General features: G+C 61.1%; 85 protein-coding genes and 1 tRNA gene (1 of these 86 only partly in view). 39 read left to right on the forward strand and 47 right to left on the reverse strand.

Features of this window, described 5'->3' with window-relative positions; all coding sequences use genetic code 11:
* The 7 genes from ACR0CU_RS14545 to ACR0CU_RS14575 all read right to left on the reverse strand — a co-directional run.
* Positions 1-462, reverse strand: the start of a protein-coding gene (locus ACR0CU_RS14545) for a S41 family peptidase (RefSeq protein WP_093963348.1). 885 nt of this gene lie to the left of the window's left edge; 462 of the gene's 1347 nt are visible here — the first part of the coding sequence; the start codon lies at positions 460-462; its stop codon lies beyond the left edge, outside the window.
* 6 nt (positions 463-468) lie between these two features.
* Positions 469-1602, reverse strand: a complete 1134-nt coding sequence (locus tag ACR0CU_RS14550; RefSeq protein WP_170435720.1) for a murein hydrolase activator EnvC family protein — start codon at positions 1600-1602, stop codon at positions 469-471.
* Positions 1599-3116 (reverse strand): 2,3-bisphosphoglycerate-independent phosphoglycerate mutase, encoded by a 1518-nt coding sequence (gene gpmI / locus ACR0CU_RS14555; RefSeq protein ID WP_480643323.1) that lies wholly within the window; start codon positions 3114-3116, stop codon positions 1599-1601. The genes ACR0CU_RS14550 and gpmI overlap by 4 nt, the downstream gene beginning before the upstream one ends.
* A gap of 92 nt (positions 3117-3208) precedes the next feature.
* The gene (locus ACR0CU_RS14560) at positions 3209-4876 is read right to left on the reverse strand and encodes a sulfatase-like hydrolase/transferase (protein WP_170448134.1); all 1668 of its coding nucleotides are present in this window, start codon (positions 4874-4876) and stop codon (positions 3209-3211) included.
* Complete coding sequence (gene nqrM / locus ACR0CU_RS14565) at positions 4877-5122, reverse strand: (Na+)-NQR maturation NqrM (RefSeq protein ID WP_093963352.1); 246 nt, start codon at positions 5120-5122, stop codon at positions 4877-4879.
* Positions 5123-5137: 15 nt separating this feature from the next.
* Positions 5138-6163, reverse strand: a complete 1026-nt coding sequence (locus ACR0CU_RS14570; protein WP_170448136.1) for an FAD:protein FMN transferase — start codon at positions 6161-6163, stop codon at positions 5138-5140.
* A 66-nt stretch (positions 6164-6229) separates the two neighbouring features.
* Positions 6230-6415 (reverse strand): hypothetical protein, encoded by a 186-nt coding sequence (locus tag ACR0CU_RS14575; RefSeq protein ID WP_170341480.1) that lies wholly within the window; start codon positions 6413-6415, stop codon positions 6230-6232.
* Between the two features lie 125 nt (positions 6416-6540).
* Between ACR0CU_RS14575 and ACR0CU_RS14580 the strand changes: the two genes are divergently transcribed.
* Positions 6541-7065 carry a CBS domain-containing protein gene (locus ACR0CU_RS14580; RefSeq protein WP_093963355.1) on the forward strand — a complete coding sequence of 175 codons (525 nt, stop codon included), beginning with the start codon at positions 6541-6543 and terminating at the stop codon, positions 7063-7065.
* Between the two features lie 4 nt (positions 7066-7069).
* Here the strand turns inward: ACR0CU_RS14580 and ACR0CU_RS14585 are convergent, their stop codons facing one another.
* From ACR0CU_RS14585 to ACR0CU_RS14600, 4 genes are all read right to left on the reverse strand, one after another.
* The gene (locus ACR0CU_RS14585) at positions 7070-7342 is read right to left on the reverse strand and encodes a P-loop NTPase family protein (protein ID WP_170448138.1); all 273 of its coding nucleotides are present in this window, start codon (positions 7340-7342) and stop codon (positions 7070-7072) included.
* A 175-nt stretch (positions 7343-7517) separates the two neighbouring features.
* The gene (locus ACR0CU_RS14590; RefSeq protein WP_170359439.1) at positions 7518-8303 is read right to left on the reverse strand and encodes a GNVR domain-containing protein; all 786 of its coding nucleotides are present in this window, start codon (positions 8301-8303) and stop codon (positions 7518-7520) included.
* Positions 8304-9332: 1029 nt separating this feature from the next.
* Positions 9333-9572 carry a sugar transferase gene (locus tag ACR0CU_RS14595; protein WP_170448142.1) on the reverse strand — a complete coding sequence of 80 codons (240 nt, stop codon included), beginning with the start codon at positions 9570-9572 and terminating at the stop codon, positions 9333-9335.
* 115 nt (positions 9573-9687) lie between these two features.
* Positions 9688-10488: a metallophosphoesterase family protein gene (locus ACR0CU_RS14600; RefSeq protein WP_170448144.1), complete on the reverse strand. Its 801-nt coding sequence runs from the start codon at positions 10486-10488 to the stop codon at positions 9688-9690.
* Positions 10489-11036: 548 nt separating this feature from the next.
* Here ACR0CU_RS14600 and ACR0CU_RS14605 point away from each other — a divergent pair.
* Entirely contained in the window at positions 11037-11990 is a 954-nt protein-coding gene (locus tag ACR0CU_RS14605) for a phage head spike fiber domain-containing protein (RefSeq protein ID WP_170448146.1), read from the forward strand.
* A 280-nt stretch (positions 11991-12270) separates the two neighbouring features.
* Here the strand turns inward: ACR0CU_RS14605 and nusG are convergent, their stop codons facing one another.
* On the reverse strand, positions 12271-12831 hold the full coding sequence (nusG, locus tag ACR0CU_RS14610) for a transcription termination/antitermination protein NusG (protein WP_170448148.1): 561 nt from the start codon (positions 12829-12831) through the stop codon (positions 12271-12273).
* 82 nt (positions 12832-12913) lie between these two features.
* On the opposite strand from nusG, the gene ACR0CU_RS14615 reads away from it, so the two are divergent.
* From ACR0CU_RS14615 to tviB, 6 genes are all read left to right on the forward strand, one after another.
* Entirely contained in the window at positions 12914-13417 is a 504-nt protein-coding gene (locus ACR0CU_RS14615) for a hypothetical protein (protein ID WP_217356856.1), read from the forward strand.
* A gap of 669 nt (positions 13418-14086) precedes the next feature.
* Positions 14087-14323, forward strand: coding sequence for a helix-turn-helix domain-containing protein (locus ACR0CU_RS14620; protein WP_170448152.1), 237 nt, complete (start codon positions 14087-14089; stop codon positions 14321-14323).
* A gap of 15 nt (positions 14324-14338) precedes the next feature.
* Positions 14339-14692 (forward strand): glycosyltransferase, encoded by a 354-nt coding sequence (locus ACR0CU_RS14625; RefSeq protein ID WP_170448154.1) that lies wholly within the window; start codon positions 14339-14341, stop codon positions 14690-14692.
* Positions 14693-14696: 4 nt separating this feature from the next.
* Positions 14697-15515, forward strand: a complete 819-nt coding sequence (locus ACR0CU_RS14630) for a polysaccharide biosynthesis/export family protein (protein ID WP_170448156.1) — start codon at positions 14697-14699, stop codon at positions 15513-15515.
* 87 nt (positions 15516-15602) lie between these two features.
* On the forward strand, positions 15603-16616 hold the full coding sequence (locus ACR0CU_RS14635) for a GDP-mannose 4,6-dehydratase (RefSeq protein WP_170448158.1): 1014 nt from the start codon (positions 15603-15605) through the stop codon (positions 16614-16616).
* Between the two features lie 22 nt (positions 16617-16638).
* Positions 16639-17922 carry a Vi polysaccharide biosynthesis UDP-N-acetylglucosamine C-6 dehydrogenase TviB gene (gene tviB, locus ACR0CU_RS14640; protein ID WP_170448160.1) on the forward strand — a complete coding sequence of 428 codons (1284 nt, stop codon included), beginning with the start codon at positions 16639-16641 and terminating at the stop codon, positions 17920-17922.
* A 465-nt stretch (positions 17923-18387) separates the two neighbouring features.
* Here the strand turns inward: tviB and nqrF are convergent, their stop codons facing one another.
* Genes nqrF through ACR0CU_RS14670 form a run of 6 tightly spaced genes read right to left on the reverse strand, consistent with a single transcriptional unit; the run spans position 18388 to position 24247 of the window.
* Positions 18388-19608 (reverse strand): NADH:ubiquinone reductase (Na(+)-transporting) subunit F, encoded by a 1221-nt coding sequence (gene nqrF, locus ACR0CU_RS14645; RefSeq protein WP_170341458.1) that lies wholly within the window; start codon positions 19606-19608, stop codon positions 18388-18390.
* 12 nt (positions 19609-19620) lie between these two features.
* Positions 19621-20229, reverse strand: a complete 609-nt coding sequence (gene nqrE / locus ACR0CU_RS14650; protein WP_050603817.1) for an NADH:ubiquinone reductase (Na(+)-transporting) subunit E — start codon at positions 20227-20229, stop codon at positions 19621-19623.
* Positions 20229-20882: an NADH:ubiquinone reductase (Na(+)-transporting) subunit D gene (locus ACR0CU_RS14655; protein ID WP_170341481.1), complete on the reverse strand. Its 654-nt coding sequence runs from the start codon at positions 20880-20882 to the stop codon at positions 20229-20231. Before ACR0CU_RS14655 ends, nqrE begins: the two co-directional genes overlap by 1 nt.
* On the reverse strand, positions 20882-21697 hold the full coding sequence (locus ACR0CU_RS14660; protein ID WP_170359420.1) for a Na(+)-translocating NADH-quinone reductase subunit C: 816 nt from the start codon (positions 21695-21697) through the stop codon (positions 20882-20884). The genes ACR0CU_RS14655 and ACR0CU_RS14660 overlap by 1 nt, the downstream gene beginning before the upstream one ends.
* The gene (locus ACR0CU_RS14665; RefSeq protein WP_170365861.1) at positions 21690-22898 is read right to left on the reverse strand and encodes an NADH:ubiquinone reductase (Na(+)-transporting) subunit B; all 1209 of its coding nucleotides are present in this window, start codon (positions 22896-22898) and stop codon (positions 21690-21692) included. The genes ACR0CU_RS14660 and ACR0CU_RS14665 overlap by 8 nt, the downstream gene beginning before the upstream one ends.
* Before the next feature lie 5 nt (positions 22899-22903).
* Positions 22904-24247 carry a Na(+)-translocating NADH-quinone reductase subunit A gene (locus ACR0CU_RS14670; RefSeq protein ID WP_170448162.1) on the reverse strand — a complete coding sequence of 448 codons (1344 nt, stop codon included), beginning with the start codon at positions 24245-24247 and terminating at the stop codon, positions 22904-22906.
* Positions 24248-24545: 298 nt separating this feature from the next.
* Here ACR0CU_RS14670 and ACR0CU_RS14675 point away from each other — a divergent pair, with 298 nt between their 5' ends.
* The 14 genes from ACR0CU_RS14675 (at position 24546) to ACR0CU_RS14740 (ending at position 43519) form a co-directional block, all read left to right on the forward strand.
* Positions 24546-25658 carry a THUMP domain-containing class I SAM-dependent RNA methyltransferase gene (locus ACR0CU_RS14675; RefSeq protein ID WP_170448164.1) on the forward strand — a complete coding sequence of 371 codons (1113 nt, stop codon included), beginning with the start codon at positions 24546-24548 and terminating at the stop codon, positions 25656-25658.
* A gap of 105 nt (positions 25659-25763) precedes the next feature.
* Positions 25764-25840: transfer RNA gene (locus ACR0CU_RS14680), tRNA-Pro, on the forward strand.
* Between the two features lie 192 nt (positions 25841-26032).
* Positions 26033-26617, forward strand: coding sequence for an ANTAR domain-containing response regulator (locus ACR0CU_RS14685; protein ID WP_170341425.1), 585 nt, complete (start codon positions 26033-26035; stop codon positions 26615-26617).
* The gene (locus ACR0CU_RS14690; RefSeq protein ID WP_170448166.1) at positions 26614-27783 is read left to right on the forward strand and encodes an ABC transporter substrate-binding protein; all 1170 of its coding nucleotides are present in this window, start codon (positions 26614-26616) and stop codon (positions 27781-27783) included. Before ACR0CU_RS14685 ends, ACR0CU_RS14690 begins: the two co-directional genes overlap by 4 nt.
* Before the next feature lie 294 nt (positions 27784-28077).
* Entirely contained in the window at positions 28078-29445 is a 1368-nt protein-coding gene (locus ACR0CU_RS14695; protein WP_170359409.1) for a CmpA/NrtA family ABC transporter substrate-binding protein, read from the forward strand.
* A gap of 72 nt (positions 29446-29517) precedes the next feature.
* Complete coding sequence (locus ACR0CU_RS14700; RefSeq protein ID WP_068345377.1) at positions 29518-30600, forward strand: ABC transporter permease; 1083 nt, start codon at positions 29518-29520, stop codon at positions 30598-30600.
* 5 nt (positions 30601-30605) lie between these two features.
* Entirely contained in the window at positions 30606-32285 is a 1680-nt protein-coding gene (locus tag ACR0CU_RS14705; protein WP_170448168.1) for an ABC transporter ATP-binding protein, read from the forward strand.
* 4 nt (positions 32286-32289) lie between these two features.
* Positions 32290-34725: a nitrite reductase large subunit NirB gene (nirB, locus tag ACR0CU_RS14710; protein ID WP_170448170.1), complete on the forward strand. Its 2436-nt coding sequence runs from the start codon at positions 32290-32292 to the stop codon at positions 34723-34725.
* Positions 34722-35054 carry a nitrite reductase small subunit NirD gene (gene nirD / locus ACR0CU_RS14715; protein ID WP_093963084.1) on the forward strand — a complete coding sequence of 111 codons (333 nt, stop codon included), beginning with the start codon at positions 34722-34724 and terminating at the stop codon, positions 35052-35054. The genes nirB and nirD overlap by 4 nt, the downstream gene beginning before the upstream one ends.
* A complete protein-coding gene (locus tag ACR0CU_RS14720; protein ID WP_480643330.1) occupies positions 35054-37714 on the forward strand; it encodes a molybdopterin-dependent oxidoreductase in 2661 nt (886 codons plus the stop codon). Before nirD ends, ACR0CU_RS14720 begins: the two co-directional genes overlap by 1 nt.
* A 225-nt stretch (positions 37715-37939) precedes the next feature.
* The gene (locus ACR0CU_RS14725; protein WP_170448174.1) at positions 37940-40039 is read left to right on the forward strand and encodes a hydantoinase/oxoprolinase family protein; all 2100 of its coding nucleotides are present in this window, start codon (positions 37940-37942) and stop codon (positions 40037-40039) included.
* Positions 40036-41685 carry a hydantoinase B/oxoprolinase family protein gene (locus tag ACR0CU_RS14730; protein WP_480643332.1) on the forward strand — a complete coding sequence of 550 codons (1650 nt, stop codon included), beginning with the start codon at positions 40036-40038 and terminating at the stop codon, positions 41683-41685. Before ACR0CU_RS14725 ends, ACR0CU_RS14730 begins: the two co-directional genes overlap by 4 nt.
* On the forward strand, positions 41682-42764 hold the full coding sequence (locus ACR0CU_RS14735; protein WP_170448178.1) for a pyridoxal phosphate-dependent aminotransferase: 1083 nt from the start codon (positions 41682-41684) through the stop codon (positions 42762-42764). The genes ACR0CU_RS14730 and ACR0CU_RS14735 overlap by 4 nt, the downstream gene beginning before the upstream one ends.
* Entirely contained in the window at positions 42761-43519 is a 759-nt protein-coding gene (locus ACR0CU_RS14740; RefSeq protein ID WP_170448180.1) for a maleate cis-trans isomerase family protein, read from the forward strand. Before ACR0CU_RS14735 ends, ACR0CU_RS14740 begins: the two co-directional genes overlap by 4 nt.
* 49 nt (positions 43520-43568) lie before the next feature.
* On the opposite strand, the gene ACR0CU_RS14745 is transcribed toward ACR0CU_RS14740, so the two are convergent.
* Positions 43569-46445 carry an ATP-binding protein gene (locus tag ACR0CU_RS14745; protein ID WP_170448182.1) on the reverse strand — a complete coding sequence of 959 codons (2877 nt, stop codon included), beginning with the start codon at positions 46443-46445 and terminating at the stop codon, positions 43569-43571.
* A 151-nt stretch (positions 46446-46596) separates the two neighbouring features.
* On the opposite strand from ACR0CU_RS14745, the gene ACR0CU_RS14750 reads away from it, so the two are divergent.
* Positions 46597-46878, forward strand: coding sequence for an Os1348 family NHLP clan protein (locus ACR0CU_RS14750; RefSeq protein WP_170341400.1), 282 nt, complete (start codon positions 46597-46599; stop codon positions 46876-46878).
* 6 nt (positions 46879-46884) lie between these two features.
* The gene (locus ACR0CU_RS14755; RefSeq protein WP_170448184.1) at positions 46885-48852 is read left to right on the forward strand and encodes a RiPP maturation radical SAM C-methyltransferase; all 1968 of its coding nucleotides are present in this window, start codon (positions 46885-46887) and stop codon (positions 48850-48852) included.
* A gap of 43 nt (positions 48853-48895) precedes the next feature.
* Here the strand turns inward: ACR0CU_RS14755 and ACR0CU_RS14760 are convergent, their stop codons facing one another.
* The 7 genes from ACR0CU_RS14760 to ACR0CU_RS14790 form a co-directional block, all read right to left on the reverse strand.
* Positions 48896-50041: an iron-containing alcohol dehydrogenase gene (locus ACR0CU_RS14760; protein WP_170448186.1), complete on the reverse strand. Its 1146-nt coding sequence runs from the start codon at positions 50039-50041 to the stop codon at positions 48896-48898.
* A 66-nt stretch (positions 50042-50107) separates the two neighbouring features.
* Positions 50108-51490: an aldehyde dehydrogenase family protein gene (locus tag ACR0CU_RS14765; RefSeq protein ID WP_170448188.1), complete on the reverse strand. Its 1383-nt coding sequence runs from the start codon at positions 51488-51490 to the stop codon at positions 50108-50110.
* A gap of 94 nt (positions 51491-51584) precedes the next feature.
* A complete protein-coding gene (locus ACR0CU_RS14770; protein ID WP_170448190.1) occupies positions 51585-52937 on the reverse strand; it encodes a glutamine synthetase family protein in 1353 nt (450 codons plus the stop codon).
* An 86-nt stretch (positions 52938-53023) separates the two neighbouring features.
* Positions 53024-54055, reverse strand: coding sequence for a TRAP transporter substrate-binding protein (locus ACR0CU_RS14775; RefSeq protein ID WP_093963096.1), 1032 nt, complete (start codon positions 54053-54055; stop codon positions 53024-53026).
* Between the two features lie 70 nt (positions 54056-54125).
* Complete coding sequence (locus ACR0CU_RS14780) at positions 54126-55451, reverse strand: TRAP transporter large permease (protein ID WP_170448192.1); 1326 nt, start codon at positions 55449-55451, stop codon at positions 54126-54128.
* The gene (locus ACR0CU_RS14785) at positions 55451-55969 is read right to left on the reverse strand and encodes a TRAP transporter small permease subunit (protein WP_170365895.1); all 519 of its coding nucleotides are present in this window, start codon (positions 55967-55969) and stop codon (positions 55451-55453) included. The genes ACR0CU_RS14780 and ACR0CU_RS14785 overlap by 1 nt, the downstream gene beginning before the upstream one ends.
* 16 nt (positions 55970-55985) lie before the next feature.
* Positions 55986-56771: an N-formylglutamate amidohydrolase gene (locus ACR0CU_RS14790; protein ID WP_170448194.1), complete on the reverse strand. Its 786-nt coding sequence runs from the start codon at positions 56769-56771 to the stop codon at positions 55986-55988.
* A 104-nt stretch (positions 56772-56875) separates the two neighbouring features.
* Between ACR0CU_RS14790 and ACR0CU_RS14795 the strand changes: the two genes are divergently transcribed.
* The gene (locus ACR0CU_RS14795; RefSeq protein ID WP_093963099.1) at positions 56876-57751 is read left to right on the forward strand and encodes a MurR/RpiR family transcriptional regulator; all 876 of its coding nucleotides are present in this window, start codon (positions 56876-56878) and stop codon (positions 57749-57751) included.
* Between the two features lie 143 nt (positions 57752-57894).
* Here the strand turns inward: ACR0CU_RS14795 and ACR0CU_RS14800 are convergent, their stop codons facing one another.
* Positions 57895-59934 (reverse strand): dockerin type I domain-containing protein, encoded by a 2040-nt coding sequence (locus tag ACR0CU_RS14800; protein WP_254437607.1) that lies wholly within the window; start codon positions 59932-59934, stop codon positions 57895-57897.
* A 235-nt stretch (positions 59935-60169) separates the two neighbouring features.
* On the opposite strand from ACR0CU_RS14800, the gene ACR0CU_RS14805 reads away from it, so the two are divergent.
* The 5 genes from ACR0CU_RS14805 to ACR0CU_RS14825 all read left to right on the forward strand — a co-directional run bounded on the left by ACR0CU_RS14805 (position 60170) and on the right by ACR0CU_RS14825 (position 69645).
* Positions 60170-63988, forward strand: a complete 3819-nt coding sequence (locus ACR0CU_RS14805; RefSeq protein ID WP_480643337.1) for an Ig-like domain-containing protein — start codon at positions 60170-60172, stop codon at positions 63986-63988.
* Between the two features lie 64 nt (positions 63989-64052).
* The gene (locus ACR0CU_RS14810) at positions 64053-64877 is read left to right on the forward strand and encodes a SapC family protein (protein ID WP_480643339.1); all 825 of its coding nucleotides are present in this window, start codon (positions 64053-64055) and stop codon (positions 64875-64877) included.
* Positions 64825-66207, forward strand: coding sequence for a TolC family protein (locus tag ACR0CU_RS14815; protein WP_170448202.1), 1383 nt, complete (start codon positions 64825-64827; stop codon positions 66205-66207). Before ACR0CU_RS14810 ends, ACR0CU_RS14815 begins: the two co-directional genes overlap by 53 nt.
* Positions 66189-68351, forward strand: a complete 2163-nt coding sequence (locus tag ACR0CU_RS14820; RefSeq protein ID WP_254437609.1) for a type I secretion system permease/ATPase — start codon at positions 66189-66191, stop codon at positions 68349-68351. The genes ACR0CU_RS14815 and ACR0CU_RS14820 overlap by 19 nt, the downstream gene beginning before the upstream one ends.
* Positions 68335-69645, forward strand: a complete 1311-nt coding sequence (locus ACR0CU_RS14825) for an HlyD family type I secretion periplasmic adaptor subunit (RefSeq protein ID WP_170448206.1) — start codon at positions 68335-68337, stop codon at positions 69643-69645. Before ACR0CU_RS14820 ends, ACR0CU_RS14825 begins: the two co-directional genes overlap by 17 nt.
* Here the strand turns inward: ACR0CU_RS14825 and ACR0CU_RS14830 are convergent, their stop codons facing one another.
* The 12 genes from ACR0CU_RS14830 to ACR0CU_RS14885 all read right to left on the reverse strand — a co-directional run bounded on the left by ACR0CU_RS14830 (position 69646) and on the right by ACR0CU_RS14885 (position 84870).
* Positions 69646-71412 (reverse strand): ABC transporter ATP-binding protein, encoded by a 1767-nt coding sequence (locus ACR0CU_RS14830; RefSeq protein ID WP_170365910.1) that lies wholly within the window; start codon positions 71410-71412, stop codon positions 69646-69648.
* 213 nt (positions 71413-71625) lie between these two features.
* Positions 71626-72327 (reverse strand): response regulator transcription factor, encoded by a 702-nt coding sequence (locus ACR0CU_RS14835; RefSeq protein WP_170359365.1) that lies wholly within the window; start codon positions 72325-72327, stop codon positions 71626-71628.
* Positions 72327-74192, reverse strand: coding sequence for a PAS-domain containing protein (locus ACR0CU_RS14840; protein ID WP_437342670.1), 1866 nt, complete (start codon positions 74190-74192; stop codon positions 72327-72329). Before ACR0CU_RS14840 ends, ACR0CU_RS14835 begins: the two co-directional genes overlap by 1 nt.
* A 107-nt stretch (positions 74193-74299) precedes the next feature.
* Positions 74300-75058, reverse strand: coding sequence for a methyltransferase domain-containing protein (locus ACR0CU_RS14845; RefSeq protein ID WP_170448211.1), 759 nt, complete (start codon positions 75056-75058; stop codon positions 74300-74302).
* The gene (locus ACR0CU_RS14850; RefSeq protein WP_170448212.1) at positions 75055-75672 is read right to left on the reverse strand and encodes a pimeloyl-ACP methyl esterase BioG family protein; all 618 of its coding nucleotides are present in this window, start codon (positions 75670-75672) and stop codon (positions 75055-75057) included. The genes ACR0CU_RS14845 and ACR0CU_RS14850 overlap by 4 nt, the downstream gene beginning before the upstream one ends.
* Entirely contained in the window at positions 75669-76955 is a 1287-nt protein-coding gene (gene bioA / locus ACR0CU_RS14855) for an adenosylmethionine--8-amino-7-oxononanoate transaminase (protein WP_480643343.1), read from the reverse strand. The genes ACR0CU_RS14850 and bioA overlap by 4 nt, the downstream gene beginning before the upstream one ends.
* Positions 76952-77572 carry a dethiobiotin synthase gene (gene bioD, locus ACR0CU_RS14860; RefSeq protein ID WP_170448216.1) on the reverse strand — a complete coding sequence of 207 codons (621 nt, stop codon included), beginning with the start codon at positions 77570-77572 and terminating at the stop codon, positions 76952-76954. Before bioD ends, bioA begins: the two co-directional genes overlap by 4 nt.
* Positions 77569-78699 carry an 8-amino-7-oxononanoate synthase gene (locus ACR0CU_RS14865; protein WP_170448218.1) on the reverse strand — a complete coding sequence of 377 codons (1131 nt, stop codon included), beginning with the start codon at positions 78697-78699 and terminating at the stop codon, positions 77569-77571. Before ACR0CU_RS14865 ends, bioD begins: the two co-directional genes overlap by 4 nt.
* Positions 78696-79676, reverse strand: a complete 981-nt coding sequence (gene bioB, locus ACR0CU_RS14870) for a biotin synthase BioB (RefSeq protein WP_170407507.1) — start codon at positions 79674-79676, stop codon at positions 78696-78698. Before bioB ends, ACR0CU_RS14865 begins: the two co-directional genes overlap by 4 nt.
* A 116-nt stretch (positions 79677-79792) precedes the next feature.
* On the reverse strand, positions 79793-81409 hold the full coding sequence (locus tag ACR0CU_RS14875) for a bifunctional aspartate transaminase/aspartate 4-decarboxylase (RefSeq protein WP_170439567.1): 1617 nt from the start codon (positions 81407-81409) through the stop codon (positions 79793-79795).
* Positions 81410-81428: 19 nt separating this feature from the next.
* Positions 81429-83114: an aspartate-alanine antiporter gene (gene aspT / locus ACR0CU_RS14880; protein WP_170448220.1), complete on the reverse strand. Its 1686-nt coding sequence runs from the start codon at positions 83112-83114 to the stop codon at positions 81429-81431.
* Between the two features lie 220 nt (positions 83115-83334).
* Positions 83335-84870 carry a sulfatase-like hydrolase/transferase gene (locus ACR0CU_RS14885; RefSeq protein WP_170448222.1) on the reverse strand — a complete coding sequence of 512 codons (1536 nt, stop codon included), beginning with the start codon at positions 84868-84870 and terminating at the stop codon, positions 83335-83337.
* A 197-nt stretch (positions 84871-85067) separates the two neighbouring features.
* Here ACR0CU_RS14885 and ACR0CU_RS14890 point away from each other — a divergent pair, with 197 nt between their 5' ends.
* Genes ACR0CU_RS14890 through ACR0CU_RS14905 form a run of 4 tightly spaced genes read left to right on the forward strand, consistent with a single transcriptional unit; the run spans position 85068 to position 88984 of the window.
* Complete coding sequence (locus ACR0CU_RS14890; RefSeq protein WP_170359354.1) at positions 85068-86192, forward strand: ABC transporter permease; 1125 nt, start codon at positions 85068-85070, stop codon at positions 86190-86192.
* A gap of 1 nt (position 86193) precedes the next feature.
* Entirely contained in the window at positions 86194-87009 is an 816-nt protein-coding gene (locus tag ACR0CU_RS14895; RefSeq protein WP_170341340.1) for an ABC transporter ATP-binding protein, read from the forward strand.
* Positions 87010-87014: 5 nt separating this feature from the next.
* Positions 87015-88331 (forward strand): MlaD family protein, encoded by a 1317-nt coding sequence (locus ACR0CU_RS14900; RefSeq protein ID WP_170448226.1) that lies wholly within the window; start codon positions 87015-87017, stop codon positions 88329-88331.
* Positions 88328-88984, forward strand: coding sequence for an ABC-type transport auxiliary lipoprotein family protein (locus ACR0CU_RS14905; protein WP_170365932.1), 657 nt, complete (start codon positions 88328-88330; stop codon positions 88982-88984). The genes ACR0CU_RS14900 and ACR0CU_RS14905 overlap by 4 nt, the downstream gene beginning before the upstream one ends.
* Positions 88985-89001: 17 nt before the next feature.
* Here the strand turns inward: ACR0CU_RS14905 and ACR0CU_RS14910 are convergent, their stop codons facing one another.
* The 4 genes from ACR0CU_RS14910 to ACR0CU_RS14925 form a co-directional block, all read right to left on the reverse strand.
* The gene (locus tag ACR0CU_RS14910) at positions 89002-90744 is read right to left on the reverse strand and encodes a vWA domain-containing protein (RefSeq protein ID WP_437436496.1); all 1743 of its coding nucleotides are present in this window, start codon (positions 90742-90744) and stop codon (positions 89002-89004) included.
* A 185-nt stretch (positions 90745-90929) separates the two neighbouring features.
* Positions 90930-91475 (reverse strand): RNA polymerase sigma factor, encoded by a 546-nt coding sequence (locus ACR0CU_RS14915; RefSeq protein ID WP_170448230.1) that lies wholly within the window; start codon positions 91473-91475, stop codon positions 90930-90932.
* A 55-nt stretch (positions 91476-91530) separates the two neighbouring features.
* Positions 91531-93111, reverse strand: a complete 1581-nt coding sequence (locus tag ACR0CU_RS14920) for an FMN-binding glutamate synthase family protein (RefSeq protein WP_170448232.1) — start codon at positions 93109-93111, stop codon at positions 91531-91533.
* Between the two features lie 24 nt (positions 93112-93135).
* On the reverse strand, positions 93136-94881 hold the full coding sequence (locus tag ACR0CU_RS14925; protein ID WP_170448234.1) for a thiamine pyrophosphate-dependent enzyme: 1746 nt from the start codon (positions 94879-94881) through the stop codon (positions 93136-93138).
* 224 nt (positions 94882-95105) lie between these two features.
* Between ACR0CU_RS14925 and ACR0CU_RS14930 the strand changes: the two genes are divergently transcribed.
* Both ACR0CU_RS14930 and ACR0CU_RS14935 read left to right on the forward strand, forming a co-directional pair.
* Positions 95106-95477 carry a fluoride efflux transporter FluC gene (locus ACR0CU_RS14930; protein WP_480643349.1) on the forward strand — a complete coding sequence of 124 codons (372 nt, stop codon included), beginning with the start codon at positions 95106-95108 and terminating at the stop codon, positions 95475-95477.
* Positions 95474-95836 (forward strand): fluoride efflux transporter FluC, encoded by a 363-nt coding sequence (locus tag ACR0CU_RS14935; RefSeq protein ID WP_170341325.1) that lies wholly within the window; start codon positions 95474-95476, stop codon positions 95834-95836. The genes ACR0CU_RS14930 and ACR0CU_RS14935 overlap by 4 nt, the downstream gene beginning before the upstream one ends.
* A gap of 7 nt (positions 95837-95843) precedes the next feature.
* Here the strand turns inward: ACR0CU_RS14935 and ACR0CU_RS14940 are convergent, their stop codons facing one another.
* Genes ACR0CU_RS14940 through ACR0CU_RS14955 form a run of 4 tightly spaced genes read right to left on the reverse strand, consistent with a single transcriptional unit; the run spans position 95844 to position 99841 of the window.
* Entirely contained in the window at positions 95844-96170 is a 327-nt protein-coding gene (locus tag ACR0CU_RS14940; protein WP_244952445.1) for a cytochrome o ubiquinol oxidase subunit IV, read from the reverse strand.
* Positions 96163-96795, reverse strand: a complete 633-nt coding sequence (locus ACR0CU_RS14945) for a cytochrome c oxidase subunit 3 (RefSeq protein WP_170341891.1) — start codon at positions 96793-96795, stop codon at positions 96163-96165. The genes ACR0CU_RS14940 and ACR0CU_RS14945 overlap by 8 nt, the downstream gene beginning before the upstream one ends.
* Positions 96792-98882 carry a cbb3-type cytochrome c oxidase subunit I gene (locus ACR0CU_RS14950; RefSeq protein WP_170448236.1) on the reverse strand — a complete coding sequence of 697 codons (2091 nt, stop codon included), beginning with the start codon at positions 98880-98882 and terminating at the stop codon, positions 96792-96794. Before ACR0CU_RS14950 ends, ACR0CU_RS14945 begins: the two co-directional genes overlap by 4 nt.
* Positions 98879-99841, reverse strand: a complete 963-nt coding sequence (locus ACR0CU_RS14955; RefSeq protein ID WP_480643352.1) for a cytochrome ubiquinol oxidase subunit II — start codon at positions 99839-99841, stop codon at positions 98879-98881. Before ACR0CU_RS14955 ends, ACR0CU_RS14950 begins: the two co-directional genes overlap by 4 nt.
* Before the next feature lie 139 nt (positions 99842-99980).
* Between ACR0CU_RS14955 and ACR0CU_RS14960 the strand changes: the two genes are divergently transcribed.
* The 3 genes from ACR0CU_RS14960 to ACR0CU_RS14970 all read left to right on the forward strand — a co-directional run.
* Complete coding sequence (locus ACR0CU_RS14960; protein ID WP_170448238.1) at positions 99981-101216, forward strand: lytic murein transglycosylase; 1236 nt, start codon at positions 99981-99983, stop codon at positions 101214-101216.
* Between the two features lie 418 nt (positions 101217-101634).
* On the forward strand, positions 101635-103263 hold the full coding sequence (locus ACR0CU_RS14965; protein ID WP_093963729.1) for a peptide ABC transporter substrate-binding protein: 1629 nt from the start codon (positions 101635-101637) through the stop codon (positions 103261-103263).
* Positions 103264-103331: 68 nt separating this feature from the next.
* Positions 103332-103666: ABC transporter permease family protein (locus ACR0CU_RS14970; RefSeq protein ID WP_480643354.1), on the forward strand; the 335-nt coding region annotated here is incomplete at its 3' end.

The raw sequence follows: 103666 nt of genomic DNA on the forward strand, positions 1-103666 counted from the left end.
CAGGTCGACTGCCTTGTCCAGCGTCAGGCCCAGGATGCTTTCGCCGTCCACATGAGTAATGAAATCGCCGGCCTCGATGCCCGCTTCGTCCGCAGGCGTCCCGTCAATTGGCGATACGACTTTGACGAAGCCGTCCTCTTGGGTGACCTCGATGCCCAGCCCACCGAATTCACCGCGCGTCTGCACGCGCATCTGCTCGGCGTCGTCCGGGGAAAGATAGCTTGAATGCGGATCCAGCGACGTCAACATGCCGTCGATCGCAGCCTCGATCAGTTCTTCGGGGGCGACTTCCTCAACATACTGGGCGCGGATCCGTTCGAAGATATCGCCGAACAGGTCAAGTTGTTCATACACTCCGGCCTTGTTTTCGGCCTCTTGCGCCAGCAGTGGCCCGGCGATCTGGGTAGTCGCAATAATCCCTGCCACGGTGCCGGCCAGACCGGCCATCACAAATCTCTTCATACTCGTCTATCCATCCTTGTCAGGCCGGAACCATGATTCCGGATCCACGGGGCTATTGTTCTCTCTTACCTCTATATAGAGCGTTTCTGGACGATCAGTTCCAGTGCCATCACCGCTTGTTGACAAAATCGCGCCGATTTCTGGTGTTTGACCGGGCATCAGGCCCACTGGTGTTCCTTCGGGGATCACCTGACCGGGGTCCCCGTACACCTCCTGAAGGCCGGAGAAGACAAAAAGCAAACCGGGCTGCGGTTCCAGGATCACAAGGTTTCCAAGGTCCAGAAGCGGCCCTCGGTATCGGATCGTGGCCGCTGTGGGCGACAGCACCAATGCACGTGGTCTGGTTCCCAGTACGAGCCCCGGACGCGTGACCCCTGCGGCGTCCGTTTCGCCGGAACGATGGAGTATGACGCCTTGGGTCGGCAGCGGAATCTGTCCTTTCAGTTGGGACACATCCGCGTTCGAGGCTATGATTTCTCCATCCGATATCTCAGATAGACCGCTGGCGAAACCATCCAGAGTCTCCGTTGATGAGATCAGGATGGCTGTCCGTACCGGGTCTTCAATGAAGCGGCGCGGCAGGTCGGTACGGTCCGCTATGGCCTCGCTCAGCTTCGTCCTGGCGTTCTGCACGCCTTCCAACCCTTCGGTCAGCGTGTCCGCAGCGCTTTGTTGCAAGCGGCGCAGGGTCTGCACCTCGTCCAGATCCCGGGCCAGCGCCTGGGCTCTGGTGTTCAGGCCAGGGGTGACTTCGGACAGCATCATCCCGGTGCGCGCCGCCCCCAGCGGCCCGGCCGGGTGCAGCATCAGAACCGGTGGCGCCGTGGTTTCGATGGTTTGCAGCACGCCCAGCAACTGGCGGATTTCGCGTTCGCGCGCGTTCAACTCGGCGGTCAGCTGGCTTTCGCGCAAAGCCGCTCGGCGCAGCCCGTCGCGCATGGCGGCCAGCCCGGCCTCGTAGGCCTGGATCGTCTCGGTCAGGGCACGCACGCGGTCGCGGGCGGTTTCGGCCTCGGTCAGCGCGATCGAGGCCTGTTCCAGCATCTGCGCTGCCTCCAGTGCCGCCTGCGCGGGGTCCGGCGCGGCCCGGACCGCCTGCCCCGCCATCAGGGCCGCCAGAAGAAGCGCGCGCAGCCTCATGACAGCAGGCTCTGACCCGTCATTTCCGGCGGCTTGGGCAGGCCCATCAGGTCCAGCACCGTAGGCGCCAGATCGGACAGGCGACCTTCGCGCAGGGTTGCGCCCTCGGGTCCGCCAACCAGCGCCACGGGTACCGGGTTCAGGGTGTGAGCGGTATGCGGCCCGCCTGTTTCGGGGTCGATCATGGTTTCGCAGTTGCCGTGATCGGCCGTCACGATCATGGCACCGCCTGCCTTTTCAAGCGCGGCGACCACGCGGGACAGGCCTTGGTCAACGGCCTCGCAGGCCTTGATCGCGGCCTGCAGGTCACCGGTATGGCCCACCATGTCGGGGTTGGCATAGTTGGTGACGATCAGGTCATAGCCGCCCTCGATCGCCTCGACGAAATTGTCCGTCACCTCTCCGGCCGACATCTCGGGCTGCAGATCATAGGTTGCCACCTTGGGCGACGGGGCCATATAGCGATCCTCGCCGGGCTCGGGGGTTTCCTTGCCGCCGTTCAGGAAGAACGTGACATGGGGGTATTTCTCGGTTTCGGCCAGGCGGAACTGGCGCAGGCCCTGCTTGGCAACCCATTCGCCCAGCGTGTTCACGATCTCGCGTTTGGGGAAAACGGTCGTCATGTAGGCATTGTGGCCGTCGGAATATTCCACCATGCCCAGCAGCGCCGACAGGTGCGGGCGCGGGCCGGTGTCGAATTCGGCGAAATCAGGTTCGGCAATGGCGCGCAGGATCTCGCGGGCGCGGTCGGCGCGGAAGTTGAGGCAGAAGAACCCGTCACCGTCGCGGACGCCGTCGTAGCCGGGCAGAACCGTGGGCGCGATGAACTCGTCCGTTTCGCCCCGGTCGTAGGCGGCCTGAATCGCAGCGCTTGCGGTATCGGCCTGCCCACCCTGCCCTTTAATGATCGCTTCATAGGCGCGTCCGACCCGTTCCCACCGGTTGTCGCGGTCCATGGCATAATACCGCCCCGAGACGGTGACGACGCGCGCGTTCGCAGGCAGGCGGCGCTCCAGCTCGGCCAGGAAGTCCAGCGCCGATTTCGGGGCCACGTCGCGTCCGTCGGTGATGGCGTGCAGCGCCACCGGCACGCCCGCCTCGGTGATCGCTGTCGCGGCGGCGACGATATGGTTCAGGTGCCCATGCACCCCGCCATCCGAGACCAGCCCCATCAGATGCGCGATTCCGCCCGCCGCCTTCACCTTGGCGACAAAGTCCTGCAGCGCAGCGTTTTCAAAGAACGAGCCATCCTCGATCGCAAGATCGATCTGGCCCAGATCCATGGCCACGACCCGCCCGGCCCCGATATTGGTGTGCCCGACCTCGGAATTCCCCATCTGGCCGCTGGGTAGACCCACATCCGGGCCATGGGTGATCAGCCGCGCGTGCGGACCCTTGGACATGATCGCGTCGAAGGTGGGCGTGTGGGCCAGATAGGGCGCGTTGGCCTGCGTGTCGTCGGACAGGCCCCAGCCATCGAGGATACACAGGACGACGGGTTTGGGTGCGCTCATGTCGGGTCTCCGGTAACTGCTCTTGTCCGTTCTTCTATCCCCTGCCCGCCGCATCGTGAACCGCCTTTTGCGGCGATGCGCCCCGCGCGGGACTATTTCCTGATCTGCTGCCAGGGCCGCGCCTTGCGGCCGCGATACTTGACCGTCAATTCAGGCGGGGCGTCGCTTTCGTCATAGGCCCCAAGGACCACGCCCTTGCCGCGACTTTTGGTGCGCATCTCGACCAGCTCGGTCGCCGAGCGGGTGGTACGCTGCGACGGGCGACGGGCCCAGGCGAACAGATGGTCATACATCTGCGCGATCACATCAGCATGGTCCGCGCTGTCGCCCAGATCGGTCAGCTCGCCGGGGTCGTTTTCCAGATCGAACAGGATCGGGCGGAACCCGCCTTCGCAATGGATCAGCTTCCATTTTTTCGTGGCCACCATGAACATCGCCGCATCGCGCACCGAAACGCCCAGCGTTTCCGCGATGGGCGAGGCCGAATAGTCGTATTCGCAGATCGCGAATTTGCGCGGGGTCTCGTCCGCCCGCCCGTGCAGGATGGGCAGCAGCGAGTGGCCTTCTAGGATATGATCAGGCACCGCACCGCCCGCGACCTCGACGAAAGTGGGGGCCAAGTCGATCGACTCGACCAGCGCGTCGCAGGTGGTGCCGCGCGTGGCATCGGCCTGTTCGGACGGGTCATAGATGATCAGCGGCACCTTGGTCGAAGCGTCGTGGAAAAACGTCTTTTCGCCCATCCAGTGATCGCCCAGAAAATCGCCATGGTCCGAGGTCAGCACGATCATCGTATCGTCCATGCGGCCGGTCTGCTCCATCCAGTCCAGCAGCCGCCCGATCTGGTCGTCGGCCTGCTTGATCAGGCCCATATAGGCGGGGATCACCGCCTCGCGCACATCCTGCCGCCAGAAGGTCTGACCGATCTTGGTGTGCATGAAGGCGCTCAGCACGGGTTGTGCATCGGCCCGTTCGGCCTCGGACCGGTTGGGGGGCAGGACATGCTCGGGCCCGTACATCGAGGCATAGGGCTCGGGGACGATATAGGGCCAATGCGGTTTGATGTAGCTCAGGTGGCAGCACCACGGGCCGTCATGGGTTTCCATGAATTCGATGCCGCGCGTGGTCAGATAGGGGGTCTCGCTGTCCTCTTCGGCGATGTTCGCGGCCTGCGGCGCGTTTTTCAGGAACCAGCCGGACAGCACGTTGCCGTTCGCGTCCAGACCGGAATTGGCGAAATCGTGCCAGGGGTTGTCGCTGTCATACCCCTTATCAGCCAGCCAAGCGTTATAGGCGCGGGCCCCGTCGGGGTCATAGAACCCGTCGGGGCCTTCGGGGCGCATCCCGTCGTCGCGCTCGAACACGTCAAAACCGCATTCGGCCACGCGCGCGCCGATCAGGCTGTCGGGTTCAAGGCCCAGCCGCGCCATGCCCTCGGCGTCGGCGCGCATATGGGTCTTGCCGACCAGCCAGCAGTCCATCCCCGCCTTGCGCAGATGGTCGCCCATGGTCAGTTCACCCACCTTCAGCGGGATGCCGTTCCACGAGGCGCCATGCGACTGTACATAGCGCCCGGTATAGGTGGACATGCGCGAGCTGCCGCAGATCGGCGACTGGATATAGGCCCGCGTGAACCGCACGCCGCGCGTGGCCAGCCGGTCGATATTGGGCGTGTGCAGATGTGGATGGCCGTAACAGCTCAGGTAATCCCAGCGCAGCTGGTCGAACATGATGAACAGGATGTTGCGGGCCTTGGCCATTCAGTGCTGCGCGCCCTGGCTTTCCATCTGTTCCACCATCCGGCGGGCGCGCTTGCATTGCAGCTTGTCACGCAGGGGGCTGTTGGGGTCCACGTCCTTTTGGCACACCACGCATTTGTCGGCGCCCGAGATCGCGTTCAGCCCGCCGCAACTGCCCTTGATGGTCTTGCCCATCAGCATCACGCCCAGCGACATGCCGACCATGATGATCAGCAGCAGAACAAACGCGAGGATAAAGGTGCTCATCGGCCGGCCCGCCCTTCAGTTCGATCCCAGCGCATCCTTGAACGCGCTGCTTTGTACCGTGATATAGGCATCTTCGCCGCCTGTCACATCCCGCGAGATGAAAAACACCGCCAAACCCAGCTGATCGGCCAGTTTCAGCCCCCTCTCCTGCCCCAGCGCCAGCATCGCGGTGGCCCAGGCATCGGCCATCATCGCATTTTCGGCCAGAACCGTGACCGAGGTCGTCCGATGCGTGATCGGGCGTCCGGTGGTAGGGTCGATGATATGCGAATACCGCACCCCGTCCTGTTCGAAGAAGTTCTTGTAGTCGCCCGAGGTCGCCATGCCGCGGTTGTCCAACGGCACGATGAACTGGATGGTCTGCGATCCGGTTTCGGGCTTTTCGATGCCGATGCGCCAGGCCTCGCCCTTGTCGTTCTGACCGCGGGCCACCAGGTCGCCGCCGATCTCGACCATGTAGTTCTCGATGCCGGCCTCTCGCAGCGTCTCGGCCACGGCGTCGATCCCGTAGCCCTTGGCGATGGCCGAAAGGTTGATCCCCACGCCCGGTTGCGCCTTGGCCAGCGTCCCGGCCTGTGCATCCAGAGTCAGCAGGCGCGCCTGCCCCACCTGTTCCAGCGCCGCCGCGATCTCGGCATCCGACGGCACCGGGTCTTCGGGCTTGCGCGGGCCGAAGCCCCACAGCTCGATCAACGGCCCAAGTGTCACGTCGAACACGCCGCCGCTTTGGTCGTGCACCTGGTTGGCCGCCGCGATCACATGGGCGAGTTCCTGTGACATCGGCATCGGGTCGGTGCTGGCCGAGGCGGAAAAGACCGAGACCTCGGAATTCGGGTCCCAGTTGGACATCTTGGCGTTCACCTGCGCCAGCGTTTCCTCCACGGAGGTGGACAGGGCAGCCTCGTCCAGATCCTCGCCGATTGCGGTAATGTGATAGGTCGTGCCCATGGTTTCGCCGGGCAGACGGACGATCTCGGGCTCCTCGTCGAACAGACAGCCAGAAACAACAAGCGGCAGGGCCAGAGCAAGCAGTCGGCGCATGGGGCGATCTCCTGGAAATGCGTTGCCCGGCATATGCCAGCGGCCCCACCCAGAGTCAAACCTGCGTCAGGGCGCCAGGGGCAGGAAGCCCAGGACCAGCAGCCCGGCCGCAGCGGGCACTCCAAACAGCCACGCGCGTTTCTGCCAACCCGGGGGCTGCTCTTTCCACAGTTTGCGGAAATTATGTCCGCAGATCACGACCAGAAGGAAGATCAGGGCGGCAACCGCAGGAGACAGATGGAGTTGGGTCACGGGGTCCGGTTTTTCCTTGCGACCCGGCGCGGTTGCGCCGGTTTTTGAATTTGCACCCTATACAGGTTTCTCTGCTGCGATAAGGTGGTGAGGACAGCCTGTAGCGTTGAAGGAGGAGACCGCCCATGGCCCCAAGCTCTTACCAGCCCCCGACACGTGGCGACAAGGCCGGGTCAAGCACTTACAGCCAATCCGCCGAGTCGAATTTGTCACATACTCAGACCACTGTCGCCAAATTGCTGGAAGGAAAAGGTGATGCGGTGTTTTCGGTTCGGCCGAATGACACCATCCATTCGGTGGTCGAAATTCTAAAGGAGAAACGCATCGGGGCGGTTGTCGTCACCGATCAGAACGGCGCACTGCAGGGAATCCTGTCCGAGCGGGATATCGTTCGCCGCATGGCGGATACTCCGGGTCAGACGCTGCCACAATCGGTCGAGGCGTTGATGACCCGCGATGTGCGGACCTGCACACCGGACGACCTGCTGATGGATGTGCTGAAGACGATGACCGAGGGGCGATTCCGCCACATGCCGGTTCTTCGCGACGGCAAGCTTTGCGGCATGATCACCATCGGAGATGTCGTGCATTTCCGCCTGAAAGAGCTGGAATACGAAGCCCTGCGCATGAAGCAGATGATCGTCGGCTAGATCGTCACACGTCGTAGTAACGGGCATAGGCCCCACAAGGCTGCCCGCCTGCATTGGTCTGCTTTCGGGCTGACCCCAGGTCCGACATGACCAGCCCGGTGACCTGCACGTTCAGGCTAGAAAACTCGCGCAGCACCTGTCCGAACTGGGCGCGGGACGTGGTGGCCGGTGCAACCGACAGAAGGATCGCGTCACAGGCCTGCCCGATTGCCCGGACGTCAGAAACGGCCAAAACCGGTGGGCTGTCGATCAGAATATTGTCGTAGTCTGCCCGCAACCTCTGCGTGAGGTCATGAAAGCGCGAAGAAAAAAATATCCGCGGCGCTGCGTGTGCTGCGCTCGCCCATCAGAACATTGACCGACAACCGGGTGTCGGTACGTAGAAGGTTGCCCAAGGGTGTCCCTCCGGTCAGCGCTGTGACCAGTCCACCGTTCGGGTTGTCTGGAAAATACTACCTGAAAGACAGGCTCCGGATGTCGGCTTCGACCAGCAGAACAGATCGACCGAGCCCCGCCAGGCTTTGCGCGAGGGCAATCGACATCGTGATCTTACCCTCATCCGGTACCGACGAGGTGCACAGAATGACTTGTGGTTGAGCGTCCGAATTTGGTGACAGCACAGACGTTCGCAGGTTTCTGGCCGCTTCCGATAGCGGCGACGTCGAATTTGTCGATAGGTACCCGACCAACCGACTGTGCTGGCGGATCGGTGCCAATCGCAAATGCCCCAGAACCGGTACGCTGGTGGCCATCTCCAGATCGGCCCCAGCCGGAACCGCGGATTGCCGGATTTGCTGGACAAGAATGATGCCCAGCCCCAAAGCCGCCCCGGCGATCACCCCAAGAAACATGATCAGACCAGAACGCGGTGCAACTTGTTTACCCGGAGTGGCTGTCGAAATTATGCGGCTGTCCGGCGTTTGTGCGCCCTGTTGGACGGCGGCTTCCTCCAGTCTGGAAATAAAGGTTTCGTGCAGCAACCGGGTTACACGGGCGTCGCGCTCGAACTGGCGCAGTTCGGCTGTCACACTGGCATTCTGGGCGATCAATTCTGAAACACGTTCGGCGAGAGCTATCCTTGCTGCTGCGTCCCTCGTGGCAACCTGCCTTGAAAGGCTGGTGGGAAGGCGACCATGAATGACTTCCTGAACCTCGCCTTTGAAGGGTTCGGGGTCCAAGTCAACAAGTGTCTGGTCCAGTTGGTCAAGCTCTTGAAGACGGCTTTGCAGATTGGCCAACCTTGTTCGGGTTTCGAAAAGGTGCGCGGCCAGTACTTCGGGGCTGGCGCCCGCAGGACCTTGATGGCGTCCTCCTGCCGGGCGATTTCCTGCTCCAGCCCGGCCACCCGGTCCGACAACCATGAAACAGTTTCGGTTAGTCCTTTGGCTTTTGCATTGATTTGATCCCGAACAAAAAGCTGGGCCAAGGTATCCGCAATCTCAGCCGACTTCTGAGGGCGGTTGGTTGTTGCGCCGATCCGGATGACATCTGAATTCCGGACGTTTTCGATAGATACCACCTGTGTGACGTTTTCCGCGACAATGCCCAGGGCTTCGCTATCCGACCGGTTCGCCGGATTTTGCCAAAATACGGTCCAACGCGATGCGAAGATGGCTGGATTGAACTATGGATCATCCTAAAGGTTTAGCTCCAGCGCCGGGATATGCATCAAACGAGCAGAGCCAAGGATTTCGACTTGGGTATTGATGGCGGAGATGTCGACACCTAGCCCGTCATGGCTTGCGACGGCACGTCGGAATAGCCCGCAGAGCGTGTCAGAACCAACGTCGTTTCGGACCGGAAGCGGGGTTCTATCGCAAAGGGCGAGATCCCCAATCCCAGCAAAAGACCGAGACCCGCGCAGCCGGCGATTGTGTATCTGTCCGGCCATCACAGCCGGGCAAAGGCCAGCAGAACCAAACCGTCCACGGTTTTCTCGCGCCTGTTCGCGCCATGAGGTTTTTCGTCGGTCGTGTTAGGCCTTTGCAAGTGCTTGTGTTCTGTCACCGTTTCTTGGCGTCAATCGCCCTTGAACTCTGCAACCGCCTGCAGCGTCCGCCAAATAATCCAAAATTCAAATGCAAGGCTCGGATTACTGATGTAGTAGTGGTCGGCCCAAATTTTTTTTGAATATCTTCAGAGCATTGTGCGTAACCGACTTCGGTCTGGGCATAGCCGCTGATTCCGGGGCGGACACCAAGCCGGGCGCGGTAACCGGGCTATAGGGGCCCCCTGAACTCACCGCGCCGAGGCTTCATAGAACGGAATTAATATGCGACAAACGCTCTTCCTCCTCTGCCCATGCGGATCTGGCAGAACAACAGGGGCCCTCGGTTTAGAATGGGGTTCATGACGAGCAACAGGATTGCGCAAACCGCCACGAGTGGCAACAGGGCCAGAGAAACAGCAACATCCGTGAAGCGTTTGGTGATACTGAATGTCAGACCTACCCGCGGCGCGGCAAAACCGGAAAAAGTTGCGTGGGTGCCAACAGTATCGATGCTCATTCATCCCCCTTGAGCGTCTGATATCGCGTAGGCTCAGCGGGAGTTTCGCTGCGGAATGGTAAATACCGAGCTAATGTTAATAGTGTATTTCGAGATCATTATTTGACTATGGCCGTCATGCCCGACCGGCGGTGTCCGAGGCTTCATTCTCGGGGGCCGTTGATACGAAATTGACGATGCCCGGGCTGATGTCTGCCGCCGTGAGCCGACCGGTCGCAAACGCGCCGGTATCGATCGAAATCACCCGGCCACTGACCTTTGGATCTGAGACGATGGTATGCCCGTGCACGACCCATTGGCCATCCGTTCGAGCGGTGGACGGGAAATTGGGGTGCCCCCACAAACAGACATGGCGCGGTTGGTCATCGATTGGCAAAGCCGGATCAAGGGCCGCGTGGACGATCGAGACATTCCCGCTTGACCAGGTCAGTGGCCGGTTTTTGAGCCAAGTCAGAACCGGGTCGCCGATCACAGACCGCAACTGATGCGAGATTTGGACAGCATCTTCGCCCAGTGTCGCTTCGGTTATTCCCGTCAGGCCGAACGACGCGAGTGTCTGAAGCCCACCGTTTCCCAGCCACAAGCGACTGGTCCGCTTCGGCTGCTCGATAAATCGAAGCAGCATCTCTTCATGATTGCCCAGCAGACAAATCACTTCACGCTCGCCGTTTTCCGAAAGATGGCGCAGGTGATGCAAAACCTGAGCACTATATTCTCCACGGTCGACATAGTCCCCGACAAATACCAGAGGAATGTCTGGATCGAGCCGGGTCAGCAGTTGCTGCAATAGGTCCAGCCGCCCGTGAATGTCACCAACTACATAGAACCGCCGATCGGGTGCCAAGGTCTCCAGCAGCGATTCCTGCTCAGGCTCGTCCGTGCCTCGCCTGAGTTTTTTGATCCACGATCCTATCATCAGACCTGTTCCCTATCGCGCTGTGGCCCAGGCAGCAATGGCGGACAGGGCCGGCTGACGCCAACGCCGCAGTTTTGAACAACAGGTTATTGAGGCGGGCGGGTAACGCAAGGGTCCTCGGCATTAGAGTGGCCGCCGAAAAACAACAGGAGCTTTCCATGCTGTCGATGATTTACAAACCGGCCGCGCAGTGGTCTGTCTAAAACCGCCACGATGCGGCCGCGGACCAGGATAGTCTTCTCAGCAACGTCGGTGGTGCATCGATCCGGTTTGAAATCACCGCTGACGATGCCATCCCTGAATTGGAAGCGGCTTTGAGTCACACGGTTCAATCGGGGCGGTCTTTTGCGATGCAGATGAAAGCTGGCGAGCGTCTATGGCTGGTCGGTGACAATGCCAAGGCAACTGTTTTGGTTGGAACTGTTTTGGTTGGATAAGCCATGAAACCAGGAGGACGTTTCAAAAGAGGCTGGCTTGCCTTCAACGGTCGAAGGTAGTCTTTGCCCAACCCTTGGGGCCCCTACATAGCTGGCGGTCTTGTACCAGATGTGGTTTCGGATTTCCGGACCAATCTGCATCGCGGGTTGAACGGCCAAGCGGTTGCGTTCGCGGACTTGTTTGATTTTTTGCGCTCCACCGTCGGTACTTGCACCAATTCGTCCGGTGTGGTGTCGACCGCGGCTATTGGAAAGCCGCGGTACGACCACGTGTTCGAGGATGGGCAATGGCTCAGCCGCGGGCTGTTGATCGAGGGCCACGCAAGGACAAACCTGCTGCGTTGGACAAGTGATTTTGGCAATTCCGCCTGGTCCCGCACACGGTCGAGCATTACACCGAACGCTGGTTTCAGTACGGATGGGTCAACGTCGGCAACGCGCTTGACCAGCACCGCCGCGACATACGACGGCGCGGTTCGGCAGTCCGTGAGCTACACTTCGGGCGACACTCTGACGTTTTCGATTTACGCCAAGGCCGGAGACCGGCCCTATGTTTTTTTACGTGAACGAACGCGCGGATTATTTAAGGATACCTATTTCGATCTGACGAACGGGGTAACCGGCACGGTGAATTATGTGCATACCGCGCAGATCCAGAATGCTGGAAACGGTTGGTATCGCTGCGCGATCACCGTAGTAGCCACCCAGTCGGCAGGTACAGACTTCGAGATTTACAGCTCTGAGGACGACTACGATACCAGCTCGACCCAACCGGTATACGTGCTGATCTGGGGCGCTCATTTGGAGAAAGGTCACGGCCCCTCGTCATACATCGCGACACAGGATACCCCAGTCCAGCGGGCGGGTGATGTTCTATCCATGTTTTGCGGCCATCTTTCAGATCCCAGTGCATCCGTCGTCGTGTCCCTCACTCTGTCAGGGAATCTGCAGATTGTTCAGGGGACAGGACCAGTCTCATTACTTCACTGGACCGATCCATCAGGCGACCGCATCGAGTTGCACGTCGAGGCTGACACGGTCACGACCGGGCAACTGGTGGTCTAACAAACCGCTGGTGGAACAGCCACTTCGGTGGCTTCCGGGATGGGCGTCATTGTTGCGGGTCGAGACCATCCTGTGTCGATTGCATCCCGCCACACGCCAACTGAATACGGCATTGCTGCATCAGGGTCGTTGCCCGAGAATGCGCCGGTCCAAGGGATGCCGCGGCTGGTAAACGGTTCCTTGTTCATCGGTCTGGAATGCTCGGACATATCGCCGACATCCGGATGTTGTACGCAGATGTCGGAGCCGCCGGACTGGGCGAAGCAGCCGGTTGACCAATTCATGCGGGCACGGCTTGGGTCACCTTGTGTACCGCGGATCTGGGTACGGCGGTTCGGACCTTCCGACCCATGATGTGAATCAGCAGGTGCACGCGCTCCTGAGTGTCCATTTCCGCGATCCGGCTTAGAATGCCCGAGAACGGCCCGTGCGAAATCCGAACCGCATCACCCTGCTTGAGGGACGGATCCGGGTGCAGCAAGCCGGTTCCGTCGCATCGGCGGAACAACTCGGCCATAAATGCGAGCGGCAAGGCCTGTGGCACGGCGGCTGGTCCGGTCACCAGCCGAATCACGCCGCGGGTGCTGTTGATGGCCTCCCATCCAGGCCCGGCCGAATTGAATCGGACAAAGACATAGCCGGGGAACAATCGCCGCGCCTCGGTCCGCAAGCGCCCACGGTTTCTGCGCGTTTCGAGCCTTGCGGGGTTGAAGGTTTCAAATCCTTGTCGGGCAAGGTTCCGTTCGGCAATCAGGTTCATGTTCGGGCGCAATTGCGCAGCAAACCAGCTGTCGGGGCAACGGGCAGTGTTCTGAAGGTCTGTCGAAATCGAAGTCGTCACGGTTTCAGCCTCGCGTTTTCTGAAAAATGACAATTTATCAGGCTGTTAATCTTTCTCGGCACACCTTTGCAGTCAGGTGGAAATGATTGTTTGGGAAGTCGACATGAAGGCGGGCAATTCACGGATTCTGCTGAGCAAGATGTTGCAAGCCGGTGCATTGGCCATCGCGCTGATCGCGTTTCCACTAGCCTCAGTCCCTGTTCGGGCGAGTCTGCATGTCCTTGTCGCAAGGAATGATATCGGCGGTCGCATTGATCGCTGCGCGGAACAGCTGGATCACCTGCGCGCGCGCGGCGACCTGGTGGAAATCCGCGGGCATTATTGCCTGTCGGCCTGTATAATGTATCTGGGGGCCGAGAGCGCTTGTACCGAGCCTGATACGGTCTTTGGATTTCATGGCCCCAGCTTTTGGGGCTTGCCCGTGAATGACGCCAGTTTCGAATACTGGAGCCGAGTTGTAGCCAGTTCTTACCCGGACGGGTTGCGACCAGGGTACATGCAGGTCGCGCGCCATCGGGAAAATGGGCACTACCGCGTATTTGGACGCGAACTGATTGGTTTAGGCATTCAGCAGTGCTCTGATTGATGGTTGCCATCAATTGCGCCCCGTGCTGCTGGTCGATGTGGGAGTAGCTGAACCGGACGCGATCGCTGCCACCGCCGCTCCTAGACCGAGCGCAGGCGCCAATAAGCCGACAAGGTTCGTTGATGCAGGTGTGACATGCGGAACCTCTGGGTTGGTTTCCGCCCTGCTTGTCCTGTCGCATCTGACTTTAAGACCGCCATCGCGCATCCACCGCGCTCGGACCACGTTGCGCGATCCACACACTTGAATGGAGACCGCGGACTCTATCGCCGACTGATCCTGCGCCTTTACCGGCCAAGGGGCCACCGCGGCCCAAACACCAACAAGAACGGTCCACTGCTTCACTGATCTGCCCTACGTAATCTCCTCGGAGACTGAGCGGAAATGGTTAACAAACCGTTATTCGCCGCACCTAAGATGAAGATCCGATCTCGGTCTTGTGGTTGTCATTTCGTCAAAAAAACTGATGCCGTGCCCTCCGTTTTTTTGAGCAACAACATTTGCGATTGAAAATCGATCTCTCATCTGAAAGATGTGGTGCATGAGATGCGCTCGCGTAAAGATTGACTGGAGTCTCTTCCGGTGCGGTAGCTATTGCCAAACAAAAACCATTGCAGAATGCGGGCTGCCGCGGTAGTGCGGAACAGTCACGCAGAGATCTTGACCGGAATGCAGTTGCGCGCGGCGCGTGGTGCACTGAATTGGTCCGTTCGGGAATTGGCCGAGCGGTCCGGTGTGGGTGCTGCCACCATCACTCGGTACGAAAAGGTGGACGGGGTACCTCGGTCGCGGAAGGAGAACCTGGGCAAATTGTGGCGAGCCTTTGAAGCCAGCGGTGTCCGTTTTGTCAGCGACAGACGTTCCTCCTTTGGGTTGTTGTTCGACATTCGTTTGCCCGATGCCTGACATCCGGTCGAACATATGAGGATTTCCATTGTTACGGCTGTATCGAACCGGGCTGACACGCTCGCCCAAGCGCTGACATCCGTTGGCGAGCAAAGCCATTCGCAGATCGAGCATCTGGAACAGGATGGAGGCTCGATAGACGGGACGCTTGAAGTGCTCCTCAATTGGCAGGGCGAGCGCCCATTGAACTGGCATTCTGCGCCGGATCAGGGTTTATACGACGCCTTGAACCGAGGGATCGGGCGTTGTCGGGGCGATGTCATCGGAATGCTGCATTCCGACGATGTCTTTGCAGATGCCGATGTGGTGGCGGATGTGGCGCGCGCCTCCGCGTGTGAAGGCTCCACCTTTCCACCTGGGAACGGGTGATGTGGTGGCGAGCATACGCCCCGCACGGGTTGCCGAACTTGCTGGCTCAGGCGCTCAGCGGGATACCTTCACCGTGCGCGATGACGGCACGATCTCGATCCCCGGCGCCGGTCGGGTTCAAGTCGCCGGCCGGACGATAAGTGAGGCGGAAACGGATGTGTTCGACGCGCTGGCCAGAGGCCAGCGCAACCCGGCCGTGTTGCTGGAGGTGGTGGCGTACAACTCGAAACACGTCGCGGTAGGCGGGCAGGTTGCAACGTCGGTCGTGGTGCCGCTGACCGTCGCTCCATTGACGCCCGGTCAGGCGATTGCCGCGGCCGGAGGCCTGACGACCCGGGATCGAGAGCTGGGCACGATCCGCATCTACCGCAGTTGGGATTTGTATCAGATTCCGTTGCGCGACAATTTGGCCCGACCGGAGTTTCGTCAACTTGTCCTTTTGAACGGGGACGCCGTGTTTTCCGATACCAGCTATGACTTGGACCGGGCTCTTAAGTTTTATCGCGATCAGATCGAAGTCATCTGCCTGAACCTTCAGGCTAAGGGGGCTGCCTTGGCCGAACTTGAACAGGAGGTCGGTCTGCGCGGCGCCGAACTGACGGAGACACTCGGAAATATCACAGTTCGCAGCCAACTGGGTGCCGAACAGCGCGGCATTGTCGATCGCGGCCCGTATGGAACTGCGGCCCTACGATATTGTTTTCATCCAGGAGCAGCCCATCACGACTTGGGGTCGGGCGCTGGATCAATTCCTACCCTCGCGGGTCAATGCGGGGTTGGACGCGGCAAATGGTTGACGCGCCCCGCCCTGCATCGGATATGAGGCCCCACCGACCGATAATCCCCTTGACCTTGGCGGGTCGAAAGGGTCCCTGATGGTCGGGATTGTTGATTTGCGTTCGAGGGTTTCATGCAACGGGTATTGATTACGGGCACTGCGGGCTTCATCGGGTTCCACCTGGCCAAGCTGCTGTTGTCCGAAGGATTTCAGGTCCATGGCTATGACGGGATGACGGATTACTACGACGTCACTCTCAAACAGCGCCGCCATCAGATGCTGTTGCAGACGCCCGGCTTCTCAGCAACCGAGGATTTGTTGGAAAACCACGAACGCCTCATGCAGGTTGCAGACGAATTCCAGCCCGAGGTTATCGTTCACCTCGCCGCCCAGGCGGGTGTGCGTTACAGCCTTGAACACCCGCGCAGCTATATCGATTCAAACGTTGTGGGTACGTTCAACGTGATGGAGGTGGCCCGTCAGCACAAGGTCGGTCACCTGCTCATGGCATCTACCTCTTCGGTTTATGGGGCAAACGAAGACATGCCCTTTACCGAGGTGGAAAAGGCCGACACCCAATTGACGATCTATTCTGCCACCAAGAAGGCGAACGAATCGATGGGACATTCCTATGCCCATCTCTGGGATCTGCCCACGACCATGTTCCGGTTCTTCACCGTATACGGCACCTGGGGCCGTCCAGACCTGGCCCTGTACAAGTTTGTCGATGCAATTCTGGATGGGCGCCCGATCGACATCTACAATCACGGCGAAATGTATCGCGACTTCACCAATGTGAACGACCTGGTGCACGGGATCAGGTTGTTGATCGATGCGGTCCCCGTCCGTCCGGACGGCCCCGAGGATATCGAGGAGGGTGACAGCCTGTCGCCGGTCGCGCCCTATCGTGTGGTCAACATCGGGAATGGTGACAAGGTGCGTCTGATGGATTTCGTCGAAGCAATCGAGGAAGCCGTGGGCAAGAAGGCGATCCGGAATTACATGCCCATGCAGATGGGTGATGTTCCGGCGACATGGGCCAATACCGACCTGCTGCAACGCCTGACCGGGTATCGTCCGCAGACCGATTTCAAGGATGGAATCGCTCAGTTTGTCGAATGGTTCCGCGAATACCACGGCAAATGATCTAGTGACCCGGACCTGACGTATGCTTGAAACGAACCCCAATTCCCGTCGGATCGCCGTGATCGGTCTGGGCTATGTCGGCCTGCCGTTGGCCGCTGCCTTTGGCAAGATCGGACCGGTTCTGGGCTTTGACATCAATCCCACGCGCATCGACGCGCTGCGCCAGGGCAGTGACGCCACGCATGAGGTCAGCGAAGACGAGCTGTCCGCCGCCGGGGGTCTTAGGTTTACCACTGACCCCGCTGATCTGGCGGACTGTGACACGTATATCGTGACGGTGCCCACACCGATCACAGCACAAAAACAGCCAGACCTTGCACCGTTGCTGCGCGCCTCAGAAACGGTTGGACGGGTGTTGAAGCCTGGTGATCTGGTTATCTATGAATCAACCGTCTACCCCGGCGCGACCGAGGAAGACTGCGTCCCGATCCTCGAGCGGGAGTCCGGCTTGCGTTTCAACGTGGGTTTCTTTGTCGGGTACAGTCCTGAAAGGATCAATCCCGGCGACAAGGCGCATCGCATCGCCGATATCTGCAAGGTCACGTCGGGATCGACGCCTAAGGCCGCCGATCTGGTGGACGCGCTTTATGCGCGGATCATCACGGCGGGGACGCACAAGGCCGAAAGCATCCGCGTGGCCGAGGCTGCAAAGGTGATCGAGAACACACAGCGCGATCTGAATATCGCCCTGGTGAACGAACTTGCCATGATCTTCGGCCGCCTCGGCATCGACACTGATGCGGTGCTGCGGGCGGCGGGCACCAAATGGAATTTCCTGCCCTTCCGCCCTGGCCTTGTCGGTGGGCATTGCATCGGGGTCGACCCCTACTACCTGACCCACAAGGCCGAGGCCGTTGGCCATCATCCTCAGGTCATTCTGGCGGGGCGGCGCCTGAACGATGGAATGGGCGCATATGTCGTGTCCCAGTTGGTCAAGCGAATGATCCGCGAGCGGATCGAGATGACGGACGCCCGGGTCCTTGTCATGGGGCTAACCTTCAAGGAAAACTGCCCTGATCTGCGAAATACCCGGGTCGTCGACATCGTTCACGAGTTGCAGAGCTACGGTGTGACCGTAGACGTTCACGATCCCCATGCCGATCCGCAAGCCGCACGTGACGAGTATGGGATCGACCTGCTGGAGCACCCCAAGCCCGGCACCTATGACGGTATCGTCCTTGCGGTTGTCCATGACGCATATCTTGCGATGGATCCGGCCGAAATCCGAGCGTTCGGAAAGGCCCGGAATGTCCTGTTCGACGTCAAATCCTGCCTGCCGCGCAGCGCCAGTGATTTGAGGCTCTGACCCGCGCCAGCACACTGAAATGAGAGACATTTTCTGACTGTGAGACCTCTGTCCGCAAGGTCCGAGGCCCTGTGGGTTGCCGCCGGCCTGTTCAGTCTTCTGACTGGCGTGCTGGTGCTTGGTCCGCTGTGCTCTGCGTCCTTGCTTTTGTGTCCACGCTGAATGGCGCAGCGACCACCGCGCTGATTGCGATGGGGAATGCAGCACGTTCTCGTCGGGTGGGCTCAGGGCCGGAGCCTATTTCCTGTTGCGATACGTGATCTGGCTGGGATTTTTGGATAGCCGCCAAGGGCGGCGTTTTCCCCGGCTGCGGGGTCTTGGGTATCGTCGTCGTTTCGAACGGACGTTGGCGTTGGTAGAACGCTGCATGCGGGACAACCGCGTTGACCCACTGACGGCAATACGCAGCGTTTTGGGTCTTGATGTTACAAAATGAAACCGGCGCAAGACTGCGCCGGTTTTGTCTTAGCCACCAAAGTCGTCCAGCATGATGTCTTCGCGATCAACACCCAGATCCAGCAGCATGTTGATGACCGACTGGTTCATGATTGGCGGACCGCACATGTAGAATTCGCAGTCTTCGGGCGCCGGGTGGTTCTTGAGGTATTCCTCGAACAGAACGTTGTGGATGAACCCTGTGTAGCCATCCCAATCGTCGCCCGGTTGCGGGTCGGACAAAGCAACGTGCCACTCGAAATTTTCGTTCTCGGCGGCCAGCTGGTCGAAATCTTCAACATAGAACATCTCGCGGCGCGACCGCGCACCATACCAGAAGGTGATCTTGCGTTTGGTGTTCAGACGCTTGAGCTGGTCGAAGATGTGGCTGCGCATCGGGGCCATACCTGCGCCACCACCGACGAACACCATCTCTTTGTCGGTGTCGCGCGCGAAGAACTCGCCGAACGGACCCGAGATCGTAACCTTGTCACCCGGCTTCAGGTTGAAGATGTAGGACGACATCTGCCCGGGCGGAATGCCTTCGGACCCCGGCGGGGGCGAGGCGATCCGCACGTTGAGCATGATGATGCCTTTTTCGTTGGGGTAGTTGGCCATCGAATAGGCGCGCTCGATCGGTTCGGTAACCGTGGATTTGTACTGCCACAGATTGAACTTGTCCCAATCCTCACGGTATTCCTCGGCGACGTCGAAATCGCTGTAGTCGACCTTGTGCGCCGGGGCGGCGATCTGGATGTACCCGCCCGCGCGGAAATTCACATCCTCGCCCTCGGGAAGTTCCAGCACCAGTTCCTTGATGAAGGTCGCCACATTGTCGTTCGACCGGACGGTGCATTCCCATTTCTTGACGCCAAAGACTTCTTCGGGAACTTCGATCTTCATGTCCTGTTTGACGGCCACCTGGCACGACAGGCGGTCACCGCAGGTGGCCTCGCGCTTGGTGATGTGGCTTTCTTCGGTTGGCAGGATCGACCCGCCGCCCTCCAGCACTCGCACCCGGCACTGCGCGCAGGTACCGCCCCCGCCGCAAGCCGACGGAACGAACAGCTTTTCGGCTGCCAGCGTCTGCAGCAGCTTGCCGCCGGCAGGAACCGAGATGGTTTTCTCACCGTTGATGGTGATGTTGACGTTGCCCGATGAAACCAGCCGAGACCGGGCCGCCATGATAAGCGCGACCAGGGCCAGAACGATCAGGGTGAAAAGGACAACGCCGAGCGAGAAAGTTTCCATGCCCCTGCCCCTTTACAGTTTGACGCCCGAGAAGGACATGAAGGCCATCGCCATCAGACCTGCGGTGATGAAGGTGATGCCGAGGCCCTGCAGTCCGTCCGGAATGTCGGAATATTTCAGTTTTTCGCGCACGCCCGCCATGGCGGTGATCGCCAGCGCCCAACCAAAGCCTGAGGACAGGCCATAGGTTGCGGCCTCGGCAAAGTTGTAGTCGCGCTCGACCATGAACAGCGAGCCGCCCAGGATGGCGCAGTTCACCGTGATCAGCGGCAGGAAGATACCCAGCGCGTTGTAGAGCGGTGGGAAATACTTGTCCAAAACCATCTCGAGGATCTGCACCATCGCCGCGATCACGCCGATATATGAAATCAGGCCGAGAAAGGTCAGGTCCACATCCGGGAACCCGGCCCACGCCAGCGCACCCGGCTTGAGCAGGTAGTTCAGCAACAGGTTGTTGGCCGGAACGGTGATGGCCTGCACGACCATGACCGAGATCCCTAGCCCCAGCGCCGTCGAGATTTTTTTCGACACGGCGATGAAGGTACACATGCCCAGGAAAAAGCTGAGCGCGAGGTTTTCGACGAAGATGGCCTTTACGGCCAGTGAGATGAGACCTTCCATCAGTGCGCCTCTACCTGCTGGATCTTGTATTCACGTTCCTCGACCTGGTTCGGCTTCCACGTGCGGAAGGCCCAGATGATCAGGCCGATGATAAAAAAGGCCGACGGCGGTAGCAGCAGCAAGCCGTTGGGGACGTACCAGCCGCCATTGTTCACGGTTTCCAGAATGGTCACCCCGAACAGAGAGCCCGAGCCGAACAGCTCGCGGATGACGCCGACCAGCATCAGTATCAGGCCATAACCCATGCCGTTGCCCAAGCCGTCGATGAAGGACGCCACGGGCGGGTTCTTCATGGCAAAGGCCTCGGCCCGGCCCATCACGATGCAGTTGGTGATGATGAGGCCCACGAAAACCGACAGCGTCTTCGAGATCTCGAAGGCATAGGCCTTGAGGATCTGGTCGACCAGGATCACCAGAGACGCGATGATGACCATCTGTACGATGATCCGGATCGAGCCAGGGATCTGGTTGCGCAGGCATGAGATGAAGAAGGACGAAAACGCCGTCACGAACATCACCGCCAGCGACATCACGAAGGCCACCTGCAGCGACGAAGTTACCGCCAGCGCCGAGCAGATGCCCAGCACCTGCAACGTGATCGGGTTGTTGTCGACAAGCGGGTCGACCAGCAGATCTTTCTTGGTCTGTGACATCAGATCTCTCCTGCTTGCAGCTTGGCCAGGAACGGAGCATAGCCCGCGTCTCCCATCCAGAATTTCACCAGGTTGTCGACGCCGACCGTCGTCAGGGTCGCGCCGGCCAGCGCATCGATATAGAAGTCAGGCCCTGCGGCGGGCATCGTTTTGGCGACCGTGATCTGCAGATCACCCGCATCGTCACGCAGCTTCTTGCCGCTCCAGAGGGCTTTCCAGCGCGGGTTGTCCACCTCGGCCCCCAGGCCCGGCGTTTCGCCGTGCTGGTAGAATTGCAGCCCGAAGATGTCGTTGCCATTCGCTTCGAGCGCGATGAAGCCATAGAGCGTAGACCACAGCCCATAGCCGTGGACCGGCAGGATCACCTTGTCCAACGCGCCGTTTTCGTCGCGCAGCAGGTAGATCACGCGGTATTTTGCCTTGCGGCCGATGCCGGCAGGGTCGTCGGCAAGCGGCTCGCTCAACTCGGGGTCACTGGCGGCAGCAATGTCGTCGAACGTGGCCGGGTCGAACTGGTCGTCGACGAATTCACCCGTCGCCAGTTCCAGCACATGCGGTTCGAAAGCGGCAAAAGCCTCGGCCACGTCGATGCCCGGTTCATAGACGCCCGCGACCTGCAGAACGTTGATCTGCTTGTCCTTGAGCTTGTTGGCCTCTTGCACCGGGCGCAGGCTGACCGCCGCGGCCGACACGATCATCGAAGCAACCAGACACACGGCAACCGCGATGAAGATCGTCTTGCCAACCGAGTCCGGCGAGGCCGCCAGGAACCTGGCGATGGCGCCTTTGGGTTCAGGGGATTGCGTATCAGACATGGCGACGCGCCCTCCGTTTGATGTTTGCCTGAACGACGAAATGGTCGATCAGCGGCGCAAAGACGTTGCCGAACAGGATGGCCAGCATCATGCCTTCGGGGAAGGCCGGGTTCACCACCCGGATCATCACGACCATCACCCCGATCAGCGCGCCGTAGATATAGCGGCCCATATTGGTGTGGCTGGCCGAGACCGGCTCGGTCACCATGAAGGCCAGACCGAACGCATAACCGCCCAGCACGACGTGCCAGTACCATGGCATCGCGAACATCGGGTTCGTATCCGATCCGATCAGGTTCAGCAGCAGGGTAAAGCCGATGGTTCCCGCCAGACAGCCCACGATCAGGCGGTAGTTGGCAATCTTGGTCATCAGCAGGAAGGCGAGCCCGACCATGCATGCCAGGGTCGATGTCTCACCAAAGCTGCCTTGGATCGAGCCGAAGAAGGCGTTCCACCATGTGATGCCCTCGGCCGCCAGCGCCTGATAGCCGTCAGCGGCCGAAACGGCCAGCGCGGTCGCGCCGGAAAAGCCATCGACCGGGGTCCAGACCGCGTCACCCGACATGGATGCGGGATAGGCGAAATACAGAAAGGCCCGCCCCACCAGCGCGGGGTTGAGGAAGTTCTTGCCGGTGCCACCGAACACTTCTTTGCCGATGACCACACCAAAGATGATCCCCAGCGCCACCTGCCACAACGGCGCGGTGGCCGGCATGATCAACGTGTACAGCATCGAGGTGACAAGAAAGCCCTCGTTCACTTCATGCCCGCGCACGGTGGCGAAAATCACCTCGAAGGTGCCGCCCGCGACCAGCGTGACTATGTAGATCGGCAGGAAATACATCAGCCCGTGCATCACGTTGGCAAAGATGCTGGACGGGTCCAGAGAAATGCCCAAGGCCTGCAGGACTGCGATGCGCCAACCGGTTGCCGACTCCGGGCCCAGAGTCGCGATGGCCGAGTTGGCCTGGAACCCGGTATTGTACATGCCCCACAGGATGCAGGGGATGGTGGCGATCACGACATAGGTCATGATCCGCTTCATATCCACGTAGGATCGCGCGTGCGGCGCCACGGATGTTACGGTTTTCGGAGTGTAGATGAAACTTTCCACCATCTCGTAGATGGGGAAGAACTTCTCGTACTTGCCGCCCTTGGTGAAGTTCGGCTCGATCCGGTCAAAGAAGCTGCGCAAACCCATATGGATCAGCCCTCCTTTTCAATCTTGGTCAGGCAGTCGCGCAGCGCCAGCCCGTATTCATACTTGGCCGGACAGGCAAAGCCCACAAGGCCCAAATCTTCTTCGTCCAGCTCCAGCGCGCCCAGGGCCTGCGCCGTGTCGGTATCCATCACCAACAGCGCCCGCAGCAGTTGCGTCGGCAGGTAGTCCTGCGGCATGAGCTCTTCGAAGGTGCCGGTGGGCACCATGGCGCGGCGGCCACCGTTCAGGTTCGACGTGAAGGCGAACAGCTTTTTGGCAAAAGCCGAACCCAGAACCGGCTGCACCGCGTATTTCGACGGCATCGGACGGATCCAACCCATCGGGATCTGGTCGTGATCCTCGCGGATAATGCAGATCTGGCGCGCGAAGCGTCCCAGATAGGCGAACGGCCCGGTGGCTTGACGACCCGAAAGGACCGAACCCGAAATGACCCGTGCTTCGCCATCAACATTGATCTCGTCACGGGTCAGATCCTCGGTCGAGGCGCCCATGACGGTGCGGATCAGACGCGGTTGACGCGCGCCGGGACCGGTCAGAGCAACCACCACGTTCGGGTCCAGATGCCCCGACTGCAGCAGCCGCCCGATGGCGATCACGTCCTGATAGCCGATGGTCCAGACGGTTTTCTCGGCGGTCACGGGTTCGAGGAAGTGGATATGCGTCCCGGCCAGGCCCGCCGGATGGGGGCCGCTGAAGGCCGCAGCCTCGACGCCCGGCAGATCGGCGCCGGGGATCGTGTCGCCATCCTTCTGGCACAGATAGGTCTTGCCTTCGGTCAGCTTGGCCACGGCGGCCAGACCGGCGGCAAAGGCCTCGGCCGCGTCATTGATGATCAGCGCGGCATCGGCGGCCAGCGGCTCGCTGTCCATGGCGGTGACGAAAATCGCGGCGGGCGCGGTGCCCGGTTGCGGCATCTTGGAATAGGGCCGCGTGCGGAACGCGGTCCACAGGCCGGCGGCGCACAGCTTGGCGGTGAGGCCCTGTGCGGTCTCGGCATCGCCCACGCCCGAGAAATCGACGCCGGGGTCGTTGGGGTCCGACACTTCGATCACAACGCTCTGCAACACGCGCCGCGCGCCGCGGTTGATGGCCACGACCTTGCCGGTCAGCGGCGCCACCATCATCGCCTCGGGCGCATCCTTGTGGCAGAACAGCGGCGCGCCGCGCTGGACGTTGTCCCCTTCCTGCACCAGCATCCGTGGTTTGAGCCCGATATAGTCTCCACCCAGCACGCCAACCGAAGAATATGCTGGCCCTGGCTGAATGACCTGTTCAGGCGATCCCTCGATCGGAAGGTCCAGTCCCTTTTTCAGTTTGAAAGTTTGCATGTCGCTACGTTCTTCCAAGCCTTTTTCTTGCGCCCGTCATACAGGGCCCTTTGCTTTGGGCACTGAATAGCGCGGAGTTTCGTCAAGCCCGTCGTAAAAACGACGAGGACCGGCCGAAATCCGCGGGCGTCTCTCTGATTACGGCCCCTTTACGCGGCGAAGCGGCCAAACGCAAACCTGTTACCGCCCAAATCGCGCGTCGTGTAGCTATTTTTACCCGAAACCACGGGCGGAGTACCAAAAACTTGGTAGGAAATTTCGTGTCGCACGGATGGCCCTGCTGATATAAGCAGCCGGAATGGAAAATACCGATCTTGAGATTTTTCTGGTCGCGACACCCGGTCTGGAGGCTCCCCTCCTCGCCGAAGCGCAGGAGGCCGGATTCGCTGAGGCCCGACTTGCACCCGGAGGTGTCACGGTTCGTGGCAACCTGCGCGAGGTCTGGCGGGCCAATCTCCAGTTGCGCGGGGCCAACAAGGTGTTGGTTCGGGTGGGTTCGTTCCCGGCTGTGCACCTGGCTCAGTTGGACAAGCGGGCACGAAAGTTTCCGTGGGGAGATTTTCTGAAACCCGACGTCCCGGTTCGGGTTGAGGCCACCAGCCGAAAATCCCGCATCTATCACGCTGGCGCCGCACGGCAACGGATTGAAGGCGCAATCTCTGACATGTTGGGGTCTCCGATCTCGTCCGAGGCGACGGTCCGTGTTCTGCTGCGAATCGAGAAAGACATCTGCACATTTTCCCTCGACAGTTCCGGAGAAGCGCTGCACAAGCGCGGGCACAAGGAAGCGGTCGCCAAGGCTCCCATGCGCGAAACGATGGCGGCGATGTTTCTGCGCAATTGCGGCTTTGACGGATCTGAGCCGGTGCTGGACCCGATGTGTGGCTCGGGCACTTTCGTGATCGAAGCCGCCCAGATCGCTCTGGGCCTGCCGCCCGGCCGCGACAGAGCCTTTGCCTTTCAGGAATTTGCCGGATTCGACCCCAAGGCTTGGGCGGAACTCCGCGCCGACTGGGTCGCGACGCAGACAGATACCGCGTTCTATGGCTCGGACCGGAATGACGGGGCGATCGCGGCCGCGCAGGCCAATGCCAGCCGCGCCGGGGTGGACGGCGCGACGCGATTCCAAAAACGCGCAGTCGCTGACCTGAAACCGCCCATGGGCGGGCCGGGCCTGGTAATCGTCAACCCACCGTATGGGGCACGCATCGGCGACGAAAAACGCCTGCGGTCGCTGTATGGCAGCTTTGGCAAAGTGATGTTGTCCAGGTTTTCAGGCTGGCGTGTCGGCGTCGTCACCAGCAACCAGTCTTTGGCGCGCGCCACCCGCCTGCCATTGCTGCCTCCGGGTCCGATCGTCGATCATGGCGGCACGAAGATCCGCCTCTATCAAACCGAGGCCCTGCCCTGACCCGTCAATTCCTGTGGGTCCAAGCGGCAGAGTCAGTTCGGACAAAAAGCACACAGAATCCCTCTTGCGCATCAAATCCACTGGGTATAGATCACGCGCCACGGTCGGAGTGTAGCTCAGCCTGGTAGAGCACTGTCTTCGGGAGGCAGGGGTCGGAGGTTCGAATCCTCTCACTCCGACCAATAAAACAAGGCGCCCTGCGGCGCCTTTTTTGTTGGTTGGTCGTATCTCCAAATATGTCCGGGGCAGCAACGTGCTGAATTATTCGGCATCTGCGCACGGTCTGCCATCTGGATAGGCGCTTTCCAGAGAATTGAGCGCAGCGCTCCGAGGGTGGCATTGCCTCGCTCTGCCGGCTTGGTCAGTTCGGTGTTATGAACCAAACGTTGACCGTTGTTGTTGTCGAACAGAACCCGGACCGCGCCGACGCGATCCTCGAGGCCCTGAAAGCGGCAGGGAGCGTCGAGGCGCACGTGATCGATGGCGTGTCTGAATTGCCGCGCAAGATTGCTGTCCACAATCCCGATGTCGTTCTGATCGACATCGACAATCCATCTCGGGACATGCTTGAAGAACTGACAACCGCCTCCGGCCCGATGGAGCGGCCGGTTGCCATGTTCGTATCCGGGGCTGCAGGCGGCCTGTCCAAAGCTGCGGTCGAAGCAGGTGTCTCGGCCTATGTCGTCGACGGTCTGCATCCCGAAAGGGTCAAGCCCATCATCGACACCGCCATCGCCCGTTTCCAAGTGCTGCGCCAAATGCGGACCGAGTTGGCCGAAACGAGACGCGCATTGGAAGAGCGCAAGGTGATCGACCGCGCGAAAGGGCTGTTGATGAAAGCAAAGGGCATTCAGGAAGATGAAGCCTATGCCCTGCTGCGCAAGACCGCCATGAATCAGAATCGTCGGGTGGCCGATGTTGCCGAGGCATTGGTGACCGCTTCGGGGCTGTTGTCATGAGGGCGGTCTCGCTCCGAGCGGCCTATATGCCGTTGGTCGATGCGGCCCCCCTGATCGTGGCGCACGAGATGGGATATGATCAGGCCGAGGGCATCTCCTTGGACCTGCGCCCCGCCCCGTCCTGGTCCTCGTTGCGGGACATGCTGGCCTTCGGACATGTTGATGCGGCGCATCTGCTGTCCCCTGTCCCGGTAGCCATGGCGCTGGGGCTTGGGGGGATCGTCACGCCCCTTTCGGCCGTATCGGTCCTGTCGGTCAATGGAAACGTGATCGGCGTTGGCCGCCAACTGGAGGCGCGGCTGCGCGAAAATGGCTATGCCTTCGACTTCAGCGATGCTTTTGCGGCCGGAGCGGCCTTGGCAAAGGCGGCCGGTGGAACGCTGACCTTCGGGGTTCCGTTTCCGTTTTCCATGCATGTGGAACTGCTGCGATATTGGGTCAGCGGCACGGAACTCGCCTCGACCCAGGTTGAGATCCGCACTGTTCCCCCACCGTTGATGGCCCAGGCCCTGGCCGCCGGTGAGATCGATGCATTCTGCGTGGGTGAGCCCTGGGGGTCGTTTTCCGTCGATGACCGGGTGGGTGCGCTTCTGCTGCCGGGGAACGCGATCTGGTCCTGTGCCCCGGAAAAGGTACTGGCCGTGCGAACGGATTGGGCACAGACGGAACCACATCTGACGGGCGCGCTGCTGCGGGCGATCTGGCGGGCGGGCCGATGGCTTTCAAATTCCGAAAGCCTGACCACGGCGTCGGAGATGCTGGCGCAAAGGCTCTATCTTGATGTTCCCGCGGACCTGGTCGACCGGGCATTGACCGGCCAATTTGCGATTTCAGCGCGCGGCGACCAGCGTCAGGTCGACCGTTTTGTCACTTTTCATGAAGGCGCGACGGGTTTTCCGTGGCGCAGTCAGGCCAAATGGATCGCGCACCACATGGCGCGAAGATATGGACTGGATCCGTCAGATGCCGAGCGTACGGCAGCCGATGTGTTCCAAAGTGACCTGTATCGGCGCGAGCTGCAGGGAATCGGTGTTGTCATGCCCGCCGAATCTGAAAAGCCCGAGGGTGCCGGCAACGATCCGACGCTAGTGTCCGGCCCGGGCGGCAAGCTGATGTTGCCGCAAAACGTCTTTTTCGACAGTCGGATTTTTGAGCCTTCCCAGTAAGTGCGCCTAATTTTTTTGCACTGCAGCGTCAAATTATGCTGCATTGCAGAATTTTCACCTGATGGCCGTCAATTTCGGATGACTCATCTGCTCACCGGTGCCTTTATCAGGACAACGGCAGGCAACGTCGCCCACCGTAGGAATTCGCCCGATGTCTTGGGCAAAACTTCTGAGCAAAGCCGCTCGACCAACCGCCTTCTCCTTCCGGCGGTGTGTGTCGGCGGCTTTTTTTTGGCCCGAACGTTGCTCGGGTCGCCACCCAGCCCGGTTTGGGCCGGACCGAAAGGAACAAAGATGAAAAAACTCATTCTGAGTCTTGTTGCGACGACAGCCCTTGTTGCGCCGGCCACCGCAGAAATGCTGGAGCTGGAAAAGGACGAACTGACCTTCGGCTTCATCAAGCTGACCGACATGGCGCCGCTGGCCGTTGCCTATGAGCAGGGGTATTTCCTGGACGAGGGCCTGTTCGTGACGCTCGAGGCGCAGGCCAACTGGAAGGTTCTGTTGGACGGCGTGATCGGCGGCCAGCTGGACGGTGCGCATATGCTGGCGGGTCAACCGCTGGCGGCGACCATCGGCTATGGAACCGAGGCGCATATCATCACGCCTTTCTCGATGGACCTGAACGGCAACGGCATCACGGTATCCAACGAGGTCTGGGCGGAGATGAAGCCCAACATCCCGGTGATGGACGACGGCCGCCCGCAGCACCCGATCAGCGCCGAGGCACTGGCCCCGGTGGTCGAGAAGTACAAGGCCGAGGGCAAGCCTTTCAACATGGGCATGGTGTTCCCGGTTTCGACCCACAATTACGAGCTGCGCTACTGGCTGGCCGCCGGGGGCCTGAACCCGGGCTATTACAGCCCTGAAAACGTGACCGGTCAGATCGGCGCGGACGTGTTCCTGTCGGTCACCCCGCCGCCGCAGATGCCCGCCACGCTCGAGGCCGGCACGATCCATGGCTATTGCGTGGGCGAGCCTTGGAACCAGCAGGCGGTGTTCAAGGGCATCGGCGTTCCGGTCATCACCGACTACGAGCTGTGGAAGAACAACCCTGAAAAGGTGTTCGGCATCACCGCCGAATTCGCCGAGGAATACCCGAACACCACCTTGGCCGTGACCAAGGCGCTGATCCGTGCGGCGATGTGGCTGGACGAGAACGACAATGCCAACCGTCCCGAGGCGGTCGAGATCCTCAGCCGCCCGGAATATGTAGGGGCCGATTACGAGGTGATCGCCAACTCGATGACCGGCACGTTCGAATACGAAAAGGGCGACAAGCGCGAGGTGCCCGATTTCAACGTGTTCTTCCGCTACAACGCGACCTATCCGTTCTATTCCGACGCGGTCTGGTACCTGACCCAGATGCGCCGCTGGGGGCAGATCCCCGAAGCCAAGGCAGACAGCTGGTATGACGAAGTCGCCAAGTCGGTCTACAAGCCCGAGATCTATCTGCAGGCCGCGCGCCTTCTGGTCGAAGAAGGCCTGGCGGACGAGGCCGATTTCCCCTGGGACAGCGACGGCTACAAGGCGCCCACCCCAGCCGAGGACATCATCGACGGCATTCCCTTCGATGGCCACGCGCCGAACGCCTATCTCGAAAGCCTGCCGATCGGCCTGAAGGGCGACCAGAAGGTCGTCGGGACCGAAATCCAAGGCTGACCCCGAACCGCTCTGCCCGGCTGCGGTCGGGCAGGGCCCCTGAAACGCCCCGCCATCGCAAGGACGCATCAGATGACAACGGTCGATCCGGAATTCAACGCAGACGCCGCACGGGACGCGCGCCGCGCCCGTCTTTTCACCCGCATCAACGCCGCCGACAAATGGTTCCAGGTGCTGGGCCTCAGCTGGGCCACCCCGGTTCTGAAGGCCGCCGCCGGCGACAATCCCCGCGCCCAGATGGCCGAGATCTGGCGGCTGCTGATCGTACCGATCCTGTCGATTTGCGCCTTCCTGCTGCTGTGGGCGACGCTGGCCCCCAAGGTACAGACCTCGCTTGGGGCGGTGCCCGGCCCGGCGCAGGTCTGGGAGGAAATGGTCAACCTGAATCAGGACGCTCAGGCCAAGGCCGCCAAACGCGCCAAGTTCGAGGCGATGGTCGAAAAGCGGAACCAGAAGTTGATCGAGGCCGGACGCGCAGACGAGGTCAAGCAGGTTGCCTATACCGGCGCGCCGTCTTACTACCAGCAGATCTGGACCTCGATCAAAACCGTGTTCTTCGGGTTCCTGATCGCCACGGTCGTGGCGGTGCCGCTGGGCATCGCGGCGGGGCTGTCGCCCACCGCAAACGCGGCGCTGAACCCGCTGATCCAGGTGTTCAAACCGGTCTCGCCGCTGGCTTGGCTGCCGATCGTGACGATGATCGTCTCGGCCGTCTATGTCACCAATGACGGCTGGTTCGCGAAATCCTTCCTGATCTCGGCCATCACGGTGACGCTGTGTTCGCTGTGGCCCACGCTGATCAACACCTCGTTGGGCGTGGCCTCGATCGACAAGGATCTGGTGAACGTGTCCAAGGTTCTGAAGATGAACACCTGGACCAAGATCACCAAGCTGGTGCTGCCCTCGGCGCTGCCGCTGATCTTCACCGGCTTGCGCCTGTCGCTGGGCGTGGGTTGGATGGTCCTGATCGCGGCCGAGATGCTGGCGCAGAACCCGGGCCTGGGCAAATTCGTCTGGGACGAGTTCCAGAACGGCTCGTCCAGCTCGCTGGCCCGGATCATGGTGGCGGTCTTTACCATCGGCATCATCGGTTTCCTGCTGGACCGGGTGATGTACGCGCTGCAGTCCCTGTTTACCTTTACCAACAACCGGTGAGCGTGATGAGCATCCTCAGCTTCGAAAACGTCTCGAAATCCTTCGGCGAAGGCACCGGGCGCACCGATGTTCTGAACGGCATCGACCTGCAGGTGCAGGAGGGCGAGTTCCTGGTGATCCTGGGCTTTTCCGGCACCGGCAAGACCACGCTGATCAACCTGATGGCCGGGCTGGACATGCCCAGCCGCGGGCAGGTCACCTTCAAGGGCGCGCCGATCAAGGGGCCGGGGCCGGAACGCGGCGTGATCTTTCAGAACTACTCGCTGATGCCGTGGCTGACGGTCAGCGGCAATGTCGGGCTGGCGGTCGATACGGTCTTTCCGGGCCTGCCCAAAGCCGAGAAGGCCGCGAAGGTGGCCCATTACGTCAAGATGGTCGGCCTCAGTCACGCGGCGGCGCGCCGTCCGGCCGAATTGTCGGGGGGGATGCGCCAGCGGGTCAACGTGGCCCGGGCGCTGGCCATGAACCCCGAGGTTCTATTGCTGGACGAGCCGCTGTCTGCGCTGGACGCGCTGACCCGCGCCAACCTGGCCGACGAGATCGAGCGCATCTGGGAAGCCGACCGCAAGACCTGCGTGCTGATCACCAATGACGTGGACGAGGCGATCATCCTGGCCGACCGGATCATCGCCCTGAACCCCGACGGCACGCTGGGGCAGGAGTTCCGCGTCTCGATCCCGCGCCCGCGCGACCGGGCGACGATGAACACCGATGAAACCTTCAAGCGCCTGCGCGCCGAGGTCACCAAATACCTGATGGATGTGGGGATCGAAGCCAAGGTCGAAGGCACCCGCATCCTGCCCGAGGTCACGCCGATCCACGGCGTGCCCGCCGCCGTGACCGAGGCACAGAAGGGCATGATCGACAGCCGGTTCCTGGATTTCTCGCAGCTGCACAAGGTCTATCCCACGCCCAAAGGGCCGCTGACCGTGGTCGAGGATTTCGACCTGAAGATCGACAAGGGCGAGTTCATCTCGCTGATCGGCCATTCGGGCTGCGGCAAATCCACGGTGCTGACCATGGCGGCGGGGCTGAACGAGATTTCCAAGGGCGCGATCAAGCTGGATGGCCGCCACGTCGAAGGCGCCGATCCTGAACGCGCGGTGGTGTTCCAGTCACCCAACCTGTTCCCGTGGCTGTCCGCGAAAGAGAACGTGGCGATCGGGGTCGACAAGGTCTACCCGAACGCTAGTCAGGCCGAGCGGCAGGACGTGGTGGAATACTACCTCGAACGTGTCGGCCTGGCCGATGCGATGGACAAGCAGGCCAGCGACCTGTCGAACGGCATGAGACAGCGCGTCGGCATCGCCCGCGCCTTTGCCCTGTCGCCCAAGCTGCTGCTGCTGGATGAACCTTTCGGGATGCTCGACAGCCTGACCCGCTGGGAGCTGCAGGAGGTTCTGATGGAGGTCTGGTCGCGCACCAAGGTCACCGCGATCTGCGTCACCCATGACGTGGACGAGGCGATCCTGCTGGCCGACCGGGTGGTGATGATGACCAACGGCCCGCAGGCTACGATCGGCAAGATCACCCGCGTGGACCTGCCGCGCCCGCGCACCCGCAAGGCGTTGCTCGAACATCCCGACTACTACGCCTACCGGCAGGAAGTTCTGGATTTCCTCGAAGAATACGAACACGGCGCCAAGCCGAAATCGCCCGCCCCCAAGGCCATTGCAGCGGAGTGACCCCATGAAACAGAAACTTGTCGTGATCGGTGCCGGGATGGCGTCGGGCCGCGTGCTTGAACATCTGACCGAGACCGCGCCAGATGTGTTCGACATCACGCTTTTTAACGCCGAACCGCGCGGAAACTACAACCGCATCATGCTCAGCCCGGTTCTGTCGGGCGAGAAGACCTATGAGGACATCGTCACCCATGACGGCGACTGGTACGCGCAACGGGGCATCGCCTGCCGCTTTGGCGAGCATGTGGTGAAGATCGACCGCGAGATGAAGGTGGTCGAGGGCGAAAACGGTCATGTCCCTTATGACAAGCTGCTGATTTCCACCGGCTCTGCCCCGTTCATCATTCCGGTTCCGGGCAAGGACCTGCCCGGCGTCATCTCCTATCGCGATCTGGACGACACCAACGCGATGATCGACGCGGCCGCCAAGGGTGGCAACGCGGTGGTGATCGGCGGCGGTCTTCTGGGGCTCGAGGCCGCGGCGGGGCTGGCCGAGCGCGGCATGACCGTCACCGTGGTGCACCTGATGGGCCATCTGATGGAACGGCAGCTGGATGAGGCCGCCGGATACCTGCTGCGCAAGGATCTGGAACGCCGTGGCATCACCGTGCGGACCCAGGCCTCGACCAAGGCCATTCTGGGCGAGGGTCGCGCCGAGGCGGTGCTGCTGGAAAGCGGCGAGACGCTGCCCGCCGATCTGGTGGTGATGGCCGTCGGTATCCGCCCCGAAACCCGTCTGGCCACCGATGCCGGGCTGGACGTTGCCCGCGGGATCGAGGTGAACGCGCAGATGCAAAGCTCGGACCCGGATGTGCTGGCCGTGGGCGAATGCGTCGAATTCGACGGCCACCTGTTCGGCCTGGTGGCGCCGCTTTTCGATCAGGCCAAGGTCGTGGCCAATACCCTGCTGGGCCAGCCCGATGCCTTCGTGGTCAAGGAACTGGCCACCAAGCTGAAGGTCACCGGCTGCGACCTGTTCAGCGCCGGAGACTTCGCCGAGGGCGAGGGACGCGATGACATCGTGTTCCGCGACCCGGCGCGCGGGGTCTACAAGCGGCTGGTGATCGAAGACGACCGCCTGATCGGCGCGGTCATGTATGGCGACACCGCCGATGGCAGCTGGTTCTTCGGCCTGATCAAGGACGGCACCGACATCGACGAGATGCGCGACACGCTGATCTTTGGCCCGGCCTATCAGGGGGGCGACACCGCGGACCCTCTGTCAGCCGTTGCAGCATTGCCGCCTGAGGCGGAGATCTGCGGCTGCAACGGCGTATGCAAGGGCACCATCGTCGAGGCGATCGCCGCCGGCGCCACCGATCTGGCCGCCGTGCGCGCCAGCACCAAGGCCAGCGCATCCTGCGGAACGTGCACGGGTCTGGTCGAACAGGTCCTGCAGGTCACGCTTGGCAATGAGTTCCAGATGCCGGCGGCGCAACCGATCTGCGGATGCACCAACCTGACCCACGAGGACGTGCGCCGCCTGATCAAGGCGCAAGAGTTGAAAAGCCAGGCCGCCGTCTGGCAGGAGCTGGGCTGGAAAACGCCCAATGGCTGCCATGTCTGCCGGCCGGCGATCAACTATTACCTGCTGGCCGACTGGCCGCTGGAGTATCAGGATGACCCGCAAAGCCGGTTCGTCAACGAACGCAAACACGCCAACATCCAGAAGGACGGCACCTTCAGCGTCGTGCCCCGCATGTGGGGCGGCATCACCAACCCGGCCGAGCTGCGCGCCATCGCCGACGCAGCCGAGAAATACGACGTGCCCACCGTCAAGGTCACCGGTGGTCAGCGCATCGACCTGCTGGGCGTCAAGGGCGAGGACCTGCCCGCCATCTGGGCCGATCTGAACCGGGCCGGTCTGGTCTCGGGGCACGCCTATTCCAAGGGTCTGCGCACGGTCAAAACCTGTGTCGGCACCGATCACTGCCGCTTCGGAACCCAGGACAGCACCGGCCTTGGCATCAAGCTGGAACAGATCCTGTGGGGATCGTGGACACCGCACAAGCTCAAGCTGGCGGTTTCGGGCTGCCCCCGCAACTGTGCCGAGGCGACCTGCAAAGATATCGGCGTGGTCTGCGTGGACTCGGGCTATCAGATCGGCATCGGCGGGGCGGCCGGGATGGACGTCAAGGAAACCGAACTGCTGTGCCAGGTCCCGACCGAGGACGAGGCGATCGAGGTGGTGATGGCCGTCACCCAGGCCTATCGCGAGGGCGGCAAGTATCTGGACCGGCTGTACAAATGGCTGGCCAAGGTCGGCATGGACTGGGTCAGGGCCAATGTGGTCGACGACCTCGAAAACAGGCGGGCATTGGTCGCGCGGTTCGAACTGTCGCAAAGCATCTATCGCAAGGACCCTTGGGCCGAGCATGTGCGTGACAAGGCGCCGAGCTATGCCCCGATTGCAGATTTCACCCTGGAGGCCGCGGAATGAGCTGGATCGACATCGGACATATCGACGACGTGCCGCTGCGTGGCGCGCGTCTGGTGAAAACCCGTCTTGGCTGCATCGCCATCTTCCGCACGGCCGAGGCCGAACTGTTCGCGGCCAGCAATGCCTGCCCCCACAAGGGCGGCCCGCTGTCCGAAGGCATCGTGCATGGCCAGTCGGTGACCTGCCCGCTGCACAACTGGGTGTTCGACCTGAATACGGGCGAGGCCCAAGGCGCGGATGAAGGCCGGATCACCACCTATCCGGTTCGGCTGGAGGGCGGGCGCATCCTGCTGGACGCCCGCGCCGTCACCGAGCGGAGCGCCGCGTGATGGACGGCTCGAACCTGCCCGAGGTGCGATCCACCTGCGCCTATTGCGGCGTGGGCTGCGGCGTGCTGCTGCGCCCGGACGGGGCCGGCGGTCTGACCGTGCGGGGCGACCCGGACCACCCGGCGAATTTCGGACGGTTGTGTTCCAAGGGCACAGCTTTGGGTGAAACGGTCGGGCTGGGCCACCGCCTGCTGACACCGCGCGCCTTTGGCCGGGATGTGGGCTGGGACGACGCACTGCAACTGGTGGCCGACCGGTTCCGCGAAACGATCGCGGCGCATGGTCCCGACAGCGTGGCCTTCTATGTCTCGGGGCAGTTGCTGACCGAGGATTACTATGTGGCCAACAAGCTGATGAAGGGCTTCATCGGATCGGCCAATATCGACACCAATTCGCGGCTGTGCATGGCCTCGACCGTGGCCGGGCACAAGCGGGCCTTTGGCACCGACACCGTGCCCGGCACCTACGAGGATCTGGATCAGGCCGATCTGGTGGTGCTGGTCGGGTCGAACCTGGCGTGGTGCCACCCGGTTCTGTACCAGCGCATTCTGGCGGCACGGCAGGCGCGCGGCACCCGGATCGTGGTGATCGACCCGCGCCGCACCGCCAGCTGCGATCAGGCCGATCTGCATCTGGCGCTGAATCCGGGCAGCGACGTGGCGCTGTTCAACGGACTGCTGACCGAGATTCATCGGCGCGGGGCCGTGGACCCGGACTTCGTGAGGCTAACCTCGGGTCTGGAAGCCGCACTGGAAACGGCCGGAAACGACCAGATCTCGGGAACCGGCCTGCCTGCCGAAAAACTCGCCGCATTTTTCGATCTATGGATCAATACCCCGCGCGTCGTGACGGTCTTCAGCCAGGGAGTGAACCAATCCTCCAGCGGGACCGACAAAGTCAACGCCATTCTGAACTGCCATCTGGCCACCGGTCGGATCGGACGGCCGGGAATGGGCCCGTTCTCGGTCACCGGCCAACCCAACGCGATGGGTGGGCGCGAAGTGGGTGGTCTGGCCAACACGCTGGCTTGCCATCTGGACATCGAAAACGCCGATCATCGCGCCGCGGTTCAGGCGTATTGGCAGGCGCCTGCAATACCGCAGTCTCCGGGGCTGAAGGCCGTGGACATGTTCCGTGCGGTCGAAGATGGGCAGATCAAGGCCCTTTGGATCATCCACACCAACCCGGCGGCAACCATGCCCGAAGCTGACAGGGTCAGCCGCGCAATCGCCGCCTGCTCGTTCACGGTCGTCAGTGATCTGACGTTGAATACCGATACGGCGCGCCTGGCCGACGTTGTGCTGCCGGCCGCCGGGTGGGCCGAAAAGAACGGAACGGTCACGAATTCGGACCGAACCATCAGCCGGCAACGCGCCGTTCTGCAGCCACCGGGCCAAGCGCGCCCGGATTGGGATATCCTGGCCGAAGTTGGCCGCCGCATGGGATGGAAATCCGCGTTCGACTACGCTTCACCGGCCGAAATATTCCGGGAATACGCCGCCATGTCCCAAATCGCCGCGCGGTTCGGGAAAGACTTCGACATTTCGGGCTTCTCCGAAATTGACGAGGCGGGCTATGCCGAATTGGAACCCACCCGCTGGCCATTGGGTCGCAAGCGTGCAGGTGGGAGATTTTTCGGTGACGGACACTTCTTTCACTCCGACAGGAAGGCCCGGATCGTTCCCGTTGCCCATCGACCTCCGGCAGCCCTGCCCGGACAGCAATATCCCTTTGTGATGAACACCGGACGCACACGGGATCAATGGCACACCATGACCCGGACCGGTCTTTCAGCCCGCCTGTCCGCGCATCTGGCCGAGCCATTTGTGGACATTCACCCCCAGGACGCCGCCCGCGAGGGGATATCCAGAGCCGACCTTGTCGAAGTCACCAGCCGCACTGGGCGTGGTATTTTTCGCGCGCGCATCACCCAAGATGTTCGCATCGGTCACGCCTTTGCTCCCATCCATTGGACTGCGGAAACGGCGCCTTCGGGCCGGGTGGACATGCTGGTTCCCGGCACCACTGATCCGATTTCCGGACAACCCGAAAGCAAGGCCACACCCGTTTCGATCTCGGTCATGCAGGCAGCGTGGTACGCCTTTGCCGTCTCCAGGAAACCCCTGAACCCCTCGGTCGCCTACCGCGCGACGGTCCGAACGGACAACGGTTACAGGACAGAGCTGGCTGATCATGCCCGGATACAGAATTGGGAACAAACCGCCCGCGAATGGTTTGCACTGACCGATGCAGACGCGGTCACGGCAGGTGATCCGGCCCGCGGTTCATTTCGCATTGCGTTGTCGCAGAACGGATGCCTGCAAGCGGCACTGTTCGTGTCGCCGCGCCCCCTGCCCTTGATGCGGGACTATCTTGCGTCGATGCCGGACATACCACCCGCACAGGTTCTGCCCGGCCGCGCACCCGCAGATGCCAAGGACACCGGACCGATCATCTGCGCCTGTTTTGGCGTCGGGTTGAAGACGATCGTTGACGCGATCTCGTGCGGGCAAGCGATCAGTGTCGACGCTATCGGCGCGGCGTTGAACGCCGGAACAAATTGCGGGTCTTGCCGGCCTGAATTGGGTGCCCTGATCGACCGGTATGCCCCGGATGCCGCCGACAACCTGAGCCGACAATTGCAGGGAGACGTCGCCTAGCCCGGTCGCATTTCTGTTGACAGGTGATCCAGCGATGGGCAGCATTTTTTCATCGGACCGACAACCAGAGTGATCAAGCCGTGATTGACTGCACCAAAGATAACCAAGGCCGCCGGGCAACCGGTTGCAACCTCGTCGTCTGACGAGGGACGGGTTTTTCGCAGTCTCCGGATGCTGAACCAGCAGCCCGGACCGATCTGAAACTTCTGCCCATGGCTTCATTTTATGCACAATCACGCTGGGCTTCGGCTGGCCGTCGATATTGGCGGCACATTTACCGATACCGTTCTGATGGACGGGCAATCCAATATCCTCGCAACGACGAAAACTCCGACGACACCGGACAACCCAACCGTCGGTGCCTTGACTGGTGCAAAGCGCGTTCTGGATGACGCCAATGCCGGTTTCTCGCAGGTTTCCGGGTTCATTCACGGCACCACTCTGGCCACCAATGCCCTGATCGAGCGGCGCGGTGCCCCGGTTGCGACAATAACCACCGACGGGTTTCGGGACATACTCGAGATTGGGTATGAACGTCGCTACAGCCAGTATGACATCAATCTGGTCAAGCCCGACCTGCTGGTCCCACGCGCTCGTGCCTTCACGATCGGCGGGCGAATGGATGCACGTGGTGACGAACTGACACCGCTGGATGTCGCGGGAATGGACGATCTGGTGCGCCAGATTGCGGATAGCGACGCCCAGGCCGTGGCGGTGTGCCTGATGCATTCCTATGCCAACCCAAAGCACGAGTTGGCTCTGCGGGACCAGTTGCTCAGGGCGCTCCCCGATCTGGCCATCTCGCTCTCGCACGAAGTCAGCCCCGAGGCGCGCGAGTTTGACCGCCTGTGCACCACCATCGCCAACGCCTATATCCAGCCCCAGATGGCCGGGTATCTGGCCGAGTTCCAATCCCGCTTCGCCGCAGAGGGGTTGACCTGTCCCATTCTCATGATGACGGCCGGCGGCGGTATGACAACCCTGGAAACGGCCGCCCGCCTGCCAATCCGGTTGGTCGAATCCGGCCCGGCCGGTGGGGCCATCCTTGCCGCACGGATCGCGGCTGAAACCGGTGCGCGGGCCGTAACCAGCTTTGACATGGGGGGGACGACGGCCAAGCTGTGTCTGATTGATGCTTTCCGCCCGCAGACCGCGCGCAGGTTCGAAATCGCAAGAGCCGCGCGCTTCATCAAAGGCTCAGGCATGCCGGTGCGCATCCCCGTGATCGAGATGATCGAAATCGGCGCAGGCGGCGGCTCGATTGCCAGAGTCGACCGGCTGGGTCGCCTGCAGGTTGGCCCCGAAAGTGCCGGCGCACAGCCAGGCCCTGCCGCCTTCGGCAATGGCGGCAGGGCGGCGACCGTGACAGACGCCGATGTGGTGCAGGGCCTGATCGAACCCGGCCGGTTTGCCGAAGGCCGACTGACGATTGACACGGCAGCCGCCGAACAGGCCATCACCGTGGAAATCGGGAGCGCACTGGATTTGGCGCCGGACCTGGCCGCACGTGGTCTCAGCGAAATCGTCGACGAAAGCATGGCCGCCGCAGGTCGGATGCACGCGGTCGAGTCCGGAAAAGAGTTGGCAACCCGAGTGATGATCGCCTTTGGCGGCAATGGGCCATTGCACGCAACGCGAGTGGCCCGGCGGTGTCAGGTCGACCAAATCGTGATCCCGAAGGACCCGGGCGTAGGGTCAGCGGTCGGATTTCTTTATGCCCCGGTCACCTTCGAAATCGTCCGGTCGCGCTATGCCACTCTGGACCAGCCGGATCTCGACGGCCTCAACGCCTTTTTTGACGAAATGACAGCCGAGGCGCTGGCCGTGGTCCGCGCCGGTGCACCCGAAGCCGAGTTGTCGATCCGAAAAAAGGCCTTCATGCGGTACCACGGCCAGGGTCATGAGATCGAGATCGCGCTTCCGGATCGGGCACTTGGGCCTGCAGACATCGAAATCCTGCGCCGGGATTTCGAATCCGAGTACAGCCGATTGTTCCGCCGCGCGGTACCGGGAATGGCGATCGAGATTCTCAACTGGTCCGTCGAGGTGTCGTCACCCGCCCCTGCCCTCAGCCGGGTTCCTGACGTAGCCCAACAGCGCACGGCGCGGCCGTGCGACCATCGACGCATTCTTTGTGATGTCAGCGGGCATTGGTGCGACGCCAGTATCTACGATCGATCCGGTCTTGAACCCGGCGATTGGCTGCGCGGACCGGCGCTGATTGCCGAGCCTCAAACCACCACATTCGTCAGCGCGGATTTTCAGGCCAGCGTCGATGGCGGCGGCAATCTCTGGCTCAACCGGATACAGGAGGACGCCGAATGAACACGACGAATACCCGTCTGCAGGTCATGTGGAACCGGCTGCTAGCGGTGGTCGAAGAACAGGGCCAGGCGCTGATCCGCGCCGCCTTTTCTCCGATCGTTCGTGAATGCGGCGACATATCCGCCGGCATTTTTGATGTACGCGGCCGTATGCTGGCCCAAGCCGTTACTGGAACGCCGGGCCACATAAACACGATGGCCGAAGCGGTTAAGACCCTGTGCGGGCGATACTCCCGCTCCGAAATGAAGCCAGGCGATATTTTTCTGACCAACGATCCTTGGATCGCATCTGGCCATTTGAACGATTTCCTGCTGATGATGCCGGTTTTTCATCGTGGCAATGTGGTTGGGATTTCGGCCTGCACCTCGCATCTGGTCGACCTTGGCGGTTTGGGCATGGGTCCCGAAGGCTCGGATATCTTTGATGAGGGGCTTCGAATCCCGCCGTGCAAACTGGTCGACCAAGGTCAGTTGAACGCGCTGCTGATGGATATCGTCAAAGCCAACTCGCGCGAGCCCATCGCTAATGAGGGCGACATCTACGCATTGATCGCGTGCTGCGAAACAGGCGCAGCGCGCCTGGCCGACATGATGGTCGAGTTTGGCATCGATACTTTGGACAGTCTGGCCGATTACATCATCGAAACCTCGCGCCGCGGCACGATCGAGGCCATTTCGGCGCTGCCGAAGGGCACGTGGCGCAATGTGCTGACCGTCGATGGGTACGAGTGCGAGATCGATTTGCACGCAGCCCTGACCATCACGGACGACCGGGTTCTGGTCGACTTTTCGGGCACATCGGGCCTGTCGCGCAAAGGCATCAACGTGCCACTCAACTATGCAACGGCCTATACGGTATTTGCCCTGCGCTGCATCATCGGCCCAGACATCCCAAACAACGCAGGCTCTTTGACGCCATTCCACGTGACGGGACCGCCGGATTGCATTCTGAATGCGCAGCCACCCGCTCCGGTGGCCATGCGCCATACATTGGGACAGATGACCCCGGATCTGGTCTATGGCTGCCTGTCGCAGGCTCTGCCGGGCGCCGTGCCGGCCGAAGGCGCCTCGTGCATGTACGACCTGCCTCTGCGCCACGCACCCGAGGCGGTTTCGCGTGGCGGCACGCAGTTTGCTCTGGAACTGGTGTTCAGCGGCGGAACCGGCGCAAGGCCAAGCCTGGATGGCCTGTCGGCGACGGCCTTCCCCTCAGGTGTTTGGGGCAGCCAGGTCGAGACAACTGAGGCTGTCGCGCCTGTCCTGATCACGCGTCGCGAATTGCGCCAGGACAGCGGTGGCCCCGGTCGCCTCCGCGGCGGATTGGGGCAGGACATCGAAATCCGTTCCTCCTCCGGCGAGGATTTCATGCTGTTCCTTTCGGTCGAACGCATCGCAAACCCAGCCAAGGGACGGCACGGCGGACTGGCGGGCGCGCCCGGTCGCATCCGTCTCGGCCCCGACAGCGCGGACTTACCGGGCAAGGGCGAGGTGCGAATTGGCGGCGGCGAAACGCTGATCTTCCAAACTCCGGGCGGCGGCGGATTTGGGCCACCCGACGAAAGGTCACCCGTGGCTGTTCGACAGGATGTGCGGGACGAGCTTGTGAGCACCCGGGCCGCACAGAATGTCTATGGGGTAAAGCCATGATCCGTCCCGTTTCCCATGTCGCTGACATGTCGCCCTACGCGTTGGCTCAGCTGGATCCGCCGGCAGGAGAGCGCCTTGTTTCGCTGTCGCAGAACGAAAGCCTGCGCCCGCCAAGTCCCTTGGTCGGACAGGCCGTCGCAGAGGCGGCCGCGAACGGCCAACTCTACCCGGACCCGGACTGGACGGCGTTACGTGCGCGACTGGCGGAGCTTCATGGCTTGCCCGAGCAAGGTCTGTTGTGCGGGAACGGGTCGATGGAGCTGATTGAGGGTCTGGCGCTGGCCTTTGCCGGACCAGACGCCGCCGTTCTTGCCCCTGCGAACGCATACCCGTTTTTTCGTACCGTGGCTCAGTTGGCTCGCGCCCGTTTCGACACCGCCGCCGAGGTGGACGGATGCGTATCCGTCGATGCGCTTCTGGCAGCCATGCAGCAGGATACTAGGGTGGTATTTGTGGCCAATCCCGGCAACCCGACAGGGACACGTATCTCCCGCCGCGATCTGGTGCGGCTTCGGGAAGGGTTGCGGGACAACACACTGCTTGTGATCGACGAGGCCTATGGCGAGTTCGCCGATGATCTGAACGAGCCGATGTTCGACCTTGTCGCGCGGGGGGACACGGTCGTTCTTCGAACTCTGTCCAAGGCCTATGGGCTGGCCGGGTTTCGCGTCGGTTGGGGCCTGTTCCCACCGCAGATCGCCGTCCAGATACGCAAGGTGATGAACCCAAACAATGTTTCGGTGTGCGGACAGGCGGCTGCCTTGGCCGCACTGAACGATCAGGACTACATGCACGAGACATGTGCCATCACGGCCGAGCTGCGCGACCGGTTCGCCGATCGCCTTCGGTCCGCCGAGTTCGACGTTCCCAAAAGCCATACCAACTTTCTTCTGATCCGCTTTGCAGACCAATCCACCGCGACCAGAGCCGACAAAGCCCTGCGGGAAAAAGGCATATTCCTGAGACCGCAATCCTGCGCGGGACTGGCCAATTGCCTACGTGCCACCATCGGTCAGACTGCAGACCTCGAACTCATGGCCGCGGTTCTGGAGCGTTGGGCCGAGGAGTTTCAGCCATGACACAGCCAGATTTCCACCCATCCAGGGGCCGGTCCCGTTTCGGCATTCTCGTGCCATTCACGAACACCAATCTCGAACCCGACATGACGATGCTACGGCCCGAGGGCGTTTCGCTGCACTTTGCCCGGATAGGTGGCTATGATCAGGAAGAAATCCCCGATGCTGCCCAAATGCACGGTCTTGGCGCCGCCGATCTGGCTGAGCCGCTCAGGCTTTTGCATGGTGTCCGGCCGGATGTCGTTCTTTATGGGTGTACCTCGGCAACGCTGACCCATGGCCCGGCCTTCGATCGCGAACTTGCCGACCGTATCAAGACCAGCAGCGGGGCGCAGACCGTTACGGCCGCGGGCGCCTTGGTGCATGCGCTGCGTACGCTGGGGGCGACACGTATCGGCTTTGCCTCTCCCTATGTCGCGGACATCAATGACTTGGCAATCCGGTTCCTGGCCGAGACTGGCATTGCAACCGTGTCGCGGTCCGAAGTGACAGGCCAGCTGGACAATTACGGCCAAGGCGCCCTGACCCCGCAGGCGGTGTCTGACCTGGGTTTGGCTGCAGACTGCCCCGAGGCCGAGGTGTTGGTTTTGTCCTGTACGGACATGCGCAGCGTGGAAATCATCGACCGGCTTGAAAAAACTGTTGGCAAGCCCGTCGTCACTTCAAATCAGGCGATGGCATTCCAGGCAATGCAGATGGCCGGGATCACCACGCCGCCGTCCGGATTTGGCCGACTGATGCTGAACCTGCATCGCTGAGGTCGAGCTCCAGAATGCGCAGTCGTTTCAGCCGTGGCTTTTTGGGGGTTCAAATCTTAAACGCCCTCAATGACTTTGATTGCTCGTGCTGGAAATACCCGTTGCGGTCACACAGGTCGTTCAAATCGGATTGCAGTTCCTTGGCCTCTTTTGTTCTGCCTTCCTGCGCCAGAACCTGCACTTCGGCCGACAGCAGCCAGGCGATGAAGGCTTCCATTTCCATGTCCCGCGCCAGTTCGAGACCTCGGTTCAGGACCAGCCGGGCATCTGGAAGCTCACCCAACACCGACTGCACCCGAGCCAGAGGAGCCGCTGCGAAACAGCACAGAACATCGATTCCAGCATCGTCCGACACGCGCAAGGCGCGGCGCAACGCAATGGCGGCGTCAGCCGGTTCGTTTCGCTGCCAGCACCAGATCCCCCGCGCGATCAGCGCAAAACTCAGGTCATAGGCCTTGCCGGTTTCTTCGGCGATCGACAGCACCTCGCGGATACCTGCATCCGCTTCGTCAAACCGATGCATCATGCTGTTGGCGTTGGCACGGGTTGCAAGCCCGAGCACCGAAATCGACCCGGTGGTGCCCGCTTCGGCCACACGGAACACCGTCTGGAACAGATCCGCATGCTGATCAATCGCCGACCGTGCGGCCGCGAAGTTGCCCTGAAACCACGCAGCCTGGGCCAGTGCAAAGGCCGCGTTTGCCTGCAGGCGAGGATCTTCGGCGTCGGTTGCGGTCCGCAGCGCGCGCTCAGACACTTCCATCGCTTGCCGCACATCCGCCAAGATCGTCAGCATGATCGCCTGGTCGACCTGAAACGCAACGCGCGCGGATGTGTCCCCCAACGCGTCGGACAAGGCTTCCGCCTCGCGTGAGATGGTCAGGATGCGGTTGAAGTCGCCGCTGGCGACCAGCGAAACGCGCAGACCGCGTCGGGCGCGTAGCCCGAGGTCAACAGCCACCTGGGTACCGGTCCGCTTTTGAACTTGGTCGATGCACCGCAGGGCGTTTTCGAAATATGAGACGGCGGCCTCGAATGAAAACAGCTTGATCGACATCTCGCCGCACCGCGTATAAGCCTCGGCAGCCTCCAGCCATAACTCGCCTTTGTCCGCGTGACGGGCGATGGACTGTGCCACGTCCAGATCGTCGGATGTGCCGCGGCTCAGCAGAGTTTCATGGATCGCACGGTGCAGCCTTGCGCGGCGCTGGCGTGGAATACTGCGATACCCAACCTTCTGCACCAACGCATGACTGAACCGCAGCTGCTGGCCGTCCTGAGATTCCGGCAGTTCAAGAAAACCGCGTTCCACCAAGGTCGAAATCTGGGCTTTGGCGTCGAAGCCCAGCCGTTGAAGCGTGTCGGCGAGAACACCCCACGTCCACTGCAACCCGCCGACGGCAACCAGCTGCAGAGCTTTGCGGTCCTCGCTTTGCAGGGCATCAATCCGGGAGGCGATCAACGGTTGAACCCGGGCGGGGATCTCGATGTCGCCCAGGCTGTCCATCGCTCCGTCCTTGAACCCGGCTTGCGACATGCGGTCCCGCATGTGGTGAGCGAATTCTTCAACGAAAAGCGGTGTGCGGCCGCTCATGGCTTCGATGTATGAGCCCAGCTGACCATCGAAGTCGCTCTGACCCAGCAAGCGCGTGATCAGGTCCTTGCAGGCCGCCTCGCCCAGCGGGGCGACCGGAACGACCTTGAGCAAGCCCACCGGGTCATTCGTGAACAGGTTCGCGTTGCGCGATGTCAGGAGGATCAGAACATTCGTTCCCCGCACCTGCCCCAGCAGGTTGTCGATGACGTCCAGAGTCCCCTGGTCGGCCCAATGCAAATCCTCGAACAACAGAAGCAGGGGTTTGTCCTGCTTCATCGACAGAACCAGCCGCGACAGCATCTGGTTCAATTGCCTCCGTCGGCGTGACGGATCTACAGCCGAAAGCGCCGGTTCCGTTTGGAATCGGCTGAACAGCGAATACAGGGCCGAACGGGTATGCGCATCCAGAAATTTGGTCCCGCCCAGAACCTCGGACAGCTTTTGGTCCAGTTCGGCATCGGATTTGGTGTCCGACAGTCTCAAACGGGCATTGATCACGCGGGTGATCGGCAGATACGCAGCTTCCTGATCCAACGAAAAGCAGTTGAACTCCAGAACCTGGTGCGCGCCCAGGGGCCAGTTCTCGACCAGCTCATGCAGCAGCCTGGATTTGCCGACGCCAGCCGCCCCCAGCAACAGCACCGAGTTGCCCTTGCCATCACGCGCCTGGTTCCACGCCGCAACAAGCTCGGCCAGTTCCCTTTCGCGTCCGACAAATGGCGAACGTTCGCGACGCGCCCGCGCCATCCAGCGCGACACCTGTTCTTTGCGGCCGGTGATTTCGAACAGCTTGATCGGACCCGCACCCCCGTCCAGCTCGAGATCGCCCACATGTGTATGGTCGAACAGATCACCGGCATTCTCCAAAACCTGACCGGAAACCGTGACCACGTTCTTTCTGGCGGCGGCCTCGATCTTGCTGGCGATGTTCATGACCGGCCCTAGAAAGGCCTGCTCTTCTCCGAGGGTGTGTTGCAACTGGCCCACCAGTAGTTCGCCGGAATGAACGCCAACCCGCACATCCAACTGCCGATCGTCCAGCTTCCCGATGCGGTCGATGATCCGCTGGGCGCTAGCTATTGCCTTGACCGCGTGATCCTCGTCCGCGTTCGGTGATCCAAAAACCGCGAGCGCGCCATCGCCGGTGAACAACGTGGTTGCGCCAAACTTTTCGCAGATCGACATGATCAGTTCGATGGCAGGGCCCAGATGGCTGACGGCGTCTTCGGGATCCAAACTGCCGATCATCATGGTCGAACGAACAATGTCGGCGAACAGAACCGTGCACATTCTGCGCTCGGTCGGTTCGATCTGGACCTGTTTCCTCATGTTCAAGCGCCCCCCGACTGCCCGAGTTCAGTATGTCGCTGATCAAGGCCTTTTTCCAGACACCACGCAAGGGTGGCGCGGACCATCCACGGCATTGATATTGAGTAAAAAAACTATTAACAATTGGCCTTGTATTGCGAAAGGAACAATTATGAGTGACCACCATACTCGGGGTTTGACCCTGGAAGATGTTCAGCAGATCATTGGCCGCGGCATCCTTGACGAGGCCTTTCGAAAAGAATTCATCGACAACCCCGAAGGCGTAGTAAACCGCTTGGGAATCTCGCTCGATCAGGATGGCGAGGCGCGCAAGCTGTTGGCCGCGATTGGGAACGTCTTTTCCGGTGAATCCGACCTGAAGTCGGCGATGCAAGACATCAAGAATGCCTACGAAGATACGTCCGACGGTGTGATCCGGCCCCGCTGCGCGTAACTTCGCATGAGCGAAAGCGCGGCCGTCTCCAGTCACGACCAAGGCGCAGCCCTGCATCAGCTGTGTCTGGTGTCTATGCCGTTTTCTTCTCTGCAACATCCCGGGCTTGGGATATCTCTTCTCGCGCAGCTGGCGCGGGACAACGGCTTTGCGACGACCGAGAAGTACTTCAGCTTCGACTATGCCGAGGCGATCGGCCTCGATGAGTATTTCATGCTGTCTGATGGCCGCTGCTATCAGGCGCTGCTGGGTGAATGGATATTCAGCGATCTGATCTATCCGCGCAGCGATCTGGACGCGATGGACTACCTGACCACGGTGCTTGGTGACTATGTGTCGGGTGTCGAGTGGCTGACGTTCATGCAAAACGCCATTGCCGCCCGAAAGCAGGCCGGAGCATTCGTCGAACGTTGCGCCGATGCGGTGATGGAACAGAACCCGACCGTGATCGGGATTACGTCTTCGTTCCAACAGGTCATGGCCTCGATCGCACTGGCCCGGGCTGTGCGGAAACGGTCAGCCGAAGTGATCATCGTCATGGGCGGCGCCAACTGCGAGGGGCCGCTCGGGCGCGCGCTTTTGCAGGCGCATCCTGAACTGGACGCGGTTTGCATTGGCGAGGGCGACCATGCCTTTCCCGAGTTTCTGAAAGCCCTGGGGCCCAGCAGACCCTTGCCCGTGGTCGAGGGGTTTCTGAACCGGAGCCAATTGGACAACCCGCTGGACGAGTCTCGACCGCGCCTGACCACGGATCTGGACATGCTGCCCATCCCGGATTTCAACGCCTTCTTTGAACAATTTCAAAACACTACGGGGCTATCAGCGCGCCTTGTGCCATCGGCGACGATCGAAACATCGCGCGGCTGCTGGTGGGGAGCGAAACACCATTGCACTTTCTGCGGATTGAACGGCCAATCGATGACCTATCGGAGCAAGTCAGCCGAGCGGGCTTATGCCGAATTCTGCACGCTTGCCGATCTCTATGGCCCGGATCTTGTCGTGGTCGACAACATTCTGGATCACCGCTACCTCAAGACCCTGATCCCGAAACTTGCGCAGGACACGAGACCATTCCTGATGCATTACGAGGTCAAATCAAACCTCTCGCCGACCGTGATCGCCCGTCTGGCCGACGCCGGCGTTCGAAAGATCCAGCCGGGGATCGAGACCTTCGATACTCCGACCCTTGCGCATATGAGGAAAGGGGTCAGCGGAATTCAGAACATCCAGACGCTGAAGCTGTGTGCCGAGGCCGGAGTTTTTGTCGAGTGGTGTTTCCTCTACGGGTTTCCCGGTGAAAGCCCCGAGGCCTTCGAACGGATGGCAAAGCTTATTCCGCTGCTGCATCACCTGCAACCACCCGGCTCGATTGGACCCGTGCGAGCGGACCGGTTCAGCCCGTATTTTGAACACCCCGAGGCATTTGGGGTCGAGGTCGAACCAGCGAAGCCGTATTCCTTCATATTCGACCTGCCGCCCGAAGAAGTCTGGAATTTCGCCTACCATTTCGACATCGTCGACAACGGTCCAAGCCCGCCAGCGCAGCGCGCGGCGTCGACGCTGGATGCTCTTTCTGCATGGCAAAGCGAGGCCGGTACGTCAGCCCTCTACGTCGAGGGCAACACGGTGATCGACCGGCGAGCGTCAGGCAAACGCGTTGTTCACCAATTGGACGATGCGGCTCGGGCCATCCTTGACCTGAGCCCAGTGATCATCGGCAGGGCGCTTCTTGGTGATCAGGTATCCGACTTGTACGGGGTGGACGCTTTTGACTCTGCGATGGACCGCCTTGAGAAGCTTGGGCTGATTTATGTCGAGGACAAATCCGTGCTGTCCCTGGCCCTCAGATCGCCTGGCTTCCAGCGGGCGCCGACCTGGTCCGAGATCCGCAATGAGCCAGAACGTGCTTTCGCCGCTCAATTTCCCGCAGAATTCGCAAGTGAACAGGTAGCGGGACCACAACCCGCGGAATGAGACCGGACCCGGAGCGTATCAATTCCCCGGATCCGACTAACACTTAAAGAGCGGCCCTGAACAATCCGGTCAGGTTTTCCTCGGTCAACTCGATGGGGTTGCCACCGCACGAGGGGTCGATGATCGCACCCTTGACCAGCTCCGGGATCGCATCCTCGGTCACGCCCAGATCGGACAGCTTGCGCGGGATACCCAGCGAGTCGTTGAATTCCTGCACGAAGGCCCTGAACCCGTCGAACCCGCCCGAAATGCCCAGATAGGCTGCGGCTGCTTCGAACCGGTCGGCGATTACAGACGCATTGAACTCCAGAACCGCAGGCATGCAGACCGCGTTGGTGGTGCCGTGATGGGTGTTGAACACCGCGCCGATCGGGTGGCTCATGGCGTGGATCGCGCCTAGCCCCTTCTGGAAAGCCGTTGCACCCATGGCGGCCGCGCTCATCATCTGGGCGCGGGCCTCGATGTCGGTACCATCGGCATAGGCTCGCGGCAGGTACTCCTTGACCAGCCGCATCCCCTCCAGCGCGATGCCCTGGCTCATCGGGTGGTAATGGGGGCTGGAATAGGCCTCAACGCAATGCGCAAAAGCATCCAGACCGGTCCCGGCGGTGATGAATTTCGGCATGCCCACGGTCAGTTCAGGGTCGCAGATCACCACGGTCGGCAGCACCTTGGGGTGGAAGATGATCTTCTTGGCATGGGTTTCCGAGTTGGTGATGACGCTGGCGCGGCCGACTTCCGAGCCGGTGCCGGCCGTCGTCGGCACCGCGATGATCGGCGCAATCGCCTCGGCATCCGCGCGGGTCCACCAATCGCCAATGTCCTCGAAATCCCAGACCGGCCGCGTCTGGCCAGCCATGAAGGCAACCATCTTGCCCAGATCCAGGCCTGAGCCGCCGCCAAACGCGATCATACCGTCATGCCCGCCCGCCTTGTAGGCGGCCACGCCAGCCTCGAGGTTCTTTTCGTTGGGGTTCGGGTCGACCTCGCTGAACAGGCCCCGGCCCAGCCCGGCGGCTTCGAGAATGTCCAACGTCGCGGCAGTGATCGGCAGATCGGCCAGGCCGCGGTCGGTCACCAGCAGCGGGCGTTTGATCCCAGCCGCCGCGCAGGCCGCGGGCAGTTCCTTGATGCGGCCCGCACCAAATTTGATCGTGGTCGGATAGGACCAGTTTCCAACAAGACTCATGTCAGCTTTCCTTGTGTCTAAGGCCTGCCCCGGCGAGGGGGTCGGTCCGGGGCAGGCAAATCGTCCTCAGCCCGTCACCTTCTTCAGGTGGTAGGATTTGGGACGTGTCAGGTTGTGATATCCGATGATCGACAGGCCCCCGCCGCGGCCGGTATTCTTGCACCCGGTCCAGCACAGACCCGGGTCCAGATAGTCGGCCCGGTTCATGAACACGGTTCCGGTCTCGATCCGGTCGCCGATGCGTTCGGCCCGCGCCACATCGCGCGTCCACAGCGAGGCGGTCAGGCCAAACTCGCTGTCGTTCATCAGGGCGATGGCCTCGTCATCCGAGGACACCTTCATGATCCCCACGACCGGGCCAAAGCTTTCGTCGCGCATCACGCGCATGTCGTGTGTGACATTGGTCAGGATCTGCGGCGTCAGGTAGGCGCCGCCGTCATCTTCGGCAAAGGTCTCGATATGCGCCACTGCACCGGCGGCCACGGCCTCGGCGACCTGCGCGCGCACCTCGTCGGCAAAACGCACATTGGCCATCGGCCCCAGCGTCGTCTCCGGGTCCAGCGGGTTGCCCAGCTTGTAGCCCCTGACGATCTCGACCGCCTTGGCGACGAAGTCGTCATACAGGCTTTCATGCACATAGATCCGCTCGATCCCGCAACAGCACTGGCCCGAGTTGAACATGGCCCCGTCGATCAGCGTGTCGACCGCCGCGTCCAGATCGGCGTCCTCCATGACATAGCCCGGGTCCTTGCCCCCCAACTCGGTGCTGACGGGGGTAAAGGTACCGGCCGCCGCCCGCTCCATCGCCTGCCCTCCGGCGACCGAGCCGGTGAAATTCACGAAATCGAACGCCTTGCCTGCAATCAGATCGTTGGTCACGTCATGGCTCAGGAACAGGTTCTGGAACACGTCCTCGGGCACGCCAGCCGAGTGGAAGGCCCGCGCCATCCGCTCGCCCACCAACAAGGTCTGCGTGGCATGTTTCAGCACAACCGTATTGCCCGCGATCAAGGCCGGCGCCACAGTGTTGATCGCCGTCATGTACGGATAGTTCCAGGGCGCCACGACGAACACCACGCCATGCGGCACGCGCTTGATGTATCGCTTGAACGTCTCGTCCTCGCCCACGGCAATATCAGCCAGCGCATCGCGCGCGATGCCCGCCATATAGGTCGCGCGTTCGCTGAAACCGCCGAACTCGCCGCCATAACGCACCGGCCGCCCCATCATCCGGGCCAGTTCCGGCACGATCTCGTCATTCATCGCACCCACGGCGGCAACGCCGGCCATCACCAGATCGATGCGCTCCTGCAGGGGCCGCGCTGCCCAATCCGCCTGCGCCGCCCGCGCCTGGCCCGCTGCGGCAAATGCCGCGTCACGATCCAGCGTGTTCCGCTCGGCAAACACCGATCCGTCGATCGGCGAGATACATTTCAACACCTGACCCATTGGTCACTCCATCCTCAAGCAAAGCAGGCCCGCTGCTTCATCTGGCCAAAAATATCCCGGGGAGCGTGAGGGGCTGGCCCCTCACATCCGCCCTCTACGCCCGCTCGAACCCGCGGGCAATCTCCCAATCGGTCACCACACGCTCGAATTCCTCGATCTCGACCTCGGCGGCGCGCACATAGTGGTCCACCACATCATCGCCCATGGCCGCCCGCAGCATGGACGACCCGTGCAACGCATCCCGCGCCGCGCGCAGATTGCCCGGAATCATGCCGGTATCCCCCTGATAGACATCACCCTTGGTGGGCGGCTGCAGCTCCAGCCCCTCCTCGATGCCCGCGATTCCGGCGGCCAGCATTCCGGCGATGGCCAGATAGGGGTTCATGTCCGAGCCCGGAATCCGGCATTCCACCCGCACGGCCTTGGTGCCATCCCCGCACAGCCGGAACCCCGCGGTGCGGTTGTCCACCGACCAGATGATGCGCGTCGGCGCAAAGGTGCCCTTCATGAACCGCTTGTAGCTGTTGATGTACGGCGCCATGAAACAGGTATAGTCGGGCGCGTATTTCAGCAGGCCCGCCATGTAGTTTTTCATCAGGTCCGACATGCCCAGCGGATCGGCCTTGTCAAAAAATGCCGGTTGCCGGTCCGCCCACAACGACTGATGCACATGCGACGAACTCCCGACCCGGTCATGATGCCATTTCGGCAGGAAGGTCGCTGCATGGCCGTGCTGCCACGCGATCTCCTTGACCGCGTTCTTGGCGATCGAATGATACTCGGCCGTCTGCATGGCCGGGGCGTATTTGATGTTCAGTTCTTCCTGCCCGGCCTCGGCCTCGCCCTTGGAATTTTCGACCGGAATGCCCGCATCCCACAGGTGATTGCGGATCGGCCGCATCACATGCTCTTCTTTGGTGGTCTGCAGGATGTGGTAATCCTCGTTGTAGCCCGAGATCGGTTCCAGATCGCGGAAACCCTCCTTGCGTATCTGGTCAAAGCTCTTCTCGAACAGGAAAAACTCCAGCTCGGTGGCGCACATCGCGTCATAACCCATGGCCTTCAGCCGGTTGACCTGCTTCTTTAAAATAGACCGAGGCGCGTGTGGAACCTCTTCATGCGTGTGGTGATCCAGCACGTCGCACATCACCATCACCGTGCCCTCCAGCCACGGCACCGGGCGCAGGGTGCTGAGGTCGGGCTTCATTACATAGTCGCCATAGCCGCGCTCCCAGCTGGTCGAGGCATAGCCGTCCGGCGTCGCCATCTCGAGATCGGTGGCCAGCAGGTAGTTGCAGCAATGGGTTTCTTCCCAGGCCCCGGCCACGAAATGACCCGCGTGGAATCGTTTGCCCATCAAGCGGCCCTGCATGTCCACCATGCAGACCAGAACAGTATCGACCGAGCCTTCGGCAACCTGGGTCTTGAGCGTGTCGAAGTTGAGCATGAGCCACCTATTTCTGCGCCGGCGCCACCTGCCGGACTGACGTTTTCGACGGCCTGCCCCCGGTATGAGGGCAGGCCGGTTTCACCTTAGCCGTACCGGTAGGGACGGCCAGCCTTTTGCATGTCGGCATTGTACTTCTTGATGATCTCGACAACCTTGGCCTTGGTCTCGGACTCGGCTGCAATCTCATCCCAGAAGGCCACTGCGGCGGCTTCGACCTGCGCCCATTCTTCATCCGGGATCGAGGTCAGCTTCATCTTGTCACCATTCACGCGCAGCGATGCCTCGCCGCCCCAATACCACCACTGACGGTAGTAATGCGACTGATCGGTGCAGACGCGGAACAGGGTCTGCAGATCTTCGGGCAGTTCGTTCCAACGGTCCATGTTGGCAAAGAAAGACCCGGCCCAAGCGCCCGAGATGTTGTTGGTCAGGAAGTAGTTGGTCACATCCGCCCAGCCGACGGTGTAGTCCTCGGTGATGCCCGACCACGCGATGCCGTCCAACTCGCCGGTCTGCACGGCGACCTCGATGTCCTCCCACGGCAAGGTCACCGGGACCACGCCGAACTGCGACAGGAACCGGCCCGCCGTCGGGAAGGTGAACACCCGCTTGCCCTGAAGGTCCGCCAGGCTGTTGATCGGGTCCTTGGTGGCGAAATGGCACGGATCCCACGCACCGGCCGAGATGTGCTTGACGCCCACCTTGGAATACTCTTCGTCCCATATCTCGTTCAGACCGTACTGGTTGAACAGGACGGGAACATCCAGCGAATAGCGCGACGCAAACGGGAAATAGCCGCCGAACACGGTTACTTCGGTGGGCGAGGCCATCGAGTCGTCATCCGACTGCACCGCGTCGATCGTGCCGCGCTGCATGGCGCGGAACAGCTCGCCCGTGGGCACCAGCTGGTCGGCATAGAACAGCTCGATCTGCATCCGGTCGCCGGCGATCTGGTTGAACATCTTGATGGCCGGGTCGATCACATGCTCGGCCAGCGCGGGGCCGGCATAGGTCTGCATGCGCCAGCGGATCGTGGATTGCGCAAGCGCCGGGGTGGCCAGCGCGGCTGCCGGGGCCGCGGCGGCCCCTTTCAGGAATGTGCGTCTGTTCGTCATCTTCTCTCTCCGTTGTCGGTTTCGATGGGCGAGAGACCAACCTCTCGCATGTGCCCCGGTATGTCCGGGGTCATTTGTTGTAGATGTAGTCGGGCAGCCACAGCGCGATCTGCGGGAAGGTCATGATGATGGCCAGTGCCAGCGTCATAACCATCACGAAGGGCAGGATCGAACCGTAGATGTCGCGCAGCGAAATCTCGGGCGGGGCCATGGCCCGCATCAGGAACAGGTTATAGCCGAAGGGCGGCGTCATGTACGCAATCTGCGTGGTGATCGTGTACAGCACCCCGTACCAGATCAGGTCAAAACCCAGTTCCCCCACCAGCGGCACATAGAGCGGCGCCACGATCACCAGCATCGCGGTGTCGTCCAGGAAGGTGCCCATGACGATGAAGCTCAGCTGCATCAGGATCAGGATCACCCAGGGGTTCAGGCCTAGCCGTTCGGTGAACAGGGTCTCGATCGCGCGCACGGCGCCCAGCCCGTCGAATACCGCGCCAAAGGCCAGCGCGGCCAGGATGATCCACATGAACATGCAGGTGATGCCCAGGGTCGAGCGGACCGAGACCTCGAACACCTTGCGCGTCATCCGCCCTTTCAGCACGGCGGCGGCAAAAGCCGTCAGCGCCCCGATGGCCGAGCTTTCGACCAGCGAGGTCCAGCCATTGACGAAGGGCACCATCATCGCCGCGAAAATCGCCAGCGGCAGCAGCCCCGCGCGCAGCAGCCGTAGTTTTTCTGCCATCGGCACGTCGCGCTCTTCCTTCGACAGAGCCGGGCCAAGCTCGGGGTTTATCCGGCAGCGGATCACGATATACAGGATGAACATCCCCGCCATCATCAGACCCGGCAGGATGCCCGCCAGCCAAAGCTGCCCCACAGGCTGACGCGCGATCATCGCATAGAGAACCAGCACCACGGACGGCGGCACGAGAATGCCCAGCGACGACCCGGCTTGGATCACCCCGGTCACCATCTTCTTGTCATAACCGCGCTTGAGCAGTTCGGGCAGCGCAATCGTGGCCCCGATCGCCATGCCTGCTACGCTGAGCCCGTTCATCGCCGAAATCAGCACCATCAAACCGATCGTTCCGATGGCCAGCCCGCCATTCAGTCCACCCATCCAGACATGAAACATCTTGTACAGGTCGTCAGCGATTTTGGACTCGGCCAGAACATAGCCCATGAAGATAAACATCGGCAGCGTCAGCAGCGGGTACCATTTCATCAGCTTCATCGCGGCCGAAAACCCGATGTCATAGCCGCCGCGGTCGCCCCACAGCAGAAGCGCAGCCACCACGGCCACGAAACCGATGGCGCCGAACACGCGCTGACCGGTCAGCAGCATCAGCATCATGGTCGAGAACATCAGGATGGCGATCAACTCATACGACATCAGATCACCTCGCGCGGGATGTCATCGCCCTTGAGGCGTAGAATATCTTTGAACAACTCGGAAATGGCCTGCAGCAGCATCAGGATCAGCCCCACGACCATGATCACCTTGATCGGCCACAGATAGGGGCGCCAGGCGGTCGGGCTGCGCTCGCCATATTGCAGGGAATAGCTGAGCGAGTCGAACCCGCCATAGATCATCACGCCTAGGTAGAAGATCAGGAACAGCACGGTGATCGCATCGGTCCAGGCCCGCCGCCGGTGCGACCATTCGCTGTACAGAAGGTCCATCCGCACGTTCGAACCCATCTGGATCGAATACGGCCCGCCCAGGATGTAATAGGCGACCATCGCAAACTGCGCGACTTCGAGCGTCCAGAGCGACGGAAGGAAAAAGGTCTTCGAGATCGACGACCACAGCAGGATGCCCATCATCACGAAGATGCCGTACATGACGACCCGCCCGATCCAGCGGTTCATGCGGTCAATGACCGCAATATATCCCCGCATGAAGCTCATACCTGCACCCCTGCCCTCATGTGTTCTGCCCTGCGTCGGAAAAGGTTTCGACCGTGGCGGCCAGTATTGGCGTCAATAGCCCCACGATCCGATTGACCCCGGTCGGCGTGTCGATCAGATCATTGCGGATCTCGATCATCACGTTGGGCAAGCCCCGCGCGATACCGTGCTCACGCAGAGTGTGCGTGACACCATCCTCTGGCGAATAGGGTTCGTTCAACGCCACTCTCAGCCCGCAATGCGCTGCATGGTTCAGCATGACCTGAGCCGCACGGTCATCAGAGTCATGCAATATCCCCAGTTCGACCGCCCGGGTCTTGCCGTTGTAGATTGGTGTGAAACTGTGGATCGTAATCAGGACAGGCGGTTCTGGGCGGCGGTCCAGCGTTTGCGACAAGAGACCCCGGAACGGTTCATAAATCTCGCGAACTCGCTGGGCGCGCTGTTCCGCCGTCAGACCCTGATTGCCGGGCACCGCGAACACCTCGCTGCGCGGCGGCATCGAATCTTCCCGTTCGGGCGGACGATTGCAGTCATAGACCAGCCGACTGACCCGCGAGTGTACGAGAGGCGCATCCAGGGCGCCGGCCAGTTCAACCGCAACCTCCAGAGCCCCGATATCCCAGGCCGCGTGTGAACGGGCCGCCACGTCGTCCAACCCCAGCCCTTCCAATGCCGCAGGTATGAACCGGCTTGCGTGTTCGCACACCAGAACCGCGCGCGCCACGCCACGCGCGTTCAACAGACGTGCGGCGGGCGCTTCCAGCGGAGATAACAGGGATGACTCGGTCTTGGACTGCATGCGTAGCATTTGTTACAGCGGCCTTGGACCTGTCAAGAAAATTTCTGTAGACAAAATTACAATCACTCATATCCTGTAGCAAATTGAATAATATGAGGGCGCCGATGGCCTCTGTCGCCAAAACGGTCAAACAACGCATTCAGGACGAACTTGAAGGCCTGACCCGCTCGGAACGGCAGCTGGGATCGGTCCTGTTGCAGGATTATCCGATGGGTGGGCTGCAATCGATCACCAAGCTGGCAGCGGCGGCACAAGTGTCCACCCCGACGGTCATTCGCATGGCGCGAAAACTGGGTTTCGATGGGTTTCCGGCGCTGCAGGAGGCGCTGCGCGAAGAAGTCGCGGCACAGATCCAAAAGCCGATCTCGAAACGCGATGCCTGGATCGTGGATGATGAAACCGAGCATCCGATCACGCGTTTTGCCCAAGCCGTATGGACCAATATGCGCCACACGCTGGAGCGGTTGGACAAGTCGATGTTCGACGCGGTGGCCCAGTTGCTAGCCGATACCGAGCGCCATTTGTATGTCGTGGGCGGCCGCATCACCCGCTCGAACGCCGACTATCTGTTCAACCACATGCAGATCATCCGGCCCAACGTGACCATGCTGGGCAACTCGGCCAACGTATGGCCGCAATACCTGCTGGACATGGACGAAAGCTCGGTTCTGGTCATCTTCGACATCCGCCGCTACGAAGCGCATCTGGAGAAGCTGGCACAAGTTGCGTCCGATCGCGGAGTGACCGTCGTGCTGTTCACCGACCAATGGGGGTCACCCATCGGCAAATCGGCCAACTATACCTTTCACGCTCTGGTCGAAGCTCCATCAAGCTGGGATTCAACGATCGCCCTTCAACTCATTTCGGAAACCCTGATCGCCGAGGTTCAGGAAGCGCGCTGGGAAGAAAGCAAAGAGCGTATAGAGGAGTTGGAACGCTATTTCTCGACCACACGGATTTTCCGCAGCCACGAGGCGTGACGAACGAACCACCACCTCAGGCCGGAACTTGGCTAGAGATGCCGCATCGGCTGGGTCGCCATTTGCAATGCTTAGACTTACCTGGGTCTGCGCGGAGGCCCGATACCTTTTTGCTCACCTTTTGCGTTCCCCGAATAGCCAACTTACACCGCTTCGAGATTCCCAAGCAGGATCGACGTCATGTCCACACTGAACACCCCATCCAGAGCCACAATCGCAGCGCCGGTTTGATAGTCGACATTCGTGGGCGTGATTGAGGAAAGATCGGCGTTCTGGTCCAGGTAGACCCATTCCGGCTCATGTGCGGTGGGCAACCCAACGGCAATCTGCAGGATGGCCAGGGCATCCAGTGCATTGACGGTGCCATCCTGGGTGATATCGGCCGCGATGAGGTTTTCGGGGGCTGCAGGTCCCCAGGTTGGTCCCAAACCGACCGCTATCCGCAAAACCTGCAGCGCATCGAGGGCCGTGATCTCTCCGCTGGCATTTGAATAGGACTTGATGATGTCCACATGACCCGGCAACGAACCTGATGGCAAATCAAGATCGAATTGGCCCTGATCGTCGGCCTGTACCGATATCGGGCTGTTTCCAACTGGCGTGAACACGATCTCAGCATCGCTCAGCGCGGGGTTTGAACCGGAAGACTCTACGGTGATTGGACCCGTCACACCGGCCGAGGCCTCGGGCCCCGTGAGCACGCCAAAGTCAACGGGGATATGATCCGGCCCCTCAAAACCGGACCCGAAGATTTCGGCGCCGGTGAGTGTGCCACCGTCGGCCGAAATTAAATCGACGGTTTCATCCATAAACTCAATCCGAGCCCCTTGTGCCGTTGACGTCACGGTCAGCTGCCCGGGGTCGCGCAACATCGGGTAGTCGAACAGATCCAACCGATCGGTTCCGGCCTCGAAATCCGTGATCGTCGTCAATCCACTGCCGAACCGCATAACGAAGATGTCCGCGCCGGAACCGCCCTGCATGGTGGTTTCACTGCGACCGGCAATCAGAATGTCGTCACCGGCACCGCCCTGCAAATCAGTGTCTAAAACGCCGGCGCTCAGCATGTCGTCCTGAGCGGTTCCGGTTACGATTCCATTCCCCTCGATGACATTGCCCAAGGAGTCCAAAGACACTGTCAGCTGGGTTAGCCCTGCATCCTGCTGCGATGCCACAAAGATCTGAAGGTCGTCCCCAACATGAGCCACCTCGATGGTCTCAACATTCTGAAGACCGCTATCCAGCGTATCCGCAAAGCTGTCCAGGTAGATCAGCTTGCCATCAGAGGTCATTGTCAGCAGGGTCACTCCGTTGTCTCCGCCGCCGGCAACGACAAAGACACGTCCATCGACTTCGACGACCTTCATGTCCTGAACTGCGCCAAAACGGGTACCCAACGTGTCCAACGCATGATCCTTTGGAACCAGTGTTCCGTCTGCGCGCAGCTCTATCACACTGATGGAGTTGCTGCTGGACCCGGCCACTAGAACCCAGGTGTGTCCATACGCATCAACGGTTTCCAACGCTGTCGGAGAACTGATCCCAAGCGTTTGGGTCGTCGTGTTGTCAACTTCGATCAGCGTCCCGCTTCCCTGATCGGCGCTGAACACCCGGATCGCATTGTCGGTGGCATTGGCGGTGACGACATACTGGTTGCCGCCCACCGCCGCGGTCCGCATCGCCCCGGCATTACCCGCGACCGAGCCCACATGACTGAGCGAACCATTCGAGTTCACCACGTAGGTGCCGATGAGCCCACTGTCCTGATGGGCCACCGCCAGGTAGTCGACCGCCCCCACCGAGTACTGGACCAATGCGGTGACATCACCGCCTCCGGGAATCGCCGCCGTTTCCTGCAGCGCCCCGATCGTGCCATCCGTATTCAACTCGTACCCGACAAGGCCCGTGGCTGTATCGACGTCCAGTGTCAACAGATCGCTTGCCCCCAATGCGACCAGAGCGCCAAGGCTGCCGACCTGCAACGATATGGTGCCGCTGAAATACTGATCGTCGTGGAATTGCGGAGCCCCACCATCCACAAGCTGCCAGACGACGATGCCGCCGCCTGCCCGGGTCGTGCTGTACAGATACGTAACACCGTTAAACGTTTTTAAAGCCGTATCGCCGATACCTGAATCGAGCGCCGGACTCCCCGTTGCAACCACTCTTTCGAACTGAAGCATCAACTCAGATCACCCCCAATGCCATCGCTGGCAGTCCTTTCAAGGGTGACGCGGTGCCAAGGCAAAGACGAGAACGAAATTGTGGTTAAAACGAGGAATTCGGCTCCAGATTAACTCAATTTTTCAAGGTCCGACCGCATGAATAACTCGGCAGCAGGAAAGAAGAACAGAACTTGGCTTCTTCGGTCTTGCCGCGCGGGTATCCGCGGCCACCAATTGTGAGGACATGATGACGATGAAACCTGTTTCGCACGAAGTCTCCATCCAGAAGGACTCACCAGATGCAGGGCATGAGAAACATGTCCGCAGATGGGTCAAAGCACGTCTGCGCCGATGGGCCGGATCGGGCGTCGGCGGTGGTTTGGCCTCTGCCCTTCTGGCCTTGCCGGCGCTGGCCCAAGCCACTGAGGAGGAGTTGAGCACATTTCAGTTTGCCGATGTCCTGCCCGGTGTCCAGTCGGTCAAACTTCTGCCCAACGGCGACGTCCAACTGAAGCTCTTGGACGGTCGCACAGTCCTGGTTTCCGCGGAAAACGTGCACGTTCTGGACAACGGGTCGATCATGATTGCCGAAGACGTGGCCGTTGAAGTCGCGCAGCTTGCAGTGGCCGCTGAAGCCGCCGGAGCAGCGGCAGCTGGTGGCGGCGGCATGGGAGCCGCGGGCGCGGTGCTGGGTGGTTTGGGTCTGGCCGGTGCGGCCGCCGCTGGCGGCGGTGGCGGCGAAGATGCCGCGACGCCCGCGGAATCGCCACGCCCGCCCAGTCTGAACCTGTCACAGTTGCAGGGAAATTCGCTCAACAGCACCACCGCCAAGGCGACAGCACCTGATGGCACCGTTTCGGTCGAGGTAACCATCGGGTCGGTCACCAAAACCGTATCAGCGGGGCCGGACGGCAGTTGGAGCGTTTCGCTGAGCCAAGTCGAGGCGGCAGGGTTGCCTCAGGGGGTCACATCCGTGACGATCCGACACCTGGATGGAGCCGGAGGTGAGATCGCTGTCGAAACAGCCACGTACACCATCGACACCATCGCTCCGAACATAGCGGTAACAGGATTTTCCCACGGGGCGGCCATGAATGCGGCCGAGAGCGCGTCAGATCTGGAAATCAGTGGTACGACCGATGCGGAAAACGGTCAGATGGTGACTGTGGGGTTGAACGGTCAGATCTACACCGCAACCGTGTCCGGCGGCACTTGGAGCGTCACGGTTCCGGCCGCCGATCTGGCGTCTCTGCCCGATGGCGCGACCGTCACTGTGACCGCTGATGTGGTGGATCGGGCAGGCAATCCGGCGACTCAAGCCACCAACAGCTTTGATACTGACTTTTCCGCCCCAGCCATAACAATAGACCCTGTCGCAGGCGGCCAGATTGATCTTGTAGACGTCGGATCGGACCTGACGATTACCGGCACGACGACCGGCGAAGATGGCCAACCGATTGTGCTGGCCTTCAATGGCCAGACTTACAGCGGCACCGCTTCAGGCGGTGTTTGGAGTGTGACAGTTCCCACAGCCGACCTCGGCGTTCTGGTCAGTGGTAGCCCCATCAGCATCAGTGCCGCAATCAGCGATGCCGCCGGAAACCCGGCCACGCCTGCTGCGGTTTCGGTACCCGTGGATCTGAGCGGACCGTCCATCTCGATTTCGCCTCTATCCGTCGGTGCGGTGTTGAACGCAGCCGAAGTCGGGGCGGATCTGACGATCAGCGGCACAACCGGGAATGTAACCGATGGCCAGACAGTCATGGTAACTTTGGACGGGCAGACCTACACGGGCCCTGTGTCCGGAGGGACGTGGAGCGTGACCGTGCCGAGCGCGGATTTGATTGCCCTTGCCGACGGCGCAACTTTCACCATCACCGCCGACGTGACGGATGCCGATGGCCTCTTGGCCCCGCAGGCGAGTGCAGGAGTTTCCAAAGACGCGACCGCGCCAACGATCAGCATCGACACGTTTTCGGACGGCGCGGTCATGAACGCGGTCGAACAGGGAACCGACCTCAGCATATCCGGAACGACGACCGCCGAAGACGGCCAGGCCGTGACCATTGGATTGAACGGCCAAACCTACGGCGCCACCGTTTCAGGTGGCACCTGGAGTGTCAGCGTTCCCGCAGCCGATCTAGCCGGCCTCTCCGACGGTGCCACCGTCACCGCGACCGCCGATGTTTCGGACCGTGCCGGGAACCCGGCCGCGCAGGCCACTGGCAGCTTCGACACCGACTTTACGGCCCACGCCCTGTCAATCTCGACGGTATCGGTCGGGGGCACCATGAACCTGGCAGAGCAATCCGGCGGAATGACGGTCTCTGGCATTTCCGACGCGCCTGATGGAACGGTCGTCTCGATCCAGGTTCAACGAGCGGACGGGACTGTGGATGTCTCAGGCACCGCTACAGTGACGAGTGGCGCGTGGACCTACACCGCTTCACCCCTCGACCTTAGCGGCCTGCAAGATGCCGAATCCTACACGATTTCCGCGTCAGTCAGCGACGCAGCCGGAAACGCACAGACGACTTCGACTGGGTTCAACACCGATTTCAGCGCCCCGACTATCTCACTGAACCCTCTGGGAACTGGATCGGTTCTAGACGTCACCGAGAAGGACAGCGACCTGACAGTATCGGGGACAACGACAGCCGAAGATGGGCAAACCATTACTGTCGGGCTGAACGGGCAGACCTATACTGCCACCGCTTTGGGTGGGGTCTGGTCGACCACCATTCCTACGGCTGATCTGAACGCTCTTTCTGAGGGAGCAACTTATTCTATCACCGCATCGGTTTCAGACTTGGCTGGCAACCCCGCTCCTCAGGCGGCAGACTCGGTGACCACTGACTACCGACCCATCCTGACCTTGAATGAGGTCGGTACCAACGACGCGGTTTTGCTGAGTGACGCGCAATCCAGCGGCCTGACGGTCAGCGGTTCATCCATAGGTCTCGGCGCAGGACAAACCGTTGAGGTGATGCTGAACTCGGTCTCTGTTGGAACAGCCACGGTCGCGGCCAACGGCACGTGGAGCCTGAACGTACCTGCCACGGCGTTTTCGGGTACAACGGCGGGTGACCTTTTGGATTTTTCGGTTTCAGCGACGGTTGCCGGAGGGCCGAACCCCCTACCCGCGACAGACCAGGCGACGGCTCACGTTCCAGCGGCCTATTTCATTTCCGAGGCAGGCCGGAGCGGGTCGACGATAACTTTCGAAATACATGCCGATGCCGACCGGGACACATCCAGCGGGATGGCTTTCACGGCCAACTTGGGTTTTGACCCCGCGGTCGTGACCTATGACACGGGATCCGAGGTCGAAAACTCCGATTTTGATCTGTTTCTGGCAAACCCGAACGGGGCGGCGGAAATCAGTTTTGGCGGGGCCGCGACAAGCTTTAGCGACCTGACCCAGCCTGTCGTCACGTTCACGATGACGGTGCTGGACCCCACGAAGCCGATCGAGTTGACGATCAACACGCCCGACGGTGGCCCGACCCATTGGGTATTGGGAACAGACGGCGCAGACACATTGGCGGCCACGGGTATCGACGATGTCATCCGCGGTGGCGACGGTGACGATGTGATCGATCTGTCCGGCGCTGGCCGGGATCTTATCGTTTTCGAAGCTGACCCGACGGCCAACGGCACCGACATCGTAACGGGTTTCACCCTGGGGCCTGCAGCCGACATGGCCGACGCCATTGTGTTCAGCGGGTTGGATGTTTCATCGCTTCGCGGTGATGGAACAGGTGTCGAAACACTGGCGCTTGGCGACATGATTTCGACCGACACAGGTTTTGTAGGGCTGACAACCACACTCACAGATCTGACAACTGATACTCTGGAAGCCGCCGCCGAAACGCTTAGCGGTGCTCAAGCCGGAGATGAGATCTATCTGCTGGCCAGCGATGGAACTGACAGTGTGCTGGTCAAGGTGGACTATTCCGCCCCAACCTCTGCCACGGTCAGCACGGTCGCGCAGTTTGACGGCCTGGGTGATCTGAGCGCTCTGAGCAGCGACAACATCCTGCATACCGATCCGACCGGCGCGTCAAGTTGATCCTGACAAGCATGAAAAGGTGGGGCCGCCCCGGCCCTTTCTTAACGGACCAGCGGAGACATCAATGGCACAGAACGGCCCAGTACCCGTCACTTTCGACAGACATTCCGATCGCTCGTGGCACAGATCTACATCCTACGATTTCGCGCGCTGCAGATTGGAGTGCGAGATCGTAAGTGCGGAAGTCTCAGAAGCCGCCGCCGCTCTTCCAATTGCGTTTCGATCCTCGGGGGGCGGGGTATCGCCGCATGCTATTCTGGCGACCGCAGCTTCTCCGGAAACACCATTTGTTTCGGACCAAGGACGCTGGCGGGCCACCTATGTTCCTTCCTTGCTGAGATGCCATCCGTTTTCGATCGAACTGGTCGGTGGCGAAGCAGGATCGCGCACCAGCTCAGGCAAGCTTGTTGTAGATGAAACCATTGGACTCGTGTCCTGTGACCAATCCGGCAGCCCGTTCTTCGCAAAGGACGGCTCGATCTCCTCTGAACTGGAAACCCTGAAGGGCTTCTTGAAGAGCTTTCTGGCCGATCGCAACGCAACCCGACGTGCCTGCGCGCTGATAAAGGAATTGGGCCTATTCGTCGAATTGACCCGTTTTAAGGATGCGGAGTTGCCCGACGGTTGGATGAGCGTGGACTTTCGACGCTTCAACCAACTTGGGCCGGCGCAGACAGCGGTTCTGCAATCTAGCGGAGCGATGCAGTTGATTTACGCTCATCAAGTCTCGCTCAACCATCTTCTGTGGATACACCACTGCCAGACGCATTCTCCCAAGGTGATCAGCACTCCCGCAAACGGCAGGGACTCCGACCTTGTGAGGTTCTTGGATGCCATTGCCGCGGAACGAGACTTGTCGGACGCGGAGGCCAAATATGCCTGCCTTTGATCGACTCATCTTGCCTCTACTGGTCGGTTCGGTGGCCGTGCTCACTGCGGCTTGTGAGCCGGTTCCGGATCTTGCCCCGATTGAGATGGCTTTTTCAGAAGGATCAACGGGCGCTGGCGCGACAAAGCCGTCGGACCATCTGACTCGCAGTTCATTCGGCCAGAGAATACGGCGCGCGGTAGAAACCAGCCCGAACCTGGCGCAGAGCGAGACCGGCGTTGACGCAGCCTTTGCAGATATGGACGCGGCAGAAGGAGCCTTTGTTCCGCAGGTGTCACTTGGCGTAAATGCCCGATCGGAACGGGTGGATTCAGATATTGCGGATGTATCGCCATATCTGCGGGTATCACAGCTTGTATACGACGGGGGAGCTGCCGCCGGAGACTTGGCAGCGGCACGGGCCCGCGTGCTCGTAAGCCGCGGCGATCAGCTTCAAACCGCAGCCGCGACGGCCCTTGCCGCAATTGAAACCTATGTGTTGGTCATCGACCGGCGGAAAATCGTTGAAATCGCTCGAGAAAACGTTCGTCGCCATGAGGAGATCGAGAAACAGATCTCCGACCGCGCCGCGCAAGGGGCCGGTTCCGCGGCCGACGTTCTGACGGCGCGTTCTCGGGTCGCGGATGCCAGGACCAAGTTGGCGGATGCCCGGGCTCAGGCTGATCGTGCCAATGCGCGATTCCAAGAGGTGTTCGGTACCCCACCACGCAAACTGGATCCCCCTGTCCCAGCGCCCAACCTGTCGAGAAGCGACGCCGTCATCGTGATGGACAGCCCGCAGGTTCGACGCGCAGACGCTGCGGTTCTGGCGGCACAGGCAGACCGCTCTGCCGCAACTGCGAGGCGTCAGCCGGACGTGCGGGTTTCGGCATTTGCCAACCAGGACGACAGCAGGGACGCTAATTTCGGCGTAGACCTCTCGGTCAACTACGAGCTGGACAGCACCGGTCAACGGCGGGCTGCAATTGCCGCCGCCGAAGCGCGGGTCAAACAAGCGGAATATGCCCGTGAGGTTCTTGTTCGGGAAATCCAGCGCGAGCTAGGTTTCATTCGATCCGACCAAAAGGCCGGCGCCCAGCGTCTGCGCGAGGCCCGCATCGCAGTTGCCGCAAATGCCGACAGCGTTGCCGCCACTCAAGAGCAATTCCAGATCGGGCGCAGCAGCTTAATCGAAATACTGGACGCGCAGCGCGATTATGTGAACGCCCAAGAGCGACTGATCCTGGCGGAGCAGAATTTCTTCCTAACGAACTACGCCGCGCTCAGCCTTACTGGCGACATCATTGATCTGCTCGGCATCCAGCTCAGAACATGGGGCAACAGACCATGACCCAAAGCAGCCAGCCTCCTACATCCCTGCCCCTCACCAACTTTGAGGCATGTCTGCTGCATGTGGCGGCAGAGCTTGGCCGGCCATTGACCAAAGCCAGCCTTTTGGCGGCCCAATCCTCGGTCTCCGGTGGGTTGAAGGTGCAGGACGCGATCGCACTGGCCCATGACCATGGATTGCAGGCGGGCTTCGGGCCGCGCCGGCTGTCGGAGTTTGATCCCAGCCTCGCACCGGCGATACTGTTGCTCGAGGACCAGCGGGCTGTGGTTTACCATGGCCGTTCGAAGTCTGACCGTCTGTTGATCCACGACCCAGAGCTTGGAGACAGCATTGGTGAGATGGATGAATGCCAGCTCGACGCCGTCTATTCCGGCTATGCGATGTTATTTCGTCGAGCATACTCCGAGGAAATCAAAAACAACCCAAGCCAACCAAGCCGTCACTGGTTCCGATCAGCGCTTGTGGCCAATCGTTGGTCGTACTTGCAGGTTGCTCTGGCCGCGGCTCTGACCAATATCCTGGGGCTTTCAACCTCGGTTTTCATCATGACCGTTTATGACCGGGTTCTGCCAAATGAAGCCGTGGAATCTCTGGTCGCCTTGACCATCGGTGTCGGCATCGCGCTGTTTTTTGATTTTGTGCTGAAGATCCTGCGCGCCAGTTTCATCGACAGGGCAGGACAGAATGCGGACATGTTGATGGGTCGGCGTGTTTTCGATCAACTTCTGAATATCCAGATGAAGTCCCGAACCGGCTCAACCGGCGCCATGGCGAACACGGTGCGTGAGTTCGAAACACTCCGCGAGTTCTTCACATCGGCTACGCTGGTCTTGGTGGTTGATTTGCCGTTCATCGGTCTGTTTTTGCTTACGATCTACATGGTCGGCGGACCGCTAGTTTTGATCCCAGCTCTCGCCGTACCAGTCGTGCTGGTCGCCGGGCTCGCCATTCAGCCGCTCTTGTCCCGCTTGGCGGAACGCAGTTTTTTTGATGGCCAGTCAAAGCAATCCGTGCTGATCGAAACTCTGGCCGGTCTGGAAACGATTAAGACCACCACTGCGGACAGCACGATGCGGCGACGCTGGGAAGAGGCGATCGAACGACAATCCGGCAACAGTGTTCGGTCGCGTGCCATCACTCAATTCGCCTTGAACCTGACCGGTTTCACGCAGCAGGCGGCCCAGGTCCTGATCGTGTTTTACGGTGTTTTTCTGATAGCGGACGGCCTGACCAGCATGGGCGCTTTGGTCGCCTCAGTGATGCTGACCGGACGGGCTTTGGCACCGTTGGGTCAGCTGTCTCAAACCCTGACTCGGTTCAACCAGGCGCGCAGTGCTTACCGGAACCTTGACGCAATGATGCAAGCCGATAGTGAGAGGCCGTCGGGGCGCACCTGGATCAGCCGCTCCAACTTCAAAGGGCGCATCACGTTCAACAACGTGTATTTCGCCTACCCAGACCAGGATGAGGACACACTGAAAGGCGTGTCCTTCGACATCAAGCCGGGGGAAAAAGTTGCGATCCTCGGGCGGATCGGATCAGGAAAAAGCACCATCGCACGACTGCTTCTGGGATTGTACCAGCCCCGTGTCGGATCGGTTCTTTTGGATGGGATTGATATCCGCCAGATTGATCCTGGGGACCTTCGGCGCAACATTGGGTCGGTCCTGCAGGATATTTGGCTGTTTTCGGGCTCGGTCCGCGAAAACATCGCGGCCGGCGCCGTCCGCCCGCGCGACGAAGATCTAATCCGGGCCGGGCGCATTTCGGGCGTCGAAGACTTTGTATCGCGGCATCCCAGCGGGTACGATCTGATACTGGCCGAACGTGGCGAGGGGCTCTCGGGCGGGCAACGTCAGACGATCGCCCTAGCCCGGGCATTGATCGGGCAGCCGCCTGTCCTGTTGCTGGACGAACCCACCAGCGCGATGGATCTCAAGAATGAGGCAAACATCATTCAACGGCTGAAAGCAGCGGCTGCGGATACGACTATGGTCATCGTTACGCATCGGGCCAGTCTGTTGGAACTGGTCGACCGGGTCATCGTGATCGAAAACGGCAAAGTGGGCGTTGACGCCGTCAAGTCAGTTCTCACCAAACGAGCCAAAGACGCGCGGGGGCACATGAATGTCGCGGCATCCTGACCTTGCAAGATTGGCCAGCGAAATGAACGGCGGCTCGGGGTTTCGCGGTTCGGTTTTGCTGCTGGCCATAATGGGCTGCATGCTGACGGCCGGCGTCTGGGCTTTCGTCACCGAACTGGACGACGTGGTCCGCGCAGACGGTCGCGTTGTGCCGTCTGGCGACGTTCAGGTGATCGAAGCAACCGAACCCGGGGTTCTTCAGGCTGTTCATGTTCAAGAGGGTGAGATCGTCGACAAAAACGCTTTGCTGATGGAATTGGACGCGACACAAATCGGCAGCGAGCTGGACGCTGAGCGGCAACGGGCATTGGGACTAAGGGCGCGTATTAAGCGATTGCAGGCCGAAATCGACGGATCCGATTTGCGGTTCGAGCCCGAGCTTGTGCAACAAGCACCAGACGTCGTTCGCTCGGAAACGGCTCTGTATCTCGGCCGAAAATCGGAGTTGGCCGACGAGATCGCCATTCTGGAACGCCAACGTGAGCAGAGGCAGCGCGAATTGGAAGAGGGGTTGGTGGACCGAGTCACTGCAGAAGAAACACTCAAGGTCCTGTCCGAAGAGCGCGCTTTGATGGAGCCTCTGGTCCGCCGCAAGATGGAGCCTGCGACAACTCTGCTGGCCCTGCGACGCAGCGAGGCGGAATGGAAGGGCCGCAAGGTAAGGGCCGTGGCCGCGGCAAACCGTCTGGAAACCGGGCTGAGTGAAATCGATGACCGCATCACGGCTACCAAAAGCCGGTTTCGCAGCGCGGCACTGACCGATCTTGCCATTGCCACTGCGCAGCTTGCGGCGCTTGAACCCGCCCTGCCCGCGTTGGAGAACCGCGCGGCGCGCGCGCAGGTTCGTGCGCCAGTCCGGGGCATCGTAAACCGAATCCACCGCACGACTTTGGGCGGTTTGGCCCGCAGCGGCGAGGATCTTGTCGAAATCGTTCCACTGGACGACAACCTGCTGGTCGAAGCCTATGTCCGCCCTGACGACATCGCATTTCTACGCGCAGGTCAGCAGGTCAAGGTCAAGATCACCGCCTATGATTTTGCCAGATACGGCGCGCTGGACGGCGAAATTGTTCGCATCGGTGCGGATACGATTACACGGTCAGAGCGGCAGGACGAGGAAGTTTTCGTGGTCGAAATCCGAACCAGCGGAACCTTGTTGGACGCCGATGGCTTGGAGGTAGAGATCATTCCGGGGATGATCGCACAAGTTGACATTCTGGCCGGCAGGAAGACCGTTCTCGACTATCTCATCCAGCCTGTTCTCAAGGTAAAGAACCAGGCTTTGCGGGATTGATTATGCAGCCGGTGTCTTGAATTGCTGATCGAACAGGCGGCGGAAGCTGCCATTCTGTTCCATCAACTCATCCAACTTGCCCTGTTCGATCACCTGACCGTCCTGAACAACCATGATCTTGTCTGCCTCAAGCACGGTCGACAGCCGGTGAGCGATGACGATCGTGGTCACGTTCTCCGTCAGCTTATCCAACGCCTGCTTCACCAGAGCCTCGGACTCGGCATCCAGCGCGCTGGTCGCTTCGTCGAGCAGCAGAATTTCAGCCTTCCGAAGAATGGCGCGGGCAATGGCCAACCGCTGTTTCTGCCCTCCCGACAGAAACGCACCGTTCTCTCCGACTTCGGTGTCGTATCCCTTGGGCAGCGACATGATGAAGTCATGCGCATGCGCGGCTTTGGCCGCATCGCGAATCTCGTCCTCGGTCGCATCGGGACGGGCATATCGCAGGTTTTCCATGACCGTCGCGGAAAACAAAAAAGTATCCTGGCCAACATAGGAAATCTTGCGCCGTAGGGAGGCAAAGCTGACATCCTGCAAATTCTGTCCGTCGATCTCGACATAGCCTTGGTCAGGATCGTAGAACCGCATGATGAGGCCAAAGATCGTGGACTTGCCTCCACCCGACTGCCCCACCAGAGCGGTTGTCTTTCCAGCCTCGAAGGTCAGGTTCATTCCATTGATCACCGGCATACCACCGCTGTAGCCAAAGGTGACGTTCCGCAGGCGTACCTCGCCCGGACCGGACCGCAGCTCTTGCGGTTGCGGGCTTTCGCGCATTGGGTCTTCCTGATCCAGCAGTTCGAACATCATCTCGATCGGAACCAACGTGGATTCGATGGTCACCCGCATCCGGGACAGCCGCTTGGCCGGTTCATAGGCCATCAGAAGCGCCGTGATGAAGGACATCAGCTGACCCGCGGTCGGCGGTTCAGTTCCGGCAATTCCCATAGTGCTGACGACCAACACGCCGGCAACGGCTACACCAGCCAGAAATTCCATCATTGGGCTGGCGATGGATTGCAGCTTGGCAATTTCGTTCGAGCGTTTTTCAACGCTTCTTATGGCCGAGTTCATCCGCTCGGTCATTCGATCTTCGAGTGCGAAGACCTTGATGATTTTGATCCCGGCCGATGTTTCCTGCAGAACCCGGATGATTTCGGCCAGTGATTTGAGCTCGGATTGCATGATCGAGCGGACGCTTTTCAAAAGATAGCGCACGCTCAGCAACGCGACCGGCCCAACAATGAAAAACAGCCCCGAAAGCACAGGCTGCTGGTATACCATCACAAAAATGAGACCCACGAGCGTCAGCGCATCCCGAACGAACGTGGTCACGATCACGTCGACCAGCGTCCGCGCTGCCCCCGCGCCCCGGGTCACACGCATCAGAAGGTCCGAAGACTCGCTTTTGGAAAAGAAATCCACCCCACGCCGAAGCAGTTTTTTGTACAACTTCTCCTGCTGCTCGGCGATGATGCGGTTGCCGGCGCGAGCCAGAAACACGGACTGGACGTAAGATGCCAGCGCCTTGACCAAGAACAGCACGATAACGGCTGACGCGATGATATGAACCTGAGACCGCATGTCAGGCGACGTCATGGCATCGACGATGTTTTCCATCATCCAGGCCGTCCCTGCGGTGGTCGCGGCAACGATCATCATGGCAAACATGGCAACCGCATATTTCTTGCCTTGCGCCCGCAGACTGTCGCCCACCAGCCGGCCGATATGGCCGGATCGCCACTTGGCCCAGGTTTTCCTGATCATAAGGGTCTCCAAATCAAGCTGACGCTTTCTTGCGCGTCAGCGCAGAGTTTGCAAGCTGCCATAGTTACGCGCTTCAACACCGCACCGCAAAGTGTAGCCGGCAGAAGTTAAGATCACTTAAGCCGGATTTCCAGAGGCAGCCCAAGAAACAAGACCGCTTCACCAGTGGTCTGGTTCGGCGTCCTACAGGTCAAATCCAGCCCGCGGAATTGGTCAATCCCATGCGACATCCCCCAGAAAGATATACCCTGCGCCGTATATCGTCTTGATCAGGCGCGGGTTTTTCGGGTCTTCACCAAGCTTCGTGCGCAGGCGGGAAATACGCACGTCCATCGCCCTGTCAAAGCTTTCACCGGCTGCGCCACCCAGTGTTTCCTGCATCTGCGCGCGGCTGATCAGGCGTTTGGGGCTTTCCAGGAACAACCGCAACACTTCGCCTTCGGCATGGCTAAACGGTGTTTCAGCGCCGGTATCGGACAGCAACACATAGCGATCGAAATAGGCAGTCCAGCCGTTGAACCGAGCCACATCCGAATGGTGTTGCTGTGCCTTGGGCGCACGCAGACGGGCGCGGATGCGGGCCACCACCTCAGCCGGGTCAAAGGGTTTGGTGATGTAGTCATCTGCCCCCAACTCCAGCCCCGTCACCCGGTCCTGTACCTGTGCCCGCCCCGAGATGATGATGACCGCCGCCCCCTGTTCCAGCGCCAGCCGATGCACCAGCGCCAACCCGTCTGTATCCGGCAGCGACAAGTCCACCAGGCAGACATCCGGCGTAACCCGTTTCAGTGACGCTTCGAATTCGCGGGCGCGGGCAAAACTCTGCGTTCTAAACCCGGCATCCTCCAGCGCTTCGGTCAGAATCCGGCGGATCTCGGGTTCGTCGTCCAGAATGGTCACCAGGGGTTGGGTCATCAGGCGGCCTCGGTTCGGATCAGCGCGGACAATTGCGCGCGGGTGAAGGGTTTGCGCAGGACCGGCGCCTTGGCAAGAGCCTGACGGTGCAGCGGGTCATCATAGGGTAGCGAGGTCATCAGGATCACCGGAATTGGCAGAGCAAGCCGTTCGACCAGATCAATGCCGGTGGCAGCGCCCTCCAGCCGGATGTCCGACAGGATCACCGAGATATCGTCCAGGCTGGTGGCCAGGACCAGCGCCTCATCCGCCGAGGTCGCCTCGATCACCGACAGGCCCAGATCGACCAGCATGTCGCGGAACTGGTGGCGCAAGTCGTCGCTGTCTTCGACCAGCAGCGCCAGGCCCGACTGGACAGGCGGAGCGGGCCGGTAGGGCAGCCGCAGCATCACGGATGCGCCCGAGGGCGTATTGCGCAGTTGCAGGTCTCCGCCTGCCAGCTTGACCGTGTCATAGACCATCGGCAGGCCCAGCCCCGACCCCTTGCTGCCCTTGGTGGTGAAAAACGGGTTGAGCGCCTTGTCCAGCGCATCCGGCGAAAACCCCGGACCGGTATCGGATACGGTGATTTCCACCCAGATCCGGCCGATCGCATGGGCACTGATGGTAATCTGCCCGCTGCTGCCGCAGGCGTCGCGGGCGTTCAGCACCAGGTTCAACAACGCGTCCTGAACCATGCCCGGGTCCAGCATCAGCGCCTCGTCCGGCAGGGTGTTGACCACCGACAGCCCCACCCCACGCGGAAGCGAAGGCGAGGCCAGCACCCGCAGATCCTCAAGCAAGCCGCGCATGTCGGTGGCCTGTGGCTGCGGAGTGCGATTGCCGGTCATGTCGGCGATGCGGTTCAGCAATTGCCCGCCGCGCCGCGCGGTCTGCTGGGTTGCTGCGACAAGCTCGGCGGCGTCTTCGGGTAGGTCCATCTTCTCCAGTTTGGCCTGCATGCCCAGGATGATGGTCAGCAGGTTCGAGAAATCATGCGCCAGCCCGCTGGTCATTTGCGCGGCCATCGCCCGGCGCCGGGTCTGCTGCAGGGCCACGCGGGCCTGTGTTTCCTCGGTGATGTCCACCGACATGATATAGACGCCGCCCGTGCCATCGGGCGTGAACGAAACACGGATACGGCGCGAATCTTGATCCTCGGTGAATTCGAACACCGAGGCCTGCCCGCCATAGGCCTGTTGCAGATGCGGTCGGACCCTCTCGTAGGCATGCGCGCCAAGCGCCTGCGAAATGTGCAGCCCCAGGATGTCAGACGGCCGCCCCGGCAGGACCGAACTGAGCCGCCGGTTGGAATAGTCGTACCGCCCCTCAGCATCCAGATGCGCGATATGGGCCGGCATCATCTCGGTGGTCATGCGGGTGCGCGCTTCGATCTCGGTCAGCTGGCGCTTGGCCTCTTCCAGCGCGCTGATCGTGGCCGCCAGTTGCCGGTTGGTCGCCGAAAGCTCTTCGGCATGGCTCAGCAACTGGTCCGACAGCTCCTCAGACCGGCTGCGCAGCAGCTCTTCGACCCGCTTGGTGCTGGTGATGTCGGTATAGACGGCAACCCAGCCACCGGTGGGCAGCGGCGCGCCCTCAATCGAGATCACCTGTCCGTTGGGGCGCACGCGCTCCATGTAGTGCGGCTCGAACGCCAAGGCCTGTTCGACCCGGACGCTGACCAGATCCTCGACCGATTGATCGTGGCCATATTCGCCCCGGCTGGCCAGAAAATGGATCGTGTCGCTGAACAGCGCACCGGGCTGCACCAGGGCTTCGGGCAGGTCGAACATTTCCTGAAAGCGCTTGTTGCTGACCACAAGGCGCAGCTTGTCGTCATAGATCGACAGGGCCTGACCGATCAGGTTCAGCCCTGCGGTGGTCATCTCTTTGATGCGCTGTTCGGAAATGTCCAAGCCGATCCTCCCCTGGGCACAGGCCTATCACCAGTTTTCGGGCAGGTGTAGGGGGGGCGGATGCGACCGGTTGGCCCCTAACCGGGTTTGCGGGCGATAATCCAAACGGGGTGATAGGTCAGGCGCACGCCTTCGGGGCCGGAAAACGCGGCGCGATAGCGTGTGCTGAAATCGGTCAGGTCGGCGCGGGTCCAGACCTGCGCCGCACGGCCGTTCACCCCGGTCTCACGCAGGTGGCGCAGCACGTCCAACGGCGTGTCGAACCACAGCGGTTGCCGATCCTGCCACAGGTCAAGGATTTCAACCTCGGGGCCGATGCCTGCGGCCAGATCATCAGGGGCGCACAAGCCGGGCGCGCGGGCGGCCGACCCCAGCGCGGAAAGCTCGGCGTACTGGTCCGGGCCGAATCCCGAAATGGCCACCCAGCCTTCGGGTGCGACCTCGTGCATCGCGCGGCGAACCACTGCCGCCGGATCGTCCAGCCATTGGACCGTCGAGGCCGAGGCGATCAGGTCGGGCCGCGCAGGCCATGTCACATTTCGGATATCGCCTTGCAGAAAATTTGCGCCCCATCGCCGCGCGGTGTCCCGGGCCTCGGCCATCAGGTCGTTGAGCGTGGACCGGGTGAACGAAAACTGCTGGTGCAGCGCCTCGGTCAGATGGCCGGTGCCGCAGCCGATTTCGAACAGGGTGCCAAACTGGCGGGGTGCCCCGAGACCGACCAGCCGCTGCGCCAATGCGCGGGCGATCCGGGCCTGCGGGCCAGCGGCGCAGTGATAGCTGCCGAAGCTGCGGCTGAAACTGCGCCGGATGCGGTCCGTGGGCATGGCGTTCATGCGAACCACTCCGCCCAGGTCTGCCCCGCCGCGAAAGGTTGGTGCGGGCCGGGGATGCCGCGCACGGTGTCCGATTGGCCCCAGGCCATTTCCTGCGCAGCCGTCGGCACGATGCGGTCGGAGGCGGAAATCCAGACCCGGTCGAACCCGGGATCGGGAGCACGTCCGCGCGCCGTGATGGCCCGCAATTCCTCGGCCGCGGCGACAAAATCGATCCCGGGCGCGGGGCTATCCAGCCCGGCCCGGCGGCAGAACCGGGCAAAGCTGGCCGCGCTTAGGCCGTCGGCCGTGGCTGCCACCATCTCGGGCGCGATGCCCCGGTCTGCATCCGCCGGAAATAGCGTGCCGTTGACGGCAACCTTGCGGACACAGGTCACTCCGTGCCCCGCCAGCCAATGCGCGGCCGAAGCGACCCCGAAGGAATAGGCCAGCAGCCGGACCGTGTCATAGTCACCAGTTTCGGGCAGGGCGTCATCGAGGCTGCGATAGTCGTCAACCACAAGAACATCCGCCGCCCCGGTCAGGCGCGCAAACGGCGCAGGCCCCAGCGCCCAACCGCCAAAGACCAGCGTCAACTGCGCCGCGCCGTCACGGGTCAGCCAGTGCCGCCTCATGCGTCGCCTCGCGCCAGTTCGACCATGGCCGCCGTCACCCGGCTCAGCTCGTCGCCCGAGATTACATAGGGCGGCATACAGTAGATGTTGCGCGCGAAGGGACGCAGCCAGACCCCTGTCTCCGGCGCCCGCCGATGCGCGACGCGCGGATCGACCGTGTGCTCCATCTCGATCACGCCGATGGCGCCCAGCACCCGCACATCGGCCACGCCGGGCAGGCCCCGCGCCGGTTCCAGCTCGGCCTTCATCTGCGCCTCGATGGCCCGCACTCGCGCCTGCCAGCCGCCGTCTTCCAGCAGCCCCAAGCTGGCGATGCCGGCGGCGCAGGCCAGCGGATTGGCCATGTAGGTGGGGCCGTGCATGAATACGCCAGCCTCGCTTGTGCCGATGCCATAAGCCACCTGTTCGGTGGTCACGGTCGCGGCGAACGAGATATGCCCCCCTGTCAACGCCTTACCCAGGCAGATGATGTCCGGCGTTACCTCCGCATGGGTGGCGGCAAACAACTCTCCGGTGCGGCCGAAACCCGTGGCGATTTCATCGAAGATCACCAGAACGTCATGGGCCTGACACAGAGCTTTGGCCCGGCGCAGCCACTCGGGGTGATAGAAATACATGCCGCCCGCGCCCTGCACGACCGGTTCAAGCACCAGCGCAGCCAGCCGGTGCGCCTTGTCCCGCAGCAATTGTTCCAGAGCGTCGAGCCCGTTCTGCGACGGGTCCTCGGGCCAATCGTCGCCCAGACGTACCGAGGGGCGCGGCAAAAAATGCTGGATCGACAGCGCGCCGCGGAACAGCCCGTGCATGCCGTTGACGGGGTCGCAGACGCTCATCGCCTTCCAGGTGTCGCCGTGATAGCCGCCGCGGATCGTGGCGAACTCGACCTTGTCGGTGCGGCCATGGGCCATCTGGAACTGCACCGCCATCTTCATCGCCACCTCGATCGAGACCGAGCCACTGTCGCAATAGAAGATCCGGTCCAGCCCCTCGGGCAGCAGGGTCACCATCTTGCGGCCAAGATCAATCGCGGGCCGGTGGGTCAGACCGCCGAACATGACATGGGGCATCCGGTCCAACTGCTGCTGCATGGCAGCGGTGATCGCCGGGTGACGGTGCCCATGGATGGCGCACCACCACGAGGACATGGCGTCGATCATCTTCACCCCATCCTCGCGGTACAGATACACGCCCTCGGCCCGGTCGATCAGATGCATAGGGCCCGGGTCGGCCACGTTCGTATAGGGGTGCCACAGGTGGCGGGCGTCAAATTCCAGCGGGGTCACAGGGCACCTCGGATCGTGTCCATGTCGATCGCCTCGAAGGCGTGACGCAGGGTGTCGGGTGTCAGAGTCTCGATCCGGCCGAGGCGTCCCAGGTGGAGCACCTGCGACATCTGGATGATGGTCTGTTCGACCCCGGGTTCGGGGTCGCCGATGAAGGCCACGCCGACCACCGGGCAGCCGGCGCCACGCAGCGCCATCAGCGACAGGGTCGTGTGGTTGATCGTGCCCAGGGCCGTTCGGGCCACCAGAATCACGGGTGCCTGCCAGCGGGCGAACAGGTCAAGGTAATAGTCCTGCCGGCTCAGAGGCACCATGACGCCCCCTGCCCCTTCGACCACCAGCGGGCCATCGGTCTGCGGCAGGGTCAGCCGATCGAGGTCGATCTCGACCCCCTCGGCCTCGGCCGACAGGTGCGGCGAGGCGGGCAGGTTCAGCAGATAGGTCTCGGGCAGGACCGGTTGGCCGGACAGGCGCGCAACGATCTGGCTGTCGGTCTCCTCCTCAAGCCCCGATTGCACGGGTTTCCAGTACTGCGCGCCGAGGGCCGCGGTCAGCCCGGCGGAAAACACGGTCTTGCCGACGCCGGTGTCGGTTCCGGTCACGATCACTGCGGTCATACGGGTCCTGCCTGTTGTTCGGCGATGCCCTGAAACACCGCCGTGATGTCCTGTTCGCCAACGTTGCCGGTGATCGAGACCCGCAGCCGCGAGCTGCCGCGCGGCACGGTCGGCGGGCGGATGCCGCGCACGTCAAAGCCCCTCTGTTGCAGTCGCACGGCGCGATCCATCGTGGCCGCGTCCTCGCCTACGATGACGGGCATGATCTGACTGTGAAATCCGGTCAGACCGCACAAACGCGCGGCCTCGGCGTGGGCATGAGCCATCCGGTCGCGCGCGGCCAAAGTCAGGCCCGGGTCCTGTCCGACGGCCCGCAGCGCGCCCCGCACGATTGCGGCGTCCAACGGCGACGGGGCCGTCGCATAGATGAACGGCCGCGCCCGGTTGATCAGGGTGTCGATCATTTCACGCGGTCCGCAGATCAGCCCGCCGCTGGCGCCCAGCCCCTTGCCGCAGGTATGCAATGTCAGCACCTCGGCGTCCAACCCATGGGCCAGCCCCTGCCCGTTCGGGCCAAAGACGCCCGTGGCGTGGGCCTCGTCCACTACCAGCACCGCCTGCTCGGCTCTGGCCAGTTCGGCCAGGGCGGTCAACGGGGCCAGATCGCCCTCCATCGAATAGACGCTTTCGACCGCGATCCAGACCTGGCCCGTGCCGCCTTGCGCGCGCCAGTCGGCCAGCACCGCGCGCGCCGTCGAAATGTCGTTATGCGCAAAACCACGGGTCTCGGCCCGACCCAGGCGCATCCCTTCATGCGCGCTGGCATGGACCAACTCGTCATGCAGGATCAGATCCCCGGCCGCGGGAAGAGCCGAGAAAATGGCTTGATTGGCCTGAAACCCGCCGCCCATGTACAGCGCCGCCTCGGCGCCGAAAAAGGCGGCGGCCTCGGCTTCCAGCGCCTCGTGCTCGGGGTGGTTGCCGCGCAGCAAGCGCGACCCGCCCGAGCCCAGCGGAACGCCCCGGTCCAGCGCGTCCTGCGCCGCACGTTTCAGAACGTCGGACCCGGCCAGACCCAGATAGTCGTTGGACGCGAAATCCAGCCCCGTGCGGGGCGCAAGCCTGCGCAGCCGATGGCGCGTTTCCAGCACCTTCAGCGCATTGCCCAGCCTTGCGGTCGCTGTCATTCGGCCGCGTCCACGCGGGCCTCGGACTCCGCCTCCATCGGCTGGATGCCCAGCTTGGCGAACAGGATCGCGTCCTTGCTTTCCTCGGGGTTCTCGGCGGTCAGCAGCGTGTCGCCAGCAAAGATCGAGTTGGCACCGGCAAAGAAGCACATGGCCTGCATCTCGTCGCTCATGTCGCTGCGGCCAGCGGACAGGCGGACATGGGATTTCGGCATCATGATCCGAGCCAGCGCGATGATGCGCACGAAATCGATCGGGTCGATCGGCTTGGCGTCAGCCAGCGGGGTGTCGGCCTGCGGCATCAGCATGTTGATCGGAACCGAGTCCGGCGCCTCGGGCAGGTTGGCCAGCGTCACCAGCATGTCGATCCGGTCCTCGCCGTTTTCGCCCATGCCCAGAATGCCGCCCGAGCAGACCTTCATCCCCGCCTCGCGCACGCGGTTCAACGTGTCGATCCGGTCGGCAAAGGTGCGGGTGGTGATGACCTCGGGGTAGTAACGCTCGGACGTGTCGATGTTGTGGTTGTAATAATCCAGCCCGGCATCACGCAGCTGCACCACCTGGGTGTCGTCCAGCATGCCCAGCGTCATGCAGGTTTCCATGCCCATCGCCTTGACGCCCTGAATCATCGCCACCAGCGCATCCATGTCGCGCGCCTTCGGCTCACGCCATGCGGCGCCCATGCAGAACCGGGTCGAGCCGGACTCGCGCGCCTTGCGGGCCTCGGCCAGAACGCGTTCGACCTCAATCAGTTTCGAGGCGCTCAGCTTGGAGCCGTTGCGCGCGGATTGCGAGCAATAGGCGCAATCCTCGGCGCAGCCGCCGGTCTTGATCGACAGAAGCCGCGACATCTGCACCTTGTTGGGGTCAAAATTCTCGCGATGTACGGTCTGCGCCCGATACAGAAGATCCATCAGCGGCAGGTCATAGATGGCCTGAGCGGTTTCGCGGGTCCAGGTGTTCGATGTAGCCGACATTTTATAGATAATTTTTCCCGATGATTCAGATTTACCCGGGTTTATCAATAAAGCCGAAAAACGCAACATCCGCGATGTCACAGGCGCAGAAAATGACCGTGACCGCTAACGGCGATTCAACCGTGAAGTGGCTTGTTGTTCGCCGCCCGATAGGCCTGCACATAACCGCGCGCGACCGAACGGACAGCGCGGCCGATCTGGGTGTAAGCTTCGTCCGGCAAATTGGCGAACGATACCCGCGCGGACCAGTTCGGCGCATCGAAACCGCTGCCGTTCAGCAGCACGATCCCGTAGTCCTCGGCCAGCTTGAACGCGATGTCCAACGGGTGGACGTTCTTCTTGATCCAGTCCACGACCTCTTCGCCGACGTATTTGCGCAGCCAGAATTCGAAGTCGATGATGCCGTAGTAGGCGTCATAGTGATCGCCCGGCTGGACCTCGATCCCCAAGGCTTCGGTCAGCAGGTGGAACCGTCGATGCACCAGTTCGATACAGGCGGTCTGATAGGCTTTCTTTGTGTCGACCAGCTCGCAGAGCGAGAACAACGTCATCATGACCTGCTGCGGCAGGGACAATCCGGCGGTGTGGTTCAGGGCCACATCCCGGCTGTCGGCCACGAGCCTGTCGACGAATTTGATTTCGCTGGGATGCAGGCTGAGCGTGCCGTAACGCTTGTCGAGCTTCTGCTTGATCTCGGCAGGATGCGCGGCGAGCTTTTCGTCGAAGATATTGTCCTGCGCGACGGCGATCACGCCGAGCCGCCAACCGGTGCAGCCGAAATATTTCGAATAGGAATAAACACCGATCGTGTTGCGGGGCATGTAGCCCATGACCGAGGTGAAATCATGTACGAAAGTGCCGTACACATCATCAGTCAGGACAATCAGGTCCGGCCTGTGGTTCTCGACCAAATCCGCGAGTTTGCGCAGAGAAGCATTGCTAAGGGCCACCGACGACGGGTTGCCCGGATTGACCAGAAAGAAGGCCTTGACCTTGGGGTCCTTCAGCTTTTCGACTGCAGCATCGGTCAGTTGGAACCCATCTTCCTCGTCCGTTTCCACGTGAACGGACTCGAGGCTGTAATCCTCAAGTTCGGGCATTTCGAGATAGGGCGTGAAGATCGGCGTGCACAGGGCAATCGTGTCGCCCGGGTTCAACAGCCGGTTGGCCTTGAGCGATTTGAAGATATAGCACATGGCCGCCGTGCCGCCTTCCACCGCAAACAGGTCGAACTGCGCATCGGGACGGTGCCCGGCACACATGGCCCACATCAGGTATTCATGGGCGATGGCGGCGTTGTGCTTAAGAATACGGTCGGGAACAGGGTAGTTGTCGCCGATGATCGAGTCCGTCAGTTCGTGCACGAATTCGTCAGCGTCGAAACCAAAGGCCCGGATGGCGTGGTCGACCACATCCAAAAGCGTGTCGGCGCCCGGCATCTCGGAATTGGCCCGGCCCCACTCCAACAGACGGTCATGGCAACCTGCCATTGCCGGCATCCCCCCCAGACCCGCCGGATGATTCATGACGCGGCGCGACTCGGTCACCGCAAACTGGCCAAGCGCAAAGAACGCTTCACGCGGGCGGGTGGCGACCCAATTGGGATTGCCCCGGCCGGCATTCAAAAAGGCGCTGTTGGATTTGCGCGCCTCGACCGAGGCCAGCTTGATCAACTCGTCCTTGATCTGAAAGGGGCTGAGGGCTTCGTAATCGTGCAGCTTCAATCTGTCCATGTCTCAAGACCTTTCCAAATCAACTCAGGATCAAAACGACGACCATCCCAAATATCGTCAGCAGGGTGTTTCCGATCGCGTAGGGCATGCCGTAGCCCAAGGCCGGAATTCGGCTTTGCGCGGCCTCCTGGATCATGCCGAGCGCAGCCGTCGTGGTGCGGGCCCCCGCGCAGGCGCCAAACAGGATGGCAGGGTGAAACTTGAATATGTAATGCCCGACATAAACCGAGAAAATCATCGGCAAAGACGTGGCCACAATACCCCATAACAACAGCGCGATACCCGCCTGCTGCAAACCCGCCACGAAACCGGGCCCGGCCGATATCCCGATGACCGCGATGAAGACATTCAAGCCCAGCGTATTCATCAACCACAGCGACGGTGCGGGAATGCGACCGAAGGTCGGGTGAACGGTGCGCAACCACCCCAGCAGCAGCCCGGCCAGCAACGCGCCACCAGTGGTCGACAGGCTGATCGGAAAACCGCCCATTGTAATTGCAAGCGTGCCGATGACACCCCCGATGAAAATCCCCCATCCCACAAAGGCCAGATCGGTCGTGTCAACGGGCCGGTCGGCGTACCCGATTTCGGCGATGGCCGCCTCGACATGTCGCTTGCTGCCCAGAATGGTCAGAATGTCACCGCGATGCAGAACCGTGCCCGGCAGCAGCGGCAGATCAATCATGTTGCGCGTCAGCTTCGACACATACACGCCACGGGCCTGAGGCATCTTGCTGAGGTCATCCAATGTCTTGCCGTGCACGTCCTTGCTTGTGATCAAAACATCCAGTTTTTCCGATGGGATACTCAGCAGCTCGGGTGCATCCGCTTCTTTGAGGCTGGGCTCGAGCGCTCCGACAAGATCACCGCGCCGGCCTGAGAACATCACGACATCACCCGCTTGCAGCACCGTGTCCGCGTCAACCTCGACGATCTTGCCGCCGCGGCTGAGGCGTTCGGCATAGACGCGGACGCCGGGCAACAGATCCTTGACCGGCTGGCCGAGCAATTCGCTGCCTTCGGGAATCTCAAAAGCGCGCGCCTCGATCGCGCGATAGGCCGAAACGATGCCACCACCGGTCTCGACATCCTCGCCGCCACTCAGCTTGGCTTCGTATTCCTTGCAGGCGGCCACCAGGTCAACACCGATCAAGCGCGGGCCAATCTTGGCCAGAATGATCGCCGACCCGATCGTGCCGTAGATATATGTCACCGCATAGGCGACCGGGATCTGGTTGGAATAGGTTTTGGCCTGCTCGGCCGACAAACCCAACTGGTTGATCTGGTCCGTCGCCACTCCGATCGCCGCCGAAATCGTTTGCGACCCGGCATACAGGCCCGCGGCGTAGCCAAGCTCGAGCCCGGCGATCTTGGCCGACACGACCGGCACGATCAGACAAAGGGCTAAAACACTTAGGGCAAAAAGCACCTCGCGCGCGCCGTCGACCTTGAGACCGCGAATGAACTGCGGCCCAACGCCGTAACCAACTGCGAAGATGAACAGGATGAAGAAGGTGGACTTCACCGCTGAATCAATACTGATCTGCGCCTGCCCGATCACGACGGCCGCCAACAGGGTGCCCGTTACCGAACCCAGACTGAACCCCATGACCTTGATTGGTCCGACCAAAAACCCGATGCCGATGGCGAGGAAGACAGCCAGTTCCGGATAGGTTTGCAGGATATTGACCAGCCAATCGACCATACTGCGCCTTTCGGGTTTGTTGCGTCGCTCAGTCCACCCTGAACGTCAGTTGTCCGGAGGCCCGGACGAGTGCGATCAGCGCGGGAATTTCCAAGGTCACGATACCCCACGGAAACCGTTTGTCCATTGAATTATCTGAATTTGTTTGGCGTCCGAGCCGCGCGGAACTGTGTCCGCCAGCGGCGGCACAGGTTACTAAAATCGTCGGCAACCGCCTGGATCAATCGAACCTGCGCACTGATTTCGGCCCCTGCAATGTCACGGAATGCAGGGACAGGGAATGATCCATGTTCCGCATACGGTGGCGCAACATTTCACGACCAAGCCGCGCCAAATCAGCTGCGTAGTCAGGGTTTGCGGCGACATTCTCGGCCTCGCCCCGACCGTGGTGGTCGAACAACAACGGCGGCAGGTCGGCTGCAAACTCGACCAGGGTAAAGCGTTCGTCACGCAGGATGCCCAGACACGAGTTGCTGTGACCCGTTCCAAGATCACGCTGAAATTGAGTGGGCGTCAGCGGATCGGCAAAGTCCAGCTCACTGAAGGAATACCGGCGCCAGTCCTGAGGCACGGCACCACGCAGCAGCGGCAACAAGGATCGACCATCCATCGAGTTCGGGATCTCTTGCCCAACCCAGTCCAGGATCGTGGGTACGACATCAATTGACTCGGTCGGCACTTCGACAAGCTGGCCGGCCATCTGAGCGTTGCCAGGCATGCGAATGATCAGCGGCGTGTGGTAAGCCGCGTCATACACCGACATTTTGCCCCAGGAATAATGATCGCCCAGCATCTCGCCATGATCCGCGGTGATCACCACCAGCGTGTCATCGTACTGGCCGCTGTCCTTGAGAAAGCGGATGACCCGGCCGATATGATGGTCAACCTCAGTTGCCAATCCAAGATAGACGGCCCGCAGGGTCTGCGTGTTCTCATCCGTCGGCTCCACCTCGGCAAAACCTTGCACGCAGTCTTTTGGAGAATTCGAGTCCAGAGCGGGTCCAAAGAACGGGTGCACGGCCTTTTCGTCCTCGGGGCCGGGCAGACGGCTTGGCAAAGGCAACGCGTCGGGATCGTACATCCGGTTGTAGGGCGCGGGGGCCACCAGTGGCGGATGCGGACGGATATACGTCAAATGCGCGAACCATCCCGAGCTCCGATAGGCGGCAATTCCGTCTAGAAAACCGTTGGTCAGAAATGCGGTGTCGCTGTCCTCGGCCGTGTAGAGGGCCGGGTCGTTCAATTTTGGGGCCGACCCATCCGGCGAAACCGGCTTGTAGAGATCCCAGTAGTCTTCAAACTCGTATCCCCGGCGCATTAAGTAGGACCGCCAAGGATAGGACTCCTCAAGGCGCATTTCGAGTACTTCGTGAAACCCGTGCATCGGGTTTTCGTAGGTCTTCACCGATGGATCATTCGGATGATGAACCCGAGGATCGGCCGAGGTGTCCGTATAGCCGAACAGCATCGGCAGATAGCCGGTTTTTCGCATCTCGGTCGCGATGTTCGGCGTGTCATGACGCAGCGGCGTGCCATTGCGGACCGAACGATGGTTCATCGCATATTGCCCGGTCAGGATCGAGGCGCGGGACGGTCCGCAGGGATTGGTTACGGAAAAATGCCGGTCGAACGAAACGGCCTCGTCCATGAAGGCGCGCAGATTGGGCAGGTTGACATGATCAGCCAGAGCACCGCGGAGACAATCGGCCCGCAATTGGTCGATGATGATGAAAAGAACGTTTCCTGCTTGGCTCATGCCGTGATTCCCATTGGAAAACTGGTGTTCGACGGTGCGGACTGTGTCGGGGTTCCCTCGGGCAGGCAACCGGTTTTGCGCCAATTCTCGACTCTAGGGCGACCCGGGCCGTGCAAACCGGTAACCCCCGCATCCAAATCGCCGCCCGGTTGAACAAAGCCATTGCGGCCCGGAACGGTTTCCCGTCTGATACCGGCATGACGAAACCCTCGATTGCAGTCGAACAGGAAGGCGGCACAGCGCGCGTGATTGTGTCTGGCGAAATGCTGACACAGTCGTTGAGCGCCGTCGAAGACGCCTTTCGCGCCACCCGCCCGGATGCGGCGCATGTGACGGTCGATATGTCCGAAATCGATGCGCTGGACACCGGCGGCGCGTGGCTGATCGCGGACCTGAAAAACCGCTGCGCAGCCATGGGGGCGACCGTGGCTTTCGACGGGTTGAAACCGGCACATTCCGCGCTGCTGGAAACCGTCTCGGAGAACATTCCCAAGGACATTCCCGCCGAAGCCCCGCCAAAAGGCTTCATGCCTTGGCTTGAGAGCCTGGGCCAATCAACAGTGGGCGCCGGGCGCGACACCATGTCGATCCTCGGCTTTCTGGGCCTGACCCTGCACCGGCTGGGCCGCACGATGATCATGCCGTGGCGCCTGCGCCGCGCCGCGGTCGTGTCACAGATGGAGGAAACCGGGTTCAAGGCCCTGCCCATCGTGGCGTTGATGGGATTTCTGATCGGCGTGGTTCTGGCTTTTCAGGGGGCCACCCAGTTGAAACAGTTCGGCGCGGAAATTTTCGTGGTCGAGCTGATCTCGATCTCGGTATTGCGCGAGCTGGGTATCCTGCTGACCGCCATCATCGTGGCTGGTCGATCCGGCTCGGCCTTCACGGCCTCGATCGGCTCGATGAAAGTGCAAGAAGAAATCGACGCCATGCGCACATTGGGTCTGGACCCGATCGAGGTGCTCGTCATTCCACGGGTTCTTGCACTGCTGATCATGCTGCCGATCCTGGGCTTCGTGGCCGATATCGCCGGCCTTTTTGGCGGCGCCCTAATGAGCTGGATCGATCTGGGCGTCAGCCCCGGAATGTTCATTACGCGCCTGAAGGAAAACACCAGCGTCTGGCATCTGGCGGTTGGGCTGATCAAGGCTCCGTTCTTTGCCATGGTCATCGGGGTAATCGCCTGTTGGCAGGCAATGCAGGTCAAGGGTTCCGCCCAAAGCGTCGGCCAACGCACCACCGCGTCAGTTGTTCAGTCGATTTTCATGGTCATTGCCATTGACGCGCTGTTTTCCATTTTCTTCTCCGAGATCGGTGTCTGACATGGATGGATCTGCTCAGACATCGACCGCCAAGCTGGACGCGCAGCGCGAAGCGGTGATCCGTGTGCGCAATCTGCGCAACCAGTTCGGTCCGCAGGTGGTGCATGACGACCTAAACCTGGATGTCTGGCGCGGCGAAGTGCTGGGCATTGTCGGCGGGTCCGGGACCGGCAAGTCCGTCCTTCTGCGCACCATCGTCGGGCTGAACAAACCCGCGGCAGGCAGTATCGAAGTTTTGGGTGTCGACGTGCTGAACGGTCCCGAGGCCGACCGACGCCGCATAGAGAAACGCTGGGGCGTGGCCTTTCAGGACGGGGCACTGTTTTCCTCGCTGACCGTGCTTCAGAACGTCATGGCCCCATTGCGCGAACACACCGGCCTGAGCGAGAGCTTGATGCGGGCGCTCGGCAGCCTCAAGATCAGCCTTGTGGGGCTGCCACAGCTGAGTTGCGGCAAGTTCCCGTCAGAGCTATCAGGCGGAATGCGCAAGCGGGCCGCGCTGGCCCGAGCATTGGCATTGGACCCCGAGATCGTGTTTCTGGACGAACCCACCGCCGGGCTGGATCCCATCGGCGCCGCGGCCTACGACGAATTGATCGGAGAATTGCAACAGGCCTTGGGATTGACCGTTTTCATGGTAACACATGACCTGGACAGCCTGTACGCGATCTGCGACCGCGTTGCGGTTCTTGCAGAAAAGCGCGTGCTGGTGGAAGGTCCGATTGAAGACATGACCAAGGTCGACCACCCTTGGGTGCAGGAGTACTTCACAGGCCCCCGGGCCCGCGCGGCGCAACAGAAGGGGCAGGACAGGTAGAGGCGATGGAAACCCGGGCGAACTATATCCTGATCGGCGCGTTTACACTTGCGGGCATCCTCAGCGCGTTCGGCTTCTTCCTGTGGCTGGCCAAGTTCGAAGTCACTCGCCAATACGCCTACTATGACGTGCTGTTCGACAACGTGTCGGGCCTGTCAGCCGCCGGTGGCGTCAGCTACAACGGCCTGCCCGTGGGACAGGTCATTTCGCTGGACCTGGATGACGATGATCCATCCAAAGTAAGGGTCCGGCTTGAGGTTGATGCAGACATTCCGGTGACCACGGACACGATCGCGCAGTTGCAATCGCTGGGGGTGACCGGCGTCAGCTATGTCGAGCTGTCGGGCGGGTCGCCCGATGCGGAACGGCTGCCGCAGAACAGTGTCATCAAAAGCAAGCGTAGCGCCATCCAATCCCTGTTCGAGGGCGCACCCAAGGTCCTGGACGAGGCGGTGACCTTGCTGGAAAACCTGAACGCTGTGGTGGATGACAACAATCGCAAGGCCGTGTCGGATATCCTCGACAACCTGGCTTCGGCCTCGGGCCGGCTAGACAAGACCCTGAACGATTTTGAATCCCTGTCCAGCGATCTGGGCGGCGCGGCAAAGGACATCGGGGCCTTCACCAAACGCCTGGATCAGTTGGCCGATACCGCGGAAACCACGCTGACCACTGGAACTGATACGCTGAGCAGCATCAAAACGGCCTCGGAATCGGCAAAAACCGCACTGGACAGCGCGAACCAGACGCTGGCCACGGCAAACAAGGTCATCGAAGACGACGTCCGCCCCTTCATCGAGCGCGGGTCGCAACTCGCGGACCGCCTGGTCGGGTTGTCGGATGAAGCCGCGGTCACCATGGCAACCGTCAACAATACATTTGCCAACGCCAACCAAACGCTCGACTCGGTGACTTCGGCCATGGATACGGCGAAAGGAACTCTGGCATCCGCAGAACGTGCGTTCGACTCGGCCAATCGCGTGATGGACGAAGACGTTGCACAGGTTGTTGACGACATCCGAAACGCCGCCACCAAAGTAGCCGAAACGGTAACGAACGTGACCGACAAGATCGACCAGATTTCAGCGGACGTTCTGAGCGCGTCGCAATCGGCATCGGACCTGTTGGGAACGATTGACGGCATCGTTCAACAAAACCGCCGGCAGGTTTCAGACTTCCTGCGGGTCGGACTGCCACAATTCGTTCGTTTCGTGGAAGAATCCCAACGCCTTGTCATCAGTCTGGACCGTCTTGTCGACAAGGTCGAGCGCGACCCCGCGCGTTTCCTTCTGGGCACCCAAGCATCGGAGTTCCGTCAATGATCAGGCCCCTTCTTCTGACCCTTGCAATCACGACGCTGGGCGGATGTGCCGGTCTGGGCACGTTGAAACAGGCCTCGAAACCGAACGACCTGTATCTGCTGACCCCCAAGAGCACGTTCTCGCAGTCTTTGCCCCGGGTGCAGAAACAGATCGTCATCCAGGAACCCACTGCGACCGCTGCGGTGAACACCGACCAGATTGCCGTGCAGCCGACGCCCCTGCAGGTCCAGTATCTGCCGCGTGCCCGGTGGGTGGACCGAGCACCTTTGATCGTTCAGGCGTTGATGGTCGAAAGCTTTGAAAACAGCGGTCGCGTCGCCGCCGTGGGCCGTTCGACGGTCGGCCTGCGCGCCGACTACGTCATCGTTCCGGACCTGCGCGAGTTTCAAGGGATTGTCGTCGGAGAAACCGAAAACTCGAAAACCGTAAAAATCGAAGTGCGAATGAACATCAAGATCATCGACGAGTTCGAAGACAAGATCATCGCTTCAAGCTCGTTCCAGGAAGCCGTTGTCTCGACCAGCGACGAGACGCCGGATCTTGTTACCGCTTTTGACACCGCCTTGGGCAAAACCATGCGAGACGCAGTTGAGTGGAGCGTGCGGAAGATTCATTCGCACGCTGCCAACAATCCGCGCCCGTCGTTGAATTGACACGGATTGCCCACCCTTTATTTTGACAGGGATTGCGCCAGACGCATCAGGGTCACGGCTTCGGTCCGGTACCCGAAAGGATCGGCCCCACGGGCTGTGTTGCCCATCGCGATTGCATCATCATAGCTCCAGTCGGACAGGTAAGTGCCGCCGCGCAACAACTGGCCGAAACCTGCAATCGCGACGGAAAACCTCACGTCGTCCGTCTGATGGCCCTGCCCGTCCATGATCGGTTGCTCGATCAACTGGCTGCGCGTGTCGCCGGGTGTTTTGTACCGCAGCTTGAAATAGCCGATTTCATCACTGCCCGAAGCGGGGGCGGTGTTTCCATACCGTAGCGGTGCATTGCGAATTGCGTTGGAGCCGACCGGCGTGACTTCGTAAATCGCGGTCACGCTGTGGCCAGCACCTATGTCGCCCGCATCAACAGTGTCATTCAAAAAGTCCTCGCGGCGCAAAGCGCGGGTTTCGTATCCGATCAGGCGGTATTCGGCGATTTGGGCAGGGTTGAATTCGACCTGAATCTTGACGTCGTTGGCAATCGGAAACAGCGCACCGGTCAGTTGGTCAACCAGCACTTTGCGGGCCTCACCCAGCGTGTCGATGTAAGCCGCCTGTCCGTTTCCGTTCTGGGCCAGGGCCTGCATCGTCGCGTCATCAAGGTTACCGCGCCCGAAACCCAGAACGCTCAGATATGTTCCGCTGTCGCGCTTGTCAGAGATAAACTCCTTGAGAGCTTCGGGATCGGACAGGCCAACGTTGAAATCCCCGTCCGTGGCCAGAATGACTCGCGTCACCTCGCCCTCGGCGGCCATGTCTGCAGCAACCTGATAGGCTTGCTGAAGCCCGGCTTGTCCCGCTGTGGATCCGCCCGCGTCCAAGTGTTCGAGCGCCCGCAGGATCTTGGCCTGATCGGCTGCAGATGTCGGCTTCAGAACCTGGCCCGCACTGCCGGCATAGGTCACGATCGACACCTGATCCTCGGGTCGCAACTCGGGCAACATCAGGCGCAGGGACTGTTTCAACAAGGGCAACTTGTTGGCGTCCTGCATCGAGCCCGAGGTGTCGATGAGAAAGACAAGATTGAGCGCCGGACGCTCCTCGATCACCGGAAGCGTTCCCTGAATGCCAATATGGACCAGTCGAGTACCGGTATTCCAGGGGCTGGGCATGACCGTGATGCTTGGCTGAAACGGCACCGCGCCGTCCGGCGCCGGATAGGAATAGGGAAAATAGTTTACCATTTCTTCAATCCGCACCGCGTCACGCGGGGGCAAGTGACCAGCCAGAAGCGAGGACCTGACGATGGCGTAAGATGCGGTATCGACATCAATCGAAAATGTCGAAACCGGTTCTTCCGCGGTGACCCTGAGTGAGTTGGTTTCGGCGTTTGCAAATTCTTCGGACGACTGCTCGGGTCGCGCTGGCGGACGAAAAGCGTCGCTCGAAACCGAAGGGGCCACTGTGCTGTCGACGAGGCGGCCTTGCGAGAGAAGGCTGCGTTTTGCCAGAGGTTCCAGCGCTTCTTCCACAACCATCGGCGCTTCGACAACGGGTTCCTCAAGAACCATCTCGGCCGTTTCAGCGTCTGATTGTCCGGATGGTCGAACCGCCTGCGGCTGTCCTATCACCCGGGTCTCGGTATCGAAACTCGGGGAAAGCACACCGTCCCGTGTCTGCGGCACGATCATGATCAGCGCAACGGCAGCGATGGCTGTTGTAGCGGCCAGCGTGCCGCGGGTCGAAATTGCATTCAACATGGCTTTGGTTCCTTCTGTCACGCGGGCCAACGGGCCTCGCTTGACAGTGGGACGCGTACCGGGTCGGGATCCTTGGAGATCAGCAAAGTTTTTTCTGGCCAGCTCCAAATTGACGGCCCGCCGCTTTTCATCTGCTGCAGGCGTTGCGGCATCCATCAGTGTTTTCAGATCATCGAGCTCATCACTCATTGGGCAAGCTCCTCTTGTTTGATCGCGCGCAGGCGCTTTCGGGCTTCGGACAGGCGCCATGAGACCGTGCCCTCGGACACGCCCAGCACGTCGGCGGCCTGTGCATGGGTCATTTCATCATCCAGCGTCAGCGCCAGTGTCTGACGCAGATCTTCGGGCAGACTCTGCATGGCCCGTTGCAGCCATGACAGGGCCTCGGCCGTCTCGACGGCTTCGGCGCGCCGCATCTTTTCCACATCGCCCCAGCCGATTGCTGCACGGTTTCGGCTGGCCGTTCGACGCCGCGCATCGTGTGCCGCGTTGCAGACGACCCGATACAGCCAGGTCGTGAACTTTGAACTCGCTCGAAAGCCGACAATTTTGGCGGGCAAGGCGGCACATATGTCCTGCGTCAGGTCTTCGGCGACCTCGGCGCTGCCGGTCAGCCGAAAGGCCAGCCGGAACACACGGTCATAATGCCGCCCAAGCAACGTCGCGAACGCTTCCGCGTCCCCGTTGGCGGCCGCATGGGCCAATTCTTCATCCGAGGTCAGTTTGCTCATTCTGACTATTCAGACGCAGGACAGGAGCGGATCCTTGGAACATTTGAGAAAAAAATCAGAAATGGCTGGCCGACGCCTTCTGCCAATCCGCTGCAAATTCCTGCGGCACTGTATCTTTCAACAAGGCACCTGGCTCAATAAAGGTGTAAAGCTCCGCATATGAGCACTCGCGCTCGTTGGCAATTCGGCGGTAGATATCGGATGGGCCAAGGTCAGATACGCACTCTTTCCCCATGGCACCCAATATTTCGCGAAAGCTTTCCAGAGTAGCGTCATGAAAGCGGTGAACCCGCTTGCGTTTCTGCGGCACGTTGACCGCGCGCCCGCGAATGGGATCCTGTGTTGCGACGCCCGACGGGCAGCGGTTCGTATTGCAATGCAGGGCCTGAATGCAGCCCACGGCGAACATCATCGCCCGCGCCGCATTGCACATGTCAGCCCCCAGCGCGAATTTCTCGATCATGTCATAGCCGGTTGCCACTTTGCCTGAACAGATCACCCGGATCTTGTCCCGCAGACCTACTCCGCGCAGACAGTTGTTCACGAAGATCAGCCCTTCGTTCAACGGTACGCCCAGACGGTTGGTAAATTCCACAGGCGCCGCGCCGGTCCCGCCTTCGGCCCCGTCTACGGTGATGAAATCGGGCAGAATGCCCGTTTCCAGCATGGCCTTGCAGATCCCCATGAACTCGGACCGGTTGCCGATGCACAGCTTGAAACCGACGGGTTTGCCCCCGGACATTTCGCGCAGGTGTTGGACGAAATGCATCAAGCCCGTTGGCCCGTCAAAGGCCGAGTGAATGGGTGGCGAAATCACATCCTGATGCACGGGTACGCCACGGATAAGAGCGATCTCTTCATCGACCTTGGCCGCCGGCAGAACACCGCCATGGGACGGTTTCGCGCCTTGGGACAGTTTGATCTCAATCGCCTTCACGACATCCTTCTGGGCATTCTGGGCGAACTTGTCCTTGTCAAAGCCGCCCTCTGCCGTCCGACAACCGAAGTATCCGGTGCCAATCTGCCAGATGATATCGCCGCCTTCGGCAAGATGGTGCGGCGACAGCCCGCCCTCGCCCGTGTTGTGTGCGAAACCACCATCCTTGGCCCCGGCGTTCAGGGCGCGGATCGCGTTGGCGCTGAGTGCCCCGAAGCTCATCGCTGAAACGTTCAGCCGCGATGCGAGATAGGGCTTTTCACACTGAGGACCGCCAAGCATCACACGCTCTTCGCTTTCCGGAACGTCCTTGGGCGCAAGCGAGTGATTGGCCCGGTGATATCCGACTTCGGTGATATCGTACTGGGTGCCGAAGGCTTGAGTGTCGACCTGTCCCTTTGCTCGTGAATACACCAGCGCGCGAATGATCCTATTGAAGGGCCGCCCGCTTTCGTTGGTTTCCACGAAATACTGGCGGATTTCCGGGCTGACGAACTCCAGCATATACCGGAAATGGCCCAGAACCGGATAGTTGTTCAGTACGTTGTGTTTGGTGGTCAGCATGTCGTACAGCCCGACCAACGCGTAAGGGACCAGCAAAATCAGCAGCCAGAATGCCTGAGGCCAGTACAAACCCCAGACCACGGTCAAAGGCAGAACCACATAGGTCACGACATAATATATTCGACGTACGATCATCTTGCTCTCCCTTGGGCCAATCGGTCAGAGGTTGGCCTTGAGTTCCTTGACCCAGTTGTCCCACTGCGCATGTTCACCCTTGGCCAGCAGGATGCCTTCTTTCAGTTTCGACATGCCGAAACCCCATGCCATCTTGGTATCGATATGCGGAGGCATGACCAACTCGCCGGGCGTGACCATGGCGTCGATGATGAATGGCTTTCGGCTCTCTTTGGCCCGCGCGACGGCCTCGGGGATGTCAGCCGCATGTTCCACACGGACCCCATCCCCACCGCAAACCCTCGCGTATTCCGCAAAGTCCGGGTTCACCAGATCGGTAGCAGCGGGGTTCAGCGGATAACCCGCCACCTCCATCTCCATCTTCACGAAGCCCAGCGTCTGGTTGTTAAAGACCAGCACCTTAATGGGCCACTCGTAGCGCACGGCAGTCACGAAATCCTGCATGGACATGCCAAAACCGCCATCCCCGCAGAACGCCCAAACCTCGCGCTGCGGATCCAGCGCGGCGGCTCCCAACGCCGACGGCAACCCGGACCCCAGTGACGAATGGTTGAACGACCCCACCATGCGCCGTCCGCCTTTCATCCGCGTCTGACGCGCCACCCAGACCGTGCATTCGCCGATATCCATTGCAAATATCGCGTCATCGGCAGCCTTGTCGGAGACCTGCCGCGCGAATAGCTGCGGGTGGAGTGGCTCGGTGTCGCGCTCGAGGCTGGAGTCGCGGTCTTGCTGCGCCAGCCATTTCGTACACAGCTTGACTTGACGATCGGCAAACGCCCTGTCGTCCTTTGCGGCCAGCTTTGGCAAGAGCAAATCCAGCGTCGCGCCCACATCTCCCAGCAATCCCGATGCGATGGGCGCGCGGCGTCCCAGATGTTCGACGTTGCGATCGATCTGGATGATTTTCGCGTTTTCCGGCAGGAACCACTCGTATGGGAAGTCCGTCCCCAGCATCACCAGCACATCGCAGTCGCGCACTGCATGATACCCGCCGGGATTGCCGATCAACCCGGTCATCCCGACCACGTTGGGATCATCATAGTCAAAAATGTCCTTGCCCTTGAGGGAATGCGTGATCGGCGCGTTCAGCCGTTGGGACAGAGCCAGAACCTTGTCTTTGGCTTCTCTGCATCCCACGCCGGCGAAAAGAGCGACTTTCCTGCCCGCGTTGATGATCTCAGCCGCACGGTCGATTTCGGATTCGGGCGGGATCAGCGTTGATGGCGTTTTCAGGATCGGGTGCAGTTGGTGCAAGCTGGGCACCTGCTGTTCGGATATGTCGATGGGCAGTTCGATCCGCACGACCTCGCGGTTGATCAAGGCGCGTTGCACGGCGATCTGAGCCAGTCGCGGCATCTGGTCCGGCGAATTGATCACGGCCTGGTAGCCGCAGACATCCTCGAACACCTTCTCTAGATTGACTTCCTGGTGGTAACCGGTCCCGCGCTCCCGATGAGCGACCTGACCTGTGATCGCCACGACCCCTGCACCCTCACGCCGGGCGTTGTACAGTCCATTGATCAGGTGAAGCGCTCCGGGACCGACGGTTCCGGCACAAATCCCGATCCCGCCGGTCAGATGCGCCTGGGCATAGGCTGCGTAGGCTGCATTTTCCTCGTGCCTGACCCCGATCCATTCGAACCGGCCATCCCCGCGCATGGCTTCAAGCAGGGGGTTGAGCGCATCGCCCGTCACCCCGAAGATCTGGCGCCCTCCGGCATCCGCGAGAATATCCAGCAATACCTTGCATACGGAATTCGACGTCATGACCTGCCCTCTGGTTCCGACCCCATCGGGCCTGTCCCGATAGATCGTGGGCAGGTTGCCCTTTGATTGCAAGCCTTTGTACTGCCACCCCAAGCATCGGGCGGATTTGCGGTGGCTTGGTTGCGGCGGTTGAACCCGGGCGGCACAGCCGCTATCCAAATCCAAACCCCACAGGCGGAGAAGCGTCCTTGGCCAAAACTCAGGCGGCAGTTTCGGGGAAGCCCATGATGTACGCCGCCGTCTTTGTCGGCGGGGCGGCTGGGTCGATCCTGCGCGAACTGTTTGCGCTGGAAATTCCGGGGATGCCGTTGCTGACATCGACCTTCGGCATCAATGTCGTGGCCTGTTTCATTCTGGGATGGCTCTACGCCATACGGGGCCGGGTGCATGCCCATGTTCTGCACCTCGGGGCCGTTGGTTTCTGCGGCGGATTGTCGACGTTTTCGTCCTTTGCCGCCGAACTGGAACGGATCGCTGAAACCGACGGCTGGTCGGTCATCTTGCCGTTGGCGGCCGAAGTCATCTGCGGTTTGGGCGCGGCCATTCTGGGCGAGGCAATCGGACGCCGCCGCAGCTCAGGAGGGCGGGCCGAATGACCGATCTGTATCTGCATGCTGTGTTTGGGCTGGGCGGCGGACTGGGAGCAGTCCTTCGCCACTGGGTCGCGCGGGCCATCACCCACGACCTGCCGGTCTCAACACTGGTCGTGAACGTATTGGGCAGCCTGTTGTTGGGACTTTGGATCGGGTACCTGGGCGGGCCCGTGGAGATGGCCGAAGAAGAAAAGCGCCTGGTTTTCGGCTTTTGCGGAGGGTTCACAACATTCTCCAGCTTTGCCTACCAGTCTCTTGAACTGCAGCGCGAGCGGACGATTGTCCTTGCGGGTGGAAACATTCTGCTCAGCCTCGGACTGTGCTGGCTGGCCCTGTGGCTGGGACTGTGGGTGATGGGTTAGCCGGTCGCTACATGCCCGGCATGTGCATCCGCATGGCCAGATTGCCCAGGATCCAGACCGTTCCAAGAATGATGATCAGAAGAACCAGCGTCGAGAACAGGACCAAATCCAGGTCTTCGCGGCTGCTGCGGCGACGGTCGATATGCAGGAAATAGACCAGTTGAACGATTAGCTGCGCCAAACCCAACAGCCCAATTGCAAGATAGACACCCTTGGTCTCGATGCCGAACCAGTAGGCGATCGCAAACACGGTGAGTGTCAGCAACAGCGAGCCGCCATAGCCGATCACATACCGGCGCCGCTCGCGCCTGTGCATCTCGGACCGTTTATCCATAGGTCAGCCCTCCGAAATACACGATGGTGATGATGCCGATCCAGATCAGATCAAGGAAGTGCCAGAACAGTGCCAGCCGCACCACGCGCGAAATCACGAGGTCGGTCATCCCCATGACCCGCAGTTGAATGCCCAGAACGACCAGCCACACACAGCCCGCCGCCACATGCAGCCCGTGCAGAGGCACCAACCCGTAGAAGGCGGACAGGAAACCGCTGCGCTGCGGGATGCCACCCTTTTCCGCCATCGACATGAAATCGCGGATTTCGAGGACCAGAAAACTCAGCCCAAGCAGCAGCGTAACCCCGAACCACAGGACGATCCGACCGCGCGGCAGGTTGTATTTCAGCGCCAGCATGGCAAGTCCAACAGTCAGGCTGCTGGTCAGCAGGATCAGGGTCTGGGCAAAGATGCTGTAGAGATCGAACAAGTCGTGCGGGCCAGGACCACCGGCCTGCGCGTCGATCATGGTGATGTAGACGCCGAACATCAGCCCGAAATAGACTAGGTCGCTCATCAGAAAGACCCAGAAACCGAAGGTCACCACTTCGGTCGCCTTGTGCGCGCTGGCATGACGCCGCCCAAGGTTCAGACCTGGGTAACTGTGGGTTGGTGCAGGCTTCATGTCGCTGCCTCCAGATCCGGTCGGGCAAGCCCGGTGTTTTCTGGCGCACCTTCGTGATCCCGGTTCACAGGGGTCGCGTTGCGAACCAAGTCCAGCCAGGCCTCGTGCTGCCTGCGCACGTCTTCAGCTGAAACCACTTCTTCGGTATCGGTCTGAAAGGTCCACAGGATGAATGACAGGATCATCATCACTGTCACCAGCGCCGCCAGCCACCAGATCCACCAGACCAGCGCAAACATCCACACACCGCTGAGCACGCAGAGCACGAAACCGATGCCGGTGTTGCGCGGCATGGTGATGTCCTCGTACCAATCGGGGTGCGGGTAGGCCTCGCCACGCTCTTTCGCGGCGGCAAAATCGTCGCGGTCCGTGACATGCGGGATGATCGCGAAATTGTAGGGCGGCGGCGGGGCCGGGATCGACCATTCCAGCGTGCGGGCGTCCCAGGGGTCGCCAACCGGAACGCGGCTTTGTTCGCGGTTCCGGATGCTGACCCACAGTTGCACGACGACCGACAGCAAGGCCGCCAGAATGACCAGCGCGCCGATGACGGCCGTGATCATGTAGGGGTGAAAGCTCGGGTCCTCCCAGCTGTAGGACCGGCGCGGCATACCCATCAGACCCACGAAATACAGCGGCAGGAAGGTCAGCATGAAGCCCACCGTCCACAGCACGACCGACATCCGCCCCCAGGCCTCGTCCAGGCGGAAGCCGAAGGCCTTGGGAAACCAGTAGTTGTAGCCCGCCAGCAGGCCGAACAGGACACCCGGCAGCAACACGTTGTGGAAATGCGCGACCAGGAACAGCGTATTGTGCACCTGATAATCGACGGTCGGATTGGCGAGGATCACCCCGCTGAGCCCCCCGATCACGAATAGCATCAGAAAGGCCAGCCCGTACAGCATCGGCACCGAGAACCGGATGCGGCCGCGATACAGGGTGGCCATCCAGTCATAGACCTTAACGCCGGTGGGTATGGCGATCAGCATCGTGGCGATGCCGAACACCGCATTGATCAGGGCGCTTTGGCCCATGGTGAAGAAATGGTGCAGCCAGACGGTAAACGACAGCACGGCAATCGACATGGTCGCGATCACCAGCGAGTTGTAGCCATAGAGCCGCTTGGCCGAGAAGGTCGCGAAGACTTCGGAATAAATACCATAGGCCGGCAGAACCAGCAGATAGACCTCGGGGTGGCCGAACAGCCAGAACAGGTTGGCATAGTTCATCATGTTGCCGCCCAGGTCATTGGTGAAGAAATGGAAATCAAGATACCGGTCGGCGGCCAGCAACAGCGCCGCCACCCCCAAAGGCGGCATGGCGAACACGATCAGGATCGAACTGCAGATGATCGTCCAGCAATACATCGGCAACCGCATGAATTTCATCCCCGGCGCGCGCAGCTTGTAAATCGTGACGGCAAAGTTGATTCCCGTCAGGGTGGTGCCGATGCCCGACACGACAATCGCCCAGATCCAGTAGTCCGGCCCCACACCCGGATTGAAGGCCGCGCCGGTATAGGGCGGATAGGCCGTCCAGCCGCCGGTGGAAAACTCGCCCACCACCAGTGAGACCATCAACATCATCCCAGCCGAAACCGTCAGGCCGAGGCTGATCTGGTTCATCACCGGAAAGGCCACGTCGCGTGCGCCGATCATCAGCGGGACGAGGAAATTCGCCAGTCCAAACACGAAGGGCACCGCAACGAAGAAGATCATGATCGTGCCGTGGGTGCTGAACAGCTCGGCAAAGTGTTCGGCCTCGAGGAACCCCTCGCCCGGCCCGGCCGCCTGTTGGGCGCGCATCACGACGCCTTCCAGAACGCCGCGCGCCAGCATGACGATGGCGAAGACGACATACATGATGCCGATCTTCTTGTGATCCGCGCTGGTCAGCCAGTCACGCCACAACGGCCCCCAAAGGCGAAACCAGGTGAGCAGTCCCAGAACCGCGACCACGCCGACGATCACCACGCCCGCCGCGGCATTGGCCACGATTTCATTCGTGTTGGGATCTTGGATCAGCCCGGCGATGGGGAAGGCATCCCAGTTCAGACGGCCGAAGAAACCGGACTCGGCAGATGTCATGGCTTGTCCTCCTGCCCGTATTGAGCGGTTCCCGGTTGCTGATCCTGCGGCAGAGGTTGCCCGTTGTGATACCGGCCCAGAATGCTGTGGAACAGATCGCCATCATCCAGTCGGAAATACAGCGCATTGTCCGGCATCTGCGCGGTGCCAAGCGCGGCCTGAACCTCGTCCCGGTCTGTCCGCATGGCCAGTGTCCGGTAGGTTGCCGGGTCCAGAACGATTCCGTTTTGCCGAACCTGGTCGACCCATGCGTCAAAGTTCGGCGGCGGCATCGCGACCGTCCGGAATTTCTGCTTGGTGAACCCGCGCCCGTTGTACTGGGTGTTTTCGCCCTGCATTTGTCCGGGGGCATCAGCCACGAGATGCAATTGGGTCGTCATCCCGGGCATGGCATAGATCTGCCCCGCCAGGGCGGGAACCATGAATGACTGCATCACCGTGTCCGTCGTCAGTGTCAGTGCGACCTGTTGTTTTGTCGGTACCCCGAACTCACCCACCGTCGCGATGCCCAGGTCGGGGTAGATGAACAGCCATTTCCAATCCAGCCCCACCACCTGCACGCGCAGGGCCGGTTCATCGCCGAACGGGGCCGCGTAGGGGTCCAGCCGGTGGGTTGCTTTCCAAAGATAAAAGGACAGCAGCGCCACGATCACCACCGGCACACCCCACATCGCGGTTTCCAGCATGGGCGAGAAATCCCATTTGGGCCGATAGGCAGCCGGGCTTTGCGCGCGGCGCCGATAGCGAAGAGCGATCAAGGGAACCAGAACCAGAACCGGAATGACCGCAATCAGGATCAACGCGGTCGCGCGCACCAGGTGTGTTTTTTGGACCGCCGCAATAGGGCCTTGAGGATCCATGAAACTGTCGCTGGCCAGAGCCGATTGCGCCGTGCCCAACCACAATACGACCACGATCAGCGCTGTCAGTACCGCAGGTATAGTCCTGTTTCCGCTCACGCCGGATCGCCCTCATCAAACTTCAGGTTGGTGCAACTATCGGCAGAGTCAGCAGATTTCACAAGGTTTTTCCCCGGCAGCCGGGAACCACCTCACCATCGAGTTGACTTGACCAGTGGGTCGGGTCAGTCATTGTGTCATGCGTTTACTGCTTATTCTGATTGGACTGATCGCGTTTTCCGGCGCAGCGATCGCGCAGGACCGAGCCGCGGTTGAGCGGCAGTTTCAGGACTGGTTGCAGCAACAGGTCTGGCCGTTGGCTCGGGCGCAGGGTGTATCGCGCCGCACGTTTTACAGCGCAACCGACGGGGTTCGCCTGAATTGGGAACTGCCCGATCTTGTTCCGCCGGGCTCTCCGGCGCGGACGCCCAAAAAGCAAAGGCAAGCCGAGTTCGGGTCCCCCGGCCGGTATTTCAACGCAAATTCGGTTCAGGGTGCCGCCGCCGGCGGTCGGCGTATGGCCAAGCGTCATGAGGAAACGCTGCGCCGGGTCGAGGAACAGACCGGCGTTCCCGCCCGGATCATCCTTGCGGTCTGGGGCCGAGAAAGCGGCTATGGGCAGGTTCCGATCCGGCATGACGCAATCCGGGTGCTGGCCACCAAGGGATTCATGAGCACGCGCGCGGATTATTTCACCGGCGAACTGATCGCCGCGCTGCAGATCGTCGAGGCCGGTCACGTGAACGGCCGCGCGATGAAAAGCAGCTGGGCCGGCGCGTTGGGCCAGCCGCAATTCATGCCGACCAGCTTTTTGAACCACGCGGCCGACGGCAATGCGGACGGCCGGGCCGACATATGGGGGTCGGCTGACGACACGATTGCATCGATCGGAAACTACCTCGCGCGGCACGGTTGGGTCAGCGGCCGCGATTGGGGGTTCGAGGTGACCGTGCCGGCATCTGTGTCCTGCGCGCTTGAGGGTCCCGATCAGGGTCGCCCGATCCGCGACTGGGTTGCTATGGGCCTCACACGCGTCTCGGGCCGCCCCTTCCCCGAACACGAGCTGCGCGGCGAGGGCTACCTGATGATGCCGGCTGGCCGGAATGGTCCGGCCTTTGTCGTAACGCCCAATTTTTACGTTCTCAAAGACTACAACATGAGCGACCTCTACGCCTTGTTCGTGGGCCATGTGGGCGATCGCATTCAGTATGGCGTGGGCGATTTCAAAGGGCGCTGGGGCAAGGTAGGCGGTCTTTATCGATCGGATATCGCGGCCATGCAGCAGGCGTTGATCGCGATGGGGCACGACGTGGGCGGTGCAGACGGGCTCCCGGGATACAAAACCCGCCGGTCGATCGGCCGCTGGCAGGAAGAAACCGGCCAGCGCCCCACCTGTTTCCCCGAAGCCGGCATGAAGTCGCGGTTGCGTCCCTGACCGCTGGCGATTCGCCTGATCGGGCGAAGGCGGGCGGCGATATTCTGCCGAAACAGATCGCGCCTTAGGCTACAATCCGAGCGGCTCGGGCACGAAAATATCGCAACGATACACGCCATCGTTACAAAATTTCGGCGACCACGCGTCACGAAGTTTCTTTCTACCTTTAGGCGATCCGGACTCATGGGAAGGCTTTAACCCTGCCCAAAATAGTGGCACGGTCTCGGCCAGCGAGAGGAAGCTCTTGCATCCACTTCACCGACTGCAATCCAGAAAGCTGCGACGCAGTGTTCCTTGCGAATTGGCACAACCCAAAATTCAAAAGAACCGGGTCCCAGCGGATGTCGGGCAACCAGGGCCGCCGGACGCCATCCCATATGGATGCGCAGACCGCCGCCACAATAATTGGGAGAAGATCATGAACACCATCCTTCGAAACTCGGTGGCGGGCCTGCTGTGCTCGACCTTCATCACCGGAGCCGCGCTGGCCGCGGGCACCCATCCGGTCACCGGCGAGCCGCTGGCCGACGACCAGACCTTCGTCTACCGCGTTCTGGACGAGCACAGCTCGGTCGACCCGCAGGTGGTCGAGGACGTGTCGGGCGCCGAGATTGTCCGCGACCTGTTCGAAGGTCTGATGAACCAGGACGAAGACGGCAACCTGGTTCCGGGCGTGGCCACCGGTTATACCACCAACGAGACCAAGGACGTTTACACCTTCACCCTGCGCGACAACGCCAAGTGGTCGAACGGCGATCCGGTCACCGCACATGATTTCGTTTTTGCCTGGAAGCGCGCCGTCGATCCGGCCCTGTCCTCGCCCTATGCCTGGTTCATGGAGCTGATGTCGATCGAGAACGCCGCCGAGATCATCGCAGGCGACAAGCCGGTCGACGACCTGGGCGTCAAGGCGATCGACGACCACACTCTGGAAGTGAAACTGAGCGCGCCGCTGCCCTATTTCCCGCAGATGACCACGCACTCGACCACCTTCCCGGCCCCGCAGAAGGTCATCGAGCAGTTCGGCGATGAATGGACCAAGCCCGGCAACATCGTCTCGAACGGCGCCTATGTCCTGACCGAGCACCTGCCCAACGAACGCTCGGTGCGCGAGCGCAACCCGATGTACTGGGACAACGACAACACCATCATCGACAAGGTCGTGGCGCTGGTCATCAACGATGAAAACGTGGCCCTGACCCGCTATCTGGCCGGCGAGCTGGACCGCACCGAGGTGCCCGCAGGCCAGTTTCCGCGCCTGAAGAAAGAATACCCGAACGAGGCGATCAGCTTCCCGCGCCTGTGCAACTACTACTACACGTTCAACCTGTCCGACGGCGGCCCCGAGGCCTTCAAGGACCCGAACGTGCGTCAGGCCCTGTCGCTGGCGGTTGACCGTAAGATCATCACTGAGAACATCCTGGCCGGCGGTCAGCCCGAAGCCTATACCTTCGTGCCCGAAGCCACCGCAGGGTTCACCCCGCCGGTCGTGGAAATGGCGTCGATGACGCAAGCCGAGCGCGACGAGCTGGCCAAGGAACTGCTGGCCGAGGCCGGATACGGTCCCGACAACCCGCTGAGCTTCGCGATGGTCTACAACACCTCCGAGGCGCACAAGAAAGTCGCCGTGGCCCTGAGCCAGATGTGGAAGCAGAAGCTGGGCGCGCAGGTCGAGCTGGCCAACATGGAATGGAAGATCTTCCTGGAAGAGCGCGGCAACCAGAACTTTGAACTGGCCCGCGGCGCATGGTGCGGCGACTACAACGAAGCCTCGACCTTCCTGGACCTGCTGCAGTCGGATTCCGGCTACAATGACGGCAAGTACAACAATGCCAAGGTCGACGAGCTGCTGGCTCAGGCCAAAACCTCGGACGATCCGGCCCCGCTGTACACCGAGGTTGAGCGGATCATCGCACAGGAAACCCCTGTGATCCCGATCTACCACTACGCCGGTGTCTACATGATGGACAGCGACGTGGGGAACTGGCCGGTGAACAACGTCGAGCAGAACTGGTACTCGAAGAACCTCTACAAGATCGCCGAGTAATCATCATCCTTTGATCGCGCCCTGCCCCGGACATGCTCTGGGGCAGGGCCAATAATTGGGGGCATGAAATGCTTGCCTATGTCATCCGGCGACTGCTGATCGCCGTTCCGACGATCCTGTTGCTGATCGTCGCCAGTTTCTTTCTGATGCACTTCGCGCCCGGCGGGCCCTTCACCTCGGAGCGGCCGTTGCCGCCGCAGGTTCTGGCCAATATCGAGGCGCGCTACGGGCTGGACCAGCCGCTGTGGAAACAGCTGTGGGATTACCTGTACAACATCGTGGTGCATTTCGATTTCGGCCCGTCCTTCAAGTTCAAGGACCGCGACGTGAACGACATCATCGCGCAGGGCTTTCCGATTTCGCTGACCTACGGGATGCTGTCCTTCCTCGTGGCCACGCTGGT

This window comes from Ruegeria sp. BC2, from assembly GCF_056539245.1.

What these genes read in the sequence shown, in the direction of transcription:
- ACR0CU_RS14550 (WP_170435720.1), bottom strand. Translation starts at nt 1,602, where the DNA reads ATGAGGCTGCGCGCGCTTCTTCTGGCGGCCCTGATGGCGGGGCAGGCG.
- gpmI (WP_480643323.1), bottom strand. Translation starts at nt 3,116, where the DNA reads ATGAGCGCACCCAAACCCGTCGTCCTGTGTATCCTCGATGGCTGGGGC.
- ACR0CU_RS14560 (WP_170448134.1), bottom strand. Translation starts at nt 4,876, where the DNA reads ATGGCCAAGGCCCGCAACATCCTGTTCATCATGTTCGACCAGCTGCGC.
- nqrM (WP_093963352.1), bottom strand. Translation starts at nt 5,122, where the DNA reads ATGAGCACCTTTATCCTCGCGTTTGTTCTGCTGCTGATCATCATGGTC.
- ACR0CU_RS14570 (WP_170448136.1), bottom strand. Translation starts at nt 6,163, where the DNA reads ATGCGCCGACTGCTTGCTCTGGCCCTGCCGCTTGTTGTTTCTGGCTGT.
- ACR0CU_RS14580 (WP_093963355.1), top strand. Translation starts at nt 6,541, where the DNA reads ATGGCCCCAAGCTCTTACCAGCCCCCGACACGTGGCGACAAGGCCGGG.
- ACR0CU_RS14595 (WP_170448142.1), bottom strand. Translation starts at nt 9,572, where the DNA reads ATGAGCATCGATACTGTTGGCACCCACGCAACTTTTTCCGGTTTTGCC.
- ACR0CU_RS14600 (WP_170448144.1), bottom strand. Translation starts at nt 10,488, where the DNA reads ATGATAGGATCGTGGATCAAAAAACTCAGGCGAGGCACGGACGAGCCT.
- ACR0CU_RS14615 (WP_217356856.1), top strand. Translation starts at nt 12,914, where the DNA reads ATGATTGTTTGGGAAGTCGACATGAAGGCGGGCAATTCACGGATTCTG.
- ACR0CU_RS14620 (WP_170448152.1), top strand. Translation starts at nt 14,087, where the DNA reads ATGCAGTTGCGCGCGGCGCGTGGTGCACTGAATTGGTCCGTTCGGGAA.
- ACR0CU_RS14625 (WP_170448154.1), top strand. Translation starts at nt 14,339, where the DNA reads ATGAGGATTTCCATTGTTACGGCTGTATCGAACCGGGCTGACACGCTC.
- ACR0CU_RS14635 (WP_170448158.1), top strand. Translation starts at nt 15,603, where the DNA reads ATGCAACGGGTATTGATTACGGGCACTGCGGGCTTCATCGGGTTCCAC.
- tviB (WP_170448160.1), top strand. Translation starts at nt 16,639, where the DNA reads ATGCTTGAAACGAACCCCAATTCCCGTCGGATCGCCGTGATCGGTCTG.
- nqrF (WP_170341458.1), bottom strand. Translation starts at nt 19,608, where the DNA reads ATGGAAACTTTCTCGCTCGGCGTTGTCCTTTTCACCCTGATCGTTCTG.
- nqrE (WP_050603817.1), bottom strand. Translation starts at nt 20,229, where the DNA reads ATGGAAGGTCTCATCTCACTGGCCGTAAAGGCCATCTTCGTCGAAAAC.
- ACR0CU_RS14655 (WP_170341481.1), bottom strand. Translation starts at nt 20,882, where the DNA reads ATGTCACAGACCAAGAAAGATCTGCTGGTCGACCCGCTTGTCGACAAC.
- ACR0CU_RS14660 (WP_170359420.1), bottom strand. Translation starts at nt 21,697, where the DNA reads ATGTCTGATACGCAATCCCCTGAACCCAAAGGCGCCATCGCCAGGTTC.
- ACR0CU_RS14665 (WP_170365861.1), bottom strand. Translation starts at nt 22,898, where the DNA reads ATGGGTTTGCGCAGCTTCTTTGACCGGATCGAGCCGAACTTCACCAAG.
- ACR0CU_RS14670 (WP_170448162.1), bottom strand. Translation starts at nt 24,247, where the DNA reads ATGCAAACTTTCAAACTGAAAAAGGGACTGGACCTTCCGATCGAGGGA.
- ACR0CU_RS14675 (WP_170448164.1), top strand. Translation starts at nt 24,546, where the DNA reads ATGGAAAATACCGATCTTGAGATTTTTCTGGTCGCGACACCCGGTCTG.
- ACR0CU_RS14685 (WP_170341425.1), top strand. Translation starts at nt 26,033, where the DNA reads ATGAACCAAACGTTGACCGTTGTTGTTGTCGAACAGAACCCGGACCGC.
- ACR0CU_RS14690 (WP_170448166.1), top strand. Translation starts at nt 26,614, where the DNA reads ATGAGGGCGGTCTCGCTCCGAGCGGCCTATATGCCGTTGGTCGATGCG.
- ACR0CU_RS14695 (WP_170359409.1), top strand. Translation starts at nt 28,078, where the DNA reads ATGAAAAAACTCATTCTGAGTCTTGTTGCGACGACAGCCCTTGTTGCG.
- ACR0CU_RS14700 (WP_068345377.1), top strand. Translation starts at nt 29,518, where the DNA reads ATGACAACGGTCGATCCGGAATTCAACGCAGACGCCGCACGGGACGCG.
- ACR0CU_RS14705 (WP_170448168.1), top strand. Translation starts at nt 30,606, where the DNA reads ATGAGCATCCTCAGCTTCGAAAACGTCTCGAAATCCTTCGGCGAAGGC.
- nirB (WP_170448170.1), top strand. Translation starts at nt 32,290, where the DNA reads ATGAAACAGAAACTTGTCGTGATCGGTGCCGGGATGGCGTCGGGCCGC.
- nirD (WP_093963084.1), top strand. Translation starts at nt 34,722, where the DNA reads ATGAGCTGGATCGACATCGGACATATCGACGACGTGCCGCTGCGTGGC.
- ACR0CU_RS14720 (WP_480643330.1), top strand. Translation starts at nt 35,054, where the DNA reads ATGGACGGCTCGAACCTGCCCGAGGTGCGATCCACCTGCGCCTATTGC.
- ACR0CU_RS14725 (WP_170448174.1), top strand. Translation starts at nt 37,940, where the DNA reads ATGCACAATCACGCTGGGCTTCGGCTGGCCGTCGATATTGGCGGCACA.
- ACR0CU_RS14730 (WP_480643332.1), top strand. Translation starts at nt 40,036, where the DNA reads ATGAACACGACGAATACCCGTCTGCAGGTCATGTGGAACCGGCTGCTA.
- ACR0CU_RS14735 (WP_170448178.1), top strand. Translation starts at nt 41,682, where the DNA reads ATGATCCGTCCCGTTTCCCATGTCGCTGACATGTCGCCCTACGCGTTG.
- ACR0CU_RS14740 (WP_170448180.1), top strand. Translation starts at nt 42,761, where the DNA reads ATGACACAGCCAGATTTCCACCCATCCAGGGGCCGGTCCCGTTTCGGC.
- ACR0CU_RS14745 (WP_170448182.1), bottom strand. Translation starts at nt 46,445, where the DNA reads ATGAGGAAACAGGTCCAGATCGAACCGACCGAGCGCAGAATGTGCACG.
- ACR0CU_RS14750 (WP_170341400.1), top strand. Translation starts at nt 46,597, where the DNA reads ATGAGTGACCACCATACTCGGGGTTTGACCCTGGAAGATGTTCAGCAG.
- ACR0CU_RS14755 (WP_170448184.1), top strand. Translation starts at nt 46,885, where the DNA reads ATGAGCGAAAGCGCGGCCGTCTCCAGTCACGACCAAGGCGCAGCCCTG.
- ACR0CU_RS14760 (WP_170448186.1), bottom strand. Translation starts at nt 50,041, where the DNA reads ATGAGTCTTGTTGGAAACTGGTCCTATCCGACCACGATCAAATTTGGT.
- ACR0CU_RS14765 (WP_170448188.1), bottom strand. Translation starts at nt 51,490, where the DNA reads ATGGGTCAGGTGTTGAAATGTATCTCGCCGATCGACGGATCGGTGTTT.
- ACR0CU_RS14770 (WP_170448190.1), bottom strand. Translation starts at nt 52,937, where the DNA reads ATGCTCAACTTCGACACGCTCAAGACCCAGGTTGCCGAAGGCTCGGTC.
- ACR0CU_RS14775 (WP_093963096.1), bottom strand. Translation starts at nt 54,055, where the DNA reads ATGACGAACAGACGCACATTCCTGAAAGGGGCCGCCGCGGCCCCGGCA.
- ACR0CU_RS14780 (WP_170448192.1), bottom strand. Translation starts at nt 55,451, where the DNA reads ATGTCGTATGAGTTGATCGCCATCCTGATGTTCTCGACCATGATGCTG.
- ACR0CU_RS14785 (WP_170365895.1), bottom strand. Translation starts at nt 55,969, where the DNA reads ATGAGCTTCATGCGGGGATATATTGCGGTCATTGACCGCATGAACCGC.
- ACR0CU_RS14790 (WP_170448194.1), bottom strand. Translation starts at nt 56,771, where the DNA reads ATGCAGTCCAAGACCGAGTCATCCCTGTTATCTCCGCTGGAAGCGCCC.
- ACR0CU_RS14795 (WP_093963099.1), top strand. Translation starts at nt 56,876, where the DNA reads ATGGCCTCTGTCGCCAAAACGGTCAAACAACGCATTCAGGACGAACTT.
- ACR0CU_RS14800 (WP_254437607.1), bottom strand. Translation starts at nt 59,934, where the DNA reads ATGCTTCAGTTCGAAAGAGTGGTTGCAACGGGGAGTCCGGCGCTCGAT.
- ACR0CU_RS14805 (WP_480643337.1), top strand. Translation starts at nt 60,170, where the DNA reads ATGAAACCTGTTTCGCACGAAGTCTCCATCCAGAAGGACTCACCAGAT.
- ACR0CU_RS14810 (WP_480643339.1), top strand. Translation starts at nt 64,053, where the DNA reads ATGGCACAGAACGGCCCAGTACCCGTCACTTTCGACAGACATTCCGAT.
- ACR0CU_RS14820 (WP_254437609.1), top strand. Translation starts at nt 66,189, where the DNA reads ATGGGGCAACAGACCATGACCCAAAGCAGCCAGCCTCCTACATCCCTG.
- ACR0CU_RS14825 (WP_170448206.1), top strand. Translation starts at nt 68,335, where the DNA reads ATGTCGCGGCATCCTGACCTTGCAAGATTGGCCAGCGAAATGAACGGC.
- ACR0CU_RS14830 (WP_170365910.1), bottom strand. Translation starts at nt 71,412, where the DNA reads ATGATCAGGAAAACCTGGGCCAAGTGGCGATCCGGCCATATCGGCCGG.
- ACR0CU_RS14835 (WP_170359365.1), bottom strand. Translation starts at nt 72,327, where the DNA reads ATGACCCAACCCCTGGTGACCATTCTGGACGACGAACCCGAGATCCGC.
- ACR0CU_RS14840 (WP_437342670.1), bottom strand. Translation starts at nt 74,192, where the DNA reads ATGACCACCGCAGGGCTGAACCTGATCGGTCAGGCCCTGTCGATCTAT.
- ACR0CU_RS14845 (WP_170448211.1), bottom strand. Translation starts at nt 75,058, where the DNA reads ATGAACGCCATGCCCACGGACCGCATCCGGCGCAGTTTCAGCCGCAGC.
- ACR0CU_RS14850 (WP_170448212.1), bottom strand. Translation starts at nt 75,672, where the DNA reads ATGAGGCGGCACTGGCTGACCCGTGACGGCGCGGCGCAGTTGACGCTG.
- bioD (WP_170448216.1), bottom strand. Translation starts at nt 77,572, where the DNA reads ATGACCGCAGTGATCGTGACCGGAACCGACACCGGCGTCGGCAAGACC.
- ACR0CU_RS14865 (WP_170448218.1), bottom strand. Translation starts at nt 78,699, where the DNA reads ATGACAGCGACCGCAAGGCTGGGCAATGCGCTGAAGGTGCTGGAAACG.
- bioB (WP_170407507.1), bottom strand. Translation starts at nt 79,676, where the DNA reads ATGTCGGCTACATCGAACACCTGGACCCGCGAAACCGCTCAGGCCATC.
- ACR0CU_RS14875 (WP_170439567.1), bottom strand. Translation starts at nt 81,409, where the DNA reads ATGGACAGATTGAAGCTGCACGATTACGAAGCCCTCAGCCCCTTTCAG.
- aspT (WP_170448220.1), bottom strand. Translation starts at nt 83,114, where the DNA reads ATGGTCGATTGGCTGGTCAATATCCTGCAAACCTATCCGGAACTGGCT.
- ACR0CU_RS14885 (WP_170448222.1), bottom strand. Translation starts at nt 84,870, where the DNA reads ATGAGCCAAGCAGGAAACGTTCTTTTCATCATCATCGACCAATTGCGG.
- ACR0CU_RS14890 (WP_170359354.1), top strand. Translation starts at nt 85,068, where the DNA reads ATGACGAAACCCTCGATTGCAGTCGAACAGGAAGGCGGCACAGCGCGC.
- ACR0CU_RS14895 (WP_170341340.1), top strand. Translation starts at nt 86,194, where the DNA reads ATGGATGGATCTGCTCAGACATCGACCGCCAAGCTGGACGCGCAGCGC.
- ACR0CU_RS14900 (WP_170448226.1), top strand. Translation starts at nt 87,015, where the DNA reads ATGGAAACCCGGGCGAACTATATCCTGATCGGCGCGTTTACACTTGCG.
- ACR0CU_RS14905 (WP_170365932.1), top strand. Translation starts at nt 88,328, where the DNA reads ATGATCAGGCCCCTTCTTCTGACCCTTGCAATCACGACGCTGGGCGGA.
- ACR0CU_RS14910 (WP_437436496.1), bottom strand. Translation starts at nt 90,744, where the DNA reads ATGTTGAATGCAATTTCGACCCGCGGCACGCTGGCCGCTACAACAGCC.
- ACR0CU_RS14915 (WP_170448230.1), bottom strand. Translation starts at nt 91,475, where the DNA reads ATGAGCAAACTGACCTCGGATGAAGAATTGGCCCATGCGGCCGCCAAC.
- ACR0CU_RS14920 (WP_170448232.1), bottom strand. Translation starts at nt 93,111, where the DNA reads ATGATCGTACGTCGAATATATTATGTCGTGACCTATGTGGTTCTGCCT.
- ACR0CU_RS14925 (WP_170448234.1), bottom strand. Translation starts at nt 94,881, where the DNA reads ATGACGTCGAATTCCGTATGCAAGGTATTGCTGGATATTCTCGCGGAT.
- ACR0CU_RS14930 (WP_480643349.1), top strand. Translation starts at nt 95,106, where the DNA reads ATGATGTACGCCGCCGTCTTTGTCGGCGGGGCGGCTGGGTCGATCCTG.
- ACR0CU_RS14935 (WP_170341325.1), top strand. Translation starts at nt 95,474, where the DNA reads ATGACCGATCTGTATCTGCATGCTGTGTTTGGGCTGGGCGGCGGACTG.
- ACR0CU_RS14940 (WP_244952445.1), bottom strand. Translation starts at nt 96,170, where the DNA reads ATGGATAAACGGTCCGAGATGCACAGGCGCGAGCGGCGCCGGTATGTG.
- ACR0CU_RS14945 (WP_170341891.1), bottom strand. Translation starts at nt 96,795, where the DNA reads ATGAAGCCTGCACCAACCCACAGTTACCCAGGTCTGAACCTTGGGCGG.
- ACR0CU_RS14950 (WP_170448236.1), bottom strand. Translation starts at nt 98,882, where the DNA reads ATGACATCTGCCGAGTCCGGTTTCTTCGGCCGTCTGAACTGGGATGCC.
- ACR0CU_RS14960 (WP_170448238.1), top strand. Translation starts at nt 99,981, where the DNA reads ATGCGTTTACTGCTTATTCTGATTGGACTGATCGCGTTTTCCGGCGCA.
- ACR0CU_RS14965 (WP_093963729.1), top strand. Translation starts at nt 101,635, where the DNA reads ATGAACACCATCCTTCGAAACTCGGTGGCGGGCCTGCTGTGCTCGACC.